The sequence below is a fragment of the Fodinicurvata sp. EGI_FJ10296 genome (genome assembly GCF_040712075.1).
Taxonomy (GTDB): Bacteria; Pseudomonadota; Alphaproteobacteria; order DSM-16000; family Inquilinaceae; genus JBFCVL01.
In genome coordinates this window covers 456958-545351 of record NZ_JBFCVL010000004.1, presented here as the reverse complement: position 1 = coordinate 545351, position 88394 = coordinate 456958, and the positions used below count along the sequence as shown (strand labels likewise).

Genomic DNA, 88394 nt, shown 5'->3' with positions numbered 1-88394 from the left:
CACGGGATCGGGTGCGAAGGCTTTCGGCGATCAAAGCGCGATCCGTGTTCCACCTGAGCGCGTGGACCCCGGACAGCACTTCGTGCTTCCGGGGAGGGGAAGAGGTGGTTCGGGCGGCTTCCACCGTCTCCAATTCCCGTGCGCTGCGCGGTCACGAAGTGACGCGCTGCAGACACGGGATCGGGTGCGAAGGCTTTCGGCGATCAAAGCGCGATCCGTGTTCCACCTGAGCGCGTGGACCCCGGACAGCACTTCGTGCTTCCGGGGAGGGGGAATTCCTTGCGACGCAAGCCCCTCCTTCCCCCATACTCACGCCTCTCGTCCTTCGCGGATCTGCTCTTGTGCCTCTTCGATGTCCTCGCCATCAGGTTCCGGCGCTTCCTGATCGTATTCCGCCGACGGCTGGTGCCGCAGCTCGATGAAGACCGGATAATGGTCCGAGCCGATGCTGCGCAGGCGCTGCAGCCGGACCAGTGTGAACGAGTCATCGTGAAAGACGTGATCCAGCGGCCAGCGCAGGAACGGATAGGCGGCATGGAACGTGCTGAACATGCCGCGCCCCCGACGCGGATCGAGCATGCCGCTGATCCGCTGGAACAGCCGTGTGGTATCGGACCAGGCGACGTCGTTAAGATCGCCGGCGACGATCGCCGGACGCTCACATTCCCTTACTTCCCGGCCGACGACCAGAATTTCAGCGTCGCGCTCTTCGGTGTCCTGATCCATCTGGGGCGGGCGCGGATGGATGCCGAAGAATACGATACGTTCGCCGGAGCGCAGCTTCAATTCAGCCCGCACAGATGGAATGTCGTCTTCCATCAGAAAACGGATATTCACGGGGTCCATCTCGAGTCTTGAGAACAGGTGCATCCCGTAATGATTGCCCTGCGGCCGCTTGACCGAGTGGGGATAGTCCCGGTCCAGGACCCGCAGTTGCTCGTCCCACCAGTCGTTGGTTTCCACCGCCAGGATCAGGTCGGGGTCGGTCTCTCGCACCCGTGCGATCAGATCGTCGGCTCGCCTGTTCTCCATCAGGACGTTCGAGATCAGGATCCTGATCGTCCGGCTGCCGTCACCGGCCTCGCCGTCCATCGTCTGGCGGGCGGCAAGCCGGGTATACGGGAATATTCGCAACGACTGATAGGAGATACTGGCCAGCAGGGCGACGGCAAATGCCGCATCGATCAGGCTGCCGGTATCGTAAACCAGGGCGAATCCGAGTGCGACCGCTGCCAGGGCGATGGCGATCTGCAATCGGGGAAAGTCGGCGGCTCTTATCCACCACTGTGGGCTTCGTACAAGTGAGAGCGCCGTCAACAGTATCAGTCCGGCGCCGAGGGCAAACAAGGTGATCTTCATGGCACCACCTTACTTGCTGGGGGGAAACGCGCACAAGAGGCAGGTTTCCCCCATTGGGGTGATGCCAGAGAACAGCTATGGCCCTTCGGTACCCACATTCGGCAATCCCCGTGCCGGATAGACCCGGCCCGGGCGCTCGGCAATCACCGCCTGGTCGATGGTCAGACCCAGACCGGGCGCGTCAGGCGCCTTGATGTAGCCGCCGACAGGCGTCAGCGCGTCCGGCGCAACGGTCAGGCCAACCTCTTCGAACGGCATGAAATATTCGGTGATCAGGAAATTTTCAGCGCACAGAGAGGCGTGAACGGTGGCCGACAGGGCGAGCGTGGTGGAGTTGTAGTTGTGCGGCGACAGCGCAATATGTTCCGCCGCCGCCATGGCCGCGATTTCGAGCAGTTCGAGGATACCGCCGCAGGCGGCAACGTCCGGATTGAGGATATCGACCGCGCGGTTGCGGATGATTTCCGCAAAGCCGAACTTGGTATAGGCGGCTTCGCCGGTGACGATCGGCGTCTCGGATCGGTCCCGCACCTCGCGCAGTGCGGCGACATTCTCGCAGGGGCAGGGTTCCTCGTACCAGAACAGATCATAGTCCCGGAACCGCCGCTCCAGTGCCATGGCGTTGGACGCCGACAGCCGCCGATGGGCATCGACCAGCAGGTCGACATCCGGCCCGACCGCGTCGCGCACGGCTTCGACCACCCGACAGGCGGCGTTGATCTCGTTCCGGTCGATGAAGCTGCGCACAGGGCCGGGCAGGGGGTCGAGCTTGAGCGCGGTATAGCCGCCCTCGACCACGGCGGATGCCGCCTCGGCGATCCCCTTGGGGTCCTTCATGCCGTGGGACCAGCCATTGGCGTAGACACGGACACTTTCGCGCACGCGCCCGCCCAGCAACGCATGCACCGGCTGGCCGCAGGCCTTGCCGACGATGTCCCAGAGCGCGGCCTCGATGCCGGAAAGGGCGGAAAAGACCTCCATCGATCCGCGCCGGCCCACATAGTCGTTGAAGACGATATGGCGAAAATGCCGGATCAGTTGCGGATCGCGATCGGTCAGATAGCGGCCGAGTTCGGTGACCTGAGCGAGCACCGCGAGGTCGCGGTCGGACTGGGAATAGCATTCGCCCCAGCCGGTAATTCCGTCATCGGTTTCGACCTGGACGAAGATCCAGTTCTTGCGCCAGCCCGGATCGACCCGGTGTCCGGTTACCTTGACCACTTTCATTGCGGCATTCACCCCTGTTGTCCGTGTTTATCGGTTCAGCCGATGGCGGGCTTGTCCGCCGACAGGACCCGGATCGGCTTGCCTGCGCGCCAGGCTTCGATGCCATCGACCATCTGGCGATAGAAAAGACCCATATTCTCGGTCGAGACATAGCCGATATGGGGCGTCATCAGCAGGCGTTCGGTTCGGCGCAGCGGATGATCGGCCGGCAGCGGTTCCTCGTCATAGACATCGACCGCCGCGCCCGCGATCCGCCCGGCGGACAGCGCCTCGACCAGAGCGGCCGTGTCCACGATCGGCCCGCGCGAGGTGTTGACGAAATAGGCCGTCGGCTTCATCAGGCCGAGCGTGGCAGCGTCGACGAGGCCGCGCGTCCGGTTGCTCAATGTCTGGTGGATGCTGATCACGTCGGCCTGACGGAACAGCGTTTCCTTGTCGACCCGGGTGGCGCCGCATTCCGCCGCGCGCTCGTCGGTCAGGTTCTGGCTCCACGCGATGACGGTCATGTCGAAGGCCGCTGCGATCTGCGCGACCTGTCCGCCGAGACGGCCCAGCCCGACGATGCCCAGTGTCTTGTGTTGGACCAGGCTGCCCAGTTCGGTCTGCCATTGTCCCTGGCGCATGGCATCGTGGTTCTGGCGGATGCGATGGAACAGGTTCAGGATCAGGGACCAGGTCAGTTCGATCGTTCCGCGCCCGCTGCTTTCGGTGCCGCAGACCATCACACCCTGTTCCGCGGCGGCGGCGAGGTCGATGACCGCGTTCCGGCGGCCGGCCGTCATGATCAGGTCGAGGTTGTCCAGGCGGCGGATGACCGAGCCGGGCAACGCCGTGCGTTCGCGCATCAGACAGACGATGTCGAACGGTTCCAGCGCCTTGACCAAAGCGGCCTCGTCGGTGATCGGTTCGTTGAAGACGGTGATTTCGCAGTCGTCACCCAGCCGCGACCAGTCTGCGAGATCGCGTGCCGCGTTCAGGTAGTCATCGAGAATGGCGATCTTGGGCATCTGTCGGATTCCTCGGTTGGGGCGGGTCGGGCGGGCTGTTGCATTGCGATCAGGGACTGCCCGGATGATGCGGTCGGGCGGCGTCGGGCAGGATCGCCAGCGCCGCCGGCCGTCGACGCGTGCGCAGTATGACCAGTGTCGCGCACAGGATGATCGCCGTACCGATAAAGGTCCAGATCCCGGGCACCTCTCCGAACACGACATATCCTAATAGCGCAGCGAAGGGAACGCGGGTGAAATCAACGGGGGTGACGACGGTGATATCGCCGACCTTGACGGCCTGGGCCATCATGAACTGCCCCAGCGCGCCGCTGACGGCAACGGCGATCATCCAGTAGAACTGAACCAGGGTTGGGGTCTGCCAGAAAATAAGCGCCGGAATTCCCAGAATCAGACAACTGAACAGCGAGAAATAGAACAGGATCCGTTCGACCGGTTCGGTCGTCGTCAATTGTTTGACGATGACGACCGCAATCGCGCTGCTGGCAGCGCCGGCAAGGGCGATGAAGACCCCGATATGCACCCCGGTCTGGGGCTGGACGATAATCAGGACGCCGCTGAAGCCGACCAGGGTTGAAAGGCCCCCGATCCAGCCGACCACTTCGCCCAGAATCGCGTAGGATGTCACCATCGACCAGATCGGACGGGTAAAGGACAGCGCCACCGCATCGGACAGCGGCAAAACCGTGACAGCGTAAAAGCTGCCGGTCATCATGCCGAGGCCGAACATGGCGCGCAGAAAATGGGCGCCCACCCGCTTGGTGTAGAGATTGGTGATGCCCCCCGATCGCATCGTCCACGGGATCATGATCATGACCACCAGCAATGTGCGTACGAACAGCACGACCATCAGCGGCAGATCCTCGCTGACGTGTTTTACCAGGGCGCCCTGGCCGGTGAGGATGAAGGCGCCGGCCAGCATCCACAGGACGCCGACGGTATTGGGGCCGATCACACGTGTCACACGGGTTCCCCTCCCGTAAAGGCGGAATTTCCGGCGGCCGGATCGTCCGGCCGCCGCGTTGTCGGACCGGCCTTCTACTGAGCCGGCTTTGGCGGGCGCTGCGAGAACCGCCGCTCGAAGATGCCCTCGGCGATGCGGTTCTTCATCATCTCCAGCGAACCGCCGGCAATCATCCAGGCGCGGGTCTTGCGGAAGCAGTATTCGACCAGACTGTCGTCGGAATAACCGGCGCCGCCCATGATCTGCATCGCCTCGTTGCAGCAGTCGAATCCGGTCTTGTTGCAGTGGATCTTGGCGATCGCGGTGTCCTGGGCCGAGGGTTCGCCCGATTCCACGCCCTCGACCGCGCGCCACAGCAGCAGCCGCGCGGCTTCAAGCTGAACCAGCATGTCGGCGAACTTCCACTGAAGGCCCTGGAACTCGCACAGCGGCCGGCCGAACTGGTGCCGGTCGATGGCATGCTGGCGGGCGATTTCGTAACTGACCCGGCCCAGCGTCAGCGAGCGCGTTGTGTTGCCGATCCGCTCGACGTTGAAACCGGAGATCTGACGCTTGAAGCCGCCTTCACCCAGCAGAATGTTTTCCGGCGGGATATAGACATTGTCGAAGAACAGTGGCTGCCATTCCTCGCCGTTCATGAACTTGTGCGGTGCGCCGAGTGTGAATCCGTCCATGCCGCGTTCCACGATGACCGAGCCGATGCCGGCCGTGCCGGGTCCGAAACGGCAATAGACGAGGAAAAGCGTCGCTTCCGGACTGTTCGTGGTGAAGCATTTCTGACCGTTCAGGCGATAGCCATCGCCGTCGGGGGTGACGGTCGTCTTCAGGTCGGTGACGGCCGATCCTGCGTCGGGCTCGGTCATGGCGACCGAGATCAGCGCCTTGCCGTTGATCAGGTCGCTGAAGTGGCGCTCGCGCTGAACCGGCGAGGCATTGGCCGCGAAAGTCCAGATGGCGCCGAAATTGCCGGCCTGGATGACATCGGCGCTGCGCGGGCAGGCCAGTGCGACCTGCTCGATCGCGATCACCGCGTCGGTCAGCTTGCCGCCGAGGCCGCCGTGTTCCTCCGGGATCATGATACCCATAAGGCCCTGCTCGGCCATCATGGCGGCAATATCCCACGGATAGGCGCTTTGCTGGGCCCGCACCACCGCGCCGGGGGCCAGTTTGTCCTGCGCGAAACGTCGGACGGAATCCTGAAAGAGCGTCTGCTCTTCGGTGAGGGCGTAGCCCATGGGCATTTCTCCCGCTTAAGGCCTGAATTCGAGGGCGCCGATATGCATCTTGCCCATGACTTTGTCCGGATGTTACTATAAACCATACAAAGTACCAAATCTGAAAATCGGCGTATGCGCCGATCATCGCCGACTACCGAGGAAGCCCCAATGTCGAGCCGTCAGCCGCACTCCCTGGATCATGTTTTCAAGGCCCGTTCGGCCTGCTTCGTCGGCGTTTCGTCCGATGCCAGCAAATCCAGCGGCGTTCCGCTAAGGATCATGATGCGGCACAAGTTCCCCGGTCCGATCTATCCCGTTAATCCAAAGGCCGAGACGATCGAAGGCCTGAAATGCTATGCCAGCGTTGCCGATCTGCCGGAAGCGCCCGACATCGCCTATATCACGGTGCCGGCGCCCGCCGTGCCCGCCGCCATCGAGGCCTGCGGCAAGCGCGGCATTCCCAGTTGCTCGATCCTGACATCGGGGTTCGAGGAGGTCGAAGGCGGCGGCGATCTGGCCGGGCAGGTCCGCGCCGCGGCAGAGAAATACGACATGGCGCTGGTCGGCCCCAACAGCGAGGGCACCTGGTCGGTCAAGCACCGGGTCATCCTGACCTTCGGCTCGGCGGCCAAGCGCGACACGCTGCATCACGGCAACATCGCCATTGTCAGCCAGTCGGGCGCTATGGGCGGCGGGCTGGCGCGCCGGCTGCAGGAGTCAGGCTATGGCTGCAGCTATTTCGTCAGCGTCGGCAACGAGACCATCCTGACGGCCTTCGACTACATGGATTACCTGATCGACCAGGACGACGTGGACGTCATTCTGGTCTTCCTGGAAGGCATCATCGACGGTTGGCGGCTGATGCCGGTGGCTGAAAAGGCGCGCCGCAACGGTGTGCGCATCGTGGTGCTGAAATCCGGCAATTCCGCCGCCGGCCGCAGCGCGACGGCGTCTCACACCGGCAAGGTGTCGACGCCGTTCGGCATCTATCGCGATCTGTTCGACGAAGCCGGCATCATCATGGTGCGCAGTCTGGTCGAATTGCTCGAAGCCGGACAGTTGTTCCAGCGCATGCCGTTGCCGGCCCGGGCAACCGGCGACCACGGCGGACTGGGCGTGATGAGCGTGCCCGGCGGGGCGCGGGCACTGGTCGCCGATCAATGCGCCGAAACAGGCGTGCCGCTGGCGAAGTTTACGCCGGAAACCGTGGCCACGCTGCGCGATCTGCTGCCGAAATTCGGCGTTGCGGAGAATCCGACCGATGTCACCGGCGAGGTGGTCAGCAACCCCGAACTGCTGGATAAATCGGCCGATCTGGTGATCAACGACCCGAATACCGAGGCAACGCTGTTGCAACTCGGCAATGGCGGGCCGCGCGATATCCATACCAAGCGCGAGGCCTTCACCGCCATCTCGGCGCGGTCAAAGGGACCGGTGATCCTGAGCCTGCTGGCCGATACGGTTCCCGACGCCGCCCACGAGGAACTGTCCCGCGCCGGTATCTTCCCGGCGCGCGATTGTGGCGAGGGCGTGAAGTATCTTTCCTGGCTGTACCGGGCGCGCGAGATCGCCGACACCTCGTATGACGACCGGGCCGGGGCGCCGACGGCGGATCTCGACCGGCCAACGGGCTGGCGGGAAACGGCGGACCTTCTGGCTGACAATGGTGTGCCGGTGTGCCCGTGGACGACGATTGCCGCTGGTGACAACGTGGCCGAGGCTCTGGCGGGGCTGACATTCCCGGTGGCGGTCAAGGCGCTGCCGGAAGACGCTGCCCACAAGACGGAACTGGGCCTCGTTCATCTGGGTGTGACCGATGCCGAGGCGGTGGCCCGGGCGGCGGCCTCGATCCGCGAGACGATCGGGCAGGACCGGCCGGTCCTGGTCCAGTCGATGGCCGCAGAGGGTGTGGAATTGCTGATCGCCGCACGCCGCGACCCGGATTTCGGCCCGATCCTGATCGTCGGCGCCGGCGGGCGCGATGTGGAACTGCTGGAAGATGTGCGCCATGTCAGCCTGCCGCTGTCGAAAAAGGCCCTGAGGCACGCCGTCGGCAAACTCGGCGTCGACGCCCACTTGCAGGGATATCGCGGCGCGCCGCCCGCCGACCGCGACGCGCTTCTGGCCTGCGCGGCGGCGGTGGGCACCCTGTTCCAGCGGTTGCCGGCCAGCGTCACGGAAATCGAACTCAATCCGGTCATCGTCCATCCCGACGGTGCCGGCGTCAGCGTGGTCGACGTGCTGATCGGCTGATCCTACCATTGTCCACGCCAACCGCAGTTCGAGACGGAGATCGATAATGGAACCAAGTCAGACGGTCTTCGGCGTGATCGGCGCCGGAACGATGGGCCGGGGAATCGTCCAATGGGCCGCCCAGTCGGGCATGACCGTCCGGCTCCACGACAGCGGCCCCGGTGCCGTCGAGGCGGCGTTGAAATCAATTCATGCGATGTGGGACCGGATGGTGTCGAAGGATCGCATGACGGCGGCCGACGCCGATGCGGCCAAGGCGCGCCTGACGGTCGTTGAGGGGCTGGAGGGCTTCGCCGGCTGCGACATCGTTGTCGAGGCGATCGTGGAACGGATCGACGCCAAGCAGAGCCTGTTTGCCGCGCTGGAGCCGATCGTCGGGCCGGAGTGCCTGATCACCACCAACACCTCGTCGCTGTCGGTGACGGCGATTGCCGCGGGGCTGGAACGGCCCGAACGTGTCGCGGGCCTGCACTTCTTCAATCCGGTGCCGTTGATGCGGCTGGTCGAGGTCGTGAACGCGACCCGCACCGAGGATGGCGCGGCGGAACGGCTGTCGGCGCTGGTGACGGCGACCGGGCATCATCCCGTCATCTGCCGCGATTCGCCCGGCTTCATCGTGAACCATGCCGGGCGGGCCTATTATACCGAAGGGCTGCGGCTGCTTCAGGAAGGCATCGCCGAGGCCGCCGATATTGACCGGATTCTGAACGAGACGGCCGGTTTTCCGATGGGGCCGTTCACGCTGATGGACCTGACCGGCCTGGATGTATCCGGCGTGGTGATGCAGACGATCTACGATCAGTTTTTCCACGATCCCCGACTGCGGCCCACGCCCCTGGTGCCGCTTCGGATCTCCGCCGGGTTGCACGGTCGCAAGACCGGTGAAGGGTTCTATCGCTATGACGACGGCAAGCGGGTCGACGTTCCCGAAGCGCCGCCGCGCCCGGGCAGCCGGCACGCGGTCTGGATCGATCCGCGTGACGCCGGTGGCGACCGGGTCGGCGCCCTCCTGTCCGAGGTCGGGCTGACCGTCGAGGGCGGGGAACGCCCCGGCGCCGATGCCACGATCGTGGTGGCGCCGCTGGGCGCGGACACTACGACGACCGCACTTGAGCGCGGCTTCGACCCCGCACGCACCATTGCCGTCGATACTCTGCTGCCGCAAGCTTTCGCCGAGGGCGGCCGCCTGACGCTGATGATTTCGCCGGCGGGGGACAGCGACCGGGTCGACGGGCTGCATCATGCCCTGCACGCCGCCGGTCGGCGCGCCACGGTGATCCGCGACAGCGCCGGGTTCGTCGTGCAGCGGGTCGTGGCCGCGGTGGTCAATCTCGGATCCGACATTGCCCAGCAGCGGGTCGGCGCCCCACAGGATATCGACACTGCCGTCAGGCTCGGCCTCGGCTATCCGGCCGGACCGCTGAGCCTGGGCGACCGGATCGGCCCGGCGAAGGTCGTCTCGATCCTTGACGCGATGGAGAACTTCTACGGCGACGGCCGCTATCGGGTCAGCCCGTGGCTGAGGCGCCGTGCGGCACTGGGGCTGTCCCTGCTGACCGACGATTAATCACCAAGGAGGAGAACGACCAGATGACGTCACCGGAAAGGCTGTCGACAAAGACAGCCGTGTTCGCCCCGCTGATCGATACCTCGTTCGGGATTGTGGCCGAAGGATGCCACGCGGTCGATCGGCGCGACCAGCTCGGATCGTTCACCGCAAACGCGGAGAACCTGGGCGAGGTCGAGGGGGTCGAAGCGGTGATCGCCACCGGCGTCATCGGGTTCAAGGCCGAGCATATGGATCTGTTGCCGGACCTGAAAATCATCTGCTGCTTTGGCGTCGGCTTTGAAAACGTCGATCTGGAGGCGGCCAAGGCGCGCGGGATCGCGGTGACCAACGCGCCCGCGACCAACGGCGACACCGTTGCCGACCATGCGGTGGGACTGGCCCTGACCGTGGCGCGCGGCATTCTCGAAACCAATGCCGCCGCCCGCGACGGGCGCTGGATGGCGGCGCGCAAGGTTTATCGCCCGACATTGAACGGCGCCCGCGTCGGGATCATCGGCCTTGGCGCGATCGGCGAGGCGATTGCCCGCCGCTGCGCCGGATTCGATGCCGCGATCGGCTATTTCGGCCGCAACGAGCGCCCGAATTGCCCCTATCGATATTATTCCGACGTTGAGGCCATGGCGGCGGATAGCGATTTTCTGATCGTTGCCTGCCCGGGCGGGCCGGCGACCCATCACATCGTCAACGCGCGCGTGCTCGAAGCGATGGGTCCGTCGGGCATTCTGGTCAATATCGGACGGGGAACGGTGGTCGACACGCCGGCGCTGGCCAATGCTCTGAAAAAGGGTCTGATCTATGGCGCCGGTCTGGATGTCGTCGAGGGAGAGCCGGAAATACCCGCGGAACTGGCGGATGCGCCGAATACGATCATCACGCCGCATATGGCCGGCCGGTCGCCGGTCGCGCTGGAGGCGCAATGCGCGCGGGCGCTGGAGAATATCGGCCGGATGAGCCGGGGAGAGCCGCTTGTCTATCAAGTGGTGTAACCACGGCAGGTGCTGCGGCGCGAACCGTCGTGACCGCTCAGGCGTAGCTGAACATCAGTTCCAGCCGCGCCTTGAGGGCGTGGGCAATGTGATCGCGGGCCAGACTTTCCGCCCTGTCGGCGTCGCGGGCATTGATCGCGTCCAGGATCGCGCCGTGCTCGGCCAACGCCGTGACCGGGCGGCCCGTGACCGTAAAGGTCGTGCTGGGCAGCAGCGTCAACGCATCGTGGAGTTCGTCCAGCGTGCGCATGAGATAGCGGTTGTGCCCGGCCTCGTAGATGCCCTGGTGGAAGTCCCGGTTGACCTGCGCCATCCGGGGCGCCGACTCCCGTGCCCTGTCGAAAGCCTCGTGGATGCGGTAGAGCGAGTCGATTTCCGCCTGAGAAGCCTTGAGCGCCGCAAAACGGGCCGCCGATCCTTCGAGGATTTCCCTCATGGCATAAAGCTCCATGATCTGCGGCCGGGCCAGGGCGGCGATGACCAGGCCGCCCGGCGCCATTTCCAGAAGCCCACGCGACTGCAGCCGCGACAGCGCTTCGCGCACCGGCGTTCGGCTGACGCCCAGCGACCTGGCGACGTCTTCCTCGCGGATGCGGTCGCCATGGGTGAAGTGGTGGCGATGGATGGCGGCACGCAATGTTTCGTATACCCACTGGGCGCGCGACGTCCGACCCGCTGGCTTGGTGCCGTTTGGAGAAGGGGCGAGGTCCAGAAGGTCGATCGGTCGTTCCAGCGGTTGGTCTGCCATGGCGTCAGGTGGTCCCGATTTTTCGTTCTCGGTGGCGTGCACCGCAAATGTAGTGCGGCATCCCCCGCATGAAAACGATGGTGGTGCAATTTAATCGACTGCCGATTCAACCCTACCGGAAGTTTTCTCTGACCGCATCAGACTCTTGACCATCCGGTCAGGAAGGCGGCCGGGACCGGACGTCGCGATGAAGGCTTCCTCTGGCCAGTTTCAGTATACCATTGTATATGCATCGGTACGCAAGTGTTTGGAAGGATACGGAAATGGCGGACAGGGCCGAGATATCGCCGGGCGACTGGTGGCGGACGTCGATCATCGACATCGAGCCGGGCAAGATCAATGTGCGGGGATACCCGATTCAGGACCTGATCGGCCGTGTCGATTTCGTCTCCATGATCTGGCTGTACCTGACCGGCGAATTGCTGACGCCAGGCCGCCGGAAGCTGCTGGAAGGCACGCTTGCCGGGTCGATGGACCACGGGCCGCACGCTCCCAGCATCGCCGCGGCGCGGATGGCGGTGTCTTGCGGCCTGCCGCTGAACAGTGCCGTGGCCACCGGCGCCGGCATGTTGGGCGACATTCACGGCGGCGCCGGCCAGCAATGCATGGCGTTCCTCTATCGCCTGGGTGAAATGGTCGACGAGCGCGCCGACGATGCCGATCCGGTGATTTCAGCGGTGCGCGATTACATGAAGACCGAGAGCCCGTTCATCCCCGGTTTCGGGCATCGCTTTCACCCCGTGGATCCGCGCGTGCCGCGGCTGTACGAGCTGATGGACGAGGCCAAGGCCGAGGGCGCCATCGATGGGCGCTATGCCGATCTGGCCCGGCGCGTCGAAGATGCCCTGGCCGAAATCAAGGGCAAACGCCTGCCGATGAACATCGACGGTGTGTCGGCGGCCGTGTTCTGCGAATTCGGTCTGGCGCCGGAACTCGGCCGGGGGCTGTTCGTCCTTGCGCGGTCGGTCGGCGTGCTCGCCCACGCCTATGAGCAGGGCGGGCAGGGCCATCGCATCAAGGGGCCGATGCCGCGCCACATCCCCTATACCTATGAAGGACCGGCCGAGCGGCGGCTTCCGGATGCCGAAACGGGGACCGGGCCCGGTTCCACGAAGTCCGGTTCCACGAAGTCCGGTTCCACGAAGTCCGGCACGGACGTTTGAGAGGCAAGCCATGACCGACAAGACCGACGACAACCGGCCATCGACCCTGCCGCTGTCCGCCCTGAGGGTTGCGGAGTTCACGCATACGGTCATGGGGCCGACCTGCGGCGTTTTTCTCGCCGATCTGGGGGCCGATGTCGTGCGCGTCGAGCCGCCGCCGGATGGCGACCGGACCCGGTATCTGACAGGGACCGGCACCGGCTATTTCGGTTTCTACAACCGGAACAAGAAGAGCGTCATGCTCGACCTGAAAAGCGCCGAGGGCATCGAGGCGGCAAAACGACTGGTCGCATCCGCCGATATCCTGATCGAGAATTTCGGTCCGGGCACCATGGACAGGCTGGGGCTCGGATACGAGGCGCTGTCGGCAGACAATCCGCAGCTGATCTATTGCTCGCTGAAGGGGTTCTTGCCGGGCCCCTATGAAAAGCGCCAGGCGCTGGACGAAGTCGTGCAGATGATGAGCGGGCTGGCTTATATGACCGGGCCGCCGGGCCGGCCACTGCGCGCGGGCGCCTCGGTAATCGACGTGATGGGCGGCATGTCCGGCGTGATCGGCATCCTGAGCGCCGTGGAAGAACGTCATCGCACCGGCAAAGGGCAGCTCGTCCAGGGGTCGCTGTACGAAAGCGCGGTCTTCCTGATGGGCCAGCATATGGTGCAGTCGGTGGTCACGGGGCAGGAACTGCAGCCGATGTCGGTGCGCGACAGCGCCTGGGCGATTTATCAGCCCTTCGACACGGCGGACGAGGGTCGACAGGTGTTCGTCGGGCTGACGACCGACAATATCTGGAACCGCTTCTGCAAGGCGTTCGATCGGGACGATCTGCTGGCCGATCCCGACCTTCAAACGAACATCGACCGCTGCCGTCACCGGCAACGGCTGATCGATGATATTGGCACGCAATTCAAGGCCATCGGCGCCGACGATCTGATGGCCCGGTGCGAGGCCGCCGGTATTCCGTTCGCGCCGGTTCGCAAGCCGGGCGAGTTGTTCGACGATCCGCATCTGGTAGAAGCCGGGCTGCTGTGGGACTCGACCCTGCCGGGCGGTCAGGAAACGCGCTTGCCTGGTCTCCCCGTCGGCATGTCCGATCACAAATTCGGGCTCTATGCCGATCCAGCCGCGCCCGGTGAGGATACCAGGTCTGTCTTTCTCGATCTTGGCTATGACGCCGGGCAGATTGATGCCCTGCTGGCCCAGGGGGCGATGGGCGAGGCGAAAAAGAAGGGATGAGCGCGATGACGACAGCCGAGGCATCCCCAGTCCTGAAGCGTGCGGCGCAGGCCGTGACCGACCGCGACGCTTTGACACCCGAAGACGTCGTCGCGGCGGTCGAGGCGGCATCGACCCGTCACGAGACGCCTTGCGGCGACGGTATGATGGTCTGGCGATCCTGGGGGCGGGGACCCGTGGTCGTGCTGCTGCACGGCGGACACGGCGCCTGGAGCCATTGGATACTGACCATTCCCACGCTGGCGCAGCGATACCGGGTGCTGGCCCCCGACATGCCCGGCTTCGGTGAATCTGCCGATCTCAGCGTAAAGCCGGGTGCCGGCGACCTTGCCCGAACCATCGTCGAGGGCCTTGACGCCATCGTCGGCGGCGACACGCCGGCTGCGGTCGTCGGGTTCTCGTTCGGCGGGGTCATCGCGGGCCATGTCGCCCAGCGCCTGGGGGATCGGGCAACGGCACTGGTAATGGTGGGAGCATCCGGGCTGGGTCTGCTGCGCGGCGACCGTCCCGCGATGCACCGGTGGCGCGATGCCCGGACGCCGGAGGAACTGAAGGCCGCGCATCGGGAAAATCTGGCCCTTCTGATGCTCGCCGATCGCCGGCGGATCGACGCACTGGCCATTCATCTGCAAACGATCAACACCCGCCGTGCCCGGACGCCGAGCCGGCCGATCTCGCGGACCCCGGCGCTGCGTGACGTGTTGCCCGACATCAAGGCGCCGTTCACGGCGATCTACGGCGAACACGACATCACGGCCCAACCCGACATCGAGGCCAGGGGGCAGGTGCTGCGGACGTTCCAGCCGGAGACGCGGTTCATCATTGTGCCGGATGCCGGGCACTGGGTGCAGTACGAAGCGCCCGATGCTGTGATCGGCCATATCGAGGAGGCGCTGGGGTGAGGCACGCGCAGATGGCTGCGACAGACGTTCTGATCATCCAGCCGATCCACCGCGCCGGACTGGACATGCTGCAGGCCGCGGGCCTTCGTCTCCGGTTCGCCACATCGTCGGACATGGCCACGGTCGCGGCGGAAATCCCCGGCGCGGTGGCGGCGATCACGCGCAATGCCGGGCTCGACCGGGCGGCGATGGACGCTGCGGTGGATCTGAGGGTGCTGGGTAACCACGGTATCGGCGTCGATCCGATCGATACGGCTCATGCATCGGAAATCGGCCTTCCGGTCGTGTTCACGCCGTTTGCCAATGTGCAGTCCGTGGCAGAGCAGGCGCTGGCGCTGATGCTGGCGGTCGCCAAATCGGTGCCGGCGGCTGACGCCGCCACGCGGCGCGGAGATTTCGGCTTCAAATACCAGACGCCGCTGGTTGAACTGCATGGCAAGACGCTGGGCATCGTCGGTTATGGCCGGATCGGCCGACGGACGGCCGCTCTCGCCCGGGCGGCCTTTTCGATGCCACTGATCGTTTATTCGCCCTCGGTCCCGGCGGCGGCGATCGAGGCCGATGGCGGACAAAAAGCCGACAGCATCGATGCCCTGCTGACCGAGGCGGATGTGGTGTCGCTGCATGCACCGCTGCGCCCGGAAAGCCGCAACCTGATCGGCGCCGAACGTCTGGCCCTGATGAAGCCGTCCTCCATTCTGGTCAATACCGGCCGGGGCGGGGTTGTGGACGAAACAGCCCTGATCGCGCATCTGCAGGCGCGCCGGAGCCTGGGGGCCGGGCTGGACGTGTTCGCCACGGAATCGATGCCGCCGGACTATCCGCTGTTGTCGTTGCCCAACGTCGTACTCTCGCCCCATATAGCCGGCTCGACCGAAGATGCGCTGAAACGAACGGCGGAACAGGTCGCGGTCCAGATCATCGACGCGCTGGCGGGACGACGACCCGAACATCTGGTCAACCCCGATGTCTGGGAGCACCGCCGACATGGTTGACCCCGATATGGTTGACGCCACGCCTCGATGGACCATGGCATTGGAGGAACGACAATGATCGAAAGCAATGGCCGTCCCGGCTTCCGCATCGTCGCCCGGCAGGCACCGGTAGCGCCAGACGCGATCCGGACGCTGGCGGCGTTGCCGGTGGCGAATATCGGCGACGCCATGGGCCGGTGCAACATCATGGATCCTGAGATCAAACCGCTGGACCCGTCGATCCGCGTTGCCGGTCATGCCGTCACCGTCTCGGTACGCAACGGCGACAATCTGATGGTTCATGCCGCGATCATGGTCGCCGAACCGGGCGACATCATCGTCATCGACGGCCAGGGCGATGTCTCGTTCGGCATCATTGGCGATCTGATCGTACGGGCGGCGCACAAAAAGGGTATCGGCGGGGTCGTCGTCGACGGCGCCTGTCGCGATGCCGAAGACATTCGCCGTTGCGGATTTCCGATGTTTCCGCGCGGCATCAATCCGCGCGGCGGCACGCGGTCGGGTCCGGGTGAGATCAATGTACCCGTCGCTTGTGGCGGATTGATCGTCAATCCCGGTGACGTGATCGTCGGTGACGGTGACGGCGTGGCGGTCGTGCCGGGTGCGCGAGCGACGGAAATCGCGGCGGCGGCGCAAGCCAAGGCCGATCAGGAAAAAGACCGGATGGCGGAAATTGACGGTGGCGGGCTCTATCCCGCGTGGCTGGAAGACGCACTGCGCGAAAAGGGGCTGTTGCCCTGAGGTCTGTGCCCTTTGGCGTCCAAAAGCCCTTATGTTTCGAAGCTTGAGCGTATACAATAGCATCCCACGCTGGTCGGCACGATTGGCGACAGCCGACATGTGCGGGAAATGGCGGCCGAAAATCTCAGGAGGAATGGCGTGTCCCAAGGTGACGACAAGGTTCTGGTGAATGCGGATGTTCTGCGCGACCGGTGCGCGGCCCTGTTCGAGGGCGCCGGTCTGTCCGGCGCCGGGGCTGGACAGGTCGCCACTGTTCTCGTCGGCGCCGATCTCCGCGGCGTCACGACCCACGGCGTTGCGCGGGTGCCGCTCTATCTGGACCGTCTGATGCGGGGGCTCGTCAATCCGCGGCCGGAGATCAAGGTCGAGCGCCGCCGGCCGACGAGCCTGGTCATCGACGGCGACAACGGCATGGGCGCGGTCGTTGGCACGCGCGCCATGGACGAAGTGATCGCGCGCGCCCGGGAAATCGGCATCGGCGCGGCGACGGTGCGCCATTCCAACCATTTCGGGGCAGCGGCCATCTATGTGCAGGAGGCCGCCCGTCAAGGCTGCATTGGCATGGCGGTGTCGCCGGCCTCGCCCAGCCTGGCGCCGTTCGGAGCGCGCGAACCGCTGTTCGGGACCAATCCGATCGCCATGGCGGTTCCCACGCGCGACCGTGATCCGTGGGTCATGGATATGGCGACCAGCGTTGCGGCGCGCGGCGCGATCCGCCTCGCGGCAAAGCGCGGCCAGCCGATCCCCGAGGGGTGGGCACTGGACCGGGAGGGCCGGCCGACGACCGATCCGGTAGCGGCCATGGAGGGCCTGATGGTCCCCTTCGCCGGGCCCAAGGGATCGGCGCTGGCGATGATGGTCGAGATCATGGGCGGCGTCCTCGCCGGGGCGAGCGCGACGGGCGAGGTTGGCGAAATGGGGCGGACGATGGACCGGCCGCAGAATGTCGGCCATTTCATGATGGCCATGGATATCGATGCGTTCATGGATCGGGCGCTGTTCGACGACCGGATGGAGGACAGCCTGCGCCGCCTGAAAGCGCTCAAGCCCGCCGCCGGTTTCAAGGAAGTGCTCTATCCAGGCGAACTCGAAGCCCGGCGCGAGCGGCACTATCGCCGCCACGGCGTGCCGTTGTCGCGCAAGACGGCTTTTGAACCGCTTTCAGAGTGCCTGAAGGCTTCGGGCCTGCACGAATTGCCAACCCTGGAAATGCCGGACAGTCAGGAGGCGCGCCGATGACATCGACACAAACGCCAAGGACGATGTTCGACAAGGTCTGGGACAGCCATGTCGTCGCCCAGGGCGATAACGGCGAGTGCCTGATCTATGTCGACAGACATTTCGTCCACGAGGGCTCGTTCCACGCCTTTGACGCGCTGTGGCGTGAGGGCTGGAGCGTGCGCCGTCCCGACCGGACCTTTGCCGTCGCCGACCATTATGTGCCGAGCCGGAACAGGGGGCTGCCGATCGCCGACCCGGAGGTCGAGATGGTGATCGGGCTGCTGCAAAAGAACGCCAAGCGGGCCGGGATCGAGCATTTCGGGCTGGACGACCCGCGTCAGGGGATCGTCCATCTTGCGGGCCCGGAGCAAGGGCTGACCCAGCCCGGTCTGGTGATGGTCTGCGGCGATTCCCATACCGCGACCCACGGCGCGTTCGGCGCGCTGGCGTTCGGCATCGGGGCGTCCGAGGTCAAGCATGTGCTGGCCAGTCAGACGCTCTGGCAGGTTCGCCCGAAGACCATGCGCATCACGGTCAGCGGTCAGCGGCCCAAAAGCGTGACGGCCAAGGACATCATCCTGACGATCATCGCGCGCATCGGCGCCGCCGGGGCGTCGGGCCATGTGATCGAATACGCCGGTGAGACGATCGCGGGTTTGTCTATGGAAGAGCGGATGACCGTCTGCAACATGTCGATCGAGGCCGGCGGCCGGGCCGGCATGATCGCGCCCGACGATACGACCTTCGACTACGTGCGCGGGCGTCCCTTTGCACCGGGCGAGGCCGACTGGGACGCTGCCGTTGCCGGCTGGCGCGCGCTCTCCACTGATTCCGGCGCGACATTCGACCGGGAGGTCACGATCGACGCGTCGGAGATCGTCCCGACCATCACCTGGGGCACCAGCCCGGAGGACGCACTGCCGATAACGGAGCGGGTGCCGGATCCGGCCGCCATCGCCGATCCCGCGCGGCGTGCTTCGGTGGAACGCGCGCTGGGCTATATGGGCCTGACGCCCGGAACCCGCCTGTCGGATGTGCCGATCGACCGTGTGTTCATCGGGTCCTGCACCAACAGCCGACTATCGGATCTGCGGGCGGCGGCGGACGTCGTCCGCGGCCGCCGTGCGGTGGTTCCGTCCATGGTCGTTCCGGGATCGGCAGCGGTCAAACTGGCGGCCGAGACCGAGGGCCTCGACCAGATCTTCATGGACGCGGGCTTTGAATGGCTTGATGCCGGGTGTTCCATGTGCATCGGCATGAATGGCGACCGGCTGGCGGATGGCGAGCGCTGCGCCTCGACCACCAATCGCAATTTCGAAGGGCGTCAGGGCCGGGGCGGCCGGACGCATCTGGTCAGTCCGGCGATGGCCGCCGCCGCCGCCGTGACCGGGCGGCTGACGGATGTCCGCGCGCTGCTTGAACCGATGCCGGTTACTGCTGGCCCCATTACTGGCGAAACGAGAGGTCACTGATGGAAGCCTTCACCACATTCAAGGCGCCGGCGGTGCCGTTCGATCAGCCCAACGTCGACACCGACCAGATCATACCCTCGCGATTCCTGCGCAAGCCGCGCGGCGATGGCTGCCACCCGTATCTGTTTCATGACGCCGCCAACCGCCCCGACGGCACGCCCAACCCGGATTTCATCCTGAACGATCCGGTATTCGCGACCGCCCGCATCATGGTGTCGATGCGCAATTTCGGCTGCGGATCGTCGCGCGAGGGGGCCGTATGGGCGCTGTTCGATCGCGGATTCCGGGCCGTGATCGCGCCGAGCTTCGGCGATATCTTCTATTCCAACGCGCTGAAGAACGGCATGCTCCCGGTCGTCCTCGATGAAGAGACCTGCGCCCCGATCCGCGCGGCCCTGCATGCCGCTCCGGGCAGCGAGATCGCCATCGACCTCCCGTCCCAGACCGTCACCGGTCCCGATGGACGGGTGATCGGCTTCGACATCGATCCGTCGCGCAAGCAGGCGCTGATCGACGGCGAAGACGAAATCACCGCCACCATGCGCTATATGGACCGGATCAACGCCTTCGAAGTTGCGGCCGAACACACCGCTCCATGGCTGGCCAGCCGTCCGGGGTGAGGGGCGGGGGCGAGGTGATGTTCCATACCCCCGTTTTCACCCACCTCAAAACCCGAGACAGGCCAGCGCGACACAATGGCCGGCCTGGTTCGGGTTTCATTGAGCACTGCATATCCGAACCGCGCTGACCCGGATTTACATCCGTGGGATCCGTTGCGGATCAGGTCCGCGTCATCATACGAATAGCCGCCGCGCTCAGTACCTTGACGGCGGTCGGAATGCAGAGTTCGTCAAGGTCGAAATTGGAACGATGGAGCATGGTGTCGCGATCGGCCCGTTTCGATCCGATGCGCAGATGCGCCGCCGGAATGCGGGTCGAGAATTCGGCGAAATCCTCGCTGCCCATGGATCCTTGCGGCAATTCCACGACGTTCTCATTGCCGAGCATGCGCCTGGCTTCCTCAAGAACCGGTCCCAGGCATGCCGGATCGTTGACCACCGGCGGAACGCCTTGCAGGAAGGCCAGATCACAGGTGACGCCGTACCCTTCTTCCGTGGCCCGGCAGATGTTTTTGATGGCGCTACGGACCGTGTCGCGCACGGCCGTGGTCTGGGCCCGCATGGTGCCCTCTAGCCGGACCGTATCAGGAATTTGATTGCGGGCGGTGCCGCCCTCGATCCGGCCGATCGACACCACCGCCGCATCAAGGGGGGCGACCCGGCGTGAGACAATCGTCTGCAGATCGCCGATTAACGACGAGGCCGCGACGATCGGGTCGATGGTCATATGCGGGTGGGCCCCGTGCCCGGATCGTCCGGTGATGGTGATGTCGAACGGATCGGTCGAGGCGAAAGCCGTCTTGGGGTGCCAGCCGACACTGCCCGGCGCGATCAGCGGCCAGTTGTGATAGCCCAGCATGGCATCCGGCTTGACCCAGTCGAACAGGCCGCTTTCCAGCATGGCGCGGGCGCCGCCCAATCCTTCTTCGGCGGGTTGGAAGATTACCATGGCCCGGCCGGGAAGATCGTTCTTCAGCCGCGCCAGAACGGTAGCGACGCCGAGCAGGATGGCCGTGTGCGCGTCATGACCGCAGGCATGCATCACCCCCTTGTTTCGTGATGCATATGCCGGTGACTCGGATTCCTCGATCGGCAAGGCGTCCATGTCGCCGCGGATGCCAACGGTCTTTCCGTCGCCCGATCCGACCAGGCCGGCGACGCCGGTCTCGCCAAATCCGTTTCTGTGGTCGATGCCGATCTTCGTCAATTCGGATTGGACGAGCCTGGAAGTCTCGTATTCCTGGAATCCCAGTTCCGGATTGGCGTGCAACGTGCGGCGGATGTCGATCAGCGCCGGCGCGATCTCGTCGACGATGGCGTGGATGTCGGCCGGCGTCGCGCCGGTGGTGGGTCCCTGGGTCATGGAATTGTCCTTGGTTCACGCGCAGTGAATAACGGACGGATCGCGGTAAGGCGATCCGTCCGCGTTGGCTTTTCACGCTCCAGTCCGGGATCGCCGGGTCTTACTGTTCAGCGGCGATCTCGACGATGCGGTTATAGATTTCTTCACCCCATGCCTCGGTTCCGAGTGCGTCGCGCACGCTTTGCGTTGCCTCGATGAACGGCGCCTTGTCTGGATAGGTGAACTGTATGCCGGCTTCTTCCATTTCCGCCATGTACTGTTCCTCCTGCTCGGGAAGAAGCTCCATGATCCGTGCGGTGGAGGCTTCGTTCGCCTCTTGCAGCAATGCCCGATCGTCCTCGGACAATCCGTCCCAGAAAACCTCGCTGACCACGACATAAGCCGGCTTGTCGATGTAATCGACCATGGCCACGCTTTCCTGGACTTCATAGAAGCTCTGGGCGTAGATGGTCTCGATCGGGTTTTCCTGGCCGTCGACGATGCCGGTCTGCAGCGACGTGTAGACTTCGGCAAAGGCCATCGGCGTCGGATTTGCGCCGAGGGCGGCCAGCGATTGGACGTAGTAGTCGCGTTCCGGGGCGCGGATCTTCAGGCCTTCCAGGTCGGCCATGCTCTCGATGACCCTGTTGGCGCTGATCTGACGCGGCGAACGCGGCATGAAGCCCAGCATCCGCACCATCCGCTCATCGATCAGCTTCTGGTTCCATTCGCGGCCAAAATCGGTATCCAGGACGGCGCGATAGTCTTCGATGCTGTCCATGAGATATGGCAGCGCCAGATACTCGATCTCGGCGATGCCGGGATCGCCGCTCGCCAGGATCTGGGTCGATCCAAGCGCCATCTGCGCCAGGATTTCGCGCGGCGTGCCCAACTGATCTCCAGGATACAGCGTGACCGTGTGATCGGAGTTTTCCTCGATCACACGTTTGAATTCGACCGCCCCTTCGTATTGCGCTTCGCCCGGCTGCGCCCAGAGGCCATACCGGATTTCTTCTGCCGAGGCAGTATAGAAGGCAGTCGTGCTGAGCAGCGCCGCGAGGATTACGCTATTGCGTTTCATTGATGCTCTCCCTATCGATGGTTGGTTGGATCGGTTGTCTTGAAGTGTTCGACAAAATCGCTGCAATAGTCGGTCAAGTGGGTGACGATGCGCTCACCCTTGTCCGACGAAGACCGTCTCGGGTCGCCGCCGGCGATCCCATTGCCGCAACGATCGGTGACATCGACCGCAAGGCCGATTTCAATTCCCTCGAACTTGACGCCGCCCAGACCGGAGGTCGGCAGACCAAGCATTTCGCCCTTGGCCGCTTCCATTTCGATGAGGTCCATACGGGTCAACTGAGGGAAGAGATGGAGATAGGCTGATGTGACCGGGTCGCTGCCATGGGCGAAGGCGCTCATGCCGAATTCGCCGTGCAGTTCGGTCCATAGTTGTGGCGGGATCGACCGCCAAAGATTGATGCACGGCACGAGCACGCCGCGCTCGCGCTTGACCGCCCGGATCACCTGATCGATCAGCGGATAATTGCCGCTGTGGCCGTTCAATATGACGAGGCGATTCAGATTGTGATCGAGGAAGTTGTCCAGAATGCTCGACAGCGTGGCGCGGAAGGCATCGGCTGACAGCGCGATGCCGCCGGGCACCGGCCGAAAATACTCCGCATAGCCGAACGGCAGCGTCGGGGCGGCGATTGCCCCGGACTTCCTGGCGACCTGATCGGCCAAGCTTTCCGTCAGCATGAAATCGCCCATCGGTGCCATCGGACCCTGTATTTCCTGAGAGCCGAGCGGCACGAGGATGACGGGATCCTCGGCCATCCGTTCCTGGAACTCCAGGTAGGTCATGTCTTTCAGCAGATGCTTTTTGGCGGCAGGCATGAGAGTCGGTTTCGCTTTTCTAGGTTTCGGTCGGCGGGTTTGGTCGTGGCTCGGCCTTCGTTCGTCGCTGGTTGCGTCAGCTTCCGAAGACGAGCCGCGGCAGGAAGAGTGAGATCTCCGGTATCAGGGCAAGGATGATGACCGCCCCGAATAGCGGGATGTAAAAGGGCAGCATCGCGCGAACCATTTGTCCGTGGGATATCTTTGCGATGTCCTGGGCGATGAACAGCAGCACACCGACTGGTGGCGTTGCGCCGCCGATGATCAGGGTGAAAACCATCAGCACGCCGAAATGGACCGGATCGATGCCGAATTGCAGAACGACCGGCACCAGGATCGGGGTCAGCACGATCTCGGCCGATGACGCGACCATCAACAAACCGACGACAATCAACATGGCAAGGATGATGAACAGCGCGATCGTCGGATCGTCGGAGACGACTGAAATGGCGTTTGCGATGGTCAGCGGCACTTGTTCGCGCACCATGATCCACGAGAACGCCGAGGCCATGGCGATGATGGCCAGAATGCGGGCGCTGCCGAGTGCGGTATCGCGAACTGTCCGCCAAATGCCCATCAGGCCGACATTGCGGTAGATAAGGCCGAGGACCAACCCATACAGCACGGCGACGGCCGCGGCCTCGGTCGGGGAGAATATGCCGAAGACGATTCCGCCGACGATGATGACCGGAAACAGGATAGCCGGCCCGCCCCGGACGACGGCGCGCCCGACTTCTGGCATCTTGGCGCGCTCGTAACGGGGAAAGTCGTGCACCCGGGCGTAGAAATATGTGAACACCATCTGGGTCGCGATGATCACGATGCCGGGCAGAACGCCGGCAAGCAAAAGGCGTCCGATCGAGACGTTGGCCAGCGTGCCATATATGACCAGGGCGACACTGGGCGGAATCATCGGCCCGACCATGGAGGACGCAACGGTTACCGCCGCCGAGAACGGCGCCGGGTACCCTTCCTTTTTCATCGCCGGTATGAGAACGGATCCCAGCGCCGTCGTATCGGCGGTCGGTGATCCCGACATGCCGGAAAAGATCAGGCTGGCAAAAATGTTCACTTGCGCCAGACCGCCGTGAATATGGCCGACCAGGGCTTTGGCCAAACCGATGATGCGGTCTGTCAGCTTGCAGGCGTTCATCAACTCGCCGGCAAGGTAGAAAAACGGAATTGCCAGAATCAGGAATGAATTGACCGAAGCCGTCGACCGTTGCGCCAGAAGCGCAAGGTTGATGTCGGCGAAATAGAAATACACCAGAGAGGCCGTGCCCATCGCGAAGAAAAGGGGCATGCCGCCCATAAGCAGAACGATCAGCAGGACGATGATTGCAGAGGTCAACATAAATGGCGGCTCACATTGGATCTTCGATGCCATAGGCGGGGTCGCCCGCGCGATGGCGGGGCCGGCGATAGAAATAGCGTCCGAGAATGGCGACGATCATCAAGGCGCCGCCGATTGTGGCTGCCAGCCGTACGACGCCGGCCGGCAAGGGCAGGGCCGTCAGGGTCTGCATGTTTTCGATGCGGACGAGACGAATGCTCCAATAGGAAAGGATGGCCAGAAAGGCGATCGAGACTACGAGGTTGAACAGCCGGACGGCAGCCTGAAGGCGCTTGGGCAGTTTGACGAAGACCACGTCGACATGAAGATGACGCCCGTCCCAACAAATGACCGCGGCGCCGATGAAGGTGATCCAGACGATCAGGAGTTTCGCGAGCTCCTCGCTCCACATCAGGGGCGCATCGAAGAAATAGCGCATCACAACCTGCGCCAGCGTCACCGCGACGACGACGGCGAACGCAATCCCGACGGCCACGCGCAGCGGCCACGCGAAATCGGGGGGTGGTTTGTCGTTCATGAGGTTGCCTACCCTGATGCTCAATTGGCCTGATGGGACCACAGCGTTTTATTATTGTCTAATATAATAATCATAGTTATTATGTCGTTATATATATGAAAGGCGGAGGGAGGCATGACCAACACCGTCGAATTGCGCCATGTGCGCTATTTTCTGAAAGTAGCCGAGGAACTGCATTTCGGCCGCGCATCGGAGCTGCTCGGGGTTTCGCAGGCGCCGCTCAGCCAGCAGATCCGCCAGCTTGAAGAACGTTTGGGAGTGCGGCTGTTCGAACGGACAACCCGCTCGGTTCGACTGACGCCGGCGGGCGAAGTGTTTCTCGATCGCGCCCGGCAGGTCATGCGGTCGATGGAAGAGGGGGTGGAGGCGACACAGATGGCTGGAGGCCGGCAGGCGGGCCGGCTGACGATTTCGTCGGTCTATCTGGGGCTCTATACGGTGCTGCCGCCGGCGCTTTCGGCGTTCGCGGCCAACTACCCGACGATAAAGCTCGATATCGAAGTCCATACCACGGAAGATCAACTGAAAGCGCTTAACGAAGGACGGATTGATCTGGCTCTGGTCCGCCCGCCGCGCAGTGCCTCTGGCCTCCGTTACAAGGAGGTGTATCGCGAGGGATTCGTCGCTGTCCTGCCCGCCAATTCTCCTTTGGCCGAAAAGCGCGATTTCGATATTGCCGACCTTCGTGACCAGCCGTTTCTGACGTATTCATCGATCATCGGCGTCAGCTATCAGGATGTTGTGTTCCAGCATTGCCGCCTTGCCGGGTTTCGGCCCCAGATGGTCCAGGAGGTCAGTCACACCCTGGCCATCGTAACCATGGTCGCAGCGGGGCTGGGCGTTGGTGTCATTCCGGCTTGGGTTCAGCATATGCCCATGGACAACGTCGCCTATCGGCCGCTGCCTTTGCTGCCGAACGCGGTGTCGCTCGTCGTGGCCTGGCGCGAGGATACCATCAACCAGTTCGTCGCCCCTCTGGTCGCCCAGATGGAGACCTATGACGGCGGCGATCGATCCGCCAGTGGTGGTTGACGAGAGATTGCACCGTTCGTCCCTTGTGGACCTTGCTGAAAACTCGACCAGTGTGAGCCCTTGCAGGCTGGATGGGGGCGACAGGCTCATGCCGAGCGTATTGCGAACGTCCGACGCTTCGCGCGTGCCATCGGCCTGTGACGCTGCGACAAAAAGGTCGTTGCTGCAACGCATATAACATCCATATACCATCCAGACAGATGGTCTATGGAGATGCGACGTGGCAAAGACACCGACACGCTCGACACCCGCCAGAGCGCCAGAGTCCGAAAAGATCACCATCAATCTCGGCTTTGTCGATCTGGGTCAGATCGAGCTTCTGGTGCGCGAAGGCTTCTATTCCAACCGCAGCGATTTCATCCGCACGGCCGTGCGTAACCAGATCGAGCGTCACGCCGATACTGTGCGCCAGATCGTCGTCCGCAAGAGCGTCGATCTCGGGCTGCGGAACATCACGCGGGACGAACTGACAACGGCCCAGGCGGCCGGTCAGATGCTGGACATCCGCGTTCTGGGGCTTGTCGTGATTGCCCCGGATGTCACCGCGGAACTTGCCCGCGACACCATTTCCGCCCTTTCCGTTCTGGGTACCCTGCAAGCCAGCGACGCGGTCAAGGCCGCGCTGGCAGACCGGATTTCCTGATTCCCCAAACTCCGAAAGCGCCCCCATGAACTCTTCCTTCGCCCGCGGCATGTCCAGGGCCACCGAACTGACACGATCCGGCAATCTGGGCGACGCGACGGCGCTCATCCAGTCGCTCCTGCAAGGCCAGCCCGCGGCTGCCAATTCATACGGGGCCAATTCCTACGCCGAGGGGCAATTCGCGGATGGAGATGTGATCGAAGGCACGTTCACCCGCCTCGATGATGCCGCCACACGCCCGAACTCAACCGGCGCCAGCAGCACAGGTTCGACCAACTCTGGCCCGAGCTCCATTTTCGGCAAGACTGCCGCGCGCAAGGTCCGCAAGGGCCTGGGCGAAACGCTGCGCGGCATCGCTGCGGACGGGATGCCGCAGCGCGGCGTCATGACGCCCATGCCGCTTGATCTGCCGGACGGCGCGCAGTTCCTGTCGCTGACACACAGTGGCTCGCATGGCAGGCGGGATTACCGCCTTTATGTCCCGGTTAACCAGCCAGAAGGTCCGATGCCACTGATCGTGATGCTGCACGGCTGCACCCAATCGCCGGAAGATTTCGCCGTCGGCACCGGCATGAATGCGCAGGCCGAGGAGTTCGGGTGTCTGATCGCCTGGCCCGCCCAGCCCCAGGGGGCGAATGTCCAGAAATGCTGGAACTGGTTCCGGCCGGAAGATCAGGCGCGCGACTGTGGCGAACCGGCCCTGATCGCGGGCATCATTGGCGACATTCTGCGCGACCATCCAGCCGATCCGGCGCGGGTCTATATTGCCGGATTGTCGGCGGGCGGCGCGGCGGCGGCCATTATGGGCACGGCTTATCCCGACCTGTTTGCCGCGGTCGGCGTTCATTCCGGCCTGCCTGTCGGCGGAGCGATCGACGTGCCGTCGGCCTTTGCCGCCATGCGCAGCGGTTCGACGGGCAAGGTCCGGCCCATGGCTGTTCCGGCCATCGTGTTCCACGGGCTTGCCGACCAGACAGTGCATCCAGGCAACGGAGATGCCGTCGTCGCGCAGGCTCTGCAGTCGCGGCCCGGTCTCAAGCGTGTTCACGTTACGGGGGTTTCAGACGGTGGGCGCACCTATCGGCAAACCCGCCACGACGATGCCGAGGGCCGAAGCATTGCCGAACATTGGGAGATCGATGGCGCTGGCCATGCGTGGGCCGGCGGTCGGACGGGTGGCAGCTATACCGACCCGAAAGGCCCGGATGCATCACGCGAAATGCTGCGGTTTTTCCTCCAGCATACGCGTACATAGCGGGCCGGCCATGGCAGGTCAGCACGACTCTTGAGATGGTCACGTCACATTATGTTGCAGTGCAATGGAAGACTATCCGGGGCAGGGCGTTAGGACGATGAAAACGCTGGAGGCGCAGGTCTCCAGCGTAAAGCTCTCCTTTCGGCACACGCTGCCAGTCTCTCAAGGATATCCCATGACCCGCAACTTAACTGCCGCCATGCGCCGGGGGAGCCGGCTGATGCGCCCGCGCAAGCAGTCCAGGTCGGCAAGATCGATGAAAAAGGCGGTGACCGGCTTCATGGTTGCATCGGCCTTCGCCCCGCTCGAAGCAATGATGCCGAAGGCGATCAAGTCTCCCAAATCGGCCAAGTCTCCCAAGCCGCCCAGGTCGCGCAAGATTTCGGTGCCCCGCATCCCGCAAGGTGCGCAATATCTGGACCGTGAGCACCGCAGCGCCGCGGGATCGCGCGAATACAAACTCTATTTGCCCGCCAGCGAACCAAAGCGGCCCAAGGGGCTGATCCTCATGCTGCACGGCTGCTCGCAAACCCCGGACGACTTCGCCATCGGCACGCACATGAACGCGCTGGCCGACAAGAAGGGGCTTGCCGTTGCCTATCCGGCGCAGAACAGGGGGCACAATGCGGGCTCGTGCTGGAACTGGTTCCAGCCGGCCCATCAGACCCACGGTGTGGGCGAGCCCGGCATTCTGGCGTCTCTGACAAAAGACCTGATGAGAGAGTTCGGCCTTGGCGGCGACGCCGTCTTCGTCGCCGGACTGTCCGCCGGCGGTGCCATGGCAGTTATCCTGGCGGACCTCTATCCGGACATCTATTCGGCGGCGGGAAATCATTCCGGCCTCGCCCGCGGTTCGGCGCGCGACGTGATCTCGGCGATGTCGGTCATGCGCAGGGGTGCGGCGTCAAAGGGAGTCGTATCAACCGTCACAGCACGCTCACTCCCCGTTCGCCGGATCATCTTCCAGGGTGCGGCCGACAGCACGGTACATCCCTCCAACGCGGCAATGATCATCGCTGCAGCGGTTGGGGGGAGACGCCGTGCCGACACGGATCGGCAAACGCTCGGTGGCCGGGCGGGGGTATGCCCGCAGCGACTATGCGGGATCCGACGGTGGCACCCTGATCGAGCACTGGATGATCGAAGGAACGGATCACGCCTGGTCCGGCGGGCGCGCGGCCGGGTCATTCACCGAAAAACAGGGGCCCGATGCTTCGGCCCACATGATCCGGTTCTTCATGGTGAAACCCGCCTGAACGGACCCGAAAAAAGACCACCTGAAGGTCTGGCTTCAGGTGGTCCAAAAAGCGTTCTGTCGAGCGCCGGTCAGCGACCAGCGTTCAGGTCCTTACTTGCCCAGGGCGGCACGGACACCGGCGCCATATTCGGGATGGACCTGGTCGAACAGCTTGATCTGCCGTTCGGCGATTTCGTCCGGCACACCAGCCATGGCACCGGCGATGTTCGAGAACAGGCGCCGTCTCTGGCCGTCGTCGAACATGTTGAACAGCGCCCGCGGCTGGCCGAAATCGTCATTGCCTTCACGGTGATTGAAGCGGTCGGCGTCACCGGAAATCCGCAGCGGCGGCTCGGCAACAGTTGGGTCTTCAACCGGTCCGCCGAACGAGTTGGGCTCGTAATAGGCGTCGGGGTTGCCCTCGTGGTTGTCGAAGAACCGCATCGTGCCGTCCTTGTGATAGTGACGGGCCCCGGATTTCGGCGCGTTCACGGGCAGGGCCTCGTAATGCGTGCCCAGCCGGTAGCGGTGCGCATCGGCATAGGCGAATACACGGGCCTGCAGCATCTTGTCCGGCGAATAGCCGATGCCCGGCACGACGTTGGACGGCGAGAACGCGGCGTTCTCGATCTGGGTGAAATAATTGTCCGCGTTGCGGTTCAATTCCATTTCGCCGACTTCGATCAGCGGGAAGTCGCCGTGCGGCCAGACCTTGGTCAGGTCGAACGGGTTGAAGGGCTGCTTCTCGGCGTCCATCTCGGGCATGACCTGGATGAACATTTTCCACTTCGGATAGCCGCCGGCCTCGATCGCGCCGAACAGGGCCTCCTGATAGGTCTCCCGGCTCTTGCCGACGATCTCGACCGCTTCCTCGTTGGTGAAATGCTTGTGGCCCTGGACGGTCTTGAAATGGAACTTGACCCAGAACCGCTCGCCCCGGTCGTTCCACAGCGAGAAGGTGTGCGAGCCATAGCCGTTCATATGCATCGGCGTCTGAGGCAACCCGCGATCCGACATGAGGATCGTTACCTGATGGAGGCTTTCCGGCGACTGCGACCAGAAATCCCACATGGCGGTCGCCGACCGCATATTGGTGCGCGGGTGACGCTTTTGTGTGCGGATGAAGTCGGGGAACTTCATCGGATCGCGCACGAAGAAGACCGGCGTGTTGTTGCCGACCAGGTCCCAGTTGCCCTCTTCGGTATAGAATTTCAGCGCAAAACCGCGCACGTCCCGCTCGGCGTCGGCCGCGCCCAGTTCACCGGCAACGGTCGAGAATCGGGCGAGCATTGGCGTCTTCTTGCCGACATCGCCGAATATCCTGGCGCGCGTGTATTTGGTGATGTCGTTGGTCACGGTCAGAGTGCCGAAAGCGCCCCAGCCCTTGGCATGCACGACACGTTCGGGAATACGCTCGCGATTCTGGTGCGCCAGCTTTTCGATCAGCTGATAGTCCTGCAGCAGCACCGGGCCGCGTGCGCCTGCCGTGAGCGAATTCTGATTGTCGGGTACGGGCGCCCCTCCCGTCGTCGTCAGAGTCTTTCGGTCCGCCATGCATTCCTCCTTCCGAGTGTTGTCATCACCATAAGGGGCGACCCTAACTCTTCATGCCCCTTCGATCCAATCGATTGATTCAAGAAGTTTGATAGTTTTTTCCTATTGATCTGCGCGAGAGATGCGGCGAACCCATGAATGCCATGGCGCCCGGCGGTCCCGCCGTTTAGGCTCGGGGTGAGGCGGAACAGGGAAGCAAGCCGATGGCGACGACAGCCGACAACAGGGTTCTCCGGGGCGGCGTGATCGGCTGCGGATTTTTTGCGGCCAATCACTTGCACGGCTGGCACGATGTGGAGGGCGCTACCATTGTCGCGGTCTGCGACCGCGAGCGCGCCAGGGCGGTCGAAGCGGCCGGCCGATTCGGCGTACCGGCCGTCTATGACGATGCCAGCGCGATGTTCGAGGCAGAGTCGCTGGATTTCGTGGATATCGTCACCACGGTGGAAAGCCACCGGCCGTTGGTCGAACTGGCGTGCCGTTACCGGGTGCCGGCCATATGCCAGAAACCGCTGGCGCTCACGGCCGACGATGCCGCCGCCATGGTGGACGCCGCCACGGCGGCCGGTATCACGTTCATGGTTCACGAGAACTTCCGTTTCGAGCGGCCCTTGATGGCTGTCAGGGAGAAACTCGACGCCGGGGCGATCGGCCGGGCGCATTGGGGCCATATATCGTTTCGCCACGGCTATGACGTCTATGCCGGTCAGCCTTATCTGCTGAAGGAAAAACGCCTGGCCGTGATGGATGTTGGCGTCCATGTCCTCGATATCGCGCGGTATTATTTCGGCGAAGCGGTGCGGATCTATTGTGCCGCCCAGCGCATCGACCCCCGTGTGACCGGCGAGGACTGTGTGACCATGTTGTTGACCCACGAGAGCGGCGCGGTGTCCGTCGTGGATATTTCCTTTGCCACCCGGATCGATCCCGATCCGTTTCCGCAGACGCTGGTCCGGATCGAGGGCGCCGACGGCACGCTGGAACTGGACGGTCACTATCGGCTCAGCGACTCCGGACCGGGTCGGCGGCGGGTCGAGGACGTCGAGCCGCCCGGACCGAACTGGGCGACCCCGCCCTGGCATGTCGTCCAGGACAGCGTCATTGCCGCGCAGCAGCACTGGGTCAATTGCCTGAGCGCAGGGCAGGAGCCGGCGACATCCGGGCGCGACAACCTGAAGACGCTCAAGCTCGTATTCGCCGCCTACGAAAGCATAGAGACGGGCCGCGCCGTCGACCTGTGAGCGGGTTTGCCGTCAGGCGGTCTCGATCGCTCCGGTGATCAGGCCGGTGGCTTCTTCCGGTGACGTGCCGGCAACAGGTTTGTCGGCGACCTTCCGGCCCCGTCGCAGCACGACCAGCCGGTCGGCGACCGCAAACACGTCGGGCATGCGGTGACTGATCAACACGACGGTCACGCCGCTATCGCGCATGCGCTTGATCAGATCCAGAACCTGGGCCACCTGGCGAACGCTGATTGCCGCAGTCGGCTCGTCCATCAGCACGATCCGGGCCTGGGACAGCCGCGTTCGGGCAATGGCGACGGCCTGGCGCTGGCCGCCGGACATCATCCGGACCAGATCGCCAGGCCGCGTGTCGGACTGCAGCTCCGCGAACAGTTCGGACGATTTCCGTGCCATGCCGGCATAGTCCAGAACCTGAAACGGACCGATGCGGCGGCGCATCTCGCGCCCGAGAAAGACATTGTCGGCCGCCGTCAGGTTGTCGCACAGCGCCAGATCCTGGTGGACCACCTCGATGCCGTGGTTGCGGGCGTCCAGACTGTCGACAAACGTCACCGGAGCGCCGTCGAACCGGATCTCGCCGGAGGTCGGCTGAAAGTTGCCGGCGATGATCCGTACAAGCGTCGATTTGCCGGCACCATTGTCGCCCATCAGCCCGACGACGTCGCCCTGATCGAGGCTGAAGTCCAGGCTCTCCAGAGCGTGAATCGCCCCGAAAGACTTGGAAATGCCGGTCATCTCCAGCAAGGGCATGGCCGTCTCACTTTCACTCTACTATTGGGTTATTGGGCCAGGCGTCGCCGGGCGGCATATTGGTCGAACGCAACGGCGAGGACGATCAGAACCCCGATGATGATCTGCTGGACGAAGGACGAGACGTTCAGCAGCACCAGCCCGTTGGTCAGGACGCCGATCAGAAGCGCCCCGATCACGGTGCCGATGACCGTGCCGACGCCGCCGAACAGGCTGGTGCCGCCGATCACGACCGAGGCGATGACGGTCAGCTCCAGTGTCAGGCCGGCGACGGCCTCGGCGGAGTTCAGCCGGGCCGACAGCAGGAAACCCGCCAATCCGCAGAAAAAGCCGCTGATCACGTAAACGGTGAAAATGAGCCGCTGGGTGGGTACGCCGTTCAGAGCGGCGGCCTTTGGATTGCCGCCGGTGGCATAGATGTGTTTGCCGAACCGCGTATAGGTCAGCACCAGATGGGCGACAATGGCGGCGATTGCAAAGATGATGACGGGGATGGGAACGATGCCGATCCGGCCCTGCCCCCACCAGGTGTAGTCGGACTCGAAGCCGCTGATCGGTCCGCCGCCGGAAAACAGCAGCGCGGCGCCGCGAAATGCGGTCAGCCCGCCCAGCGTGACGACGAATGGCGGCACCTTCAGCCGTGTGACGGCGAGTCCCTGAAGCGCGCCGCCGGCGAGGCCGACGGCAATCGCGGCCGCCACGGCCAGATATACCGGATAACCGACATCGGCGGCCTGTCCGATGGCAAACCTGTCCTGAAATCCGCCCTTGGCCACATAGGCCCCGACCAACCCGCAGAACGCCATCAGTGAGCCGACCGAAAGATCGATGCCGGCGGTCAGGATGACGAAGGTCATACCAACGGCGATCAGCCCGGCGACGGAAACCTGGCGCAGGATATTGAACTGATTGAGCGGGCTGAGGAAACGCGGCTCCAGAATGGTAAATACCAGGATGAGCAAGAGTAGGAAGATCAGGGCCGCATACTTGGCGAGGAACTGGACCGGGTCCATACGTCCGGCCATTCCGGCGTCGATCTTCCGGCTTCGGTCTGTCATGAAAATGGGATCCCGGAGGTCGCGAGGGGGCACGCAGTGCGGGGGCGGCACGAACCGGTGCTCCGGTTCGTGCCCATTTCCGGGTTAGAGCTCGCCGAGCCGTTCGGCTTCGTCGATATTGTCGGCCGTGATGGCAATTGGCTCCAGCAGGATCAGGCTTTCCGGCTCCGTACCATCGCGAAGATAGTCGACCATTGCCTGCAGGGCCGTGCGGCTCTGACCGCCGGGGAACTGCTCGATCGTCGCGGCAAGCCCGCCGTCGCGGATGCTGCCGAGGGCTTCCGGCAGAGCATCGAAACCGATGATCGGGATGTCCAGTTCCATCTCCTGGACCGTGATCAGGGCGCCGAGCGCCATGTCGTCATTGGCGGCGACGATCACGTCGGGAGGCGTGTCGAGGCCGGCGAGGATGGACTCAGTAACCGATGCGCCTTCTTCGCGTGCGAAATTGGCGGTCTGTTCGGCGATGAATTCGTACTCATCGTGCTGGTCGAGGACGTTGTGGACACCCTGATTGCGGTCGATCGCCGGACTGGCGCCGGGCTGGCCCTGCAGATTGACGACACGCGCGCCGTCGGGGAAAAGTTCCATGATCAGGCGGCCCTGCGCCTCGCCGCCGAGCACGTTATCCGCGCCGACATGGGCAAGAATGTCATCGACACCCTCGACGCGGCGGTCGATCGTGATGATCGGAATTCCGGCTTCCGCGGCCTGAGACAGCGCCGGCGCCATGGCGACGGCGTCGCTGGGGCTGATGATAATACCGTCAACGTCCCGGACGATCGCCGCCTCGACATCGGCCGTTTGTTTGCTGGTCGAGTTCTGACCGTCGGTCTCGATCAGTTCGATGCCGCCGATCTCTTCGGCTTCACGGCGAAGTTCCGCCTGCATATGGACGAAGAACGGGAATTCGAGCGCGGGCATCGATGACGCGATGGTCAGATCCTGGGCCTGAGCGCTGCCGACGCCCATGAGGGCCCCTGCGGCAACCGATGCGGCGACCACGCCGGATGCGAAACAGGATCCAAAGCTTGTTTTCGACTTCATTTTTCCTCCCAACCGAGCCCGCAGGCTCCAATTCTTCAATGCCGGTAGCGCGGCAATCGCCCGAGGGCATTCTTCGGCCCTCGTCAAGTGAATAAACGCTATATTGCGGACGATAGTAGGTCAATGGGCGTTGAGTGCCACTAAAGAGCCGCCGGGCCACCTGAACGCTGCCGATTGACTCACCGACAGGGCGCTGTGGTATGACATGTTGACCGGTCAAATAGACAATTGCGGCCCGCTGGACGCTGGCGGCTGGGTCAGTAACGAATGCCGGAAAGTCGGCCGGACAAACGGGGAGATAAAGAGGTGGCAGACAGTCCGACAGGCGTTCAGGCGCAGTCAGATGCCGGTAGTGGTTACCCTCGCGTAGCCGGATATCTCCTCGCTGCGGATGCGGAACGCTTCCTGCGGGCATGTCTGAAAACCGTCGGGGCCGATGATCGGTCCGTCGACGACGCCTCGCGCTCGCTCGTCGGTGCGTCGCTCAGGGGAACGGACAGTCACGGCGTCAGACTGCTGCCTCACTACTGCAAGGCGTTGAGGGGAGGGCGCGTCCAGGGCGCGCCGAAAATGACGTTCCACCGGACGGCCGTGGCCGGCGGGCTGCTGGATGCGGGGCACGGTCTGGGCCACACCGCAACCTATCGTGCCGTCGATCATGCCGTCGGTATCGCGGAAGACAACGGCATCGGGGCCGTCGGGGTCACAAACTCCAGCCATTTCGGCGCTGCCGGCAGCTACGCGCTGGCCGCGGCCGAGGCAGGAATGATTGGCCTCGTGATCTGCAATTCCGACGCTTTCGTTCTGCCCCATAATGGTACCAAAGCGTTTCACGGCACCAATCCGATCGCCTTTGCCGCACCGGTCCCCGATGCACGGCCGTTTCTGCTCGACATGGCGACCAGCACGGTTCCCTGGAACCGGATCCAGCAATTTGCGGCATCGGGTCGGTCGCTGCCGCCGGGCGCGGCCGTCGATGCCGAGGCAAATGAGACCCTGGACCCCAAGGCAGCGGCAGGGCTTTTGCCGCTGGGCGGGCTGGCGTTCGGCCACAAGGGCAGCGGCCTTGCCGCCATGATCGACGTGATGTGCGCGCTGATGACCGGAATGCCGCACAGTGCACGACTGTTGCCGATGGGCGGCCCCGATATGGCGACGCCGAGGCAGGTAAGCCACTCGGTCATGGTCATGCGCCGGGACATGTTCATCGCCGCTGACGATTTCGACGCGGCCATGACTGCCTACAGGCGTGACATGAACGCCGTGCCGGCCGCCGACGCAGGGACGGTGCTGATGCCGGGACAAAAGGAGTGGCTGGCATTCGACGAACGCAGCCGTAGCGGCATACCGTTTACCGGCGATCAGGTTGCCGTGTTCGAGGCCCTGGCCGCCGAACTGGCGGTTCAGGCGCCAGCATTCTCGTCAACTTAAGGTTGAATTAATGTGACATAACTTCCCATTTGCGTGTATGATCCTTTGCGGTTGGGAGATTGGCCGTTCGATCGGTCAGGGGATTTCCGACGACAAAGGGGGGAGACACGTGAACGGTGCAAACGGACAATTCAGGGCCGACCCGCCCTTGTTCCTTTCGGCCAACGTCATAAACAGCGTAAGGCCGATGCAAATCGGAAACATGACGCAGGGCGACCGCCAGTTGCTGGCCAGCGCCAACCTGAACAAGTTCGGCTCCTTCGATCTCGTCTCGGCTGAAGTCGCCAACGGAAACCGGGTATTCGACCTGAAGCTGCTGAACGGATTGCCCACGCTGGATACGTCGATCGATGCGTATTGGTGCCCGTTCATTCAGGGCAATGTCACGCCCGGCTTTGTCGATGTGCCGCGTCTGAACCCGCCGCGCGGGTTCGTTTTGACGGCGGCGATGCAGGGCTGCGCGCTTGTCGTGACGTCATCGCCGCTCGGCGGGGCCTTCTTCCGCGTTTACCATCACCAGCATCCCGGCGATCAGGGCGTCTGGCAGCGAATTCACAACCACAATGTACAGGTCGATACCGTATTTGCCTTCGATGAATACGCCGATGCCAATGCCAACGCGCCGAACGCGTTCAATTTCCTGTTTTATCGCAACAGCCGGTGGATCATCGGCTCTCAGGCTCAGATACTGAACATGATGGGGCAAGCCGTCAGACGTCAGCCGGGATGGCCGATACAGGTCCTCGATGCTTTGCCATGATGACCGTGGCATGATAATTGAATCAGGATATGGCGAAAGGACAAGTCATGCTTGGTTCAGGATTGGCGCAACTTGCGGGACTGGCAGTGGCCGCAGCACTGGCGATGCCCGGTGCCGTTCCTTCCGCCGCCGCTGCCGCGTCCGATGATCAGGCGGCCGAGAACCGGCTGCGGGACTGTCAGTCATTCCTGGTCCAAGCGTTCGACGAAGGAATCGTCCGCGATGTCGGCACGCGTGACGGCACGGTCGGGGTCGTGGTCGACCGCGACGTGTGGAACGAGATGACACAGGCCGCCCGGATCGAACTGGCCGAGGCTGTCAATTGCTGGGTCTTTGCCGGTGACGACGGCAAAGACGACGCCCTTGTCGCTCATATCCAGTTTCTCGGTCACCGCGATTACGTCGTCCTCGCCGACTGGGGCCCGGGCGGACTGCGATGATCCGCGCCGATGGCGTCGACGTGGTCCCAATTGGGGATCGACAGGTGCGGCCGAATTCAGTTAGGCATTTATCGTCATAAGAATGTAACCTAACTGTCATAAAATGAATATCCGTGCCGCTTAAGGTCGGATCCTCATGCTTGCAGCTTCGGGCGCCGAGCCGATCGGTCGTTCTCGCCCTGAGTTGCAGACCATGAGATTCCGCTTTCCGGCTTCGGAAACAAAAGGGGAGGACTCTGATGAAACGTATCCAGCTTATTGCCGCAACGGCGCTCACTTCGGCCGTGGGATTTTCGGCTGCTCCGGCGCAGGCCGACAGCGGTAGTCTCGTGCTGTATTGCTCGCCCCAGGTCGAGTGGTGCGAAGCCATGGCCGCGGCATTCGAAGCCGAAACCGGGATCAGCGTCAGTTCGACGCGGCGCAGTTCCGGTGAGACCTATGCCCAGCTGCAGGCCGAGCGGGACAACCCCCAGGGCGATATCTGGTGGGGCGGGACCGGCGATCCGCATCTTCAGGCCGCGCAGGAAGGCCTGACCGAAGCCTATGATCCGCCCAATCCCGACGAACTGCAGGATTGGGCGCTGTCCCAGCATGAAGCCAGCGACGGCCGCACCATCGGCATTTATGCCGGTGCCCTGGGCTGGGGCTATAACACCCAGATATTCGAGCAGCGCGATCTGCCGCGTCCGGCGTGCTGGGAGGATCTGACCAACCCGGCATACGAGGGCGAGATCCAGATCGCCAGTCCGTTCTCGTCCGGCACGGCATACACCGCGCTGGCGACCCTGGTTCAGCTGATGGGCGAGGACGAGGCCTTCGAATATCTGACCGAACTCGATGCCAATGTCTCCGAATACACCCAGTCCGGCGCCGCGCCGGTCCGGGCGACGGGACGGGGTGAAGCCGGTATCGGCATCGTCTTCATGCATGATGCCATCGCCGAGGCCGCTGCCGGCCTGCCGGTGGAAGCCGTCGCCCCGTGCGAGGGCACCGGTTACGAGATCGGATCAATGTCGATCATCGCCGGCGGACCGAATCCCGACAACGCACGGGCCTGGTACGACTGGGCGCTGACGGCCGAGGCACAGAGCATCGCCGCGACCGTCGACGCCTTCCAGGTGCCGTCGAACATGAATGCCGAGGTCCCGCCCGAAGCGCCGGATCTGGAAGAGATCAAGTTGATCGACTACGACTTCGCGACCTATGGATCGACGGAAATGCGGGACCGGCTGCTCGAACGGTGGGACGACGAGATCGGCAGCCTGCGCTGATCGAAATCTCCGCCTCTCGTTACCCTCAAAGCGAGTAGCCGCTCGATGTTCAGAACCGTCGCCGTCTGGCTTGCCATTGCCGGCGCAGCCCTTCTTGCCGTGCCCTGGTATGCCGTCGGTGACGGCTTCTGGTCGAATTTCCGGATCCTCAATTTCGCCAGCCCGGAGGCCGCGCCGGCCCTGGTGCAGGCGGCGCTGCAGCCGGCGCCGTGGCTCTATGCCTTCCTGCTGCCGATCGGTATCGGCGCGGCCGCACTCTTTAGCTCCGGCCATGGTCTGGCGCGGTCCTGGCTGCTGGTCGTCGCGGGTGCCGGCGGGTTTATCTATCTCATCCTTCAGGCATTCCTGATACCGCAGCCGGCAATCTCGCTCGGCCCCGTCCTTGCCGGACTGTCATTCATCGTGCTGTTCGCCGCCGGCCTGGCCGCGCGCGGCGTGCTGCGCGGCGATGTCTTCGTCATCGGGTCGATCACGTTCGTTTCCGTCCTCGTTCTTCTGTTCATCGTTTATCCGATATCGCAGATCATCCTCACCGGCTTTGCGTACGAGGCTGGCCAGGCGCCTTGGCAGGGGTTCACCGATCGGGCCTTTACCAGTCGCAACTGGGGCCTGGAATGCGTCGTCGGTGACCGAAGCTGCGGTGTCGTCTGGAATTCCGTCTTTCTCGGTCTGCTGACCGGGCTGTCCTGCACCGTTCTGGGCTTTGCGTTTGCGCTGCTGGTAACCCGCACCGGGATGCCCAGCCAGAAACTGGTGCGCCTGCTGACCATCCTGCCGATCGTGACACCGCCCTTCGTGGTCGGGCTGGCACTGATCCTGCTCTTCGGGCGCGCCGGTACCATCACCGATCTGATGTGGCAATGGTTCGAGATCCCGCCCAGCCGGTGGTTCTATGGTCTGCCCGGCATGTGGTTCGCGCAGACACTGGCGTTCACGCCCATGGCCTTTCTCGTCATGGTTGGCGTCGTTCAGGGGCTCAGCCCGTCGATGGAGGAAGCCTCACGGACCCTGCGCGCCAGCCGGTGGCAGTGTTTTACCACGATCACGCTGCCGATGGCGCGGCCCGGTCTGGCCAATGCGTTCCTGCTCTGCTTTATCGAGAGCCTGGCCGATTTCGGCAATCCCATCGTGATCGGCGGCGGTTATCGGGTGCTGGCGACGGAAATATTCTTCGCGATCGCCGGCGCGCAATATTCGCCGCCGCGCGCCGGTGTGCTGGGCATTCTTCTGCTGACATTCACGCTGACGGCCTTCTGGCTGCAGAAATATTGGGTTGGGCGCCGATCCTATACTACCATGACCGGAAAAGGCGACGCCGGACGGCACCAGGGGCTGCCGCTGGGCGTCTCGATTGCCGTGTTTGCGGTCACGATTCCCTGGATGATCGTCACAATCACGATTTACGGGCTGATCATGTTCGGCGGATTCGTCGAGATCTGGGGCATCAATCATACCCTGACGCTTGGGCATTATGCCGAAATGTTCAGTGTCATCATTGCCGATCACGGGATCGTCTGGTCTGGCGGGGCATGGGGGTCGTTCTTCACCACGATCTGGATATCCCTGGCCGCGGCGCCGTTTACCGCCGGGATCGGCCTGCTGACCGCGTTCATCATCGCCCGGCAACGGTTCCCGGGCCGCGCGACCTTTGATTTCATGACAATGCTGAGTTTCGCGACGCCCGGAACGGTGATCGGCGTCAGCTACATCATGGCCTTTAACGTCCCGCCGATCGAGATCACGGGCACGGCCATGATCCTGATCATCTCGTTCCTGTCGCGGAATATGCCTGTCGGCATACGCGCCGGTGTGGCCGCGATGAGCCAGATCGACCGCAGCATCGACGAGGCGTCGATGACGCTGGGCGCCGGCACGCTGCAGACCATCCGCAACATTCTGTTGCCATTGCTGCGTCCGGCCATCGTGGCGGCGCTGGTCTACAGCTTCGTCAGTTCGGTCACGGCGGTCAGCGCGGTGGTGTTCCTGATCAGTCCCGACTATGGCTGGTCAACGGCCTATATCCTCAGCCGTATCGAAGGCGGCCACTACGGCGTCTCGATTGCCTATTCTTCGGCCATCATCGTGGTCCTGATCGTGGCGATCGTCATTATACAACTCGGCGTCGGCACCGCACGGCACGAACGCCGGAAACACCGCCGCGAGACCGCCGCCGCGGTCCCGGATGGCGCAGCTACCAGTTCGGTTGGAGCACAAGTATGACGAAGCCCGAAGGGCGCGCAGCCTCAGTTTCCTTTCAAGGCGTTTCGAAGATCTACGGATCGACCCGGGCGGTCGACCGGATCGATCTCAACGTCGAGGCGGGCTCGCTGGTCACGCTGCTCGGCCCTTCGGGTTGCGGCAAGACGACGACACTGCGCATGATCGCCGGGCTCGAACTGCCCGATGAAGGCGAGATCCGGATCGGCGACGTCCCGGTGACGCGCCTGACGGCGAGTGAACGCGACGTCTCGATGGTGTTCCAATCGTATGCCCTGTTCCCTCATATGACGGTCATGGAGAACGTTTCCTATGGGCTGCGCATGTCGCGAATGCCAAAAGCCAGGGCAGCGACGGCCGCCGCCGACGTGATGCGACTGGTCGGGCTGGAAGGCTATGACGACCGATTTCCCAACGAACTGTCCGGCGGTCAACAGCAACGCGTGGCCGTGGCCCGGGCGCTGGTGCTGGAGCCGCGTGTGCTGCTGTTCGATGAACCGCTGTCAAACCTCGATGCCAAGCTGCGGCGGCAGGTGCGCCAGGACATCCGCGATTTGCAGCGCCGGCTCGGCCTGACCGTCGTCTATGTGACCCACGATCAGGAAGAAGCGCTGGCCGTGTCGGACGAGATTATCGTCATGGATGCCGGCCGGATCGCGCAAAGCGGCAAGCCGGAAGACCTCTACCGCCGACCCGGCAGCCATTTTGTTGCGACTTTCATCGGTGACGCCAACATCGTCGAGGGATCGGTCGATCGACCGGACGGCGATTCCGACCCGGCAATCCTCTGGCTGGGCGGTACGGCGTTCCCGATCCTGCCCACCGACACCAGATCGGGCGAGGCGCAGATTGCGCTGCGGCCCGAGGCCATCGCCGTGTCCAGCGAGGCGACGGACGGCCCGTCGCTGCCCGGCCGGGTCCGGACGCGCGCCTATCTGGGCCCCAAGATCGAGTATCTGGTGGAAACGGATGTCGGCGATCTGCTGGTCTTCGACAATGGTGCCGCCACGGTCGCCTTCGAAGGTGACACGGTCTGGCTGACACCCCAGGCCCATGGCATCTCGGTTCTGCCCAAAGAAGCCAAATAGGCGCGCCTGACAGGCAGCCGCGTTAACGCTGGATCAGATCGACCCTGCCGCCACCCCTGATCGACCCCGCCTTGAGCGGGAACCTCGTGCAGCAACTCTCGATCGCGACACACGAACCGGGTGCATCCGGATCGGGGCCCCTGATCGGTGTCCTACGGTATTCACACATCGAGATCGTAAATGGTGATTTCCACACCCTGATCGTCCCGTGCGCGGCGCGGCCACGAAGTGACGCGCTGCCGACCCGGGACCTCGTGCAGCAACTTCCCCACGTAGACACACGAGCCGGGCTCATCCGGCTCGGGATCCCCGATCATGTATGGACGGCCCCGTTGCAAGTCGGGGACGATCAGGGTGGGGGCAAGAAGCTCAACCTGATCATCAACGCCGCCACCCTCCCGCCTGACCGGGAACCCGGCGTTATCGCTGGATCAGATCGAGCGTGGTCGTCGACAGCGGTTCGGCGCCTGAGGCCGTGATCAGGCTGGTGCGGCCGAGGCTCATGGCCAGACCCTTGTCGCTGTCGAAAACGATGATGTGCACGAAGAACGCCATGCCCGGCTGCAGTTGGACCGGGTTGGCGTGATAGAGCATCGGCCAGTCCATCCAGTTGGGGGCAAAGGTCGTGCCCTGGCCATAGCCGCACGCGTTCATCCGGTGCGCCTGATAGCCGGCGGCATCCAGCACCCGGGTGTGAGCGTCGAAGGCATCGCCGGCGGTGTTTCCGGGAGACAGTGCGGCTTCGACCGCCAGCAGCGCGTCGCGTGCGGCGGCGTGCATCGCAATCTGTTCCGGCGGCGGTGAGCCGATGATGACCGTGTTCATCATGGCGGCGTGGTAGTGGCGAAACACGCCGGCCCATTCCAGCGTGAGCTGGTCGTTGGTGTCCAGATGGCGGCGGCCGCTGTGATAGCGGCACATCAGCGCTTCGGGCCCGGAGCCGATGATGAACTCATTCGCCGGGTCGTCGCCGTCGCCGCGATAGATCGCACCGTGCATCGCCGCCAGAATGTCGCCTTCGAAGGCCCCGGCGCGGGTCTCGTCCAGCCCTGCGGCGAACGCGGCATCGGAAAGGGCGGCCGCCCGGCGCAGGCAGGCGATTTCAGCAGGGCTTTTGACCAGACGCAGCCGGCTGACCAGTTCCGACGCATCGCTCAGATAAGCCCGGCTGTCGAACGCCGCCTCCAGCCTCTTGGCGTTCCGGCCGGTCAGACCATAGGCCTCGTACTCCACGCCCAGTTTCGGCCTGCTTTGGCCAGGCAGATACTCCGCCACGATGCTGGCGAGGGCGCCGGCGGGGTCGGCGTCGGGGCCGTCGATCCAGATGCGGATATCGTCGACGCACGAGGTCAACCGCGCCTGAAGCCGGTCGGGCGCGCGTGTCAGCAGCACCATCCGGCCATCGGCGGTCAGAAGCAGGCACTGGAAATAGACATAGCCAAACGTGTCGTAGCCGGACAGCCAATAGTGGGACTCCTGGCGGAACACCAGCAGGCCGTCCAGCCCCTCACGGATCAGGGCGCCGGTGGCCAGGTGCTGCCGGCTTTCGAATTCTTCTGTCGTGAAGTGAAGCGCCATGTCGAATGCTCGTGCTGTGTGCGGGCGATGTCGGGTGGGTCAGAAGATCCGGTTGGAAAAGCGATCGGTCGCGGCGATGCGATCCACCGGAATGTCGGCATCGTACTGGTAAATTTCTTTCTGCAGGAAAGCCAGTTCCGCCTCCAGTGCCTCTGCCGTCACGTCGCGATACCACGAGCGCGGCTTGTGGCTGGGATCGGCGTTCCAGCGGTAGCCGCGCGCCTTTAGCTGGTCCTTGAAATCGAAGGGGCTGTTGACTGCCCAGATCCGGCATATCGGTTGCCGGGCGTTTTCCAGCAGCCGTTCAAGGGCGGTGCGGCCCGATTTCGGCAGAGTCCGGCCCAGCAGCGTCAGCGCGGCCAGACAGTCGTCGCCCGCCCGGTGAGCATCGAAAAAGAAGCCGGCGTGATTGACCAGATAGCCCAGCTTCGTGCCCTCGAAACCTTCTTCCGCCCACGGGATCTGCGCCATGGAACAGGCCCAGGGCTTGGTCGTGAAGACGTCGCAGAATTTCTCTGCGAAGGGCCGGTCAAAGGCGGCGTTGTGGGCGATGACCAGATGGGCCGGGGCCGCGACGGCGGCGATCTCGTCGCGCGTGATGGTCTGGCCGCGCACCATTTCGTCGGTGATGCCAGTCAGCGCCGTGATCTCCGGCGGGATCGGACACGAGGGCTCGCGCAGCCGGTCGAACGGCTCGCCGATCGACGTGATCCGGCCGTCGATCGTATAGGTGAACGGCACCATGGCGAATTCGATGATCTCGTCGCGCGCCGAATCCAGGCCGGTGGTTTCCAGATCCAGATAGAGGCCGTTACGCAGATCGCCCGGCGGCACACCAGCATAATGCGATGGGTCGGCGATTGCTCCTTGCGGGTCGAGCCGGCGCAGCACGCGATAGGCGCCGCTTTCTTCCAGAGCGGCCGCCATTTCCTCAAAACTCATGCCCATCCGCGCTCACCGCCGTCGTCCGATACAATGCTATTCCGGCGTGCAGTTTAGCGGGGAGCGGTCGACGCGGATACCTTTGTCGGCTGTCGGCGAGGCTGTGGGCGGCGGTCAGAACCGCATGACCATCCGGGCCGAAGCGCCATAGGCGGCATAATTCTCCCGCAGTTCGGCGTCGAGCGAGGCGCCGAACATCCAGGCATTGCCAGCGTCGGCCTGCACGTCGATGCCGGCGATCAACGCATCGCGGCCATGGTCGGCGCCGACGACGGAGAACGGGGCGCCGGCCAATCCCAGATCGGCCTGCCGCGACGGTTGCTTGATATCGTGACGCCAGCCGAGCGACAGGGTCGGGGTCACCGCCGTGGCAGATGACACTGCGAATGTCCTTGTCACCGTCGCCCCGATTTCGGTGCTCAGCCGATCGGCGGCCTGAGCGTCGGCGCTGAGGGAGAAGGCGCTGCCGGTTTCGTGAGACGAACCGCGCGCGAAATGCCGATAGCCGATCGACAACGATGGCGTGATGTCGGCCGCTGGCGTCGAAAAAGTTCGCGACACGGTCGTGTCGGCAAACTGGCCTAACCCGTGACTTTCCGAGGAAGCGGTCGCTTGATAGGCGCCCAGCACCGTCTGCCGGTCAGTGCCGAGATCGCCATAAGTGGCACCGCCCCGCACGGCGATGTCGATGAAATCGGTGGGCACCGTCAGATAGAGGCCGCCGTGATAGCCGGCAATGTCGCCGTTGCCGTGGCGGCCGGCATCCAGCGCGACGGCGTCATGGGCGATGGCGGCACCGGCGGTCGCCTCGCCGAACTGCCTTTCCAGCCCGACGGCAAAACCTGCGGCCCTGTCGTTTACGCTGACCGTTGTGTCGTCCGACCCGTCTTCCGACCGGCCGCGCCTGCCATACCCGGTGACCCAGAGTTGCCCGCTGCCATATCCGTCTTCGGTCATGCGCGATCCGACGCCCGCCATGCCGCCAGTTTGGCGGGTGGCGAGGACGTCGCTGAACCGCCCGATCGACCGCAGTGTGGCGCGGGCCATATCGGCATGGATGCGGCCGGTCAGCGTGTCGAAATCTCGGCTCAGCGCGGTCCGGTCGGCGCGATAAAGGGCGTTGAAGGTGTCGTTCAGGCCGCCGTCGGGCCGTTGGCCCGGCTCGGGCCGGATGGTATCGATCGCGCCGGCCAGGGACCGGCCGTTATGGGTGAGGGGAATGCCCAGTGCGCCGAGATCTGCATACTGCCGGGGCGTTGCCGCCACGCCAACCGCGCGATCCTGATACAGCACATCCATGCGCGTGCCGGTGGGCAACCCGGCGTCCGGCTGATCCAGGCGGGAAAAGCTGCCCGAAACCGCGCCCTCGGGCACGACGACGATGTCGAAGACCTGCCCAAGCCGGGGAACGAAGCTGTTGTCGGCGGGGCCGGAAATGCCACGGAACACCGGCGCCAGGGTGCCGCCGGCGGTGAAGACCGACCCGTCGCCAAGGACGATCAGCCGATCATACGATCCGGCACCGCTGCCGGTCTGCGGCCCGTCGATCTCGATATCGACAACCGCGCCAGGACCGATCGCGACATCGCCGGCAATTGTCAGGGTTCCCGGCGAATTGCCGGGTGTCAGCGAACCGTCGATGCCGACATCGCTGACGATCATGCCGGTGCCGCCCAGGCTTCCGGCGTGTCCGACGGTCAACGTCGGCACGGTCAGCGTGCCGTTGACCGCCAGCGGGCCATCAAGAACCCGGCTGGCCCGGTCAAAGGTCACCGGCGCGCGGATGTCGAGCAGGCCGGTACCGCTTTTCTCGAAGCCGCCACGGCTGGTAAAGGCAAAGCCCCATTCCCGGTCGCCGCTGTCGGTCGAGAACAATGCCGTCCCGGTATCGCGCGTATCCATGCCGACCGGTCCGGCCAGCGCCCGGTCCAGGCGCAGCAGGCCCCATCCGAATACTGGATCGACGCCGGGCGCGCCCAGATCCTGGGCCGTCCGGAACATCAGACCGACGACTTCCGATGAGGCAAATCCGGGATAGGCTTCCAGCAGCACTGCGACGGCGCCGGTTACATGCGGCGCGGCCATGGACGTGCCGCTCATGTAAGCCGACCTGTTGCCGGGGATAGTAGAGAGTATGCCGCGGTCGCCAACCCCGGGCTGGTCAAAAGTCAAGCCGGGCTGATCGCCGCCGGGCGCGGACAGGCACCAGTCCTGCGCGACGCCGCATTTATTGGAATAGGTAGCCAGTTGGTTTCGGGCATCGAGCGCCACGACGACGACCAATCGACCGCGCGCCCGGCCATCCCGGGCTTCGGCCGCTGACAGGGCCTCGTCCGACAAAAACGAAAAATCGGCATCCATGCCGTGATCGTCATAAATCCGGGCGCCGCTGGCGTTGGTCGCGTCTGCATTCTCCGGGCGGATGAACGGCATCAGCCCGATGCCGACCGGATTTTCCGCCAGGAACGGATGATCGATGCGCGTGTTTCCCGCTGCCATCACCACGATCTGACCGGCGTTCAGCGCCTGGGCCACCGAAGCGGCCTCGATTCGGGTATCGAAAAAGTCGCCGGAAAGCTCCAGGCTCCAGGTGCGCTGGCCAGTGCCAGAGGCGCCGGGCCCGAAACTGCCGTTGATGACCCCGACATCGTCCTGATCGGCCATGTAACGAAAGGCCGCGACGATCGGAGAGACGCCCGGCTCGATCAGATCGCAGGTCTCGACGGAGTTGGTGCGGATCGCCTCGGGGCCGCAGACTTCGCCATACTGCACGGGCGATCCCGCCGCCGTCTCGCCATTCTGGCCGATCGCCTTGATGGCCAGCAAGGTCGACGATGGTGCCACGCCGTGCATTTGCTGGCCGTCCCGCCCCGATCCGATGATGCCGACGACGTGGCTGCCATGCCCTTGCAGATCCTGTGTCGCATTGCCCTGATCGAAGGCGTTGTCGATTTCGCCGTCGGGCTGCGCCTCGCTCAAACCGCTGGGATCGAACCAGTACAGATAGCTGTGGGACCGGTCGTCGATCCGATCGCCAAAGGCAAGATGGGACGTGCCATCGGGCCGGATATCGATCCCGGAATCGATGATGCCGACGGTGATCCCGCGCCCCGTATATCCCAGTTCGAGCGCCTTGTCCGCGCCGATCGCACCGAGGCCGTAATTGCCGTCGAACTCGCTGACCGTCCCGGAATCGACATCGGGATCGGCGCCGGGCGGGAGGCCTTCCGTGCCCGACGCAGGCCCGGTTGCACCGATAACGAGGAAACCGATGAGACTGGCGCGGAGGTGTGGTTTCATCAAAGGTCGCATCCGCAATTCTTCTTGATTGGCTGGCGGCATCGACGCAAAGGCCGAAATATCTGAATCAGAAGCGACCCTAGCGGCCGAGGTCGCGAAACGCAAACCGCCGGATTAGCCTCCCGCCAGGTCGAGGATATGTCGCGACCCTATTGGCGGCTGCCCCTGCCGCCGCTGCGATCCGGACGGCAGGGGTCGTGGGCCCTTGCGGTGTTCTGCCGGTCAATCGGGTCGATCACTCGGCAGCGGTGATGTCAAAAACCAGAGCCGCCGCAGGCACCGCGCCCTGGTCGAAAAACCAGATGGCGCGCAATTGCGAAGTCGTCCCTTCAAGACCGTTCAGGCGTTCAAGTATGGCGGCCGACATCCGTTCGAGATCGACGATACCAATGTCGGCATCAATCATCGGCTGATCTTCGTCGGTCGCGGCTGCACGCGCTGCCCACGCAGCCCCGTCATCACGCAAGGGTGGATGAAGGTCGAAGGCGACCGCCGGTCCCGAAAACATCAAGGCCGCCATAACAAGGGCAGCACCACGGCTGAATAGACGGCAAATGGTCTGGAGCCGTTTTTGAGAAGGACACAGGTGCGGTTTGTCGAGCAAATGGTCCGTCATGCTGACCTCCTGAAGTTACATATTGCGGAATTCAATTCTACGCGCGACACTTGAAGGCACGCTAATGACGGCTTCTCATGCCGGGATGAAAAAGGTTCATCCGCCATGAAACGGCGCATTCCGCCCTTGCCGGCTATCCGCGCCTTCGAAGCGGCGGCACGCTGCGGCAGCTTCAAAAAGGCGGCGCTGGAGTTATGTGTCGATGCATCCGCTGTAAGCCACCAATTGCGCCTTCTGGAGGATTTGCTCGCGGTGCGCCTGTTTCAGCGCACGCCGGGCCGTGTCACGCTGACGCCGGACGGCACCGCCTATTTCAACGCCCTTCGCCCTCTGCTCGACGAGATGGACCGGATCACGCGTGAGGTGTCGCGGCGCACCGACGAGGAACCCTTGGCGGTTCAGACAACGCCGGCCTTTGCCGCCCGATGGCTGTTGCCGCGCCTCGGCCGGTTTCTCGAAAGTAATCCCACGATTGCGCTGGACCTTTCGACCGGACTGCCGCCAACCGACCTGAACCGCGACAATGTCGATATCGTGGTCCAGTGGGGCGATGACCCGGTCGCCGGATTGCGGATCGAGCCGTTCATGGCGTCGACCCGCATGCCTGTTTGCAGCCCGGCCTTTCTTGCGGCGCGGCCCGATCTGCGGCGGCCTTCCGACCTCAGCGGCGATATTCTGCTGCGCGATATGGTGGCCGAAGGATGGGACGAGTGGTTTGCTCGCGCCGCCTGCGTCGGCATTCACGCGAATGGTCCCCGTTTCGCTCATTGCGAACTGTCGATGCAGGCGGCGGAATCCGGCCTCGGCGTTGATCTGGCTTATCGGGCATTGATCGAAGCCGACGTAGCGGCCGGCAGGCTTGTCGAGTTGTTCGATATCGAGTCGAGCGCCGTGATCATCTATTCGCTTGCCTATCGCGAAAGCGATGGCCGGCGTCGATCGGTCATCGCGTTTCGCGACTGGCTGTTCCACGAGACGCTTGCGGGCCGGATCACCACGCGTAGAGCTGCCGTGAGTGCAGCCTCGCCCCCACCCTGATCGTCCCCGACACTGATCGGGGACCCCGAGCCGGATGTACCATATTCGTGTATCACCATCTAGAGTTGCTGCGCGAGGTCCCGGTGTGGAAATCTTCTATCTCGCGATCGATACCGATGTAGGTGCCGGGCCGGGCCCGTATTTACCCTTGTGACGAATCGGGACGGTCGCGCTCGGCATAGAGGTGCTGAGGCAGGGCATAGGGCGTTTCGGTCGTCTCGTGAAACGACAGTTCGACCAGTTGACCGAACTGGCCGGCGCGTCGGCGTCGGTCCAGGCCGGGGAAGGCACGGCGCAGGAGCCGGTCGGCGCGAAAGCGAAGCCGCATCGCCGCCAGAACGCCAAAAGTGCGGTACTTCGGAAAGCGAAGCTGATCGGCCAGTTCGTCGCCGATCATGGCGCGCGACACCCTGTAGACCTTTTTCGCCAGTGCGCGCCGTTCGTCGGTGTCGGTGATGCCGACAATGATGGGAGCCGAGTTCACCAGTCCGTTGGCAACCAGTATGGACTCGATGTCGGGTGGCGGTTCGCACATTTCACCGATGCGCTGCAGGCGCAGGGCTTCGTCTTCGGTCGCGCACAGCAAATCCGGATGAACGCCGACCAGATGGCCGGAACATCGCCAGCAATGCATGAAGGAGTCCCGTTCGTCATCGGACAGGAAATCAAGGCCCAGCATCCGCGCCCGTTTCAGAAGCAGACCGGAAAAAGCCGCATTGGCATAGGCGATATGGGCGGAGCTGAGCGGCGTTCCCCAGGCATCAGCCTCCCAATCCGGCGACTCTTTCATCAGTGCGCGCACTCGGGCGTGGATCAGACGGATGCGGACCGAGGCCGTCCAGCCATCGCCGAAAGTATCCAGACCGCCGGGCAGAAATATCTCCGAGACGTGGCGGTTGTTCTGTTTCATCCGGCGGACGCCCTGATCGACCAGTCGACCGGTGATGGCGAATGATTTGGCGATCAGGGTGCAGAATCCCTCGATCAGAACCGCGCCGACGAATGCCTGCAGGAAGGTCTCGGAATTGCCGTGAAAAACGCGGGAACCGGCGCGCGTCTTGGCGGCGTCGAACCATTCGGGAGCCCGTTCGCTGGCGGCGATGACGGCGCGCAGGGCCTCCGGCGCATCCGGAATCGCCCCGGCACCGGACTCGATTCCCGTCTTGATCCAGGTTCGCTGTTGCCTGGGATCGAAGTCGGCACATGCCGCGATCGCGGCATCGGCAGCCTCGTCGCCCATGGTGGTGTGCTTGATGTAAAGATCGGCCATTTCCGGATCGATCCGGCGGGCTTTTTCATGGCCCGGGCGGTAGGCTGTCGGAAGGTACATTCGGCGATGCTCCGGCGGATATCCAGGGACGAACGATACCACCAGATTTCAAATGCGCCGAAGTATTTATGATTTTGTTAAAATCATTTCTTTTGGGCCGGGAACCGAGTCACGAACCGGCGGATTCTGTTACCCATGTCTCCGGGTCGGACAAAAAGGGGATTGGAGCGGGTGAAGGGAATCGAACCCTCGACACTTAGCTTGGGAAGCTAATGCTCTACCACTGAGCTACACCCGCAAGGCCGCTTCCCGCCTTATACGACAGCGCCGCCATCGGGCGCAAGGCGGAAGAAGTGGGGCTCCGGTGCCGCATTGGCCGCTCTTCGGAAAACACCGATTTCACATCGGTGGCCGCCGCACTAAGTTGTTGTCCACGGGACCAGATATCAAAACAGGAGTGAGGCGAATGCGGGTCCGGCGGGTTTCCCCGGTGGCGGTGATGGCGGTTTTTTCAGCCGCAGTGCTTTGGGCGGCGCCCGGAACGGGCAGCGAGTCCGGGAATGGAGCCGGACTGGAACGCTGGCACGGCCAGATATGGGACGCGGAAATCTGGAGCGACGTGGTCGACGCCGCCGCCGGCCAGACTGTCTATTTTCATGCCTGGGGCGGGTCGGAGACGACGAACGCCTATCTCGACTGGGTTGCTGACACAGTGGCGGCGCGGTATGACATCGATATGCGCCATGTTCGGATATCCGACACCGCCGATGCGGTGGGTACGGTGCTGGCCGAAAAAGCAGCCGGCCGCGACGATGACGGGGCCGTCGATCTGGTGTGGATCAATGGCGAGAATTTCGCCGCCATGCGCGAAAACGATCTTCTGGGCGCGCCCTTTGCTTTCAACCTGCCCAATTTCGCCTATGTCGATCCGACGGAGAAGCCGACGGTGGTCGAGGATTTCACGATCCCGACCGACGGCCTGGAAAGCCCGTGGGGCATGGCGCAACTGGTCTTCATGGCCGATACGGCGGTCGAAAGCACGCCGCCGACCAGTATCGAAGACCTGTTGATGTATCTCAGCGCCAATCCCGGCTGGTTCACCTATCCGCAGCCGCCTGATTTCCTGGGCGTGACGTTTCTGAAGCAGGCGCTGATCGAGCTGGTCGACGAACCGTCGGCGCTGCAGGAACCCGTTCGGTCTGCGGAACAGTTCGCCGAGGTGACCGCGCCACTCTGGTCGTATCTGGACGAACTGCACCCGCTGCTGTGGCGTAGGGGCGAGGTGTTCCCGGCCAACGGCTCTGCCCTGATCCCGCTTCTGGACGATCGCGAAATCGTCATTGCCCTGAACTTCAACCCGCGCGCCGCCAGTGCCGCGATTGAGAATGGCGAACTGCGCGACACCGTGCGCACCTTCGTTTTCGAGGGCGGGACGATCGGCAACTCTCATTTCGTCGCCATCCCCTATAACAGCGGCGCGCGGGAAGGGGCGATGGTCGTGGCGAACTTCCTGCTGTCACCGGAAGCCCAGGCCCGCAAGGAAGACCCGACCCTGTGGGGCGATCCGACCGTGCTGTCGATGGATCTGCTCGACGCCGACGACAGGGCGATGTTCGAGGCTCTGCCGCGCGGCGTCGCGACGCTGGCGCCAGAGGAGCTGGGTACCCAGTTGGCCGAGCCGCATCCGTCATGGACCGACGGCCTGCAGGATGCCTGGGCCGGACGGTACGAACGGTGAGCCCACTGGCCGAGACAGTCACCAGGGCCGTCAGGGCCGGTCTCGGCGGCGCACGATCCCACCGGCCGCAGGACCGCCGGTCGCGGGGGCCCCATCTTTTTCCGGTGCTGACCGGCGGCATGTTGACGGCGCCAATTCTGGCCGGATTGGCCGGGACGCTGGTGCCGTCATTCGGTCATCTGCCGGCGATCGGCGCGGTCGGCCCGACGCTTGCGCCATGGCGCGACCTGTTCGCCGACCCGGCATTTCCGCAGGCGGCCGTGCTGTCACTGACGACGGGGCTGGCGGCGACCCTGATTTCGTTCTTTCTGGCGATAGCGATCGTCTGCACCGCCCAGGTCAGCGGCCGGCTGGTTCGCGTGCAAAGGGTGCTTGGCCCCCTGATCGCGCTGCCCCATGCCGCTTTGGCGGTCGGGCTGATGTTTCTGTTGGCGCCCAGCGGCTGGCTTGCCCGGCTGGTGTCGCCGTGGTTGACAGGCTGGGTGATGCCGCCGGACCTGCTGATCGTCAACGATCCGGCGGGTGTTGCGCTGGTTCTGGCGCTGGTGCTCAAGGAAACGCCGTTTCTGGTTCTGATGATGCTGGCGGCGCTGTCGCAGATACCGTCCGACCGCTATGTCGCGATCGCTCGAAGCCAGGGCTATCGACCGGCCACCGGTTGGCTGAAGACGGTGTTCCCGCAGATCTATCCGCGCATCCGGTTGCCCTTGTTCGCGGTCGTGGCATTTTCGCTGACCGTCGTCGACATGGCGGTCGTGTTGGGACCGACCACGCCGCCGACGCTGGCGGTCCTCGTTGTGCGGTGGTTCTCCGGCGCCGATCTGTCAACTCGGCTGACAGGGGCAGCCGGGGCACTGACCCTGTGCCTGATGGTCGCGGGCGTGCTCGTCGCCTGGATCATGACCGAACGTCTGGCCCGCCGGTCCCTGACCGGCATGCTGTCGTCGGGCTCGCGATCGGTTGGCGCGGCGGCGACCATCGCCGTCGGCCACGGTGCCGGTGTGTGGGTGGTGGCGATGTCGGGTCTGGCCGGACTTGGCCTGCTGGTCTGGTCGCTGGCGGAACGCTGGCGCTATCCCGACGCCTTGCCATCGGCGTGGCGGTTTTCGGGATGGGCCGAGACCTGGCCCTCGCTGGCGGGACCAGCGCTCACGACCGTCATCGTCGCCGTGTCGGCGGCCGTAATCGCCATCGTGCTGGCGGTGGGCTGTCTGGAAACCGAGCGCCGGCACGGACTGAAGCCGGGACCGGGCATCCTTTGGCTGGTCTACGCGCCGCTTATCGTGCCGCAAATCGGCTTTCTGTTCGGCATCCAGGTGCTGACGGCGGCGCTTGGCGTAACGGGAACGCTGGCGGCCCTGGTCTGGGTGCATGTGATTTTCGTGCTGCCGTACGTTTTTCTGACCCTGGCGGAGTCCTGGCGCCGGATCGACGAGCGGTATGACCGCACTGCGGCCGCGTTGGGGGCCGGTCCGCTTCGGCGTCTGATCACGATCACGCTGCCGCTGATGTTCCGCCCGCTGGCGACGGCGGCTGCCATTGGCGTAGCGGTTTCGGCGGCGCTGTACCTTCCGACCGTGTTCATTGGCGCGGGCCGGCTGCCGACGCTGGCAACCGAAACCGTCGGCATGGCAGCGGGCGGAGACCGGCGTCTGATGGCGCTCTATGCATTCGTGCTCATGGTGGTGCCGTGGCTGGCTTTCAGCGTCGCGCTGGCTTTGCCGCGGATCGTGTATCGCAATCGAAAGGGCATGGGCGGATGACAGGGCTGATCCTGGACGGCGCCGGCGTGTTGCTTGCTGGCCGACCGGTTTTTCCGCCGGTTACCCGGCATATCGGCCCCGGCGAGATCGTGGTGCTTATGGGCCCCAGCGGCTGCGGCAAATCCACCTTGTTGAACCGCATTTGCGGCACGCTCGATCCGGTCTTCACCGCCGAGGGCACGGTATCGGTCAACGGGCGGGCGCTGGACGGCCTGCCGCCGGAATCGCGCCGACTGGGATTGTTGTTTCAGGACGATCTGCTGTTTCCGCACCTGTCGGTAGGTGCGAACCTGGCATTCGGCGTGCCGGGTGGAATTTCCCGCCATGAGCGCCGGGCGCGGGTCGACGCCGCCTTGAGCGAGGCCGGCCTGGCCGGTTTTGCCGAGCGCGATCCGGCAACCCTGTCCGGTGGCCAGCGATCGCGGGCGGCGCTGATGCGCACCTTGCTCGCCGACCCCGAAGCCCTGCTGCTGGACGAGCCGTTTTCGAAGCTCGACCGCGATCTGCGCCAGCGTGTCCGGGACTTCGTCTTCGACCACGCGCGGCGCCGTCGGTTGCCGACGCTGCTGGTTACGCACGATCCCGAGGATGCGACCGATTCCGACGGCACCGATCTGCCAACGATGAGGATGACGGGCGAGCGGTGACAACGCGGCTGAGGAATGGCTGCCATGCCGCGCCGGTCGGTTTTTCCTTGCCAAAAGCGTGTCCGATCCCGATCACTCTGGCTTTGCCCCCGGATACTGGGTCCTCATCGACGCCCCGGAGCCACCGATCCGCCAGATTTGCCAGATATGGGTAGAGTGATGATGCGTCTTCGTTCCGTTTCGACCTTTGCCTGCCTGGCACTCGCCATTCTTGTGCTTGCGGGCTGTGGCGGCGGGCCGGGCGGTGGCGGCCCGACACGGGAGAAGTCGCCGTTCGCCTCGGAAATCGCAGCCGCCTATAGCGAACTGCTTTCCGAACCCGAGGTTGCTACCGCATCCGCGCGGGTGCGTCAAACGATCGCGGACAAGTACGAGGCGTCCGGCTCGCAGCGCCGCGTCCTTGCCGAAAGTCCCGCTGAGTGGCCGATCACGCCGGCGCTGGCAACGGATCTGGCGGCCGGTCGCGCCCGGTTGAACCAGGCCCTGACGGGCGGGGGGCGGTCGGCTTTTCCCGAAGCCGCGGCCAGGGCGCAGGTGTCGTTCGATTGCTGGCTCATGGCCCATGCCGATCCGGCGCTGGCCTCCCGGCGCGAGGATTGTCGGGGATCGTTTCGTCGATCGCTGCGGGCGGTGGAGAATGCCGGCATCCAGGGTCAGCCGCGTGGAATGGCCGACGATGTCGTATTCTTCGGCCAGGGGTCGGACCAGCTGACCCAAAGCGGCCGCGAGGCGATCGCCAGCGTTGCCGCCGATGCGTCGGGCGCATGGATGCGGATCCTGATCGCCGGTAACGCCGACCGGGCCTCCGAACCGGCCGGTTCGGGGCTGGCTGCGCGCCGGGCCGAAGCCGTAAGGGACGCTCTTGTTGCTGAGGGCGTTCCTGCCGCGCGGATCGACGTCCGGAATCGGGGCGTCCTGCCCCCGTCGCTGGCCGATGAGGGCGCCGGCGGCGGGGCGATGGGGCGGCGGGCCGAAATCTGGGTGCTTTAACGGTATGCGGGTCAGTGGATCGAAGGGTAGAGTGGGGCTGGTGTCCATAGGGGGTAGTTCGAAGAGGCCCGCCATGTCAGGATCGTGGAATGTATAAGGCAGTAACGCGTGGAATAGAGGTCTCGGTGAAGGCAACCTTCCTGGAGGATCAGTCGTCACCGCCGGAGGGTCGATTCGTCTGGGCCTATCATATCCGGATCGAGAACAAGGGCAGCGATACCGTTCAGCTCAGAACGCGGCGTTGGCGGATAACCGACAATCGCGGCATCGTCCAGACTGTCGAAGGGCAGGGCGTCGTGGGGGTGGAACCGACATTGCCGCCGGGCGAAAGCTTCGAATATTCCAGCGGAACGCCATTGGTGACGCCGTCGGGTATGATGCAGGGCAGCTATCAGATGGAAACCGATCAGGGTGATGCCTTTGACGTTACCATACCGGCTTTCTCACTCGACAGCCCGCATGACGGCGCTATGGTCAACTAAGCGGCAAGCGCCTCGGCAGCGAAAGAAGGGGTCGGACGGTCTTGACTCATGAGGAGGCCGGCACATTTCATGCAATCATGCGTAAAATCTCTGATGTTCCGACCCAGTTCATTGATCAGCATTCAAGGGGATCGGCCGTGGCCTATAACGGACATGCCATCACTTCAGTAACCGAGTCTTGTTTGGACCGTACCGCCGTCGGGTCGTCGCAACGGCGTCCCACCCGTGCCGAGGCGGAAGAGGCCGTGCGGACATTGCTGGGGTGGATCGGCGAGGATCCCGAGCGGGAAGGGCTGGTCGACACGCCGTCCCGCGTCGTGAAGGCGTATGAAGAATTCTTCGCCGGCTATACGGCCGATCCGCTGGAGATGCTCAAGCGGACCTTTGGCGAAGTCGATGGCTATGACGAAATGGTCGTGCTGCGCGATATCGGCTTCGAAAGCCACTGCGAGCACCACATGGTGCCGATCCTCGGCAAAGCCCATATTGCCTATCTGCCCGACCGCCGCGTGGTGGGGATCAGCAAACTGGCCCGCGTGGTCGAAGCCTATGCCAAGCGACTGCAAATTCAGGAAAAGATGACCGCCCAGATCGCCAACACGATCGACGAGGGGCTCGCCCCGCGCGGCGTGGCCGTGATCCTTGAAAGCGAGCATCACTGCATGACGTGCCGCGGCATCCGCAAGGAAGGCACCAGCATGGCGACCAGCCAGATGCGCGGCGTGTTCAGGACCGATCCGGAACTGCGCCGGGAATTCCGTTCGATGATTGGCCACAGATAGGGGCGCGAACAGACCGCTGCCCAACGCCCTATCACGTTTGCGTCGGCGCAGCCGATACGTTTACGCCGCAACCGTCTCGGGCGGGGCCTTGGCCCCGGTCATGAACGCGACAGCGTCCGACATCGAGTGTGCCTTGGGATCGATGACGCACAGGCGCCGCCCAAGTCGGTGGATGTGTATCCGGTCCGCGACTTCGAACACATGGGGCATGTTGTGCGAGATCAGCACGATCGGAATACCGCGGGCCCGCACATCCTGAATGAGATCGAGTACGCGGCGCGATTCCTTGACGCCCAGCGCGGCGGTCGGTTCGTCCATGATGATCACCTTCGATCCGAAGGCCGCCGCACGCGCGACGGCGACGCCTTGGCGCTGCCCGCCGGAAAGGGTTTCCACCGGCTGGGCGATGTTCTGGATCGTCATCAGGCCCAGATCGGACAGCTTTTCGCGCGCCAGCTTTTCCATCCGGGTCCGGTCGAGCATGCGAAAGATCGAGCCGAGCGGGCCGGATTTGCGGATCTCGCGGCCGAGGAACATGTTGTCGGCGATCGATAGCGCCGGCGACAGCGCAAGGGTCTGGTATACGGTCTCGATTCCGGCTTCGCGCGCTTCCATCGGCGACTGGAACCGAACCGGCGCGCCGTTCAGCACCATTTCCCCTTCGTCGATAGTGATGGCGCCCGATAACGCCTTGATCAGCGACGTCTTGCCGGCGCCGTTGTCGCCGATCACGGCCAGAACCTCGCCGGGATAGAGTTCGAAATCGGCGTGATTGAGCGCGACGACGCGGCCATAGCGTTTGACCACGCCCCGCGCCGAAAGCATGGGTTGTTTTCCGGTCGCGTCCGTCATGCCGAAACCTTTCTTATCCACTGGTCGATGGCGACCGCGATGATGATCAGCCAGCCGATGGCGAACACCTGCCACAGGACGTCCACCCCGGCGAGCCGCAGACCCGACTGGAAGACGCCCACGATCAGCGCCCCGACGAGTGGACCCATGATCGAGCCACGCCCGCCGAACAATGAAATGCCGCCGATGACGACGGCGGTGATCGATTGCAGGTTGCCTTCGTAGAAGCTTTGCGGCGAGACCGACCCAACCCGGCCGATGGACGCCCAGGCGGCCAGCGCGCACACGAACCCGGCGAGCGCATAGACGGAAATCAGCACGCGGTTGGTGCGGATGCCTGACAGTTCGGCGGCCTCACGGTCGTCGCCGACGGCATAGACGTGCCGGCCCCAGGCGGTACGGTTCAGCAGATACCAGAGCGCGGCGAACACCGCGATCAGCAGGATCGACCCGTACGAGAACTGGGCACCGAACATGCTGAAGGTGTTCCCGAAGATCTTCAGCAGCGGTGCTTGCTCGTCGATCGATTGGCTGCGGATCGATTGGGCGCCGGAAAGCCACAGATTGACGGCGAAAAAGACGTTCCATGTGCCGAGCGTCGTGATGAACGGCGGCAACTTCAGCTTGGTCACCAGAAGGCCGTTCATCGCCCCGGCGGCAATGCCGCCCGCGAACCCGACGACAATGGCAATCGGCGCCGGTATGCCGAAATTTACGGCCAGGCTACCCATGATCACCGACATCAGGACCATGATCGCAGCCACCGACAGGTCGATGCCGGCGGTCAGAATAACCAGGCTCTGCGCCGCCGCCAGGATGCCGATGATCGCCACCTGCCGGATGATCAGGGAAAGATTGAAGGCCGAAAAGAAGCGATCGCCAGCGATAAACCCGAAGGCGACGATGCTGACGACGAGCACGATGATGGGCACCATCGTCGGATTGCCGTGGAGGAAATGCTGGATCCGGTCGATGATCGAATGATGGCGCGGCTCGAACTCGGCCGTGCCTTGACCGCCGAGATCGGCACTTCCGTCATAGCGCTGATTTCCGTCGGCACGTTCGTCGATGCTGCTCATCGAGTCCTCCCGTTTCGCCCAACCGAATGCTGACCACCGAAACGCCGCCTTGCCGGAACGGGCTGTCATCTGCTGGAATCAGTGTCGATGTGGCGCTTCTTGCGAAAAGCGGGCCCCGGGACGGACGGCAACGCCTGTCCCGGTACCGTCGCCTTGCCTGCTTGCTACCCCCAGCAGAGCTCGGCGCCCTCTTCGCTATCGATGGACTCGATGCCGTCGACCGGTTGGTCGGTCACGAGTTGAACGCCCGTGTCATAAAAATCGAGACCCGGCGTCGGCTCGGCGACTTCGCCCGTTTCTGCATATTCGACGATTGCTTCAATGCCCAGAGCAGCCATTTCAAGCGGGTATTGTTGTGCGGTCGCGCCGATGATCCCTTCGGCGACGTTCTGCACTCCCGGACAACCGCCATCAATCGAGACGAGAAGGACGTCGTCCTGCCGGCCGAATGCCCGCAGCGATTCATAGGCACCGGCGGCGGCTGGCTCGTTAATGGTGTAGACGACGTTGATGTCGGGATCGACCTGAAGCAGGTTCTCCATGGCCGTGCGGCCGCCTTCTTCGTTGCCGGCCGTGACGTCGTTACCAATGATGCGGTCATCGTCTTCGTCCCCGATCAGGTTGGGATCGTTGACGTCAATGCCGAAGCCGGTCAGGAAGCCCTGGTTTCGCAGGACATCGACCGATGGCTGGCTGGCAGACAGGTCCAGCATCGCGATCCGGGCATTCGCCGCATCGTCGCCGAGCTGGGCGGCGGCCCATTGGCCGATCAGTTCGCCCGCCTTGAAATTGTCGGTGGCAAAAGTCGCGTCGGCAGCGTCAATGGGCTCAAGCGGCGTATCGAGCGCGATGACCAGAATGCCGTTCTCTCGCGCCGTTTCCACGACATCGACGATGGCCTTGGTATCGGAGGCAGTGATCAGGATGCCGCTGACGCCGGCCGCGATGCAGGATTCCACCGCTGCGACCTGTGTCTGGTGGTCGCCGTCGACGCGCCCGGCATAGGTAGACAGTTCGACGCCCAACTCTTCGGCGGCCTGGGTGGCGCCTTCCTACATCTTGACGAAGAACGGATTGATATCGGTCTTGGTGATCAGGCATGCGCCGATCTGGTCGTCTGCGTTCGCGGGCCCGGTAGCGGCCATGGCAAGCATGGCGGTACCGAGAACCGTTGACGCAAGGGCAATGGATCTTTTCATGATGTCAGCCTCCCTTGAGTGTTTCCTCGCCCCGATTTCCGGGGATCGCGTCGGATAGATTGTCGTGTCTACGATCCTTCACGCTATCCTGAACGAACACCATCCCACTCACCTGTCAATAAACAAATCACTCTGATTTATTGATTGACAGGTGCCGGTACCCGCCGCATCGTTCCGGTCGCCTCCAGGGACAACAGTCGAAACAGGCCGTCCAGGAAATGGGACGGGCAGTGGGGCCGGAAATGGGAAAGACCTGAAATGGGAAGAGGTGACCCGGCATGGTGGGAGCGGGTGGGCTGACGCAGCCCGGGGGCCAGCAGCTGCGTGGTTCGAACCAGAGCGGCATGCGGGCCTATAACGAACGGCTGGTGCTCAGCCTGGTGCGTCGTCACGGTATTCTGGTCAAGACGGAACTGGCAAGGATGACCGGCTTGTCGGCGCAGACGATCTCGGTAATCATGCGCGCGCTGGAGGCTGAGGCTTTGCTGATCAGGGGCGATCCCATTCGCGGCAAGGTCGGCCAGCCGTCGGTTCCGCTGTCGATCAACGCCGACGGTGCCTTCTGTCTGGGCCTCAAGGTCGGGCGCCGGAGCGCCGAGCTGGTACTGATCGATTTTCTGGGCACTGTGCGCGGCAAATGCCGTCGCGCTTATCGCTTTCCCGATCCGCGCGCCATTATCACCTTCGTGGCCGAAGGTATGGAGTCTCTGATAGACGAGCTTGATGCCGATCTGCGCCAGCGGATCGCCGGTTTCGGTGTCGCCATGCCCTTTCAACTCTGGAACTGGCACGAGGAAGTCGGCGCTCCCGCCGACGCCATGGATCAGTGGCGCCATGTCGACATGCGCGCGGAAATCGCCGATGTCTGCAGCTATCCGGTATATCTTCAGAACGATGCCACGGCGGCCTGTGCCGCGGAACTGCTGTTCGGCGATCAAACGGGCCGACAGGATTTCATCTATTTCTACATCGGCACCTTCATCGGCGGCGGCATCGTCCTGAACGGTAGCCTCTATACCGGGCGCACGGGCAATGCCGGCGCGCTGGGCTCGATGCCCGTTCCCGGACCCGGCGGCAAACCCGAACAGCTCATCGATCAGGCCTCGTTGCTGGTGCTGGAACGCATGCTGCTGGCGGCCGGCCAGGATCCGTCGCCGCTATGGCAGGCGTCCGGCGATTGGGCCGCCATCGACGATCATGTCGAGCGGTGGATCACCGCCGTCGCCCGGGGACTGGCGCATGCCATCGTAGCGTCTGTATCGATGATCGACTTCGAGGCGGTGGTGATCGATGGCGGCATGCCGCGGGATGTTCGGGATCGGCTGGTCGCGGCGACCCGCCGCGCCATCGGCGCCCACGACCTGCAGGGCCTTGATATGCCCGAGATCGAGGCCGGCACGATCGGCTCCATCGGCCGGGCGCTAGGGGCGGCGAGTCTGCCTCTGTTCGATCGATATCTGGTCGACCAGCATACGCTGATGCGTGAAGCGTGACGGGTGATGCCGACGATGCAGCCAATCCCTTCAATCCACGCCTGCCGCAACACAAGCCGCGACTTATTCGGCCGCTTCGGCCCGGGATCGTCCCAGCAGGTCGGCGACGCGGGCCGCCGAGACGGTAACGTTGCCCTCCATGAGCCGTCGGGCGGTCCGGAAGACACCGGCGCTGTTGGCGGTCCAGGTGCCTTCCGCTGTGCGCTCCACATCGGCAACCGCGGGCAGAATGCCGGATGCATGCCCGATGGCGAAAGCCCCGCCATTCTTTTTGGCGTCGACGGGACGGGCGCGGGCATGAACGACCGTGCCCTCGATGGCCGCGGCGGTCGCCGTGCATAACGCCCCGGTCAACGGTATCGCCCGGTGCGCCTGACCCATGGACAGCATCCTTACCAGTATGTTCACGCCGTCAGCATCGACCGCCTCGCCGGAGGTCAGGCAATAGGCCGAGGGCGGCCCGACCAGCGCGACCTTCGGATTGCCGGGAATACGCGCGGCCGCGGTAATATCGGGCGCCATGCCGGCCTTGACGGCGGCCAGCCGGCGGATCAGATCGAGCCGTTCCATCAACGCCGTGTCGGCCTCCATGGAGTCGGGCGTGATCGATGCCGATACGCCCAGGCTTTCGGCATCGACGAAAACAGCGGCATTGGTGGCGTCGACGACAGAGACCGTAATCGGGCCCGGCAGGTTCGGATGTTCCAGTACGTCCCGTGTTGCGCCAGTCGGCAGCAACCTTTCGGTCGCGGCGCCGCCCGGTTGAACGAAGTCCAGCCGGATCGGTGCGCCGCTGCCGGCAACGCCGGGATTGACGAATTCGCCGTCGATGACGGGCAGTCCGTCCGCTACGGTAAAGCGACTGACGATGATCTTGTTCGTGTTGGTGTTGAAGATGCGCACCACCGCCTCGTTGCCGCTGACGGCGACCAGCCCCTGTTCGACCGCGAACGGACCGATCGCCGACGACATGTTGCCGCAATTGGCGCTGTAGTCGACGCGCAACCCGTTCACCGGGATCTGGGCGAAGGTATAGTCGACATCGGCGTCGGGACGGTCCGACACCGAGACGATGCAGGCCTTCGACAGTGACGACATGCCCCCGCCCATGCCGTCGAGCTGACGCTTGCCGGGATCGGGGCTGCCCAGCGCCGCCAGGAACACGGCGTCGCGTTCCGCCGCGTCGGTGGGCAGGTCGCGCGGCTGGAAAACCAACGCGTTGCTGGTCCCGCCGCGCATGAACACCGCTGGAAACCGGCGCAGGGGCGAAGGGTTCGCGGCCATTGTCATGCCGATCCCATGGCGTTGCGCAGCACGTATTGCAGAATGCCGCCCTGTTGGTAATAGGTTACCTCGATATTCGTATCGAGACGGCAGACCAGCGGCACCCGCTCGACCGAACCGTCGGCGCGCGTGATCTCTGCCGTCACCTCCATGCGCGGTGTAATGGCGCCGTCCAGGCCCCGGATCGTGATCGTTTCCGTGCCATCGAGGCCCAGGGTTTCGCGGGTCACGCCGTCCTTGAACTGCAGCGGCAGGACGCCCATGCCGACCAGGTTCGATCGGTGAATGCGTTCCAGCCCTTCGGCGATCACGGCCCGAACACCCAGTATCCACGTGCCCTTGGCGGCCCAGTCACGCGACGACCCGGCGCCATAGTCTCGACCGGCGATCACGACGAGGGGCACGCCCTCCGCCCTATATCGGGCAGCGGCTTCGTGCATCGGTAGCAGGTCACCCGACGGGTGATGGTGAGTCCAGCCGCCGTCGTGGTCGGGCGCCATCTCGTTGTGCAGGCGGATATTGGCAAAGGCGCCGCGGGTCATGACCTCGTGATTGACCCGCCGCGCGGCGAACGAGTTGAAATCCTTCGCGCTGACGCCTTGCTCCATCAGGAACTTGCCGGCGGCGGATGTTGGCGTGATCGTTCCGACCGGCGATATGTGGTCGGTGGTGATCGAGTCACCCAGGATTGCCAGCGGCCGGGCGCCGATGATGTCGGTCACCGGATCGGGCGTCGGGCCCAAATTCAGGAAGAATGGCGGCTCCTTCATGTAAAGGCTGTCGTCCGGCCACTCGAACAGCGCGCCTTCCGGGGCCGACAATTCCTTCCACCGGGCATCGCCCTCGAACAGTGTCGTCCCGTAGCGCGCGCGGAAACGCTCCGGCGTCAGGGCATCGTTGACGACCGCGATCAATTCTTCGTCGCTGGGCCAGAGTTCGGAGAAATAGACCGGCTTGCCGTCGCCGTCATGGCCGAGCGGTTCCGTCAGCAGGTCCAGCGCCATGGTACCGGCGATCGCATAGGCGACGACCAGCGGCGGCGATCCGATATAGTTGATGCGGGCATGCGGATGGACACGGCCTTCGAAATTGCGGTTGCCCGACAGCACGGCCGCGGCGGCAACGTCGTTGTTCTGGATCGTGTCGGCAATTTCCGGCGCCAGCGGGCCGGAATTGCCCATGCAGGTCGTGCAGCCGTAGCCCACGCATTGAAAGCCCAACTGGTCGAGATAGGGCTGCAGGCCGGTGGCCACCAGATAGTCGGTGACCACGCGCGAGCCGGGCGCGAGCGAGGTCTTGACCCATGGCTTCGAGGTCAGGCCCCGTTCCACTGCCTTTTTCGCCAGCAATCCGGCGGCCAGCATGACCGACGGGTTGGACGTGTTGGTGCAGCTCGTGATCGCCGCCACAACGACATCGCCGTGATCCAGCGTCCAATCCCGGCCGGCGACCGGCGCGCCGCCCTCGGGCAGTGGCTTTTGTTTCGGCAGCACCTCGGTCTTGAAAGCCTCGGCCGCACGGGAAAGCGCGATCCGGTCCTGCGGGCGGCGCGGCCCGGCAATGCAGGGGACGATCGACGACAGATCGACGGTGACGAGTTCGGGGAAATCGGGTTGCGGGCCGTGGGCGTCATGCCACAGGCCCTGAGCGCGGCCATAGGCTTCGACCAGGTCCAGGTGGTCGCCGCCGCGGTCGGTCTGTTCCAGATAGCGCAGCGTCTCGGCGTCCCAGGGGAAGAAGCCCATGGTCGCCCCGTATTCCGGCGCCATGTTCGCCAGCGTCGCGCGGTCCGACAGCGGCAGGCTTTCCAGCCCCTCGCCGAAGAACTCGACGAACGCGCCGACCACGCCGACATTGCGCAGCGTTTCAGTCAGGGTCAGCACCAGATCGGTCGCCGTGACGCCGACGGGCAGGCGGCCGTCCAGCCGGCAGCCGACGATGCGCGGCACCGTCATGGTGACCGGCTGGCCCAGCATCGCGGCGCCGGCCTCGATACCGCCGACGCCCCAGCCCAGAACGCCCATGCCGTTGATCATCGGGGTGTGGCTGTCCGTGCCCAGCAGGGTTTCAGGGAACGCCGTGGTGCGGTTGTCGTCGCTGGACGTCCAGACACAGCGGGCCAGCGCCTCCAGATTGACCTGATGGCAGATGCCGGTGCCGGGCGGAACGGCGCGGAAATTATCGAACGTGTTCTGCGCCCAGCGAAGGAAGCGATAGCGCTCGCCGTTGCGTTCGAATTCCAGATCGAGATTGGCGGCAAACGCTTCGTCATTGCCGAAATGGTCGACCATGACCGAGTGGTCGACGACCAGATCGGACGGGATCTGCGGGTTGACCTTGGACGGATCGCCGCCGTTGCGCGCCATGGCGCCGCGCAGCGCGGCGAAATCGGCCATCAGCGGAATGCCGGCGCTGTCATTCATCAGGATGCGGGTTGGATGGAACCAGATTTCGCGTTCGGTGCGTGTCGCGGCGACGTTCTCGGCGAACGACGTCAGATGGTCGCGCGTGACCGTTACGCCGTCCTCGTGGCGCAGCAGGTTCTCGTACAGCACCTTGGCCGAACGGGGCATGCGCGTGACCGCTCCAGCCCCGGCGGCCTCTGCGGCATCGAGGCTGTAATACCCGACGCGGCGGCCATTGACGTCCAGTTCACTCCGGGTTCCCAGGCTATCGCGGCTCGCGGTCATCATGATGCGTTCTTCCCCATGCGTTCTTCACCAGAATGGCGCGCGCTCCACTGGCGGCACCTATTGTGTTGATCGTCTGAACCCCGTGCTTAGACGTCGCCGGGCCGGTGGCCCGCGCCGCCGGCATAGCGCGCCGCCACATCGTCTTCGGGCAGATACTTTTCTTCCAGCGCGCGCACGTCCGAAATGCCGGTAAACTCGTACCAGTTCTCGACCGGATGGCCATCCAGATCGGCCAGATGCTCGATCTCGTGCTCGGTCCCGCGCTCGCGCAGGCCGTTCAGCATGTCCCATTCCGCCCGTATACCGGCCCGGATCGACGCCAGCGGAAACAGCACGACCGCGTATCCCATGGCGGCGACTTCTGCGAGCGGCAACTTTGGCGTTGTGCGTTTGCGCGCATAGCCGCCCATGTTGAAGACTTTCGGCCCCGGGACTTCGGCGGCGAAGCGGGCGTATTCCTCGACCGACAGCAAGGCGTCGGGAAAGATCATGTCGGCGCCGGCCTCGGCATAAATCTGGCCGCGCCTGATCGCGTCGTCGAGATCGACCGCGCCGCGCGCGTCGGTGCGGGCGATGATGACCAGATTGGCGTCCTGGCGGGCGTCGGTGGCCGCGCGGATCTTGCCGGCCATTTCTTCTGCCGGGACAACGGCCTTGCCGGCGATCGAGCCGCAACGCTTGGGGATTACCTGATCTTCGAGATGCAGGGCCGTGACCCCGGCGGCCTCGTATTCCCGGACCGTGCGGATCACGTTGACGGCATTGCCATAGCCGTTGTCGGCGTCCGCGATTACCGGCACGCCCGACGCCTCGACCACGAACCGGGCCATCATCGCCATTTCCGTCATCGTCAGCAGCCCGACATCGGCCTTGCCGGTCAGGCCGTTGGCGACGCCGGACCCTGTCATGTAGATGCAGGCGTGACCGGTCCGGTCGATCATCGACGCGCTGAGTCCGTTATGCGCGCCCGGAGCGACGATCAGCCGCCCCGAAGCCAGCATGTCGCGAAAGCGGATGCGGCGCGCGGCCGCGTCAGACGGCATAGGATTTGTCCCGCGCCATATAGTCGGCGGTACCGATGATCTCTTCGCGCCCCTTGAAGGTGACCATGCGTTCCTGCACCGATCCGGAGTGGCCGTCGCGGGCGATGGCTTCGAGTGCCGCTTCCATGCCACCGATCGCCGCGCGCTGGGTGTCGCTGGGGATGATCACGAAGGCATAGCCGAGCTCGCCCAGCCGGGCGGCGGGAACCAGCGGTGTCTTGCCGCCGGCGAACATGTTGATCAGCTTGGGATAGGGCAGGTCGCGGGCGATGGATTCGATTTGCTCCACCGTTGTCGGCGCCTCGACGAAGATGACGTCGGCGCCGGCGTCCATGTAAGCGTGCGAGCGTTCGATCGTCTTTTCGTAGCCCTCGACGGCCAGACCGTCGGTGCGCGCGATCAGAACGAAGTCGGGGTCCTCGCTGGCGTCTTTCACCGCCTTGATCTTCTGCGTCATCTCTGTGGTAGGCACGATGCCCTTGTCGTCGTAATGGCCGCACCGCTTCGGAAAGCTCTGATCTTCCAGATGGAAGCCGGCGACACCCGCGCGCTGGAACGCCTTGACGGCGTGCTGGGCGTTGAGCGCATTGCCGTAACCGGTATCGGCGTCGGCAATCAGCGGGATCGATATCGCATCGACCATGGTTTCCAGCCGAGCGACGATTTCATTCATGCTCATCAGGCCCAGATCCGGGATGCCGGTACTGCGGGAAATCGCGCCGCCGCTGGCATAAACGGCCGGAAATCCGGCCCGCTCGACGAGCCGCGCCGACAGGCCGTCATAGGCGCCCGGTGCGATGACGGGGGGATTGTCCTTCATGAGTTGGCGCAGTGCCGTCGATGCTTTCACGTCATTTCTCCATCGTTTTCTTTTCGGTGGGGTTTCTTGCCCCCGGTTCGGTCCCGAAATCAGTCAGTCGTCGGCATCCGCCAACGCCGAGAGACTGGTCAGATTACCTTGCAGTATGGCGCGTGCCGTCGTGATGTGCCGGCGCATCAGAATTTCCGCCAGATCGGCGTCACGGTCCTGAATTGCCCCAAGGACGCGCTTGTGTTCCAGCAGGGCACGGTTGGCCCGTCCCGGCGAACCGCGGTGCTGGTATCGGTACAGTTTCAGCAACTGATAGAGGTCGCCGCACAGAATGCCTTCGATCAGATCGTTCCGCGCGCCCTTCACGATGCGATAGTGAAAATCGAAGTCGTGGTCGCGTTGATAGTAAACATCTGTGCCCTGAAGCACCTGCTCGTGATCGGCAAGTAGATCGGCCAATTCGCCGACCTCCTGGTCGCTCATCCGTTGTGCCGCCAGCCGCGCCGCCATGCCCTCCATGGCTTCGCGCACCAGAAACGTCTCCAGCAGAACCTCGCTCGACAACTCCACGACCCGGGCGCCGACATGAGGTGTGTAGACGACGAGCCGACGTTCTTCCAGGCGCCGGATCGCTTCGCGCAACGGGCCCCGGCTGACGCCGAATCGCCGCGACAGTTCCACCTCGCCGATTTTCGCGCCGGGGGGCAGATCGCCGGTGATGATGGCATTGAGAAGCTGTTCGTAGACACGGTCGCCGAGGGTCGCCGAGCGGTCGCCTCCTGAGTCCGGACCCGACTCCGGCCGATCGGTGGCGATGGCGTCATCCGCGGACCGAATTGCTGACAATGACGAGTCTATTGTCGACAATCGTTCGTTCCACCCATCCTGGCCCGGCAACAGACAGTCCTCCCTATCAGGAAATTCCTATAATTTTATCAATAGGTTGACCTTCATCTCGTAGCCAGGCGCCGCAGTGATTCCCGACATTCGAAGCGTCAAATCCGTACCGGAGTATGCTAATGGTTGACAATTGTGGAAGCGCTTGGGACGATTGTCAATGTTAAGCAATCGTCGGATCGACCACGCGTCCCTCGACGGAGTGGGGTCCGGATGACAAGACGAGTCCCGCCGTAAAGCGGGCTGCACCAGTGGAGGAAACCCGAACCATGACCGCATCAACGCCCTTACTCACGACCGGACTGTGCCTTGCCGTCGCCGGCATGGTCGGCGTCACATCCACGGCGTCGGCCCAGGACGACTGGCCCGAGCGTCCGCTCAACTTCGTCGTCGGGTTCGGTGTCGGCGGCAGTGCCGACCGCACGGCCCGCGCTCTGTCGCAGTTCATGCCGGAAGAGCTCGGTCAGCCGATCACAGTTGTAAATCGCGAAGGCGCTGGCGGCCAATTGGCGGCGACCTACGTTCTAGCACAGCCGGATGACGGGTATACGGTGCTCGCGACGGCGATTTCGCCTTACCTGGCGAACAGCATCATCAATACCGGCGCTGACTACGAGCTGGAGGATTTCGCGTTCGTCAACGGTCAATGGTCGGACTGGGACATCATTGCCGCCAACGCCGATCTCGGCATTACGTCCCTGGCCGGAATGATCGAGGCCATTTCCGAAAATCCGGGCGAGCACAGCGTCAGCGTCGTGCCGGGGTCGGCCGGGCATCTGACCACCTACATCCTGCTCGACGCCGCCGGTTTGACCGATTCCGACCTCAACGTCGTGACCTATGAAAGCGGTGGCGCGGCGCGCACCGCCGTCGCCGGTGGCCAGGTCGATTTCACGATCCTTGGCGGCGAAGGCAGTGAAGGCATCCGCGAAATGATCACGCCGCTGGCGGTGGTTCGCGACACGCCGGCGCCGAATTGGGACGCACCGCCGGTCAACGAGGCGCTGGCCGAACTTGATCTGGAAATCCCGGTGCTCAGCGGCTCGATCCGCGGACTGGCGACCTCGGCCGAATTCCGCGATCAGTATCCCGACCGGTTCCAGACACTGGTCGATGCCTATCGCCGGACGCTGGAGAATCCCGAATTCATCGCGCATCTCGAGGAGAACTCGATCGGTGCCGACTGGCTCGGTCCCGAAGCGACGACCGATGCCGTGATGACGACATACGAAGTTCTGCAGGAATACGGCCACCTGCTCGACTGACGGCGATCGGCTTGTGGGGCGGCGGCCGGCGTGAGCCACCGCCGCCCCACTTCCGAACTTTACCGCCCCGTTCTGCTCGTGCGTCTGCGGAGTGTCCGTCATGAACAGCGATCGCCTGAGTGCCCGCATCGATTGGGGGCATTGCGCCCTGATTGCGATCATGGCGGGCATTACGATCTTCTATCTCCATGATGCCTGGGAGGCCTCGAACAGGGTCCGTAATCTTATTCTGGTGCTGCCGGCCAGCATCCTGGCGCTGGCGATGTGCCTGATCGTGCTCTACGACGTGCTGTCGGCAGCATTGCGGGCGCCGAAGCTGGATGCGACGTCAGATCCTGAATCGGCTCCCGCCCCGGATTCAGAGGCGGGTGGCGCCGCTTCCGAGCCTGAAACGCTACTTCAGCGGTTCAGGCCGGCGGTCCTGATGGGCACGTTCGGCCTTTACATTCTCTCGCTCCCTTATCTCGGCTTCGACGTGGCGACGGCCCTGTTCATGGCGGTCAGCCTGCTTATCGACGGTGAACGGCGTCCGCTGTTCGTTGTCGGTCTTTCGGTCGGGTTTGCGGTGCTGGTCACCATCGCGTTCCGCTGGCTGATCCCCTATCCCATGCCCATCCTGCTGTTGTGAGGGTCCGATGATCGATCTTGCCGATCTGTCCGGGGCGTTCGCGCTGCTCGGATCGTCCTGGACGCCATGGCTGGTCGTCATCCCCGGGCTCATGATCGGCCTGATCTTCGGGTGCATTCCCGGGCTTCAGACGAGCATGGCGATGGCGGTCTTCCTGCCGGCCACGTTGACCATGGATTTCCTGACCGCGATGCTGTTCCTGACCGCCATCTTTACCGGTGGCCAGTTCGGCGGCGGCGTATCGGCCATTCTGATGAACATTCCCGGCACATCGTCGGCCGTTGCGACCACCTTCGACGGATATCCAATGTCGCGCCAGGGTCGCCACAACGAGGCGCTGGGTGTTGCCCTGATCGCGTCGACGATCGGCACGCTGACTGGCTATTTCATCCTTCTGGTCCTTATTCAGCCGCTATCGACCATCGTGCTCAAACTTGGGCCGACGGAGATGTTCGTCGTCATCCTGTGGGGTCTGACGCTGATCGCGACGCTCAAGGGCAAGCACCTGTCGCGCAGCCTTCTGGCCGGTGTGTTCGGCCTGTTGATCGGGACCATCGGCATGAGCCCGAACGGCGTCATGCGCGGCACATTGGGCAGTGCCTATCTGATCGACGGTATCGCCGTCGTGCCGGCCATGATCGGCATGTTCGCCGCGTCGGAGCTGTTCTCGATTTCCGGGAACGCCTATCTGGTGAAAGGTGGTGCCGCTGGCCGGCGGGTCAGCTTCCGCCGCGTGATCGACGGGCTGAAACTGGGGCTGAAATCGCCGTCGACCCTGCTTCGCGGCGGCATCATCGGTGTTCTGGTGGGCGCGGTTCCCGGCGTGGGCTCGTCGGTCGCCAATCTCGTCTCCTATAGCGAGGCGCGGCGCCGGTCGAAAGATCCGTCGTCGTTCGGCCAGGGCAATCCCAACGGCGTCGCCGCCTCGGAATCGGCAAATTCCAGCTCCGAAGGCGGCTCGATGGTCAGCCTGTTTGCGCTCGGCATCCCCGGCGGCGCCGGGACAGCAATCCTGCTGGCGGCATTCACCATGCATAACATCACCGGCGGGCCCGGCTTTCTGCGCGACCAGGGCGATGTCGCCTATGCCGTCATCATGGCCAATCTTGTTCAGGGTTTCCTGCTGTTCTTCGTCGGCCTGCTGATGATTCAGCTGCTGGCGGCCATCGTGAAGGTGCCGCTCAGATATCTGATCCCCGGTGTTCTGGCCATGTCCGCCTTCGGGTCCTACGGCCTTACCGGCAACATGGCCGGTCCGATCACGCTGCTGGTGTTCGCCATGTTCGGATGGGCGTTGCGGCGCTATGACTACTCGATACCGGCCGCCGTAATCGGACTGTTGCTCGGCAGCATGGCCGAGGGCGAATTGCTGCGCTCGTACCAGATCAGTGGTGGGCGCATCGAATACGTGTTCGAGCGCCCGATCACATTCCTGCTGCTCGCTCTGTTGATCTTGTCACTCTGGCTACCCCGGCTGATGGAGCGCCTGCGCCGCAAGGCGGCGGGACGCAGCGACGCGGCCGAAGATATCGCCTGACCGTTTCCGGGACGATGTCATCAGCCGGCCTGGCTGCGTGGGTTGCCTCTGGGTTCCGTCAGATGAAGCTCCGCTCGCGCAACATGGCGATCACGATGTCTGCGCAGCGATTAGCGTCGCTCTGGTCAGTGTGCAGGTGGATCTCCGGCGCCTCAGGCTCCTCATAAGGGCTGGAAATGCCCGTGAAGTTGGGAATGCTCCCGCTTCGCGCCTTCTGGTAGAGGCCCTTGACGTCCCGGCTTTCGCAGATCTCCAGCGGGGCATCGACAAAGACTTCGATGAACTCGCCTTCCGGGAACAGGTCCCGGGCCATACGGCGCTCGCTGCGGAACGGCGAGATAAAACTGACCAGGGTGATCAGTCCGGCGTCGGTCATCAGGCGGCTGACTTCACCGACGCGACGGACATTCTCCACCCTGTCCTCGTCGGTGAATCCCAGGTCGCGGTTCAGCCCGTGGCGAACATTGTCGCCGTCCAGAAGCATGGTATGGCGGCCGAGCGCCTGCAGCTTCTGTTCCACCAGATCGGCGACCGTAGACTTGCCGGCACCCGACAGGCCGGTGAACCAGAGCACGCACGGAGTCTGCTGATTGGTCGCCGCGCGTGTCGCCTTGTCGACCTTGGTTGCCTGCCAGTGGATGTTCGATGCCCGGCGCAGCGCGAAATCGATCATCCCGCAGCCGACGGTCGAATTGGTGATCCGGTCGACCAGAATGAACGAGCCGGTGGTGGGGTTCTCGGCGTAGGGGTCGAAAGCAATTGGCCGGTTCAACGAGATGTTGCAGGTTGCGACGTCGTTCAGATGCAGGGTTTTGGCGGCGATATGCTCCTGCGTGTTGACGTTGACCTTGTACTTGATGTCGGTGATCTGGGCGTCGGCGGTACCGGTTCCGATGCGCATCGTATAGCGCCGGCCGGGGAAGAGCTGATCCTCGTCCATCCACACGATATGGGCGCCAAACTGGTCGCTCACCTCGGGGCGGGCGTCGAAGGCGGCAATGACGTCGCCTCGGCTGACATCGATTTCGTCGGCCAGAGTAATCGTGACCGCTTGCCCGGCGATAGCTCGATCGAGATCGCCGTCGAGGGTGACGATGCGCTCGACCGTCGACGTCGTGCCGCCGGGCAGGACAGCGATCCGGTCGCCCGGCCGCACGGTGCCGCTGGCGATGGTCCCGGAGAAGCCCCGGAAATCGAGATGCGGGCGGTTGACCCACTGAACCGGCAGGCGGAACGGCCTGGCGGCATCGATGGCGTCCGGGGCAATGGTCTCCAGGTGTCCAAGCAGGGTGGGGCCCTGATACCACGGTGCCTCGGGTGCCGGGATGGTGACGTTGCCGCCGGTCAGTGCGGAAAGCGGAACGCAGGTGATATCCGTGATGCCGATATCGGCGGCGAAACGCCGGTATTCTTCCTCGACCGCGGCGGCCACGGTCTCGTCCCAGCCGACCAGATCCATCTTGTTTATCGCCAGCACGACATGGCGAATGCCGAGCAAAGCGACGATCGTGCTGTGCCGGCGGGTCTGGGTCAGGATGCCCTTGCGGGCGTCGACCAGCAGCACGGCGGTCTGGGCCGTCGACGCGCCGGTGACCATGTTGCGGGTGTACTGCTCGTGGCCGGGGGTGTCGGCGACGATGAACTTGCGCTTGTCGGTCGCGAAGAACCGATAGGCGACGTCGATGGTGATGCCTTGCTCGCGTTCTGCAGCCAATCCGTCGACAAGAAGCGCGAGGTCGAGGGCGTCCGGCCCGGTAGTGCCGAACCGTTTCGACTCGGTCTCAAGGCTGGCGAGCTGATCGTCGAACAGCAGCTTGCTGTCATAGAGCAGCCGGCCGATCAGGGTCGATTTGCCGTCATCGACCGACCCGCAGGTGATGAAGCGCAGCAGATCCTTGCCTTCCTGGGCAGCGAGATAGGCCTCTAGCTGTTCTGCGGCGGCGGAGAGGGATGTATCGTTGAGAGAACTATCGGGGGCGGTCATCAGAAATAGCCCTCCTGCTTTTTCGATTCCATCGACGCGCCCTGGTCGCGGTCGATCACGCGCCCCTGACGTTCCGAGGTGCGCGCCAGCAGCATTTCGGCAATGATCTCCGGCAGTGTCTCTGCCCGGCTTTCCACAGCGCCGGTCAGCGGATAGCAGCCGAGTGTTCGGAACCGGACCCACTTCATCTGCGGTGTTTCGCCGGGTTCGAGCGGCAGACGGTCGTCGTCGGCCATGATCAGCGCGCCGTCACGCTCGACCACCGGGCGCGGTTTCGCGAAGTACAACGGAACGACCGGGATGCCTTCCTGATAGATGTATTGCCAGATATCGAGTTCGGTCCAGTTCGACAACGGAAAGACGCGAATGCTTTCGCCCTTGGCGACCCGGCCGTTATAAAGGTTCCACAGCTCCGGGCGCTGGTTCTTGGGGTCCCAGCGATGGCCGGCGGTCCGGAACGAAAAGACGCGCTCCTTGGCCCGGCTCTTCTCCTCGTCGCGGCGGGCACCGCCGAACGCCGCATCGAATTTGCCCCTATCCAACGCCTGCTTGAGGGACTGGGTCTTCATGGTATCGGTATGAACGGCCGAGCCGTGGCTGAACGGCCCGATGCCGTCGCGCACACCGTCCGGGTTGATGTGCACCGATAGATCCAGCCCCAGCTCGGCAGCCCGACGGTCCCGGAATTCGATCATTTCCCGGAACTTCCAGGTCGTGTCGACATGAAGCAGGGGGAAGGGCGGTTTCGACGGATAGAACGCCTTCAGCGCCAGATGCAGCATGACGCTGCTGTCCTTGCCGATGGAATACAGCATCACGGGGTGCGCGCACTGGGCGACCACCTCGCGCATGATGTGAATGCTCTCGGCCTCCAGACGAGCGAGATGCGAAAGGCGCTCGTCTGACGTGCGCGCCGAATGATCAGACATGACTTACCTCTGTCGCCGATGAGCCTCCGACCTCGGACGGAAAAGGCATTGGACAGCGACGTACAGGCATTCAATCCGTCTGTCGAGTGTAATTTGTAATTTATTACATTAGTATGTTGTGAATATGAGATCGTCGCGCGCTTGTCGGTGTTGCTGCAATCGTTTCCACGCAATCCGCATAGGCGTCAAAGACCTGGTCGCCACCAAATGACTGGCTGAAAAGCGTGCGAGCCGCGCATCGCATTTCCCGAAGCCTGTCTTGCTGCGGAACCTGATGTCGGAAAACTTCGATGATCGCTTCGGCGTCATTGCACACCCAGCCGCACCCGGTTTCCCTGATCATTCGCCCGACCTCCCCGTCGAGTAGGGAGGCCACCGGCAGGCTATGGCAGAGATACTCAGCAAATTTGTTCGGGCATGCCTGCAACAGATCAGGTTCGTTCGGGTAAGGTAGCAGTCCTACATCGCCGTGTTGTAGAATGACGGACAATTCAGGAGAATTTAGCCAGCCGGGAAACACGATACGGTCGTCGCCCGCTGATGCGGATTGCAGATCCGCGAGCAACGGACCGGCGCCGCAAATCACAAGCCGCCAGTTCACCAGATCGCTGCCGTTCGACCGAAACCTCTTGATCACGTCCAGAAGGCGATGGCCCGCGCGATGGGTAAGGGTGCCGGCGTAGACGGCGATATGGGGTCGCGGGTCGACAAGGATGTTGTTTTCGCGCCAGAAATCAAGTGCACGGCGCTCCGCCTCCGCGTCGATCTCGGCTGGACGGTATGCCGAGCGAAATACGTGGTCTGCGTCGGCGCGAGGCCGTGCGGCAAAACCCAGTCCCCATTCCAGCATTCCATCGGAGATCGCGAAGAGGGCGCTCGCACCGCGCATTGTCCGGCGAAGTTGGCGGTAAAACGGTACCAAAGCCAATCGCGCCGGGCCGCGAAGGAGCCGAGGCAGGCGGAACAGCAATGCGTCCGGCCATAGATCACGGATGTCGATGATGACCGGAACGTCGTTGGCCTTGCCAAACGCTACCGCCGCTTCGGCCAGATCGAGAGTCGGCATGGCCGCGACAATGATATCAGGCCGGGGGCGGCGGGCGGCCTCGCGAAGGAAGGCTTTGGCTTCCGCTCGATGATTACGAAATCGCGCCGCGGAGACGTTGGCCGAATAGGCAGGACCGTGAAGCGCGATCAATGTCAGCCCGGGTCCGAGCTTCATTTCTGTCTGCTCGGAGAACACGTGATGCTTGGTCTGGTGGGAGAAAGTCGACGCCCAAAGCGTTACGTCGGCGCCACGTGCCGCCAGCGTTTTCGCGACCGCGGCGCCTCGAAGGGGGCGTACCGAGGCGTCGATCGGAAGAGGTTCACCAGCTTTTATGATCCAGACATGGGGCAGATTTTCGGCATTGTCGGATCTTCGCGGGATGGCCGAACTGATGATCATTGAGAAGCACCGCTGGTGATGGCCTGCAGGTCAATTCCATTTCCAATTATTTTCGGCCCCGATCTGCCACGAAAAACGGATCAAAAAGTTTCGTTTCAATGGAGTGCTATATTATTGAATATTTCAATAAGTATTAATCCTGCACTTAGATTGTGGTGAAAATTCAGAAATTAAATCAGAAGATCATTATATAGGGACAGAAGTTTGCGTTCTTCAGCTGCCCAGCTATATAATTCGTGAACAGATTGCCTTCCACGTGCGCCCATAGCGCCGGCGAGGTCGGGATTGGTGCGAAGATATGTCATCGCCGATGCGATCGCCTCTGGATCCAGTGGGTCAACGCAAATGCCGCAATCAGCTCCCTCAACAATATCGCGCCAGAGCGAAAAATTCGATGCGATAACGGGAATGCCGGCCGCCATATATTCGAACAGCTTCGTCGGCATAGCAGATACATGGCTATGAGTCGGGTGGAATAACACCAGCCCTGCGTAGGCGGATCCAAGGAGTTTCCAGATCTCTGACCGGTCCAGAGTTCCTCGATCGATCACTCTGGACCAGCCAGGCAACGAAACGGTTTCGGTCCTTTCGGATCCGTAAGCGAAATTGCCGGCCAAGGTAAGGCTCGACGACGCCCGATCGTTGGCGAGGACCATTTCGTGGATCCCGCGGGCCACGGTAATGGAGCCAATATACACAGCCGTATCTCGCTCGGCGAAAGGGCGGGGCTCAGTCGGACGGGATGGAAGTTCAGTCAGATCAGGGTAATTGCGGATGTCGACGGTCTGTTCCTGGTAGCTGCCAAGGCGACTGCGGATGTGAGGTGTGGCTGCGACGACGGCATCTAACCGCTTCGAAACATAGCGCTCCACGCGGATAACTGCCGAGGCAACGGGACGACGCGCCAAGCTGGGTAGCCACGACTTTTCGGATATGTTGGTAGCCAGATCTTCGTGCGCATCATAAATGACAATTTTTCCTGCCCGTTTCAGCATCAAGCCGACAACCAGCAGTTCCGGGTCGTGAAAATGATAAATTTCCGCGTCCAATGCCAAAACTTGCCGATACAGCACCCAGGGATCGACAGCGATGCGCCTGATGCGGCCGTGTGGTTTGCTCGTGAGCGGATGAATTGTCACGCCGTCGACTGGTCCGCGCAAGCTTCGTCCTGCAACCAGGTGAACATCGTAGCCCGCCCGCGCCAGACTGCGACATTCCTTACCGAATATTCGAATATCGTTCGCGCTATGGGCGGATGAAAAATGACAGATTCTGATCATTGAATTGAAGCGAGCCACCCTCGCGACCCGTTTGCCATGGCCTGAATCTCGACAGGGCCAGTTTCTCCATGTATCAGGCGGTCTGAACTGTCTATGACTGTTTTGAACATCGGCAACAGGTCGCTCTTTCGTACACGTTCGCTTGAGCCACCCTAGCCGTCATGCACTGAGGCGGACAGGCAGGGCTTGAGGTTCAGCCGAGGCTGGAAAATTCTCCGGTCGGCTTTTTCGGCCGATCCCCATCAGGGAAACGAAATGATCTCTCCACACAGACCAGATAGAGACGATGCAGACCCGATCGTCAACTCTGTTGCCATACTGACGTTCGGTTTGGGATCCGCGCTGTTTCCCGCCATTCCGAACCTCGTGACACCGGCTGCTGCCGTGTTCGTGCTGGCCCTGGGCGCCGCGACCGTACGCCGTGCAGGTTGGTCAGGATTGCAACCTGAAGACCCAGTTCTGACAGCACTATTGGTTGCATTTCTGGCATGGGCGACCGCAAGCATTTTGTGGTCAATCAGCCCGGAGCGTAGCATCAGCCGCGCCATCAATCTGCTGCCGATAATCTTCCTGGTTCTCGTTATGCTGTCTCGGGGCGCGGGTGACCTTCTCCGGGCAAGCGCGCCCGCCATCATGTGGTCAATCCTGGCGGGAGCCGGCGTGAGCATGGTCTTCATGGTGGTCGATATTCTTAGCGGCATGGACTTGTCGATGGCTATCGCAGGAGGGCTGTACGGGGGAGCCGAGCGGATCACGGCAGATTATAATCGCGGATTGAGTTTCGTCCTTGGATTTTGCGTCGTCGCCATCATCTGGTTCAAACTGAATGGATACACCTTTGTCGCAGCTGCACTTTTCGGTCTGGCGCTGCTCTCGGTCGCGCTGAGTGAATCGCACGCCGCAAAGCTGGCAACCATCCTGGCGATCATTGGCATAATTCTGGCTTCGTGGAAAGGAAGAGTCGGGCCCTTTGTCCTGACTACGGGATTTGTCATCGTGGCATTGGCTCAGCCATTTTTGTGGGCCTACGGCGCGGAACGCCTTTCCGTCGACATCCCGTTCCTCCCCAGCGGCATGGCTGCCGAGGCGCGAATCGAAATCTGGGACTACGTCGCGGTCGCGGTCCTGGAGCGGCCATGGCTCGGATGGGGGCTCGACACCACCCGACTTTTGCCAACCTTCGCAGAAAGGCAGCCAGCCTTCCAGGTGATGGACGGCATATCGACACATGCCCACAACAATGCTCTGGAGCTCTGGTCCAATTTGGGTATCGTCGGTTTGATGGTTGGTGTTGCAATCTTGGGGCGCACCGCGTGGCTTGTTGTTGCCACCGTTTGTCATACCCTACAAAGCATGGCGACAGGCGTAATGGCCTGGCTTTTCACGATCAGTTTCGTCGCGTACGGTCTATGGCAGACGACATGGCTCGCGGCCATTGTCCTAACGATCGCCGTTTTCAACGCGGCGTCGTTACACGAATATTCTCGCGGCGCGCGACAGGCAGACAAAATAGCATATGGCGAAAATCTGACATAACCGTTTAAATACGACCCGCCTCAAAACTTGCCAGAATGTGGGCGGACGGGATCGTCGGACTTGCCACTGAGGATTTATCGCGCAGCCATTGTCATCAGATGTTCCAGTATTAGGCTTGACGTATTCCCGTTTCCATAGACGAGTGGTTTCGAATCCGACATTTGAGGCCGCTTAATGCTGCCGATCGCTTCTGCGATTTCGTCTTCATGGACCGGGGGCAAGAGCGTGTTCCACCCAAGACTGACGAGTTCGCCCCATTCCGTCTCGTCTCGCAAAGTCAGACACGGAACACCGTGGAAATAGGCTTCCTTCTGAACGCCGCCAGAATCGGTAAAAACAGAAGAAGCCGAGATTAGCAAACTTGTCATATCCAAGTAGCCGACGGGATCGATAATTCTGACATTGGAGCTGAGGGATAACCCATGTTGTCTCATTCTCTCCCTCGTCCGGGGATGCAATGGGAGGACGATTTCGACATGTTCGGCAGCTTTGGAAACGCCATTTACGATAGCTTCTAGCCGACTTCTATCATCGGTGTTCTCGGCTCTGTGTACCGTGCCAAGCACGTAAGTGCCTCGGCGAAGGTTATTCAAAGTCAGTATATCGCTCTGGTGCGCGGCTTTTCCCGCCACTCTGAGCGCTACATCGTACATCACGTCACCGACATTGATGACATGCTCCATAGCTCGGCCTTCGCGTCTGAGGTTCTCCACGGCTGCAATCGTGGGGGCGAACATCAAGTCAGATAAATGGTCGGTTACGACCCTGTTCACTTCTTCCGGCATCTTTCTATTAAATGATCTAAGCCCGGCTTCGACATGAGCTACCGGTATATTAAGTTTTGATGCTGCCAGCGCGCCCGCCAGCGTCGAATTCGTGTCCCCGTATACCAGAACCCAGTCCGGTTTTTGGTCGATGAGGTGGCATTCGATTGCCGACAACATCCGCCCTGTCTGATCACCGTGCCTTTTTGATTCAATTCCTAGATTTACATCCGGCTTACGAATACCCAATTCTTCAAAAAAAAGCCCGGACATATTATGATCATAATGTTGACCAGTGTGAATGATAAATTCATCTACATTGGGTTTGCTATCGATCAGCCGCGAAACCGCCGACGCTTTGACGAACTGAGGTCGGGCCCCAACCACTGTCACGATCGACAGGTTCTTTATCTTTTCCGAAGTCAATTTCATGACCCACTTCTCGTTATGCGATTTGAAAAGCCATACAAATACCTAACCATCCCGCCGTCGTAGAGAGGGGGTGAGTTTGCTAAACGCCTTTCGGCCAGCCGACCGCCACCCGTCCCGCTCGGCTAATGAAAGGAACGTCAAAAACCGGAACCGAAGACGTCTAAATCCTTTACTAACAGATGAGCCGGCACCGCGTAGATCAATCGCCCATCCTTTGCTGTTGGAGTAATCCTGCTCTTGCTGGGACGCCACAAAATCCAGAATCGACGATGGTTGGCTACCAACAGTCTTTGTGTCATATAACTGGGCGAGATTGCTGGCAACGGCCGACGCGTCATGCATCTTGACGGCGTAATCGCGGGCTCGCGAACCTAACGACTGTCGAAGCTCAGAATCTTGAATCAATTGCTTTAAAACCTCAAGCAGATTATCAGGATTCGCTATTGCAAGAGGTAAGGGAGTAGGCAAATAGTGCTTAATGTCGTCGCGAATATAACTGATCACAGGTTTACCAAGTGCCATTGCTTCTACGCCAAGAACGCCGTACCACCCAATTCGGAGTTGGTCTATGACAATATCGGCACTGCGATAAAGTGCTTTTGCTTCTTCGTGGGAAACACCCTCAACAAGAGAAAACTCGAAATTAAATCCATCGTCACGTAGCCTATTCACGGCCTCAAGCACAAATTGAGTTCCCTTCACACCTCTGTTTGAAGGTGCATGTACGATAAGAGGACAGTCAATTTCTGCTGAAGGACTATAATCGTATTCATCCAGATTGACCACACGAGGAAGAATGACGGAATTTGGAACGTAGGATTGTAACTCAGGATCCGTTACAAATATGCCATCAAAAATTCGAGAAATACTTTCTATATATTGAGTCTTGCTGATGTCGGAAAAAACATCACGGAAAAGAGATGGCTCATCATTTACATAGTGATAAGGGGATGCCAGTCGGAAAATTTCGCCAACGCGACATTCTGAACCACGAAAGCTAAAGTAGAGACGTTTTCCCGTAGTTTTCAATGCAAGCGCATCATTTGCTGTCGGGTAGCGGCGATCTGAAGAATGCAGTAGTGTTCTAGAGTGAAAATGGAAAATATCGAATCGGGCGGCAAGAGAATTTAGTTGGTCCCCAACGCGATCAATGTCGCCAAAGGCGTTCTCAATGTACTCGTCGGGCTCGTAACCATAGGGGTGTCGACTGATTGCCAAGGAAACTGCAGATCGCCCGATTCTAGACAACCCATCCGACAGAGTTCTCGGCTGACCTGCCGAAGCAGTTGGAAGGTGGGCGATTTTACCCTGTGTGACATTCGACGCGCTCGGTATCTTCTGGAGCCCCACATATGAATCATAAATTCTGGCGAGTGTATCTTCTTGTATCTCCCAGTTAAATCTGCGAGAGGCAGCAAGGATATGATCGCGCCACCCTAGGTCACTGCGAACTCTATCCAGGCAAATCTCAATTTGGGCGGAAAGCGATTCAGAATTACCCGACTCAAACACGCATCCGATGTCGTGCTCCGCCACGAAGGCCTTCATGGCGGCGCTGTCGCTAACGATGGAAGGAATCCCAGCGTGCATGTACTCAAACAATTTGTTCGGTAGCGCGATTTCTGAGTTTGGATAGCGCCGAATTGGGTGGACGCCGACCGTCGCAGTCCTGACATAAGATGTCACGTTGTAGAATTGAACGTATGGATGCGTGTGCAGACGGTGTGCAATCTTAAGATCAGCCGCCATAGTCGTAAGGCCATTTAGGCCAGAAGTGGAGTTGCTAACGACAGAAAGATGGACTTTTGGTAATTTTTCAATGGCAGTGACGACAAGATCCACACCTCTGATAGGTTTTACGTTCCCGAGGTAACATATCTGCGGCGTTTTTCTTTCTAATCGTGCCGACGTCCGGACATCATTTGCAAAATGATTATCAAAATCACTAAGTCTCGGCGCATTTAATAGAACGTGGATCTGTGAGAGATCGTAGGCTTCACGAAGTTTTCTCGCGAGTGGTTCGGACACTGTGGTCAAAACATCCGGCTCATGTATGTGTTCCCGTTCTGCCTTGTGAAACGGATCTCGCAAATTTTCGGCGATGTCAGTCAGGCCCGCCACGTATTCGTGGATGTCATGAATCCAAAAACATTTCTGGCCGATATGGCGTCTGATATACGCGCCAACAGAGAGGCCAATCATATCGTGTGTGTGCAATATATCGAATGGATATTGTCGCTTCGAATGATCAACGATTTGCTGAGCAAAAAGTTCAGCAAATTTTGCATAGTCGATTGCGCCACCGTTTATTTTCCAGAGACCCATGTCTTCCATAAGATAGCGTGGGTTTCTCATTTGTACGATCTCAAACGGAAACTGTGTGATTAACGTCTTTGAACTTTCTCCGCCTATTCCGACTAAAGTCACCTTGAATCCAAGTTTGTGGATAGTTTGAGCCGTTTTTATAACGCGGGAGTCGCCTATTGCTGCGTTGGCAACAGCCATCAATACGCGGATGGTGTTGCGTTTCGCATAGGAAGGCCCGAATTGAAATTCCATACCGACGTCTCTTTATGTGGGAAGAGTAAGAATTAAAGAAGGAGGAAGATGTTTTAGCTTTTCGCCTTGGTTGTTTTGTGAGTAGGTGCCATTAGGTTTACTAGAACTGGGTTTGATCTTAGTGCGGACGTGAGTTGTACGATGTTTACGAAAATAGATTTTCTGGCGCCCATAAATATACGAAATAATAGTAGATAGGCGAGCCCTAAAAGTGGTCCAATTGCGCCAGAAATAATTGCGCCAGACAGCAAATAGATGAAGACAGGCATCATCACGATTTGGGTTAAGGCATCAGTTGACTTAGTAGAATGTTCGGGATTGTTTTCGATTGTGGTATCGTCGGTGTCTGTATTGGTTTCGGTCTCGGCAACGTCGAGGAGTGAACGTTTAACACGATACCGCAGCAACATAAGGCAGGCGATCAAAACTGTTAGAATGATCGCAGTTTCGAAGGGGAGCAAAACAGCCATGACAACGGTTGTGGCCACGGCAAGGACTAGGCCGTCCGTGAGGGCGCTCACTTTCTTGACGACAACCTTAAGTGACTTTGCAGATTTAGCGTTGGGTCCCGGTAAATCGTACGCTGTGTCTAACGTTGCGAGATAGGCAGATGCGAAATCTTTTACCTTCAGTGAAAGTAGGGCGAGAAGACCGACAGGTATGGAAAGTATGGTAACTTCTATCTGTCCGACGGTATGTTGAATTTCAAGGAACGGTATTGTTACGGTTGGGTCCGGGCTCGATGCCAGGAAGAGAAGGCGTATGGGAATTAGGAAAAGGGCCATCAGGATAAATCTGTTCATCGTCTCCAGAAACGAGATGGTCAGAAATTTCTTCGGTGCAACGCGAAAAAACAGGTAATACTGGCTGAGCGACCATGATCCGGGTGCCAGGTTTCGTATCTGCCAACGAGGACGGCTCATGGCGCTACTCATTATGATGTCCTTGGAAGGATCGCGAGGCTATGGGCTGTGATTGCGGTATGACTAGAGGCGCCATAATGCCGTTCCGTCTGGACATTCTCTGCGATCCAGACCGCCTTTGACGTCGGCAACCATGGTTTCACCGTCCTTCAAAATCGGGATTATCGCATCCCAGCCGGCTTGGCGATAGGGGGCGTGGGGAACGGCGAGGATGACGGCGTCGGCGGGTCGCAGGTCCGCTTGCGCCGACAGTGCGATGCCGTATTCGGCCATTGTCTCGCCGGGATGGGCGTAGGGGTCGGCGACCTGAACGTCGACGCCGAATTCGTTCAGTTCGCGCCAGATGTCGACGACCCGGGTGTTTCTGATGTCGGGCACGTCCTCTTTGAATGTCAGGCCCAGGATCGTCACCACTGGCCTGGAGCCGTTGGGGCGGCCCATCAGGTGTCGCACGACCTGACGGGCAACAAAGGCGCCGACACCGTCGTTGATCCGCCGCCCTGACAGGATGACCTCGGGGTGGTGGCCGGCCATCTGCGCCCTGTGGGTCAGGTAATACGGATCGACGCCGATGCAGTGCCCGCCGACCAGACCGGGCGAGAACGGCAGGAAGTTCCATTTGGTGCCCGCCGCCGCCAGAACGTCTCGGGTATCGATCCCCAGGCGCTGGAAGATCAGGGACAATTCGTTCATCAGGGCGATGTTGACGTCGCGCTGGGTATTTTCGATCACCTTGGCCGCTTCGGCGGTCTTGATCGTCGGCGCCCTGTAGACGCCCGCCGTCACAACGCTGGCATAGACGGCTTCGACCAGATCGAGCGTGTCGGCGTCGAGGCCCGAGACGATCTTCACGATGTCGGTGAACTGGTGCGTCTTGTCGCCGGGGTTTATGCGTTCGGGCGAGTATCCCACCGAGAAGTCGCGCCCGCATTTCAGGCCGCTGACCTGCTCCAGCACCGGAACGCAGTCTTCTTCTGTGGCGCCGGGATAGACCGTGCTTTCATAGACCACGACGTCGCCCGGCTTCAGCGCTGCACCAACGCTGCGCGACGCGGCGAGCAGGGGCCGCAGATCGGGCAGTCGGGCATCGGTGATCGGCGTCGGCACTGTCACGATGAAAAAGTCGGCCTCGGCCAACGTGTCCGAATCCGTCGTAAACGACAATGCAGCCGCGTTCAGTTGGCCGGTGGTTACTTCGCGCGTGCGGTCGATGCCGTCGGACAGCTCGGCAACCCGCTCGGCATTGATGTCGAAGGCCACGACCTGCCGGCCGGTGGCGGCAAAGGCGACGGCGACCGGCAAGCCGACATAGCCAAGCCCGATGACGCCGATTTTCCGGGCGGCAGCCGGTTTGTCAAAGCGCATTGGAGGCTCCCACGGCGCGGATTGCGTCGATGACGCGGTCCTGATCGGCTTCGGACAGGTAGGGGTGCATCGGCAGGCTGATCGCACGTTCAGCAAGCCAGTCGGCGTTCGGGCATCCCTGCGGCGCCTGCGGATAGTGTCGATAGCCGGTCTGGCGGTGCATGGGAATCGGATAATAGATCTGCGTCGGCACGCCCCGCGCCTGACACGCGGCGACCAGGTCGTCGCGGCGGTCGGTGAGGATGGTATATTGCGCCCAGGCCGACCAGGCACCCGGCGGAACCATGGGCGGGGTGACGGCAGAATGGGCGAGGGCGTCGGTATAGCGCGCTGCCACGCGTTGCCGGGCTTCCAGTTCGTCAGCGAAGATCGACAGTTTCGACAACAGGATCGCGGCCTGCATGGTATCGAGGCGCGCGTTCAGACCGATACGCACATTGTCGTATTTATTGTTGCCCTTGCCGTGAACCCGGATCGACCGCAGCCGGTCTGCCAGATCGGCATCGTCGGTCAGAACCGCGCCGCCGTCGCCATAGCAGCCGAGCGGCTTGGCCGGAAAAAAGCTGGTCGATGTGGCATGGCCGAAGGTGCCGACGGCCCGCCCGTCCAGCCGTCCGCCGAATCCCTGCGCGGCGTCGTCGAGAATGAGCAGATCGTGTCTGGCGGCGATGGTGGCAATGGCTTTGTGACCGGCCGGCAACCCGAACAGGTCGACCGGGATGACGGCGCGCGGGCGAAGATCGGTCGTGCTGTCGATCGCGCTGCTGAGGCTGGCGGTATCGAGATTGAAGCTGTCGCGCTCGACATCGACGAACACGGGCGTTGCCCCGACGAGGCTGACCGCTTCGGCCGTCGCGATGAACGTAAACGACGGGACGAAGACGGCATCGCCGGGACCGATGCCCCACGCCCGCAGCGCCATCGACAGCGCGTCGGTTCCGTTCGAGCAGGCGACGGCATGACGGGCGCCGCAGAAGTCGGCCAGCGCTGTTTCGAATTCCGCGACCTCGGGACCCAGAATATAGCGGCCATGCGCCAGTACGGCGGCAATGCGGCGATCGATGTCGTCCTTGAGCCGTGCCTGCTGGGCGGCCAGATCGATAAAGGCGATGGGCGTGTCAGCCAATTGTCGTTTCCTCCAGCAGCCCGGCATCGGTCAGGCGGTAGCGGCGGTTTTCGCGCGGGCAAACCAGATCCGCGCCCAGGATTTCCCCGGCGTGGCTGACCCAGCCCTTGACCCGGCCCGGAACCCCCGTCACCAGCGCATGGGGTGGAACGTCGCGCGTAACGACCGCGCCAGCGCCGACGAATGCATAGGCGCCGATCGTTATCCCGCAGACGACGGTGCAGTTTGCGCCCAGTGTCGCGCCCCGGCCCACATGGGTCTGCCGGAACTCGTCCTTGCGCGAGACATGGGCGCGCGGGTTGTAGACATTGGTGAACACCATGCTCGGGCCGCAGAAGACATCGTCCTCGATTATGACATCGTCATACACCGAGACGTTGTTCTGGATCTTGACGCCGTTGCCGATCACTGCCCGGCCGCCGACGAACACGCCCTGGCCGAGCGAGCAACCGGAGCCGATCCGCGCGCCCGCGCTGACGTGCACCCAATGCCATATTCTGGTGCCCGGACCGACCAGCGCCCCGTCATCGACAATGGCGCTGCTATGGATAACGGGGCCGTTTGCTGCATCGTCAGCCATAGGCGTGCCTAACCTTTGACCACCTTGCAGAAGGGATGGTAGTCGCCCTTCAACCCGACCGGCGTCTGCTGGCGAATGTCGTAGACCGTCTGGATGCATTGCCGGGCGTCGGAAAGCCCGAACCCGCCGCCGTTCAGGATGTCCTGATAGCTGACGGTGTGCAGGTCGGTGAAGCCCTCGGAGAATTCCAGTTCCTGATCCCCGATCGTGATCGAGCGGAACGTCCGTTTGCCGGCGGATTTGCAGTCTTCAGGCAGATAGTCGGCGTTGATTGACAGGAACCAGCGAACACGCGCCTTCTTGTATTCCAGATATCCGGCAGCGACATCGTCGTCGTGGATGTGAACCGTGCTCTTCTGCAGGTCGCCGAACACCCAGCCCAGCATATCGAAGAAATGGACGCCGATATTTGTTGCAATGCCGCCGGACTTGTGACCATCGCCCTTCCAGCTGACGAAGTACCAGTGGCCGCGTGACGTCAGATAGGTAAGGTCGACGTCGAATACCTTGTCCGGGGCGGCCGCTACCTGTTCGCGCAGCTTCTGTATAGCCGGGTGCAGCCGGAGTTGCAGGATATTGTAGATCTTTTTACCTTGTTCCTGCTCGATCTCCTGGAGTCCGTCGATATTCCACGGCGTAAGAACGAGCGGTTTTTCACAGATGGCATGCGCCTGCGAACGCAGCGCGAAGCGTACATGCGCGTCATGAAGATAATTGGGCGAGCAGATGGAAACGTAGTCGATCTTCTGGCCGTCGCGGCGCAGCTTGTCGACATGGCGATCGAAACGCTCGAACTCCGTGAAAAAATCGGCATCCGGGAAATGGCTGTCGATAACGCCGACACTGTCATTGGGGTCCAGAGCCGCCAGAAGAGAGTTGCCGGTTTCCTTGATGGCCTTCATATGCCGCGGTGCGACAAATCCCGCCGCCCCGATCAATGCGAAATTCTTACTCATATGCGCTACCATCCCATCCCCGTAATGTCCGATCCCATGCTCGCGGTACCGCCAATAGCGGTATCGCGACCACTCCGGCAGAGGCAACTATTAGCCATGCGGAGGCGTTTTCGCAAACCGTTTGACGCCGCCGATTCCACCGAGATGTCCCTCACGCCGGTTATCCCGGAAAGGCAGAACGAACGGCCTCGACCACTCGGCTCTGGTCGTCCGCCGTCATGGCCGTTCCCGACGGCAGGCAAAGACCGTGGGCGAAAAATCTTTCCGACACGGCGCCGCCGGTGACGCTGCTACTCGCGAACACGGGCTGCAGGTGCATCGGCTTCCAGACCGGCCGCGACTCGATATCCATATTCTCCAGTCTCAGCCGGATCGTGGTCGTATCGGTACCCGCTTTTTCCGGGTCGATCAGCATCACGGTCAGCCATCGGTTGCTTTGCGTGCCCGGCTGTTCCGGCATGAACGAAACCCCGGGCAAAGCGGCCAGCCCGTCGACGTAGCAGTCGAACAGCGCCCGTTTTGCCGCAACCCGCTCCGGCAAGACGGACATCTGACCGACGCCGATCGCCGCGGCGATGTTGCTGAGCCGATAGTTGTATCCGAATGTTTCGTGTTCGTAGTGTGGCACCGGTTCCCGCGCCTGCTGGGAGAGAAAGCGCGCACGGTCTGCCAGTTCGGTGTCATCGGTTGCCAGAATCCCGCCGCCCGATGTTGTGATTATTTTGTTGCCGTTAAAGGAATAGGCTGCGGCCCAGGCGCCTTTGC

75 protein-coding genes, 1 tRNA gene and 2 pseudogenes (1 of these 78 running past the window's edge) are annotated in these 88394 nt (G+C 62.7%); 35 read left to right on the top strand and 43 right to left on the bottom strand.

The features are described from left to right. Positions 1-309: 309 nt before the first annotated feature. The 5 genes from ABZ728_RS11365 to ABZ728_RS11345 all read right to left on the bottom strand — a co-directional run bounded on the left by ABZ728_RS11365 (position 310) and on the right by ABZ728_RS11345 (position 5792). The gene (locus tag ABZ728_RS11365) at positions 310-1359 is read right to left on the bottom strand and encodes an endonuclease/exonuclease/phosphatase family protein (protein WP_366656225.1); all 1050 of its coding nucleotides are present in this window, start codon (positions 1357-1359) and stop codon (positions 310-312) included. Positions 1360-1434: 75 nt separating this feature from the next. After that, positions 1435-2586 (bottom strand): mandelate racemase/muconate lactonizing enzyme family protein, encoded by a 1152-nt coding sequence (locus ABZ728_RS11360; RefSeq protein WP_366656224.1) that lies wholly within the window; start codon positions 2584-2586, stop codon positions 1435-1437. A 35-nt stretch (positions 2587-2621) separates the two neighbouring features. Further along, positions 2622-3593: a D-2-hydroxyacid dehydrogenase family protein gene (locus tag ABZ728_RS11355; protein ID WP_366656223.1), complete on the bottom strand. Its 972-nt coding sequence runs from the start codon at positions 3591-3593 to the stop codon at positions 2622-2624. 49 nt (positions 3594-3642) lie between these two features. Then, positions 3643-4557, bottom strand: coding sequence for a DMT family transporter (locus tag ABZ728_RS11350; RefSeq protein WP_366656222.1), 915 nt, complete (start codon positions 4555-4557; stop codon positions 3643-3645). A 74-nt stretch (positions 4558-4631) separates the two neighbouring features. Beyond that, positions 4632-5792, bottom strand: coding sequence for an acyl-CoA dehydrogenase (locus ABZ728_RS11345; protein ID WP_366656221.1), 1161 nt, complete (start codon positions 5790-5792; stop codon positions 4632-4634). 150 nt (positions 5793-5942) lie between these two features. Here ABZ728_RS11345 and ABZ728_RS11340 point away from each other — a divergent pair, with 150 nt between their 5' ends. The 3 genes from ABZ728_RS11340 to ABZ728_RS11330 are packed head-to-tail and all read left to right on the top strand — an operon-like array spanning position 5943 to position 10583. After that, positions 5943-8027, top strand: coding sequence for an acetate--CoA ligase family protein (locus ABZ728_RS11340; RefSeq protein ID WP_366656220.1), 2085 nt, complete (start codon positions 5943-5945; stop codon positions 8025-8027). Positions 8028-8073: 46 nt separating this feature from the next. Further along, positions 8074-9594 carry a 3-hydroxyacyl-CoA dehydrogenase gene (locus ABZ728_RS11335; protein WP_366656219.1) on the top strand — a complete coding sequence of 507 codons (1521 nt, stop codon included), beginning with the start codon at positions 8074-8076 and terminating at the stop codon, positions 9592-9594. A gap of 23 nt (positions 9595-9617) precedes the next feature. Further along, positions 9618-10583, top strand: coding sequence for a 2-hydroxyacid dehydrogenase (locus ABZ728_RS11330; protein ID WP_366656218.1), 966 nt, complete (start codon positions 9618-9620; stop codon positions 10581-10583). Positions 10584-10620: 37 nt separating this feature from the next. Here ABZ728_RS11330 and ABZ728_RS11325 read toward each other — a convergent pair whose 3' ends face one another. Beyond that, positions 10621-11331, bottom strand: coding sequence for a GntR family transcriptional regulator (locus ABZ728_RS11325; RefSeq protein WP_366656217.1), 711 nt, complete (start codon positions 11329-11331; stop codon positions 10621-10623). Between the two features lie 263 nt (positions 11332-11594). Here ABZ728_RS11325 and ABZ728_RS11320 point away from each other — a divergent pair, with 263 nt between their 5' ends. The 8 genes from ABZ728_RS11320 to leuD all read left to right on the top strand — a co-directional run bounded on the left by ABZ728_RS11320 (position 11595) and on the right by leuD (position 19682). After that, positions 11595-12494, top strand: a complete 900-nt coding sequence (locus tag ABZ728_RS11320) for a citryl-CoA lyase (RefSeq protein WP_366656216.1) — start codon at positions 11595-11597, stop codon at positions 12492-12494. 10 nt (positions 12495-12504) lie between these two features. Then, a complete protein-coding gene (locus ABZ728_RS11315) occupies positions 12505-13731 on the top strand; it encodes a CaiB/BaiF CoA-transferase family protein (RefSeq protein WP_366656215.1) in 1227 nt (408 codons plus the stop codon). A 5-nt stretch (positions 13732-13736) separates the two neighbouring features. Then, positions 13737-14633 carry an alpha/beta hydrolase gene (locus ABZ728_RS11310; RefSeq protein WP_366656214.1) on the top strand — a complete coding sequence of 299 codons (897 nt, stop codon included), beginning with the start codon at positions 13737-13739 and terminating at the stop codon, positions 14631-14633. 11 nt (positions 14634-14644) lie between these two features. Then, entirely contained in the window at positions 14645-15628 is a 984-nt protein-coding gene (locus ABZ728_RS11305; protein WP_366656213.1) for a hydroxyacid dehydrogenase, read from the top strand. A gap of 54 nt (positions 15629-15682) precedes the next feature. After that, the gene (locus ABZ728_RS11300; protein ID WP_366656212.1) at positions 15683-16369 is read left to right on the top strand and encodes an RraA family protein; all 687 of its coding nucleotides are present in this window, start codon (positions 15683-15685) and stop codon (positions 16367-16369) included. A 138-nt stretch (positions 16370-16507) separates the two neighbouring features. Continuing rightward, positions 16508-17608 carry an Ldh family oxidoreductase gene (locus ABZ728_RS11295; protein ID WP_366656211.1) on the top strand — a complete coding sequence of 367 codons (1101 nt, stop codon included), beginning with the start codon at positions 16508-16510 and terminating at the stop codon, positions 17606-17608. Continuing rightward, on the top strand, positions 17605-19062 hold the full coding sequence (gene leuC, locus ABZ728_RS11290; protein ID WP_366656210.1) for a 3-isopropylmalate dehydratase large subunit: 1458 nt from the start codon (positions 17605-17607) through the stop codon (positions 19060-19062). The genes ABZ728_RS11295 and leuC overlap by 4 nt, the downstream gene beginning before the upstream one ends. Next, the gene (gene leuD / locus ABZ728_RS11285; RefSeq protein ID WP_366656209.1) at positions 19062-19682 is read left to right on the top strand and encodes a 3-isopropylmalate dehydratase small subunit; all 621 of its coding nucleotides are present in this window, start codon (positions 19062-19064) and stop codon (positions 19680-19682) included. Before leuC ends, leuD begins: the two co-directional genes overlap by 1 nt. A gap of 160 nt (positions 19683-19842) precedes the next feature. Here leuD and ABZ728_RS11280 read toward each other — a convergent pair whose 3' ends face one another. The 5 genes from ABZ728_RS11280 to ABZ728_RS11260 all read right to left on the bottom strand — a co-directional run bounded on the left by ABZ728_RS11280 (position 19843) and on the right by ABZ728_RS11260 (position 24794). Beyond that, positions 19843-21045 carry a M20 family metallopeptidase gene (locus tag ABZ728_RS11280; protein WP_366656208.1) on the bottom strand — a complete coding sequence of 401 codons (1203 nt, stop codon included), beginning with the start codon at positions 21043-21045 and terminating at the stop codon, positions 19843-19845. Positions 21046-21145: 100 nt separating this feature from the next. Beyond that, entirely contained in the window at positions 21146-22105 is a 960-nt protein-coding gene (locus tag ABZ728_RS11275) for a TRAP transporter substrate-binding protein (RefSeq protein WP_366656207.1), read from the bottom strand. 11 nt (positions 22106-22116) lie between these two features. Further along, positions 22117-22923: a creatininase family protein gene (locus ABZ728_RS11270; protein ID WP_366656206.1), complete on the bottom strand. Its 807-nt coding sequence runs from the start codon at positions 22921-22923 to the stop codon at positions 22117-22119. A gap of 76 nt (positions 22924-22999) precedes the next feature. Then, the gene (locus tag ABZ728_RS11265; protein WP_366656205.1) at positions 23000-24277 is read right to left on the bottom strand and encodes a TRAP transporter large permease; all 1278 of its coding nucleotides are present in this window, start codon (positions 24275-24277) and stop codon (positions 23000-23002) included. Between the two features lie 10 nt (positions 24278-24287). Next, positions 24288-24794 carry a TRAP transporter small permease gene (locus ABZ728_RS11260; protein WP_366656204.1) on the bottom strand — a complete coding sequence of 169 codons (507 nt, stop codon included), beginning with the start codon at positions 24792-24794 and terminating at the stop codon, positions 24288-24290. Between the two features lie 114 nt (positions 24795-24908). On the opposite strand from ABZ728_RS11260, the gene ABZ728_RS11255 reads away from it, so the two are divergent. The 3 genes from ABZ728_RS11255 (at position 24909) to ABZ728_RS11245 (ending at position 27724) form a co-directional block, all read left to right on the top strand. Next, the gene (locus ABZ728_RS11255) at positions 24909-25826 is read left to right on the top strand and encodes a LysR family transcriptional regulator (protein WP_366656202.1); all 918 of its coding nucleotides are present in this window, start codon (positions 24909-24911) and stop codon (positions 25824-25826) included. A 220-nt stretch (positions 25827-26046) separates the two neighbouring features. Then, on the top strand, positions 26047-26469 hold the full coding sequence (locus ABZ728_RS11250) for a CopG family transcriptional regulator (protein WP_366656201.1): 423 nt from the start codon (positions 26047-26049) through the stop codon (positions 26467-26469). A 25-nt stretch (positions 26470-26494) separates the two neighbouring features. Further along, positions 26495-27724, top strand: a complete 1230-nt coding sequence (locus tag ABZ728_RS11245) for a PHB depolymerase family esterase (protein WP_366656200.1) — start codon at positions 26495-26497, stop codon at positions 27722-27724. 162 nt (positions 27725-27886) lie between these two features. On the opposite strand, the gene ABZ728_RS11240 is transcribed toward ABZ728_RS11245, so the two are convergent. After that, positions 27887-28102 (bottom strand): hypothetical protein, encoded by a 216-nt coding sequence (locus ABZ728_RS11240; RefSeq protein WP_366656199.1) that lies wholly within the window; start codon positions 28100-28102, stop codon positions 27887-27889. On the opposite strand from ABZ728_RS11240, the pseudogene ABZ728_RS11235 reads away from it, so the two are divergent. Further along, a pseudogene (locus tag ABZ728_RS11235) lies at positions 28005-28712 on the top strand (PHB depolymerase family esterase); the annotation flags it as partial. The gene ABZ728_RS11240 and the pseudogene ABZ728_RS11235 sit on opposite strands and share 98 nt — an antisense overlap. Positions 28713-28764: 52 nt before the next feature. Further along, a complete protein-coding gene (locus tag ABZ728_RS11230; protein ID WP_366656198.1) occupies positions 28765-28980 on the top strand; it encodes a hypothetical protein in 216 nt (71 codons plus the stop codon). Positions 28981-29072: 92 nt separating this feature from the next. Here ABZ728_RS11230 and ABZ728_RS11225 read toward each other — a convergent pair whose 3' ends face one another. Continuing rightward, positions 29073-30515: a catalase gene (locus ABZ728_RS11225; RefSeq protein ID WP_366656197.1), complete on the bottom strand. Its 1443-nt coding sequence runs from the start codon at positions 30513-30515 to the stop codon at positions 29073-29075. A gap of 203 nt (positions 30516-30718) precedes the next feature. On the opposite strand from ABZ728_RS11225, the gene ABZ728_RS11220 reads away from it, so the two are divergent. Continuing rightward, positions 30719-31756, top strand: coding sequence for a Gfo/Idh/MocA family oxidoreductase (locus ABZ728_RS11220; protein WP_366656196.1), 1038 nt, complete (start codon positions 30719-30721; stop codon positions 31754-31756). Positions 31757-31768: 12 nt separating this feature from the next. Here ABZ728_RS11220 and ABZ728_RS11215 read toward each other — a convergent pair whose 3' ends face one another. From ABZ728_RS11215 to ABZ728_RS11205, 3 genes are all read right to left on the bottom strand, one after another. Further along, on the bottom strand, positions 31769-32509 hold the full coding sequence (locus ABZ728_RS11215) for an ATP-binding cassette domain-containing protein (RefSeq protein ID WP_366656195.1): 741 nt from the start codon (positions 32507-32509) through the stop codon (positions 31769-31771). Positions 32510-32538: 29 nt separating this feature from the next. Then, positions 32539-33567, bottom strand: a complete 1029-nt coding sequence (locus ABZ728_RS11210; protein WP_366656193.1) for an ABC transporter permease — start codon at positions 33565-33567, stop codon at positions 32539-32541. Between the two features lie 84 nt (positions 33568-33651). Further along, positions 33652-34614, bottom strand: a complete 963-nt coding sequence (locus tag ABZ728_RS11205) for a substrate-binding domain-containing protein (protein WP_366656192.1) — start codon at positions 34612-34614, stop codon at positions 33652-33654. Between the two features lie 306 nt (positions 34615-34920). Here ABZ728_RS11205 and ABZ728_RS11200 point away from each other — a divergent pair, with 306 nt between their 5' ends. The 6 genes from ABZ728_RS11200 to ABZ728_RS11175 all read left to right on the top strand — a co-directional run bounded on the left by ABZ728_RS11200 (position 34921) and on the right by ABZ728_RS11175 (position 41821). Then, the gene (locus ABZ728_RS11200; protein ID WP_366656191.1) at positions 34921-36045 is read left to right on the top strand and encodes an Ldh family oxidoreductase; all 1125 of its coding nucleotides are present in this window, start codon (positions 34921-34923) and stop codon (positions 36043-36045) included. A 187-nt stretch (positions 36046-36232) separates the two neighbouring features. Beyond that, the gene (locus ABZ728_RS11195) at positions 36233-36805 is read left to right on the top strand and encodes a hypothetical protein (protein ID WP_366656190.1); all 573 of its coding nucleotides are present in this window, start codon (positions 36233-36235) and stop codon (positions 36803-36805) included. A gap of 29 nt (positions 36806-36834) precedes the next feature. Next, positions 36835-37245: a hypothetical protein gene (locus ABZ728_RS11190; protein ID WP_366656189.1), complete on the top strand. Its 411-nt coding sequence runs from the start codon at positions 36835-36837 to the stop codon at positions 37243-37245. Between the two features lie 239 nt (positions 37246-37484). Continuing rightward, positions 37485-38516 carry an ABC transporter substrate-binding protein gene (locus ABZ728_RS11185; RefSeq protein ID WP_366656188.1) on the top strand — a complete coding sequence of 344 codons (1032 nt, stop codon included), beginning with the start codon at positions 37485-37487 and terminating at the stop codon, positions 38514-38516. A 45-nt stretch (positions 38517-38561) separates the two neighbouring features. Continuing rightward, a complete protein-coding gene (locus ABZ728_RS11180; RefSeq protein ID WP_366656187.1) occupies positions 38562-40736 on the top strand; it encodes an iron ABC transporter permease in 2175 nt (724 codons plus the stop codon). Continuing rightward, on the top strand, positions 40733-41821 hold the full coding sequence (locus ABZ728_RS11175; RefSeq protein ID WP_366656186.1) for an ABC transporter ATP-binding protein: 1089 nt from the start codon (positions 40733-40735) through the stop codon (positions 41819-41821). The genes ABZ728_RS11180 and ABZ728_RS11175 overlap by 4 nt, the downstream gene beginning before the upstream one ends. Positions 41822-42241: 420 nt before the next feature. On the opposite strand, the gene ABZ728_RS11170 is transcribed toward ABZ728_RS11175, so the two are convergent. The 4 genes from ABZ728_RS11170 to ABZ728_RS11155 all read right to left on the bottom strand — a co-directional run bounded on the left by ABZ728_RS11170 (position 42242) and on the right by ABZ728_RS11155 (position 48257). Next, positions 42242-43399: a Xaa-Pro peptidase family protein gene (locus tag ABZ728_RS11170; protein WP_366656185.1), complete on the bottom strand. Its 1158-nt coding sequence runs from the start codon at positions 43397-43399 to the stop codon at positions 42242-42244. A gap of 39 nt (positions 43400-43438) precedes the next feature. Beyond that, on the bottom strand, positions 43439-44341 hold the full coding sequence (locus ABZ728_RS11165) for a 3'-5' exonuclease (protein ID WP_366656184.1): 903 nt from the start codon (positions 44339-44341) through the stop codon (positions 43439-43441). Positions 44342-44455: 114 nt separating this feature from the next. Further along, a complete protein-coding gene (locus ABZ728_RS11160; RefSeq protein WP_366656183.1) occupies positions 44456-47641 on the bottom strand; it encodes a S8 family serine peptidase in 3186 nt (1061 codons plus the stop codon). A 235-nt stretch (positions 47642-47876) separates the two neighbouring features. Continuing rightward, positions 47877-48257 (bottom strand): hypothetical protein, encoded by a 381-nt coding sequence (locus ABZ728_RS11155; RefSeq protein WP_366656182.1) that lies wholly within the window; start codon positions 48255-48257, stop codon positions 47877-47879. A 105-nt stretch (positions 48258-48362) separates the two neighbouring features. Between ABZ728_RS11155 and ABZ728_RS11150 the strand changes: the two genes are divergently transcribed. Then, positions 48363-49295 (top strand): LysR substrate-binding domain-containing protein, encoded by a 933-nt coding sequence (locus ABZ728_RS11150; RefSeq protein ID WP_366656181.1) that lies wholly within the window; start codon positions 48363-48365, stop codon positions 49293-49295. Positions 49296-49437: 142 nt separating this feature from the next. Here ABZ728_RS11150 and ABZ728_RS11145 read toward each other — a convergent pair whose 3' ends face one another. Together ABZ728_RS11145 and ABZ728_RS11140 are read right to left on the bottom strand one after the other, a co-directional pair. Then, on the bottom strand, positions 49438-50625 hold the full coding sequence (locus tag ABZ728_RS11145; RefSeq protein ID WP_366656180.1) for an oxygenase MpaB family protein: 1188 nt from the start codon (positions 50623-50625) through the stop codon (positions 49438-49440). A 163-nt stretch (positions 50626-50788) separates the two neighbouring features. After that, positions 50789-50863: transfer RNA gene (locus tag ABZ728_RS11140), tRNA-Gly, on the bottom strand. A 168-nt stretch (positions 50864-51031) separates the two neighbouring features. Here ABZ728_RS11140 and ABZ728_RS11135 point away from each other — a divergent pair. The 6 genes from ABZ728_RS11135 to folE all read left to right on the top strand — a co-directional run bounded on the left by ABZ728_RS11135 (position 51032) and on the right by folE (position 56967). After that, positions 51032-52303 carry an ABC transporter substrate-binding protein gene (locus tag ABZ728_RS11135; RefSeq protein WP_366656179.1) on the top strand — a complete coding sequence of 424 codons (1272 nt, stop codon included), beginning with the start codon at positions 51032-51034 and terminating at the stop codon, positions 52301-52303. Further along, entirely contained in the window at positions 52300-54066 is a 1767-nt protein-coding gene (locus ABZ728_RS11130) for an ABC transporter permease (RefSeq protein WP_366656178.1), read from the top strand. The genes ABZ728_RS11135 and ABZ728_RS11130 overlap by 4 nt, the downstream gene beginning before the upstream one ends. Next, the gene (locus tag ABZ728_RS11125) at positions 54063-54713 is read left to right on the top strand and encodes an ATP-binding cassette domain-containing protein (RefSeq protein ID WP_366656177.1); all 651 of its coding nucleotides are present in this window, start codon (positions 54063-54065) and stop codon (positions 54711-54713) included. The genes ABZ728_RS11130 and ABZ728_RS11125 overlap by 4 nt, the downstream gene beginning before the upstream one ends. A gap of 159 nt (positions 54714-54872) precedes the next feature. After that, positions 54873-55703, top strand: coding sequence for an OmpA family protein (locus ABZ728_RS11120; RefSeq protein WP_366656176.1), 831 nt, complete (start codon positions 54873-54875; stop codon positions 55701-55703). An 89-nt stretch (positions 55704-55792) separates the two neighbouring features. Beyond that, positions 55793-56185 carry a Co2+/Mg2+ efflux protein ApaG gene (gene apaG, locus ABZ728_RS11115; protein ID WP_366656175.1) on the top strand — a complete coding sequence of 131 codons (393 nt, stop codon included), beginning with the start codon at positions 55793-55795 and terminating at the stop codon, positions 56183-56185. Positions 56186-56367: 182 nt separating this feature from the next. Beyond that, positions 56368-56967 (top strand): GTP cyclohydrolase I FolE, encoded by a 600-nt coding sequence (folE, locus tag ABZ728_RS11110; RefSeq protein WP_366656173.1) that lies wholly within the window; start codon positions 56368-56370, stop codon positions 56965-56967. Positions 56968-57027: 60 nt separating this feature from the next. Here folE and ABZ728_RS11105 read toward each other — a convergent pair whose 3' ends face one another. The 4 genes and pseudogenes from ABZ728_RS11105 to ABZ728_RS11090 form a co-directional block, all read right to left on the bottom strand. Then, entirely contained in the window at positions 57028-57819 is a 792-nt protein-coding gene (locus tag ABZ728_RS11105) for an ATP-binding cassette domain-containing protein (RefSeq protein WP_366656171.1), read from the bottom strand. Further along, the gene (locus ABZ728_RS11100; protein WP_366656170.1) at positions 57816-58898 is read right to left on the bottom strand and encodes an ABC transporter permease; all 1083 of its coding nucleotides are present in this window, start codon (positions 58896-58898) and stop codon (positions 57816-57818) included. Before ABZ728_RS11100 ends, ABZ728_RS11105 begins: the two co-directional genes overlap by 4 nt. A gap of 164 nt (positions 58899-59062) precedes the next feature. Then, positions 59063-59938: pseudogene (locus ABZ728_RS11095) on the bottom strand (substrate-binding domain-containing protein); the annotation flags it as partial. Between the two features lie 12 nt (positions 59939-59950). Continuing rightward, the gene (locus ABZ728_RS11090) at positions 59951-60097 is read right to left on the bottom strand and encodes a hypothetical protein (protein ID WP_366656169.1); all 147 of its coding nucleotides are present in this window, start codon (positions 60095-60097) and stop codon (positions 59951-59953) included. A 278-nt stretch (positions 60098-60375) separates the two neighbouring features. Here ABZ728_RS11090 and ABZ728_RS11085 point away from each other — a divergent pair, with 278 nt between their 5' ends. Beyond that, positions 60376-61590: an ROK family transcriptional regulator gene (locus ABZ728_RS11085; RefSeq protein WP_366656168.1), complete on the top strand. Its 1215-nt coding sequence runs from the start codon at positions 60376-60378 to the stop codon at positions 61588-61590. Between the two features lie 63 nt (positions 61591-61653). On the opposite strand, the gene ABZ728_RS11080 is transcribed toward ABZ728_RS11085, so the two are convergent. From ABZ728_RS11080 to ABZ728_RS11060, 5 genes are all read right to left on the bottom strand, one after another. After that, a complete protein-coding gene (locus tag ABZ728_RS11080) occupies positions 61654-62874 on the bottom strand; it encodes a PrpF domain-containing protein (protein WP_366656167.1) in 1221 nt (406 codons plus the stop codon). A 2-nt stretch (positions 62875-62876) separates the two neighbouring features. Further along, positions 62877-65567: an aconitate hydratase AcnA gene (gene acnA, locus ABZ728_RS11075; RefSeq protein WP_366656166.1), complete on the bottom strand. Its 2691-nt coding sequence runs from the start codon at positions 65565-65567 to the stop codon at positions 62877-62879. 86 nt (positions 65568-65653) lie between these two features. After that, positions 65654-66610, bottom strand: a complete 957-nt coding sequence (locus ABZ728_RS11070) for an isocitrate lyase/PEP mutase family protein (RefSeq protein ID WP_366656165.1) — start codon at positions 66608-66610, stop codon at positions 65654-65656. Beyond that, positions 66600-67460, bottom strand: coding sequence for an oxaloacetate decarboxylase (locus ABZ728_RS11065; protein WP_366656164.1), 861 nt, complete (start codon positions 67458-67460; stop codon positions 66600-66602). Before ABZ728_RS11065 ends, ABZ728_RS11070 begins: the two co-directional genes overlap by 11 nt. Positions 67461-67523: 63 nt before the next feature. After that, positions 67524-68288 carry a GntR family transcriptional regulator gene (locus ABZ728_RS11060; RefSeq protein ID WP_366656163.1) on the bottom strand — a complete coding sequence of 255 codons (765 nt, stop codon included), beginning with the start codon at positions 68286-68288 and terminating at the stop codon, positions 67524-67526. 299 nt (positions 68289-68587) lie between these two features. Here ABZ728_RS11060 and ABZ728_RS11055 point away from each other — a divergent pair, with 299 nt between their 5' ends. The 3 genes from ABZ728_RS11055 to ABZ728_RS11045 all read left to right on the top strand — a co-directional run bounded on the left by ABZ728_RS11055 (position 68588) and on the right by ABZ728_RS11045 (position 71748). After that, the gene (locus tag ABZ728_RS11055; protein WP_366656162.1) at positions 68588-69583 is read left to right on the top strand and encodes a tripartite tricarboxylate transporter substrate binding protein; all 996 of its coding nucleotides are present in this window, start codon (positions 68588-68590) and stop codon (positions 69581-69583) included. Between the two features lie 100 nt (positions 69584-69683). After that, the gene (locus ABZ728_RS11050; protein ID WP_366656161.1) at positions 69684-70211 is read left to right on the top strand and encodes a tripartite tricarboxylate transporter TctB family protein; all 528 of its coding nucleotides are present in this window, start codon (positions 69684-69686) and stop codon (positions 70209-70211) included. 7 nt (positions 70212-70218) lie between these two features. Beyond that, complete coding sequence (locus ABZ728_RS11045; RefSeq protein ID WP_366656160.1) at positions 70219-71748, top strand: tripartite tricarboxylate transporter permease; 1530 nt, start codon at positions 70219-70221, stop codon at positions 71746-71748. A gap of 58 nt (positions 71749-71806) precedes the next feature. Here the strand turns inward: ABZ728_RS11045 and cysN are convergent, their stop codons facing one another. From cysN to ABZ728_RS11025, 4 genes are all read right to left on the bottom strand, one after another. Continuing rightward, a complete protein-coding gene (cysN, locus tag ABZ728_RS11040) occupies positions 71807-73732 on the bottom strand; it encodes a sulfate adenylyltransferase subunit CysN (RefSeq protein ID WP_366656159.1) in 1926 nt (641 codons plus the stop codon). Beyond that, entirely contained in the window at positions 73732-74661 is a 930-nt protein-coding gene (cysD, locus tag ABZ728_RS11035) for a sulfate adenylyltransferase subunit CysD (RefSeq protein WP_366656158.1), read from the bottom strand. Before cysD ends, cysN begins: the two co-directional genes overlap by 1 nt. A 103-nt stretch (positions 74662-74764) precedes the next feature. Further along, on the bottom strand, positions 74765-76108 hold the full coding sequence (locus tag ABZ728_RS11030; protein WP_366656157.1) for a glycosyltransferase: 1344 nt from the start codon (positions 76106-76108) through the stop codon (positions 74765-74767). Positions 76109-76278: 170 nt separating this feature from the next. Next, positions 76279-77406: a glycosyltransferase family 4 protein gene (locus tag ABZ728_RS11025; protein WP_366656156.1), complete on the bottom strand. Its 1128-nt coding sequence runs from the start codon at positions 77404-77406 to the stop codon at positions 76279-76281. 237 nt (positions 77407-77643) lie between these two features. Here ABZ728_RS11025 and ABZ728_RS11020 point away from each other — a divergent pair, with 237 nt between their 5' ends. Continuing rightward, on the top strand, positions 77644-78924 hold the full coding sequence (locus ABZ728_RS11020; RefSeq protein ID WP_366656155.1) for an O-antigen ligase family protein: 1281 nt from the start codon (positions 77644-77646) through the stop codon (positions 78922-78924). Positions 78925-78998: 74 nt separating this feature from the next. On the opposite strand, the gene ABZ728_RS11015 is transcribed toward ABZ728_RS11020, so the two are convergent. The 8 genes from ABZ728_RS11015 to ABZ728_RS10980 form a co-directional block, all read right to left on the bottom strand. After that, on the bottom strand, positions 78999-80120 hold the full coding sequence (locus ABZ728_RS11015; RefSeq protein ID WP_366656154.1) for a non-hydrolyzing UDP-N-acetylglucosamine 2-epimerase: 1122 nt from the start codon (positions 80118-80120) through the stop codon (positions 78999-79001). A 42-nt stretch (positions 80121-80162) separates the two neighbouring features. Then, positions 80163-82679: a glycosyltransferase gene (locus ABZ728_RS11010; RefSeq protein WP_366656153.1), complete on the bottom strand. Its 2517-nt coding sequence runs from the start codon at positions 82677-82679 to the stop codon at positions 80163-80165. Between the two features lie 53 nt (positions 82680-82732). Further along, a complete protein-coding gene (locus ABZ728_RS11005; RefSeq protein WP_366656152.1) occupies positions 82733-83614 on the bottom strand; it encodes a hypothetical protein in 882 nt (293 codons plus the stop codon). 51 nt (positions 83615-83665) lie between these two features. Beyond that, positions 83666-84967, bottom strand: coding sequence for a nucleotide sugar dehydrogenase (locus ABZ728_RS11000; protein ID WP_366656151.1), 1302 nt, complete (start codon positions 84965-84967; stop codon positions 83666-83668). Next, a complete protein-coding gene (locus ABZ728_RS10995) occupies positions 84957-86093 on the bottom strand; it encodes a DegT/DnrJ/EryC1/StrS family aminotransferase (protein WP_366656150.1) in 1137 nt (378 codons plus the stop codon). Before ABZ728_RS10995 ends, ABZ728_RS11000 begins: the two co-directional genes overlap by 11 nt. Beyond that, positions 86086-86673, bottom strand: coding sequence for an acyltransferase (locus ABZ728_RS10990; RefSeq protein WP_366656149.1), 588 nt, complete (start codon positions 86671-86673; stop codon positions 86086-86088). The genes ABZ728_RS10995 and ABZ728_RS10990 overlap by 8 nt, the downstream gene beginning before the upstream one ends. 8 nt (positions 86674-86681) lie before the next feature. Next, positions 86682-87629 carry a Gfo/Idh/MocA family oxidoreductase gene (locus ABZ728_RS10985; protein ID WP_366656148.1) on the bottom strand — a complete coding sequence of 316 codons (948 nt, stop codon included), beginning with the start codon at positions 87627-87629 and terminating at the stop codon, positions 86682-86684. A 160-nt stretch (positions 87630-87789) separates the two neighbouring features. Next, positions 87790-88394, bottom strand: partial view of a DegT/DnrJ/EryC1/StrS family aminotransferase gene (locus tag ABZ728_RS10980; protein WP_366656147.1) — the 3' portion only. Its footprint extends 532 nt past the window's final position; 605 of the gene's 1137 nt are visible here — the last part of the coding sequence; its start codon lies beyond the right edge, outside the window; the stop codon is at positions 87790-87792.

What these genes read in the sequence shown, in the direction of transcription:
- ABZ728_RS11365 (WP_366656225.1), bottom strand. Translation starts at nt 1,359, where the DNA reads ATGAAGATCACCTTGTTTGCCCTCGGCGCCGGACTGATACTGTTGACG.
- ABZ728_RS11360 (WP_366656224.1), bottom strand. Translation starts at nt 2,586, where the DNA reads ATGAAAGTGGTCAAGGTAACCGGACACCGGGTCGATCCGGGCTGGCGC.
- ABZ728_RS11355 (WP_366656223.1), bottom strand. Translation starts at nt 3,593, where the DNA reads ATGCCCAAGATCGCCATTCTCGATGACTACCTGAACGCGGCACGCGAT.
- ABZ728_RS11345 (WP_366656221.1), bottom strand. Translation starts at nt 5,792, where the DNA reads ATGGGCTACGCCCTCACCGAAGAGCAGACGCTCTTTCAGGATTCCGTC.
- ABZ728_RS11340 (WP_366656220.1), top strand. Translation starts at nt 5,943, where the DNA reads ATGTCGAGCCGTCAGCCGCACTCCCTGGATCATGTTTTCAAGGCCCGT.
- ABZ728_RS11335 (WP_366656219.1), top strand. Translation starts at nt 8,074, where the DNA reads ATGGAACCAAGTCAGACGGTCTTCGGCGTGATCGGCGCCGGAACGATG.
- ABZ728_RS11330 (WP_366656218.1), top strand. Translation starts at nt 9,618, where the DNA reads ATGACGTCACCGGAAAGGCTGTCGACAAAGACAGCCGTGTTCGCCCCG.
- ABZ728_RS11325 (WP_366656217.1), bottom strand. Translation starts at nt 11,331, where the DNA reads ATGGCAGACCAACCGCTGGAACGACCGATCGACCTTCTGGACCTCGCC.
- ABZ728_RS11320 (WP_366656216.1), top strand. Translation starts at nt 11,595, where the DNA reads ATGGCGGACAGGGCCGAGATATCGCCGGGCGACTGGTGGCGGACGTCG.
- ABZ728_RS11315 (WP_366656215.1), top strand. Translation starts at nt 12,505, where the DNA reads ATGACCGACAAGACCGACGACAACCGGCCATCGACCCTGCCGCTGTCC.
- ABZ728_RS11310 (WP_366656214.1), top strand. Translation starts at nt 13,737, where the DNA reads ATGACGACAGCCGAGGCATCCCCAGTCCTGAAGCGTGCGGCGCAGGCC.
- ABZ728_RS11305 (WP_366656213.1), top strand. Translation starts at nt 14,645, where the DNA reads ATGGCTGCGACAGACGTTCTGATCATCCAGCCGATCCACCGCGCCGGA.
- ABZ728_RS11300 (WP_366656212.1), top strand. Translation starts at nt 15,683, where the DNA reads ATGATCGAAAGCAATGGCCGTCCCGGCTTCCGCATCGTCGCCCGGCAG.
- leuC (WP_366656210.1), top strand. Translation starts at nt 17,605, where the DNA reads ATGACATCGACACAAACGCCAAGGACGATGTTCGACAAGGTCTGGGAC.
- leuD (WP_366656209.1), top strand. Translation starts at nt 19,062, where the DNA reads ATGGAAGCCTTCACCACATTCAAGGCGCCGGCGGTGCCGTTCGATCAG.
- ABZ728_RS11280 (WP_366656208.1), bottom strand. Translation starts at nt 21,045, where the DNA reads ATGACCCAGGGACCCACCACCGGCGCGACGCCGGCCGACATCCACGCC.
- ABZ728_RS11275 (WP_366656207.1), bottom strand. Translation starts at nt 22,105, where the DNA reads ATGAAACGCAATAGCGTAATCCTCGCGGCGCTGCTCAGCACGACTGCC.
- ABZ728_RS11270 (WP_366656206.1), bottom strand. Translation starts at nt 22,923, where the DNA reads ATGCCTGCCGCCAAAAAGCATCTGCTGAAAGACATGACCTACCTGGAG.
- ABZ728_RS11265 (WP_366656205.1), bottom strand. Translation starts at nt 24,277, where the DNA reads ATGTTGACCTCTGCAATCATCGTCCTGCTGATCGTTCTGCTTATGGGC.
- ABZ728_RS11260 (WP_366656204.1), bottom strand. Translation starts at nt 24,794, where the DNA reads ATGAACGACAAACCACCCCCCGATTTCGCGTGGCCGCTGCGCGTGGCC.
- ABZ728_RS11255 (WP_366656202.1), top strand. Translation starts at nt 24,909, where the DNA reads ATGACCAACACCGTCGAATTGCGCCATGTGCGCTATTTTCTGAAAGTA.
- ABZ728_RS11245 (WP_366656200.1), top strand. Translation starts at nt 26,495, where the DNA reads ATGAACTCTTCCTTCGCCCGCGGCATGTCCAGGGCCACCGAACTGACA.
- ABZ728_RS11225 (WP_366656197.1), bottom strand. Translation starts at nt 30,515, where the DNA reads ATGGCGGACCGAAAGACTCTGACGACGACGGGAGGGGCGCCCGTACCC.
- ABZ728_RS11220 (WP_366656196.1), top strand. Translation starts at nt 30,719, where the DNA reads ATGGCGACGACAGCCGACAACAGGGTTCTCCGGGGCGGCGTGATCGGC.
- ABZ728_RS11215 (WP_366656195.1), bottom strand. Translation starts at nt 32,509, where the DNA reads ATGCCCTTGCTGGAGATGACCGGCATTTCCAAGTCTTTCGGGGCGATT.
- ABZ728_RS11210 (WP_366656193.1), bottom strand. Translation starts at nt 33,567, where the DNA reads ATGACAGACCGAAGCCGGAAGATCGACGCCGGAATGGCCGGACGTATG.
- ABZ728_RS11205 (WP_366656192.1), bottom strand. Translation starts at nt 34,614, where the DNA reads ATGAAGTCGAAAACAAGCTTTGGATCCTGTTTCGCATCCGGCGTGGTC.
- ABZ728_RS11195 (WP_366656190.1), top strand. Translation starts at nt 36,233, where the DNA reads ATGCAAATCGGAAACATGACGCAGGGCGACCGCCAGTTGCTGGCCAGC.
- ABZ728_RS11190 (WP_366656189.1), top strand. Translation starts at nt 36,835, where the DNA reads ATGGCGAAAGGACAAGTCATGCTTGGTTCAGGATTGGCGCAACTTGCG.
- ABZ728_RS11185 (WP_366656188.1), top strand. Translation starts at nt 37,485, where the DNA reads ATGAAACGTATCCAGCTTATTGCCGCAACGGCGCTCACTTCGGCCGTG.
- ABZ728_RS11180 (WP_366656187.1), top strand. Translation starts at nt 38,562, where the DNA reads ATGTTCAGAACCGTCGCCGTCTGGCTTGCCATTGCCGGCGCAGCCCTT.
- ABZ728_RS11175 (WP_366656186.1), top strand. Translation starts at nt 40,733, where the DNA reads ATGACGAAGCCCGAAGGGCGCGCAGCCTCAGTTTCCTTTCAAGGCGTT.
- ABZ728_RS11170 (WP_366656185.1), bottom strand. Translation starts at nt 43,399, where the DNA reads ATGGCGCTTCACTTCACGACAGAAGAATTCGAAAGCCGGCAGCACCTG.
- ABZ728_RS11165 (WP_366656184.1), bottom strand. Translation starts at nt 44,341, where the DNA reads ATGAGTTTTGAGGAAATGGCGGCCGCTCTGGAAGAAAGCGGCGCCTAT.
- ABZ728_RS11160 (WP_366656183.1), bottom strand. Translation starts at nt 47,641, where the DNA reads ATGAAACCACACCTCCGCGCCAGTCTCATCGGTTTCCTCGTTATCGGT.
- ABZ728_RS11155 (WP_366656182.1), bottom strand. Translation starts at nt 48,257, where the DNA reads ATGACGGACCATTTGCTCGACAAACCGCACCTGTGTCCTTCTCAAAAA.
- ABZ728_RS11150 (WP_366656181.1), top strand. Translation starts at nt 48,363, where the DNA reads ATGAAACGGCGCATTCCGCCCTTGCCGGCTATCCGCGCCTTCGAAGCG.
- ABZ728_RS11145 (WP_366656180.1), bottom strand. Translation starts at nt 50,625, where the DNA reads ATGTACCTTCCGACAGCCTACCGCCCGGGCCATGAAAAAGCCCGCCGG.
- ABZ728_RS11135 (WP_366656179.1), top strand. Translation starts at nt 51,032, where the DNA reads ATGCGGGTCCGGCGGGTTTCCCCGGTGGCGGTGATGGCGGTTTTTTCA.
- ABZ728_RS11125 (WP_366656177.1), top strand. Translation starts at nt 54,063, where the DNA reads ATGACAGGGCTGATCCTGGACGGCGCCGGCGTGTTGCTTGCTGGCCGA.
- ABZ728_RS11120 (WP_366656176.1), top strand. Translation starts at nt 54,873, where the DNA reads ATGATGCGTCTTCGTTCCGTTTCGACCTTTGCCTGCCTGGCACTCGCC.
- apaG (WP_366656175.1), top strand. Translation starts at nt 55,793, where the DNA reads ATGTATAAGGCAGTAACGCGTGGAATAGAGGTCTCGGTGAAGGCAACC.
- ABZ728_RS11105 (WP_366656171.1), bottom strand. Translation starts at nt 57,819, where the DNA reads ATGACGGACGCGACCGGAAAACAACCCATGCTTTCGGCGCGGGGCGTG.
- ABZ728_RS11100 (WP_366656170.1), bottom strand. Translation starts at nt 58,898, where the DNA reads ATGAGCAGCATCGACGAACGTGCCGACGGAAATCAGCGCTATGACGGA.
- ABZ728_RS11090 (WP_366656169.1), bottom strand. Translation starts at nt 60,097, where the DNA reads ATGAAAAGATCCATTGCCCTTGCGTCAACGGTTCTCGGTACCGCCATG.
- ABZ728_RS11085 (WP_366656168.1), top strand. Translation starts at nt 60,376, where the DNA reads ATGGTGGGAGCGGGTGGGCTGACGCAGCCCGGGGGCCAGCAGCTGCGT.
- ABZ728_RS11080 (WP_366656167.1), bottom strand. Translation starts at nt 62,874, where the DNA reads ATGGCCGCGAACCCTTCGCCCCTGCGCCGGTTTCCAGCGGTGTTCATG.
- acnA (WP_366656166.1), bottom strand. Translation starts at nt 65,567, where the DNA reads ATGATGACCGCGAGCCGCGATAGCCTGGGAACCCGGAGTGAACTGGAC.
- ABZ728_RS11070 (WP_366656165.1), bottom strand. Translation starts at nt 66,610, where the DNA reads ATGCCGTCTGACGCGGCCGCGCGCCGCATCCGCTTTCGCGACATGCTG.
- ABZ728_RS11055 (WP_366656162.1), top strand. Translation starts at nt 68,588, where the DNA reads ATGACCGCATCAACGCCCTTACTCACGACCGGACTGTGCCTTGCCGTC.
- ABZ728_RS11050 (WP_366656161.1), top strand. Translation starts at nt 69,684, where the DNA reads ATGAACAGCGATCGCCTGAGTGCCCGCATCGATTGGGGGCATTGCGCC.
- ABZ728_RS11045 (WP_366656160.1), top strand. Translation starts at nt 70,219, where the DNA reads ATGATCGATCTTGCCGATCTGTCCGGGGCGTTCGCGCTGCTCGGATCG.
- cysN (WP_366656159.1), bottom strand. Translation starts at nt 73,732, where the DNA reads ATGACCGCCCCCGATAGTTCTCTCAACGATACATCCCTCTCCGCCGCC.
- cysD (WP_366656158.1), bottom strand. Translation starts at nt 74,661, where the DNA reads ATGTCTGATCATTCGGCGCGCACGTCAGACGAGCGCCTTTCGCATCTC.
- ABZ728_RS11030 (WP_366656157.1), bottom strand. Translation starts at nt 76,108, where the DNA reads ATGATCATCAGTTCGGCCATCCCGCGAAGATCCGACAATGCCGAAAAT.
- ABZ728_RS11020 (WP_366656155.1), top strand. Translation starts at nt 77,644, where the DNA reads ATGATCTCTCCACACAGACCAGATAGAGACGATGCAGACCCGATCGTC.
- ABZ728_RS11015 (WP_366656154.1), bottom strand. Translation starts at nt 80,120, where the DNA reads ATGAAATTGACTTCGGAAAAGATAAAGAACCTGTCGATCGTGACAGTG.
- ABZ728_RS11010 (WP_366656153.1), bottom strand. Translation starts at nt 82,679, where the DNA reads ATGGAATTTCAATTCGGGCCTTCCTATGCGAAACGCAACACCATCCGC.
- ABZ728_RS11005 (WP_366656152.1), bottom strand. Translation starts at nt 83,614, where the DNA reads ATGAGTAGCGCCATGAGCCGTCCTCGTTGGCAGATACGAAACCTGGCA.
- ABZ728_RS11000 (WP_366656151.1), bottom strand. Translation starts at nt 84,967, where the DNA reads ATGCGCTTTGACAAACCGGCTGCCGCCCGGAAAATCGGCGTCATCGGG.
- ABZ728_RS10990 (WP_366656149.1), bottom strand. Translation starts at nt 86,673, where the DNA reads ATGGCTGACGATGCAGCAAACGGCCCCGTTATCCATAGCAGCGCCATT.
- ABZ728_RS10985 (WP_366656148.1), bottom strand. Translation starts at nt 87,629, where the DNA reads ATGAGTAAGAATTTCGCATTGATCGGGGCGGCGGGATTTGTCGCACCG.